Below are 114576 nucleotides of genomic sequence, written 5' to 3' on the forward strand. Positions count from 1 at the left end.
CCGCCGAGGCGAGCAGGGCCCATGAGGCTCCGGTGGGGCTCGGCACCCCACGGCCGTAGGCGAACGTCGTGAACGACGACGCGGCCGGCACCCCCAGTTCCCGCGCGGCGACCGGGCCCCACGGGCAGGCGTTGTCGTGGACGATCAGGTCGGGCCGGATGCCGCGGAGGTCGGCGAGCACGGTGGGCAGGAGGCGGACGGTGGTCCGGGCGAGCGCCTCCATCAGCGTGATCGGCATCGGCGGGTCGGGCATCGCACGGTCGTCCTCCGGACAGAGGTGGACGGTCGCGCCGGTGGCCGCGATCTCCCCTTGGAACGCGGGCCAGGCGTGGTACGTGACGCGGTGGCCGCGCCGGACGAGTTCGGCGACAATCGGCAGCGTCGGGTTGATGTGGCCGTGCATGCCGATGTTGAGGAAGGCGAGGGTGCTCACGGACCGCCTCCTCGGAAGTAGGGGGGTGGCGGCTCGCCGGGGCCGGCCCGGCGGGTGCCCGGATCCGGCGGAGCGGCAGGTCGGCCGGTGGGAGCCGTACCGGGGCGGGCCGGTGCACCGTCCCGAGCCGTACCGGGGCGGGCCGGTGCACCGTCCGACTGCCCCGCCCCCGCCCCCGCCCCCGCCCCCGTCTCTCCAGCCCGCCCGTCCCCTCTCGCCGTCCCCGTCATGGCGTCGACCCGGTACAGCCCCGGGCCGTCGATGCGCAGGCTGTCCAGGAAGTGCCCGGCGGTCCGTGCCGCGGTGCTGATCAGCCGCTCGGTATGGCCGAAGTCCCAGGGCGAGGGCCACACCTCGATACCGGTCGGCAGCAGCACGGTCGGGATGTGCTGGGCCACCTCGTGCAGGTCGCGCTGGATCTGATGGTGCAACAGCAGCAGTCCGGCCCGGGCCGCGATGGCGCTCGCACGCCGCCGCGGGATGTCCGGGGGCAGGGGCGAGCTCTCCGGACCGGTCGACAGCACGACGACGCTGGCCGCCCCGGCCCGCAGCGCCGCCAGCACCGGTACGTAGGCGACCACGCCGCCGTCGACGAGGGTGCGGCCCTCGCGCTCGACGGGGGGCAGCATTCCGGGGATCGCCGCACTGGCAAGGAGCGCGGAGGTGAGGTCACCGTGGTCGAGCAAGGCCGCGGCCCCGCTGGCGAGGTCCATGGCCACGGCGGTGAACGGGACCGCCAGATCCTCGATCCTGGAGGGGAGCCCGGACTCGGTGATCAGCCGACGCAGGCCACGGTCGTTGAACAGGCTCACCCGTGACGAGGCGTAGCCGAACGGATACACGTCGCGGCGACGCAGTCGCGACCACACGTTGTCGAGGTACGGGGCGGCCTCGTCGGGGTGCGCCGCCGCGATGGCCCCGTTGAGGGCGCCCACCGAGGTCCCCACGATCATGTCCGGCGCGAAGCCGCGTTGCTCCAGCGCGTACCCGACACCTACATGCGCCGCGCCGAGCACCCCTCCGGCACCCACCACCGCCGCCACCGGCCTGGGCAGGCCCCCCAGCCCGAAGGGTTCCGGGACGGCGTCGGAAGGTCGCTCACGCGGAAGCCTCATGTCACTTCACGCACCTAGGGGGATTCGTGCACGATCCAACGGCAGGAACGCGTCATTCCGTACCCTCACAAAAGGGTATTCCCCGTTTCCCCTGCGGCGCCTGCCCGAGCCGCGCACGGACCTTCCGGCCCCTGTGGGGACGTGCTCATGGGACTGTCCCCCCGGTGACGCGCCCCCTGCGTAGTGAGCGGTCGCCTGACGGCCGGATCCTGGCCCTGAGTGAGGCCCAGGTGCCCAGGTGGCGGCGCCGTCGTCCCTGGCGTCCGGCGTCCTCGCAGCACACCGCCGGTTCCGCACCTGGTTGTCGCCCGACCGGCCCCGGGATAGCCTGCTGGCGGCGTCTCCGCGCGCCCGACCCCCAGACCGAGTGCTCACGCCACGCGGCGCCGCGGGGGCGAAGGTGACCTTCGTGTCGTCGTGGGTGTGACGTCCTTTCGTCGTGTGTCCTCCTGTACGGGTGACGGTGACGGTCCGCGTGAGGGTTCGCGCCGGGCACCCTGAGAGGTCTGCACAGTGACGGAACAGCGGGGATTCAAGAAACTGGTGCGTGAGCGGATGGCCCGCACCGGGGAGTCGTACACCACGGCCCGCCGGCACGTGCTGGCCAAGGCGGCCAGGGCCGAGGTTCCCGTGACGGGCGACGGACTGGTGTACGCCGAGTTCGGCACCGACCAGCATCACGAGGCCTCCCTGATCCGGCACGCGCTGGGCAGCGTCCACGAGGAGGCGTTGGTCGCCGGTCTCGCCGGCGGCGTGGGCTTCATGTACTTCGTCTTCGAGTACCAGGGCCTGCCACCGTTCCTCACGATCGTGGCCCAGCATCACCCCGAGCCCTGGGTCCGATCGGCCCTGGACCGGCTGCGTGTGCCGTACGACGTCCGGCACAGCGGCAAACCCCAGTGGACCGAGCTGCGCAAGGCCCTGGACGAGGGCCGCCCGGTGTTCTGCGCCGTGGACAAGTCACGGCTGCCCTGGCACGCGATGGAGCCCGGCTTCGGCGCCGACGCCTACACGGTCGTCGTCGTCGGCCACGACGGCGACGTTCTCCACGTCGACGACGAGGCCGCTGCCCCGCACGCCATCGGCGTCGAGGAGTTCGGCGCGGCCTGGTCCGCCTACCGGAAGGGACGCCACCAGATGATCGTGCCGTCCGGGCCGGCCACCGGCGCACCCGACGTCGACGGTGCGATCGCCGCCACCGTCGGGCATCTCACCGGGCCGGTCCTCGGCAACAAGTTCGACGTCAACTTCGGATTCTCCGGCATGGAGAAGCTCGCCGCGCAGCTGCGGGACACCAGGACGAAGACGGGCTGGGAGCGGCGCTTCGGGGAGCCGGTGCCCTTCTTCCACGGGGTGCGCAGGCTGTACGAGTGCCTGGAACTGGAGTACACGGCACCGGGCGCGACCAGGCCTCTCTACGCCGACTTCCTGGACCTTGCCGGCCGGCCCGACGCGGCGGCCCTGTTCCGTGAGTCGGCCCGCTGCTGGGAGCGGGTGGCCTCCCTCGCGCTGGAGACCGTGTCCGGCCTGGGCGCGTACACGGAGATCTGTGAGCAGCGGATGCGACTGGTCATGGCCCACGGCGACGAGGCCAGGGACGAGGTCCGGGCCCTCGGCGAGCGTGCCGAGGCACTCGCGGGAGAGTACGGCGCACTCGGCGCCGAGGAGCGCAGGGAGCTGTTCGACGAACTCGCGGGCACCGTCATGGCCGGCACGGCACTGGAACGAGAAGCTGTCGCCCTTCTCTGACCGCCACCGTATGGCACCTTCATGGCACAGGATGGCGTCACATGGGCGCCGCGTGACGCCATCCGACATCCCGCGCATCGCGGACTTCCCGTCGCGCCGCACCCGGCAGGCGTCGATGGCCGACCGTGTGTTTCTGCACGCAGGGGCGATAGCTGTCGGCGAATCACGCATCCACGCCCCCTGTGGGCTTGTGCGTGGTGCCACGATGGTGCCATGATGGCGTCATGGACCTGACCCCGTATGTCGACACCCTTCGCCGTGAACTCGCGGTGGCCGCCGAAGCCGGTGGAGAGGATGCCCGTGAGCTGGCCGAGCGACTCGCCGCCCCCCTGGAGTCGGCGACACGTCTGGCCATGCTGCATGTGCTGTCCGCCGCGATGGATGAGATCACGCGTGAGCTGGCCCCCGGCTCGGTCGATGTGCGGCTGCGCGGACTGGACCCGGACTTCGTGGTGACGCCGCCGCCCACTGAGGGCGGCGCACCCGTGGCGCCGCCCGCTGTGCCGGTGGAGGCGTACAAGGCGGCGCCCCCGGCGGACGGTGACGAGGGCGGCACCGCACGGATCAACCTGAGGCTGCCGGTCCAGCTGAAGACGCGTGCCGAAGAGGCCGCGGCCCGCGAGGGCCTCTCGGTCAACGCATGGCTCGTGCGAGCCGTATCGGCCGCCGTCGACGGTGGGCCCCGGGCCTCCGTTCCGCAAAAGGCCCAGACCGTCGGACAGAGCTTCACCGGCTGGGTGCGCTGACGCGCGGCCCCGCCTCCCACCACATACCCGCACCACATCACCCGCACCACGTCCCACCAGCGGGGACGGCCCAAGGACTCACGAGGACGGGACAGTCATGCCTTCTTTCGTCACCCCCGAACCGGTCGCCGTCACGGCACACGTGGAAGCCGGTTCCATCCAGTTCCTCGCGGGCGACCGCCAGGACACCGTCGTCGACGTGCGGCCCCGCGATCCGAAGAAGGATCTGGACGTGCGGACGGCCGGCCAGACCGAGGTCACGTGCGCCGGTGGGGTCCTGAACGTCAGGACGCCCAAGTCCAACCTGTTCGGCCGCACGGGCACCGTCGACGTGACGGTCGAACTGCCCGCGGACTCGCGGGTCGACATGACCGGCGCCTGGGCGCAGGTGCTCGCCGAGGGCCCGCTCGGCGAGGTCCGGGTGAAGACCTCGTCCGGCGACGTCCGCCTCGATGTCACCGGCCCGTTGAAGCTGACCGCGTCGCACGGCTCGATCACCGTGGACCGCGTGGAGGGTGCGGCCGAGATCGCCACCAGCTCCGGCAGCCTGCGCGTCGGCTTCGTCGGCGGTCCGGCCGTGCTGAAGAACTCCCACGGCACCACGACCGTCGGCGCCGTGACCGGCGAACTGCGGGTGAGCGGTGCGAACGGTGACATCGACATCGCGCGCGCCGAGGACTCGGTCACCGCGAAAACCGCCCACGGCACCCTGCGGGTGGGCGAAGTGGCCCGCGGTACCGTCCAGTTGGAGACCTCCTACGGCTCCATCGAGGTCGGCGTCCGCGAAGGCACGGCCGCCTGGCTCGACGTCAACTCCGGGTCGGGTCAGGTGCGCAACACGCTCGCCGCGTCAGATGCGCCGCAGGGAAGCGAGGAGACCGTCGAGGTCCGCGCACGCACCCGCCACGGCAACATCGACATCCGTCGCGCGAAGGCCTGACCCGGCCGGCCCGAACCTCTCGCGGCCGGGTCGGCCCGAACTCCTCTCGGCCCAGGCCGTTTCGCAGGCGCACCCATCCACGCTCACGATCTCTTCGAAACAGGAGGGCTCCATGCCTTCATCTGTCATGTCCACATCCAATACGGGCGTCGCACGCCCGTCTCCTGTCGCCGTCTCCGCCTCCGGGCTGCGCAAGTCCTACGGCGACAAGACCGTCCTCGACGGCATCGACCTGCGCATCCCGGCCGGTTCCGTGTTCGCGCTGCTCGGACCGAACGGCGCCGGCAAGACCACCGCCGTGAAGATCCTCTCGACCCTCGTCGCCGCCGACGGCGGTCAGGCGCAGGTCGGCGGCCACGACCTGGCCGCCGATCCGCAGGCGGTGCGGGCGGCGATAGGTGTCACGGGCCAGTTCTCCGCCGTCGACGGTCTGATCACCGGCGAGGAGAACATGCTCCTCATGGCGGACCTGCACCACCTGCCCCGCCGCGAAGGGCGCCGGGTGGCCGCCGAGTTGCTGGAGCGCTTCGACCTCACCGAGGCCGCGGGCAAGCCCGCCGCCACCTACTCCGGTGGCATGAAGCGCCGCCTGGACATCGCCATGACCCTGGTCGGCAGTCCGCGGATCATCTTCCTCGACGAGCCGACCACCGGACTGGACCCCCGCTCCCGCCACACCATGTGGGGAATCATCCGCGAACTGGTCACCGGCGGCGTCACCGTCTTCCTCACCACCCAGTACCTCCAGGAGGCCGACGAACTCGCCGACCGCATCGCCGTGCTGCACGACGGGAGGATCGCGGCCGAGGGCACCGCCGAGGAGCTCAAGCGCATCGTCCCCGGCGGACACGTCCGGCTCCGCTTCACCGACCCCGCCGCCTACCGCAGCGCCGCCTCCTCGCTGCGCGAGACCACCCGGGACGAGGAGGCACTGACCCTGCAGATCCCCAGCGACGGCAGCCAGCGCGCACTGCGCTCCCTCCTCGACCGGCTCGACGCCGCCGGCGTCGAGGCCGACGAACTGACCGTGCACACCCCCGACCTCGACGACGTCTTCTTCGCCCTCACCGGCGGCGGCAAGGCGCCGAGCCGGACCGACCAGCCCAAGGAAGAAGCCCGATGAGCTCCCTCGCCCTCGCCCTGCGCGACTCCTCCACCATGCTGCGCCGCAACCTCCTGCACGCCCGGCGCTACCCCTCCCTCACCCTGAACCTGCTGCTCACCCCGGTGATGCTCCTCCTGCTCTTCGTCTACATCTTCGGCGACGTGATGAGCGCCGGCATCGCGGGCGGCCCCCTCGCGGGCGGCGGCGCAAACGCGGGTGGCGGCGGCGATCGTTCCGCGTACCTCGCGTATCTCGTGCCGGGCATCCTGCTGCTCACCATCGGCGGGACCACGATCGGCAGCGCGGTGTCCGTCTCCAACGACATGACCGAGGGCATCATCGCCCGCTTCCGCACCATGGCGATCCACCGCGGCTCGGTGCTCGTCGGGCATGTCGTCGGCAGCGTGCTCCAGTGCGTGATGAGCGTGGTCCTCGTCGGGGCCGTCGCCGTGGCCATCGGATTCCGGTCCAGTGGGGCCACGGCCCTGGAATGGCTCCTCGCCGTCGGACTGCTGACGCTCGTCTCGCTCGCCCTCACCTGGATCGCCGTCGGCATGGGCCTGTCCAGCCCCAACGCCGAGGCCGCCAGCAACAACGCCCTGCCCTTGATGGTCCTGCCGCTTCTGTCCAGCGCCTTCGTCCCGGTCGACGCCATGCCGGGCTGGTTCCAGCCGGTGGCCGAGTACCAGCCGTTCACGCCGGCCATCGAGACCCTGCGCGGCCTGCTGCTCGGCAGCGAGATCGGCGACAGCGGCTGGCTCGCCGTGGCCTGGTGCGTGGGGCTGGCCGTGCTCGGCTACGTCTGGTCCACGTCACTGTTCGCCCGCGACCCGAAGTAGCGCACGGCCCGCCCCGGGTGTCGGCCCAGGCCGTCCCCGGTCCAGGGCCGCGTACCCCGACAGGCACGGCGTCGGGGTACGCGGCCCTGACGGCGTGCGCGAGGCCCCTCGGTCCCGGGCTCCTCCGCGCGTATGTGACTGAGCGTGACGTCCCCCGGGGCGGGGTGCGCGACCGGCACGGCAGCCGCGCACCCCGGGAGTGCCGGGCCGAGGGCCCCCGCGTCCCACCGCAGCGCTCGCCACCTCCCTCGGCCGGTCTTACAGTGAGCTACATCGCGCCAGCGTGGCTGATTCCTTCACCCTGCCCGCACGGCATGGAGGGCGCATGACCCATATCAAGGTGCACGTGGACGGCACGACCTACGAGGACGACGTGGAGCCCCGTCTGCTCCTCGCCCACTACCTGCGCGACCGCCTCGGCCTCACCGGCACCCCGATCGGCTGCGACACCTCGAACTGCGGAACCTGCACCGTCGACCTGGACGGAGCAACCGTCAAGAGCTGCTCGGTGCTGGCCGTGCAGGCGGACGGCGGCGAGGTGACCACGATCCAGGGGCTGGCGGAGGACGGCGAGTGGACGGCGCTGCAGCGTGCCTTCCACGAGCACCACGGTCTGCAGTGCGGCTACTGCACCCCGGGGATGATCATGGCGGCGCGGGACCTGCTGCGGGAGAACCCGCTTCCCACCCCGAGCGACGTGCGGCAGGGCCTGGAAGGCAACCTGTGCCGCTGCACCGGATACCAGAACATCGTCCGCGCGGTGCTCGCCGCGGCCGGACAGGAGGCCACCTCGGGCCATGAGGTCACCAAGGAGGCCCCGGCATGACCGATCAGGCCGTGGAAGACGAAGAGCGCGAGATCGGCCGCTCCCGCCCGCGCAAGGAGGACGCCCGGCTGATCACCGGCCAGACCAACTGGACCGACAACATCCAGGTCGCGGGCCTGCTGCACATGGCCGTCCTGCGCAGCCCCATGGCGCACGCCCGCGTCACCCGGGTCGACGTCGCCCCCGCCCTCGAACGGCCCGGTGTCGTGGCCGTGTTCAGCGGGGCCGATCTCGCCGAGGGCCTCGGCTCGCTGCCCTGTGCCTGGCCCGTGACCGAGGACATCGTGCTGCCCGACCATCCGCCGATCGCCGTCGACGAGGTCCGCTACGCGGGGGACCCGGTCGCGGTCGTCGTCGCCCGCGACCGGTACGCGGCCGCGGACGCGCTGGAGGCGGTCGAGGTCGACTACGAACCGCTGCCCCCGGTCCTGGACCTGGAGGAGGCGCTCGCGGAGGGCGCCCCGCTGGTCCACGCCGACAAGGGCACCAACCGCTGCTACACCTGGCCGCTCGCCACCGGCGAGAGCTTCGACGCGGTACGCGAGCGCGCCGAGGTGACCCTCAAGCGCCGCTACCACCAGCAGCGGCTGATCCCCAACGCGATGGAACCCCGCGCGGTGGTCGTCACGCCGCTGGCCGCCTCCGGCGAGTACACGGTCCACTCGGCGACCCAGATCCCGCACATCCTGCGGATCATGCTCGCGACGGTCACCGGCATCCCCGAGCACAAGCTGCGGGTCGTCGCCCCGGACGTCGGCGGCGGTTTCGGTTCCAAGCTCCAGGTGTACGGCGAGGAGGCCCTCGCCCTCGCGGTGGCACGCAGGCTCGGCCGACCGGTGAAGTGGACCGAGTCCCGCTCCGAGGGCTACCTCGCCACCCACCACGGCCGCGGCATGATCCAGGACGTCGAGATCGCCGCCACCCGGGACGGCAGACTGCTCGGGCTCAAGGTGGACCTGCTCGCCGACATGGGTGCGTACCTGATGCTGGTCACCCCGGGCATCCCGATCCTCGGCGCCTTCATGTACCCGGGGATCTACAAGATGGACGCCTACGACTTCACCTGCACCGGCGTCTTCACCACCCGCACCCCGACCGACGCCTACCGCGGCGCCGGCCGTCCCGAGGCCACGTACGCGATCGAACGGATCATGGACGAGCTGGCCGTGGAACTCGGTCTGGACCCCATCGAGGTGCGGCGCCGGAACTGGATCCGGCACGACGAGTTCCCCTACACCACGATCGCCGGACTCACCTACGACAGCGGCGACTACGAGGCGGCCACCGAGAAGGCGCTCGCCCTCTTCCGCTACGACGACCTGCGCGCCGAACAGCGTGCGCGCAACGCGCGCGCCGACACGGTGCGCCTCGGCATCGGCGTCTCGACGTTCACCGAGATGTGCGGCCTCGCGCCGAGCCGGGTGCTGCGCGACCTCCGGTACGCCGCCGGCGGCTGGGAGGCGGCGAGCATCCGCATGCTGCCGACGGGCAAGGTCGAGGTCGTCACCGGCACCAGCCCGCACGGGCAGGGCCACGAGACCTGCTGGAGCCAGATCGCGGCCGACGTGCTGGGTGTGCCCTTCGAGGACATCGAGGTGCTGCACGGCGACACCAAGACGGCGCCCCAGGGCATGGACACCTACGGCTCCCGGTCGCTGGCCGTGGGCGGCGAGGCCGTGCACCGGGCCGCGGTCAAGGTGGTCGAGAAGGCGCGCAAGGTCGCCGCCCACCTGCTGGAGGCGAGCGAGCAGGACCTGGAGTTCAGTGGCGGCGTGTTCTCCGTCAGAGGCTCCCCGGAGGCGCGCAGGAGCATCCAGGAGATCGCCTTCGAGACGTTCACCTCGCACGATCTGCCGGACGGTGTCGAGCCGTCCATCAACGCCGAGACGGTGGTCGATCCCGAGAACTTCTCCTTCCCGCACGGCACCCACCTGTGCGCGGTCGAGGTCGACACGGAGACCGGCAGCACCAGCATCCGCAGTTACGTCTGCGTCGACGACGTCGGCACCGTCGTCAACCCGATGATCGTCGAAGGCCAGGTGCACGGCGGACTCGCCCAGGGCATCGCGCAGGCGCTGTTCGAGGAGGCCGTCTACGACGACGAGGGCAACCTCGTCTCCGGCACCATGGCGGACTACCTCGTTCCCTCCGCCGCGGACCTGCCGGACTTCATCACCGACCGGACCGAGACCCCGGCCGTGGACAACTCCATGGGCGTCAAGGGGGTCGGCGAGGCCGGGACGATCGCGTCGACGCCGGCCGTCGTGAACGCCGTGGTCGACGCGCTGCGGCCGCTCGGCGTGCGCGACGTCCGGATGCCCTGTTCGCCGCACCGGGTGTGGCAGGCCATCCGGGCGGCACGGGCCGGCGACGCCGGCCCGGTCGACGAGCCCGCGGGGACGGGCCCCGCCCAGTCCGGCCAGTCCGCGCAGGCGGCCCGGTCCGGCGACACCGGTCAGTACGGCACGCCGGGCGCCGGCCGCGACGGCCTCCCGGGAGAGGAGGGCCCGCAGTGATTCCCCCCGCGTTCGACTACGCCCGTCCCCACAGCCTGGACGAGGCCGTGCGCACGCTCGCCGAGGCGGGCGAGGACGGCAAGGTGCTGGCCGGCGGGCAGAGCCTGCTGCCGCTGCTGCGGATGCGGCTGGCCTTCCCCGAACTCGTCGTGGACGTCGGCCGGATCCCGGAGCTGCGGGGCGTGCGCGAGGACGGCGACACGCTCGCCATCGGCGCCATGACGACGCATCACGAGGTGCTGCACGACCCGCTGGTACGCCGCCACGCCGGGCTGCTGGCGGAGGCGACGGCCACGGTGGCCGACCCGGCCGTGCGGCACCGGGGCACCTTCGGGGGCTCCCTCGCGCACGCCGACCCGGCAGCGGACCTGCCCGCCGTGGCCCTGGCCCTGGACGCCGAGATGGTCGTGGCGGGCCCCGGCGGGCGGCGCACGGTGGCCGCCCGGGACTTCTTCGTCGACTACCTCCAGACGGCCCTGGAACCCGACGAACTCCTCGTGGAGGTGCGGATCCCGAAGACGGACGGCTGGGCCTTCCACTACGAGAAGTTCCATCCGGTCGCGCAGTCCTGGCCCATCGTCGGTGTCGCGGTGCTGGTGCGGCGCGACGACGGGCACGTCACGCAGGCGCGCGTCGGTCTGGCGAACATGGGCTCGACCCCGCTGCGGGCCACGGCCGCCGAGGAGTCGCTGGCCGGGGCGGACGGCCCGGAAGCCGTCGCCAGGGCGGCCGAGGCGGCGGCCGAGGGCACCCGGCCCTCGCAGGACCTGGCGGCCGGCCCCGAGTACCGGCGACACCTCACGCGCGTGCTGACCCGGCGGGCGGTGCTGGCCGCCACCGGTTGGGAGTGAGCGCCGATCACCGGCATGGACGACCCGGAGCAGGTACGGGCCCGCCTGGAGGAGACCGGGTACCTCGTCGACGAAGGGCTGGCCGTCACCTGCTTCCTGGCGCTGAGGATGCACCGGCCGCTGTTCTGCGAAGGGGACGCGGGCGTCGGCAAGACCGCCCTCGCGGGCGCCCTCGCCGAGGCGCTCGACGCGCCGCTCGTCCGCCTTCAGTGCCATGAGGGGATCGACGCGTCGCAGGCCCTGTACGACTGGGACTTCCCCCGCCAGCTGCTCCACCTGCGGGCCGCGGAGGCGTCGGGCGTCACCGACGCCGACCGCCTGGAGAGCGAGCTGTACGACCGGCGCTTCCTCATCGCCCGGCCGCTGCTGCGCGCCCTGCAGACGCACCCCTCGGTGCTGCTGGTCGACGAGATCGACCGGGCCGACGACGAGTTCGAGGCGTTCCTGCTGGAGCTGCTGTCCGAGTACGCGGTCACCATCCCGGAGCTGGGCACCCTGCGGGCCGAGGAGCCGCCGGTGGTCGTCCTGACCTCCAACCGGACCCGGGAGGTGCACGACGCGCTGAAACGGCGGTGCCTCTACCACTGGTTCGACCACCCCTCCTTCGCGCGCGAGCTGGCCATCGTGCGGCGCCGCCTTCCCGGAGTGTCGGCGCGGCTGGCCGAACAGGTCACCGCGCTGGTGCAGGCGCTGCGGGGCGCGGACCTCATCAAGCCTCCCGGCGTCGCCGAGACGATCGACTGGGCCCAGGCCCTGGACGCGCTCGGAGCGGACGAGGTGGACGCGGAACTGGCCGTGACCACGCTGGGGTCGGTCCTGAAGTACCGGGAGGACACGGACCGGGCCCGCACCCTCGATCTCTCGGCGGCCCTGGCGGCCCGGGGAGCGTGAGGCGATGGGCACGGAGGAACGCGGGGCGCCGACGTCGCCGACGACCGGAGCCGACGCCGTACTGCTGGGCTTCGTACGGGCGCTGCGGGCGGCGGGACTCGACGTCAGCACCGAACGGCTGTACGCGTTCCTGCGTGCCGTGGCCGTGCTGGGGCCCGGGGCCAGGACGGACGTGTACTGGGCCGGCCGGTCGACGCTGTGCGGCGGGCACGACGACCTGGAGCGCTACGACCGTGTGTTCGCCGCGTACTTCGACGCGCACGCCCCCTCCGGTCGCGGGCCCGCGCGTACGGTCCTCCCGCCCCGACCGCGCCAGGTCACCCGGTCGACGACCGGCGCGCCGCGCACCACGGGCGACGACAAGCCGTCCGGCCCGCCCACGGCGACCCTCGCCAGCTCCGCCGAGGTGCTGCGGCACCGTGACATCGCCGCACTCGACGCCGCCGAACGCGCTCAGCTGCGGCGCCTGCTCGCCGCGCTGGCGCTGCGTGGACAGACCCGGCGCTCGGCCCGGCGCAGACCCGACCGGCGCGGCGGCGTCGACGCGCGCCGCACGGTACGGCAGTGGCTGCGACGCGGCGGGGAACCGGCGCTGCTGCGGCGGAACGCGCGTGTGGAGCAGCCCCGCCGGGTCGTCCTGCTCGTCGACGTGAGCGGCTCGATGGCGCCGTACGCCGACGCGCTGCTGCGCTTCGCCCACGCGGCGGTACGCGGCGGCCGCACCGAGGTGTTCACCATCGGCACCCGGCTGACGCGGACCACGCGCGAGCTGTCGCACCGCGACCCGGACCTCGCCATGGCGGCCCTCGCCGAGGCCGTGCCGGACTGGCGCGGCGGCACGCGGCTCGGCGAGATGCTGCGCGAGTTCCTGCACCGCTGGGGGCAGCGCGGCATGGCGCGCGGAGCGGTCGTCGTCCTGCTGTCGGACGGCTGGGAGCGCGGGGATCCGGAGCTGCTCGGCGCGCAGATGCGCCGCCTGCACGCGCTGGCCCATCAGGTCGTCTGGGCGAACCCGCGCAAGGCCCGCCCCGGTTACGCGCCGCTGGCCGCCGGGATGGCCGCCGCCCTGCCCAGTGTCGACGCCTTCGTGGAGGGGCACAGCCTCGCCGCGCTGCAGCACCTCGCGGCGGTGGTGCGCGGGGCCTCGGACGGCCCGGCGACCGCGAAGGGAGCGCAGTGTGTGTGAACGCCGCCTCCTGAGAACCGAGTCCGCCGGGCCGGCACGACCCCGACGGCGCCCGTCCACCCCGCCGCCCTGCGAGCCGAGGAGCACGTCATGGAACTGCGACACGAGTTCACCGTCCCCGTCCCGGTCGACGAGGCCTGGCGGGCGCTCCTCGACATCGAGCGGGTGGCGCCCTGTCTGCCGGGCGCGACGGTCGAGGCGTACGACGGCACGACCGTGACCGGCGGGGTGAAGGTCAAGGTCGGCCCGATCACCGTGACGTACCGGGGCACCGCGGTCTTCGAGGAGCAGGACGAGTCGGCGCACCGGATGGTGCTCGTCGCCAGCGGCAGGGAGACCCGCGGGCAGGGCACGGCCCGGGCCACACTCACCGGGGTGCTGAGCGCCCACGAGGACGGTACGGCCGTGTCGGTGCGCACCGATCTCACCGTGACCGGGCGCCCGGCGCAGTTCGGGCGCGGGGTGCTGGCGGAGGTGGGCGACCGGCTGGTGGGACAGTTCGCGGCGTGTCTGGCGGACCGGCTGGCCGAGCCGGCCGCGGCCACGGAGGGGGAGGGGGCCCGGCCTGACGAGGCGACGCCGCTCGCCCCGTCCGAGCCCGAGCCGCTCGACCTGCTGCGCACCGCCGGGCTGCCGGTCGCCAAACGAGTCGCGGCCGGGGCGGCGGCACTCGCCGTGCTGGCACTGATCGTCACGCGGTTCCGGTGCCGCGGGCGGGGCGGACGCCGCTCACACCGGTGAGAACCCGGTCGTCCTGCCCCGCCGTCCACGTGGCACCGCGGCTCAGAGGGGGAACGCACTCTGAGCCGCGGGTCAGGGGGGTGTGCCCGTTGCCGTCGGAACGCTGTCAGGCGCCGACGGCGGCACGTCCGGCCGCGTAGATGCGGGCCTGTCCGGCGATGCGGCGGCCGAGGTGCTCGGCGGTGGCTATGTCGGCCTTGTGGACTTCCTCGGGGCCGTGATCGGTGTGGGTCTGGGCGCCCGCGCCGAGGTAGAAGCCGAGGCGGTTGAGGTCGTCCTCGGAGGCGGTGGTGCTGTTCCAGCCCGGGTGCAGGCCGAGGTTGACCCAGGTCATGCCGTGCTGGGCGGCCAGGACGCTGAAGTACTGGAGGGTGTGGAGCTTGTCGCCGCTCTTGGCACCGGAGTTGCTGAACCCGGCGGCGAGCTTGTCCTTCCACGAGTGCACGGCCCAGCGCTTGGAGGTGGTCTCCGCGAACTGGTGGAAGGCACCGGAGGCCGTGCCCATGTAGGTCGGCGATCCGAAGACGATGGCGTCCGAGGCGTCGAGCAGCTCCCACTGCTCGTCGGTGATCTCGTCGACCTTGATGACGTGAGCGACGGCTCCGGCTTCCACGGCGCCGTCGCGCACGGCCTCGGCGAGGACGGTGGTGTGGCCGTAGCCGGAGTGGTAGGCGATCGCGACGATAGGGGTGCTCATGAACGACTTCTCCTGGCAGTGGGTTGACCGGCTCCCGCTGGGAGCCCGCGGTCGACGAGCATCAGGCCAGGTGGCCTGGAGTCGACCGGTACCCATAACGACCGGACAGCCGCCGTCCGTGTGACACCCGCGGCCTCGCAGCGCCGCCCGGGCTCAGTCCGGGAAGCCGAAGAGGCCGTACTCGGACACCGTGGTGAAGCCGAAGCGCCCGTACAGCGTCTCGCCCGCGGGGCTTGCCACGAGCGCGGCGGTCCGCATCCCGCGTTCGCGTCCCACCCGCAGCGCGGTGTCCGTCAGCGCCCCGCCTATGCCGCGCCGGCGACTGTCCTCGGCCACGTGCACGAGGAAGATCCCGGCGACCTCGTGTGCCGCGATCACCACGGTGGTCCCGACGACCCGGTCGTCGAGCACGGCGGCCAGCCGGATGATGTCCGCGTTGTCCGGGCGCCGGGACTCGATGCGCACCATGTCGGCCTCCAGGCCGGGCGCGATCCCCATCGACGTGCGGTACGTCCGGACGAGTTCCGCCAGCCGCTCCCCGTCCCGGACCGCCCCGACCCGCAGTCCGGCGGGTGCCTCGCCCAGGCCGTCCCCGGCTCCGCCGGCCGGCCCGTCCAGGGGCCGCACCATCACCGGAAGGGCGGCGAGCCGGCGGCCTCCGCACCGGGTCAGGGCGTCGGCCGTGTCCTCCGGGCTGTCCGGACCCACCCACCACCACCAGGGCAGACCCGCCAGGTGCTGCCGTACGGCGGCCACCGCCGGTTCGACCGCGGACGAAGGCGGCACGCGCACCACGCCGTTGAACTGCGGCGTGGCCAGGCCGCTGCGGAAGAACTCGGCACCCGCGCCGTCCGCCCGCTCCTCGTGGCCCGCCGTGAGGTCCCACCCCATGAGGTACTGGCGGAAGTTGGCGAACACGGCCGCCAGTGTGCCCGTCCCCGTCGTCGTATCCGGCATGACACGGCCCTTTCGCACGTCGTGAGGCCGCCTGCCGACCCGCTCGCCGTTGCAGGCGTGGCGAGTGTACGACCGTGCCCGGTTCCGTCGTCCGGCAGGCCGGACCTCGTCCGGTGGGCGGGAGCGCGTCCCAGGGCGGGAACGGGTCACGCGGAGGTCTTCCGCCTCGTGGCGGCGATCAGGAGGGCGACGAGCGTGCTCGCGACGAAGGTGCCGATCACGACCATCCCCACGCCGATCACGAAGAGCCCGCTCGAGTCGTCCGACCAGTCGACGAAGGCGGCGACGCACAGCCCGGCCGTGGCGCCGAGCACCGCGGGCACGATGTGACCCCGGAAGGCGGCCCAGCACACCAGGCCCAGGAGTGTCAGCCCGAGCCCCGCCACCTGCCACGCCTCGTACGGGCCGGTCGTCGAGCCGTCGGGGCGCACGTCACGGTGCTGGTCCCAGCCCAGCCAGGCGGCCCAGCAGGCCGTCGTCACGCAGGCCAGGAGCAAGGTCGCGATCAGTTCGCGAACCGGTCTTTCTCGTCCACTACGCATGACCCAAGTGTTCGGGCTCGACGGAGCGTGCGGCAGCGCGCGGATACTCAGCGGATACTCACTTCGCCTGAGTAGGCACGCCTACCGGCACGGCCGGCTCCGCCGTCGCCCCTCCCCTCCACCGCAGGGTGAAGAAGGCCGCGATCCCGGCAGCGGTGCCGAAGGTGAGTGCGGCGGGGACGCCGCTGCCGAGACGTGAGAACAGGTGCACCGGGCCCCACACGGTGCCGGTGTCGTCGATCGCCATGTGCAGCACCTGGCTCGCCATCAGCCCCAGCACGGTGGCGCAGACCGCGCCCGCCGCCATCGCCGGCACCGTGATCCGGGTGAGGAGGGTGGGCAGCAGGCGCAGCCCCCACCACACGACGGCCAGCGTGAGGACCTCGGGGACCCGGTACAGCAGCCAGTCGCCGAGCGTGGCGGTCGACGGGCCCGACCAGCCGCCGAGCAGCAGCCACTGGCGCAGCAGGTCTCCCGGTTCGGACAGCAGCCCCGCGCCACCGAACGACGTCTGGATCCGGGCCGCCACCGACTCGTACGAGAGGACCACCAGTGACAGTGCGACCACGGCGGTCCCGACGCCCGCGGCGAGGCGTCCGGCGCGCGGCGGAACGGTGCGCAGAGGCACAGGATCGGCGCCCTTGGCGGTGACACGGGCCACGAGCACCGTGAGCACGGCGGTCGGGAGCCCTGCGAACACCGTGACCGGACCGCTCGACGCGATGACACTCGCGAGTTCGGGCAGGACGCGATAGCTGCCGTGCCCTCCGGACGCGATCAGCCACGGCGCGGAGACCGTCACGGCAAGGGTTCCGGCCACCGGGCCCCAGGCCCACAGCGCCGACAGCACGGCCGGTGTGCGGCGGCCCTCCGCGGGCAGTATCCGGCGGAGCAGGAGCAGCGCGCCGGCCAGGAAGAACACGAAGACGGCGACGTATCTGATCTGCATCGCGGTGCCGTACAGACGGTCGTACGGGTCGCTCGCCCCCATGGCCGGGTCGCCGCCCGCCCACTCCTGCGGCCGCGGCGCGACCAAGGGGTCGTACGACCAAGGGGTGAGCCAGCGCAGCAGCTCGTTCGTGGAGTCGATGTCGAACACGCCTGTGGCGCCGCGCAGTTGCAGCGCCTGGGCGCTGGCCCCGGCCCACCACAGCAACACCGTGAACAGCAGACTTCCCGCCACCGCCGGTACGACGGCGCGCCGGTATGCCATGTGTTTCCCCCGCCTGAGCCCCGCAGTTGTCCGTGTTCGATCAACCACAGGATAGGGGCAGGTGAACCGGCCTATGGTTGACGCGTCAAGCACTTTGGCGTAATTATTTGCTGCGTCAAGCAATATGCATGCCTGGCGGTGCAGGGCGTCCCGGGAGTCGGTAGGAGGAGTCCATGACGGCGACAGCGTTCGAAGTGGGGTTGAACTCGTTCGGGGAGGTCGCCACGGACGGCGGCCGGCCGCTGAGCGACGCCGAGACCGTTCGCCTGCTGATCGAGGAGGCCCGGCTCGCCGAGTCGGCCGGGATCGACGTCTTCAGCATCGGCGAGCACTACCGGGCGGGCCACAACGACAGCGCCACCCCCGTGCTGCTCGCCGCGATCGCCACCGCGACACGGCGCATCCGGCTCGGCACCTCGGTGACCGTGCTGAGCACCAACGACCCCGTGCGGCTCTACCACGAGTTCTCCACGCTGGACGCCGCCTCGAACGGCCGCGCCCAGCTCGTCCTGGGGCGGGCCTCGGCCACCGAGTCGTTCCCGCTGTTCGGCCATGACCTCGCCGACTACGAGGAGCTGTTCGAGGAGAAGCTCGACCTGTTCCTGCGCCTCCAGCGCGAGGAGACGGTCACCTGGTCGGGCCGGTTCCGCTCCCCGCTCGTCGAGCAGCGGCTGCATCCCCGTATGCCGCCCGGTGGCATCCCCACCTGGATCGGCGTGGGCGGCAGCCCGAACTCCGTGGTGCGCGCGGCCCGTCACGGCCTGCCGCTCATGCTGGCCGTCATCGGCGGCCGGCCCCAGCGCTTCGCCGGTCACGTCGAGCTCTACCACCGCACCCTCGAACAGTTCGGGCACGCCAGGCAGCCCGTGGCCCAGCACTCGCTGGGGCTCGTCGCCGACACCGACGAGGAGGCGGTCGAGACCTGGTGGCAGTACTGGCAGCCGGTCGTCGCCGCCCTCGCGCAGGAGCGCGGGTTCTACAGGCCGACCCGCGAGCGCTACCTGGCGGAGGTCGACCAGGGCGCGCTGTTCGTCGGATCACCCGAGACCGTGGCACGCAAGATCGCCACCGTGGCCCGCGAGCTGCGCCTGGGCCGTTTCGACCTCAAGTACGACGTCATGAACCTCCCGCGCGAAGCCCGCGCCCGCACGATCGAGCTGCTGGGCGGCGAAGTCGCCCCGCGGGTACGGCATCTGCTCACGAAGGAACCCAGCCATGTCTGATCTCGTCCTCGGCCTCGACACGTTCGGCGATGTGCCGCTGGACGACGCGGGGACGCCCGTGTCCGACGCCCGGGCCGTCCGGCAGGTCCTCGACGAGGCGCTCCTCGCGGAGGAGACCGGCGTCGACGTCCTCGCGCTCGGTGAGCACCACCGTCCGGAGTACGCGATCTCCTCGCCGGAGACCGTGCTCGCCGGCATCGCCACCCGGACCAGCCGCATCCGGCTGTCGTCGGGCGTGACGGTGCTGAGTTCCGACGATCCGGTCCGGGTGTTCCAGCGGTTCTCGACCCTGGACGCCCTCTCGAACGGCCGGGCCGAGATCATCCTCGGACGGGGCTCCTTCACCGAGTCGTTCCCCCTCTTCGGATACGACCTGAGCGACTACGACGTGCTGTTCGAGGAGAAGATCGACCTCTTCGCCAAACTGCTGGAGGAGAAGCCCGTCACCTGGAGCGGAACCAAGCGGGCGCCGCTGGAGAACGCGGACGTCTTCCCCAAGACCGAGTCCGGGCGCCTGACCACCTGGGTCGGCGTGGGCGGCTCACCGCAGTCGGTCGTCCGCACCGCGCGGTACGGCTTCCCGCTCATGCTCGCCATCATCGGCGGCAGCCCTGAGCGCTTCGCGCCCTACATCGACCTCTACCAGCGGGCCACCGAGAAGTTCGGCACCACCGCCCACCCTGTCGCCATGCACTCGCCGGGCTTCCTCGCCGACACGGACGAGGAGGCCCGGGAGCTGCACTGGCCGCACTACAAGGTGATCCGGGACCGGATCGGCGCGCTGCGCGGCTGGCCGCCGATCCGCAAGGAGGAGTACGAGGCCGAGATCGCGCACGGCTCGCTCTACATCGGTGCGCCCGAGACCGTCGCCCGCAAGATGGCTCGTGCGATCAAGACCCTGGGCGTGGGCCGCTTCGACCTGATCTACACCACCGGGGCACAGTCGGTCAGCTCCCGTCTGCGCGCGGTCGAGCTGTACGGCACCAAGGTGCTCCCGATGGTCCGCGACCTCCTCGCGGGCTGACCCCGAGCCCCCTGGAAACGGAGACGACATGGACACCACCACCGACGCCGTGCGCACCGTCGGCATCCTGGGCGCCGGAAAGGTCGGCACCGTGCTGGCCCGCCTGGCCCTGGCCGCCGGCTACCGCGTGCTCATCGCCGGATCGGGTGACCCCGCGAAGATCGAGCTCACCGTGGAGGTCCTCACCCCCGGCGCCGTCCCGGTCACCGCGGCTGCCGCGGCGGAGGCGGACGTCGTCGTCCTGGCCCTTCCGCTCGGCAAGTACCGCACGGTCCCGGCCGAGGCACTGCGGGGCAAGCTCGTCGTCGACGCCATGAACTACTGGTGGGAGGTCGACGGGATCCGCGAGGACCTCACCGACCCGCTCACCTCGTCCAGCGAGATCGTGCGGGCCCATCTGTCCGGGGCGCGGGTGGTCAAGGCCTTCAACCACATGGGCTACCACGATCTCGAGGACGGTGCCCGGCCCGAGGGAACGCCGGGACGCAAGGCGATCGCGATCGCCGGTGACGGCCCCGACGACCTCGCCACCGTCGCGCGCCTCGTGACCGCCCTCGGTTTCGACCCGGTGACGGCGGGCCCCCTCGCCGAAGGAGTACGGCTCGAACCGGGCACAGAGCCTTTCGGCGCGTACGTCGGCGCCGCGGAACTGCGCGCGATGCTCGACCGCTTCCCGGACTCGGAGCGCGGTCGCGCGGTGATCGCCGCGAGGGCCGCCGCTGCCGCCGCCACGACGACGCCGGGCGACCAGGCCGCCTGACCTGTCCCTGTTTGCCCCTGTTTCGGCATCGTCGTACCGTATGAGGATGCCTACCACCCAGCGCACCCGTCGTGCGGGTGGGGCCCGGCGGGAAGCAGTGCTGGACGCCGCCGTGGACACCCTCGCCGCGCGGGGCTACGAGAACACCCGGTTCGCCGATGTGTCCGCGGCCGGCGGCGTGGCGATCAGCACCCTCCAGAACTACTTCGGGTCCCGTGAGGACATGCTGATCGAGGCCATGCGCAGAGCCACCGACGCCGAGGTCGAGGCGTTGGCCGCCGCGGCAGCCAGGGAGCGGGACCCGTGGCGGCGCCTCGTCCTGCTCATCGACCGCAGCCTCGGCAGTACGGAACGCACGCAGCAGGCGCTCATCGAGTTCTGGCGGGCCGGCATCCGCGACGCGGAGCTGAGGGACTACAGCGCGCAGGTCTGGGCCCGCTACCGGGAACCCTTCCTGCGCGCGGTGACCGACGGCTGCGACCAGGGCGCCTTCACACCCCACGGCACACCCGACGACGCCGTCGACCTCCTCCTGGTGGCGCTGGCGGGAGTCATGATCCCCCGGGTGCTGCACCACGCCGCTCCGACCGCCGAGGACTTCCGCCGGACGTTGCTGAGCCAGACCCGGCTGGCCCTCGGGATGCCGCCCGCCGACATCTGAAGACGAAACACGGGACACGACCAGAGAAGGAAGGCGCCGCCATGGATCCGGCCGCCGCACCCCACGACCCCCGCCGCCCCGTCCAGCAGGACACCGCACAGCGCGCGCACCCGGAAACCCTCGCGCGGCCGCCGTCCTGGACCGGGGAGGTGCACCGTCTCGCCGGGAGCGTCGGCGGACCCGTCCTGACTCCGGGCTCGGCGGCGTACGACGAGGAGGTCAGCGGATTCAACCGGTCGGTGACCCACCGTCCGGCAGTCGTCGTGGGCGCCATGAGCGAGGCCGACGTGACGCTCGCGATGCGCTTCGCACAGGTCCACGGGTTCGCCGTCGCCGTCCTCAGCACCGGGCACGGACCGTCCGTCGGGGCGGCGGAGGAGACGCTGCTCATCACCACCCACCGCATGACGGGGGTCGCCGTCGACGCCGAGCGGGCGACCGCCCGGGTCGAGGCGGGCGTCCGCTTCGGACAGCTCGTGCAGGCGGCGGCCGCCCACGGACTGGCGCCGCTCTCCGGTTCGTCACCCGGGGTCGGCGTCGTCGGATACACCCTCGCCGGCGGCGCCAGCCCGACCATGGGCCGCAAGTACGGCTGGGCATGCGACCACGTGACCGCCATGGACGTCGTGACGGCCGACGGCACAACACATCACGTGTCCCCGGACGACGAGGCGGACCTGTTCGGGGCGCTCCTCGGCGGCAAGAGCAACTTCGGTGTCGTCACGGCCATGGAGTTCCGGCTCTTCCCCGTCACGCACCTCTACGCGGGAGCCCTGTTCTTCTCCGGCGACCACGCCCGCGAAGTCCTGGAGGCGTACGGGCGCTTCGCCGCCGCGGCACCCGACGAGACGACCTCCGGGATCGCGTTCCTCGACCTCCCGCCCCTGCCCGGGCTGCCGCCGTTCCTCCAGGGAGGACTCGTGGTGTCCGTACGGGTCTCCCACCTGGGCCCGCCCTCCGAGGGGGAGCGGCTCGTCGCGCCCCTTCGCCGCGCCGCGCCCGTGCTGATGGACACGGTCCACGAGATGCCCTTCACCGATTTCGCCGCCCTCACCATGGACCCGAGCGAACCGGCCGCCGCCGTCGAGCACTTCGGGCTGCTGCGGGAGCTGTCGCGCAAGACGATCGACGCCGTCCTCGACGCCGTCGGTCCCTCCGCGGACAGTTCCGTCAACCTGTTCGACCTGCGCGCACTCGGTGGCGCGTTCGAGAACAGTCCGGCCACCCCCAACGCGGTCGGCGGACGGGACGCCGCCTACGCCTTCTTCGCCCTCACCGTCGTGCCGCCCGGACACGACGTCGCCGCGTACGCCGACTCGGGACGGGAACTCGTGGAGCGGCTGCGCCCCTGGCTCAGCCCCGGCAAGCACCCCAACTTCCTCGCGCCCGCGGACTCCACCCTCCAGGCGACGCGCGAGGCCTACGACCACGAGGTCTACGCCCGCCTGCGGGCCCTCAAGACGGTGTACGACCCCGAGAACAGGCTGCGCGTGAACCACAACATCCCGCCACTGCGGGCCGCCTGAGTCCGGCAGACCCTCCCGTGAGTGGCCCGGTTCACATGGCGTGGGAGCGGTGTCGCCGACACCATGGGTGGGCCCCGTCCGGCAGGCTGAAGGGATCAAGGATGTTCCGCAAGGTGCTGGTTGCCAACCGTGGCGAGATCGCGATTCGTGCGTTCCGCGCGGGATACGAGTTGGGCGCGCGCACCGTCGCCGTCTTCCCGCACGAGGACCGCAACTCCCTGCACCGGCTCAAGGCCGACGAGGCGTACGAGATCGGCCAGCCCGGACATCCGGTGCGGGCCTATCTCTCCGTGGAGGAGATCGTGCGCGCGGCGCGCCGCGCCGGAGCGGACGCCGTGTACCCGGGCTACGGATTCCTGTCCGAGAACCCGGACCTTGCCCGCGCGTGCGAGGAAGCGGGCATCACCTTCGTCGGACCGGACGCGGACATCCTGGAGCTGACCGGGAACAAGGCCCGCGCCGTGGCCGCCGCGCGGGAGGCCGGCGTACCGGTGCTGGGGTCCTCGGAGCCCTCCACCGACGTGGACGCACTGGTACGCGCCGCCGAGGACGTCGGCTTCCCGGTGTTCGTCAAGGCGGTCGCGGGCGGCGGCGGGCGCGGTATGCGCCGGGTCGAGGAGCCCGCCCAGCTGCGCGAGGCCATCGAGGCGGCGTCCCGCGAGGCGGCGTCCGCGTTCGGCGACTCCACGGTCTTCCTGGAGAAGGCCGTCGTCGAGCCCCGCCACATCGAGGTCCAGATCCTCGCCGACGGCCAGGGCGACGTCATCCACCTCTTCGAGCGCGACTGCTCCGTCCAGCGCCGCCACCAGAAGGTGATCGAGCTGGCGCCCGCGCCCAACCTCGACCCGGAGCTGCGCGAGCGGATCTGTGCCGACGCCGTGCGCTTCGCCCGGCAGATCGGCTACCGCAACGCCGGCACCGTCGAATTCCTGCTCGACCGCGACGGCAACCACGTCTTCATCGAGATGAACCCGCGCATCCAGGTCGAGCACACGGTCACCGAGGAGGTCACCGACGTCGACCTCGTGCAGGCCCAGCTGCGCATCGCCGCCGGCGAGACCCTCGCCGACCTCGGCCTCGCCCAGGACACCGTCACCCTGCGCGGTGCCGCGCTCCAGTGCCGCATCACCACCGAGGACCCCGCCAACGGTTTCCGCCCGGACACCGGACAGATCAGCGCCTACCGCTCGCCGGGCGGCTCGGGCATCCGTCTCGACGGCGGCACCACCCACGCCGGTACGGAGATCAGCGCGCACTTCGACTCCATGCTGGTCAAACTCACCTGCCGGGGCCGGGACTTCGCCACCGCGGTGGGCCGGGCCCGGCGCGCCGTCGCCGAATTCCGCATCCGCGGCGTGTCCACCAACATCCCCTTCCTGCAGGCCGTGCTCGACGACCCCGACTTCCAGGCCGGCCGGGTCACCACGTCCTTCATCGAGCAGCGCCCGCACCTGCTCACCGCCCGGCACTCCGCCGACCGCGGCACGAAACTGCTGACCTACCTGGCCGACGTGACGGTCAACAAGCCGCACGGCGAACGGCCGGACCTGATCGACCCGTTGACGAAGCTGCCCGCGCTCCCGTCCGGGGAACCGGCGGCCGGGTCCCGGCAGCGGCTCGCCGAACTCGGCCCGGAGGGCTTCGCCGGCTGGCTGCGCGCGTCCCCGACCATCGGTGTCACCGACACCACGTTCCGCGACGCCCACCAGTCACTGCTCGCCACCCGGGTACGCACCAAGGACCTGCTCGCCGTCGCCCCCGTCGTGGCGCGGACGATGCCCCAGCTGCTGTCCCTGGAATGCTGGGGCGGCGCGACCTACGACGTCGCCCTGCGCTTCCTCGCCGAGGACCCCTGGGAGCGGCTGGCGGCCCTGCGGGGGGCGGTGCCGAACATCTGCCTGCAGATGCTGCTGCGCGGCCGCAACACCGTGGGCTACACCCCGTATCCCACCGAGGTGACCGACGCGTTCGTGCAGGAGGCGGCTGCCACCGGCATCGACATCTTCCGCATTTTCGACGCCCTCAACGACGTCGACCAGATGCGGCCCGCCATCGACGCCGTACGGGAGACCGGCACGGCCGTCGCGGAGGTGGCCCTGTGCTACACCTCCGACCTGTCCGACCCGGCCGAGCGGCTCTACACCCTGGACTACTACCTGCGCCTGGCCGAGCAGATCGTGGACGCGGGTGCGCACGTGCTGGCCGTCAAGGACATGGCCGGCCTGCTGCGCGCACCGGCCGCGGCGAAGCTGGTGTCGGCTCTGCGCCGCGAGTTCGGCCTGCCCGTCCACATCCACACCCACGACACGGCGGGCGGCCAGCTCGCCACCTACCTCGCCGCCGTCCAGGCCGGCGCCGACGCGGTGGACGGGGCGGTGGCCTCCATGGCCGGTACGACCTCGCAGCCGTCGCTGTCCGCCCTCGTGGCAGCGACCGACCACTCCGAACGGCCGACGGGCCTCGACCTCCAGGCCGTCGGCGACCTGGAGCCGTACTGGGAGAGCGTCCGCAAGGTCTACGCCCCCTTCGAGGCGGGCCTGGCCTCACCGACCGGCCGTGTCTACCACCACGAGATCCCCGGCGGGCAGCTCTCCAACCTGCGCACCCAGGCCGTCGCGCTGGGCCTCGGCGACCGCTTCGAGGAGATCGAGGCGATGTACGCCGCCGCCGACCGGATGCTCGGCCGCCTGGTCAAGGTCACCCCCTCGTCGAAGGTGGTGGGCGACCTGGCGCTGCACCTGGTGGGTGCCGGCGTGTCCCCGGACCACTTCGAGGCGGAGCCCGACAGGTTCGACATCCCCGACTCCGTCGTCGGCTTCCTGCGCGGTGAGCTCGGCACTCCGCCCGGCGGCTGGCCCGAGCCGTTCCGCACCAGGGCGCTGCGGGGGCGCGCCGAGGCCAAGCCGGTGGCGGAACTGGGCGCCGAGGACCGCGAGGGGCTGGCGAAGGACCGGCGGGCCACGCTCAACCGGCTGCTGTTCCCGGGGCCGACCCGCGAGTTCGAGGCGCACCGCGACTCGTACGGCGACACCAGCGTGCTGGACAGCAAAGCCTTCTTCTACGGGCTGCGCCCGGGCAAGGAGTACGGCGTCGACCTGGAGCGGGGTGTGCGGCTGCTGATCGAGTTGCAGGCGGTCGGTGACGCGGACGAACGCGGGATGCGCACCGTGATGTCGTCCCTGAACGGCCAGTTGCGGCCGATCCAGGTGCGCGACAGGGCCGCCGCCTCGGACGTCCCCGTCACCGAGAAGGCGGACCGGACGAACGCCGGACACGTCGCGGCACCGTTCGCCGGCGTGGTGACCCTCACCGTCGCCGAAGGGGACGAGGTGGAGTCCGGGGCCACGGTGGCGACGATCGAGGCGATGAAGATGGAAGCGGCGATCACGGCCCCGAAGGCCGGCCGGGTGACGCGACTGGCGATCAACCGCATCCAGCAGGTCGAGGGCGGCGACCTGCTGGTCGAACTCGCCTGAGCCGACAGCGGACGGCTGCCCCGCCCCGCGCACGAGTCCACCCGCGCGGGGCGGCGCCGGACCGCGTGCGGAGGCCTCACGCAGGTGTCCGGACCGCACCGCGCCCGACACCACCGGCGCACCGGCCCCTCCCGCCCGTGTCATGCGGCGGTACGTGGCGGCCCTGTGTCCGCTGCCTGCTCGGGTCGTGCGGCTGGTGCGTGGCGGCGCCGGTCTGCTGCCTGCCCGGGCCATGCGGCTGGTGCGTGGCGGTGCTGTGTGTGCTGCCTGGCTCGGGTCGTGCGGCGGTGCGTGGCGGTGCTGTGTCTGCGCCGGGCCGGGTTATGCGGCTGGTGCGTGGCAGGGCTGTGTCTGCTGCCTGGCCGGGTCGTGCGGCGGTGCGTGGCCGCGCTGTGCCTCCTGCCCGGCAGGGTTACGCACCCGTGCGGGAGGTGTCGCCGGGAAGCCCGCGTCCCTCCTCGGCCGCCCGGGGCACGCGTCGCTCGCGGCGGAGCGCCGCGCCCGTGGCCAGGGCGCCGATGCCCTCCCACACGCCCACGCCGAGGAAGCCGCCGGGAGCGCGGCCACCGATCACGGCGAGCGTGAAGACCGTGCACGTCAGCAGGCGGAACGGGACGGTCCAGCGGAAGAACGCCTTCCAGTCGGAGAGCGCCGCCAGGACGTAGTACACGCCCATGTTGAGCGCAGCCATGGAGGAGGCGGTCACGAAGACCAGCGTGTGATCACCCTCGGCACGGGAGCCCGCCACGGGCGAGAATCCCATGATCGTGAGCAGGGAGTCCGGGGCGACGAGCCCCACCACACCCATGACGGCGGCGAGGACACCGAACACGGCCATGGTCCAGCCGGACGCGGAGCGGGGCAGGAGTCGCACGAAGTCCTCCAGGGACAGGGGAGTTGAGTCTCCGACGCCACCTGCATACCCCGTTCGGACCACCCACCGGAATAGCCGCGTCCACGGTGGCGTTGCGCGCGAGAGTACGAGTGGTCACACCCGGAAGGTCCTGTCATGAAGATCGGCATCATCGGCGCCGGCAACATCGGTGGCAACCTCACCCGACGCCTCACCGCCCTGGGTCACGACGTCTCCGTCGCCAACTCACGCGGCCCCGAGACCCTGAAGGAACTGGCCGAGGAGACCGGTGCCACCCCTGTCCCGGCCGACGAGGCGGCCCGTGGCGCCGAGATCGTCGTCGTCACGGTCCCGATGAAGTCCGTCCCCGCCCTGCCACCCGGAATCCTCGGCGGGGCCGCGGAAGGCGTCGCGGTCATCGACACCGGCAACTACTACCCGCAGCAGCGTGACGGCCGGATCGCCGCGATCGAGGACGAGGGACTGACGGAGAGCCGCTGGACCGAACGCCGGATCGGGCACCCCGTGATCAAGGCCTTCAACGGCACCTTCGCCCAGGACATCGTGGAGCGCGCCCGGCCCGCGGGCGCTCCCGACCGCATGGCGCTGCCGGTGGCCGGCGACGACGAGGCGGCCAAGCGCAAGGTGAGGGCGCTGATCGACGAGATCGGCTTCGACACGGTCGACGCCGGCGGGCTCGACGACTCCTGGCGCCAGCAGCCAGGCACCCCGGTCTACGGCCTGCGCGCCGGCGTCGCGGAGGTGACCGACGCCCTCGCGGCGGCGGCGCCGGAACGCACGCCGGAGTTCCGCGCCGAGTAGACGCCGGGGGACGGGAGAGCGGATCCCGACCGTGTTCCGGTCAGGATCCGCTCGACCGCACGGTGGGTGTGCGGTGACCGCCGACGTGAGGTCAGCGGCGGGTGAGGGCCTCGCGCAGCACGTCGTACACGTAGGTGTTCGCGTGCTTGCCGCTGAAGCGCTCGGACAGCGGCCCGGCCGCGGTCACCGGCACGTCCACACCGGTGTGGCCGGACGTGGTCCAGTCGATGAAGAAGTTCTTCTGACTGCCGCGGATGGCGAACGGGCCGTCCTCGGCCGAGATGCCGTCGCCGGACTCGTCACCGGCGTCCGACTCCTCGACGGCCAGGCCGCCGGTCTCGTGGTCGCCGGTGACGACCAGCAGGGTGTCGGGGTGGGTGGCGACGTAGGCACGGGCCACGGCCACCGCCTTCTCCAGCTCCTGCATGGACTGCAGGACGCGGGTGCCGTTGTTGGAGTGCGCGAACTCGTCGGTGGCCTCCTCCTCGACCATGAGGAAGAAGCCCTTCTTGCTCTTGTCCAGCGTGCTCAGGGCCTTGCTCGTCATGGTGGAGAGACCGACCACGGGGCTGTACACGTCGCCCTGACCCTCGGCGCGCTGCTGGAACATCTCCTCGTTGGCGAAGAGACCGAGAAGCTTGCCGCCCTTGGCGCGGCCGAGCTCGTCGCCGTCGGAGACGTAGGAGTAACCGGCCTTCTGGGCCTCCTTGATCAGGTTGCCCTTGGTGCCCTTGCTCGCCTCGGAGGGGTCCTCGGCGGGCTGGTCCTTGAAGGCGCCGGGGCTGCCGGCGGGCAGCCACCAGTCCTCGCCACCACCCAGGATGACGTCGGGCTTGCTGACCTCGATGTACTGACGGGCGATCTCGTCCTGCGCGGAACGGTTGGCGGTGTTCGCGAAGAACGCAGCCGGCGACGCGTCGGTCACCTGCGCGGTGGTGACGAGGCCGGTGGCCTTGCCGGCCGCCTTGGCCTGCTGGCCGAGGGTGGCCAGCGGGTTGCCGTCCACGTCGACGCTGATCGCGCCGTTGTAGGTCTTCTCACCCGTGGCCCACGCGGACGCCGCGGCGGCCGAGTCGGTGACGACGGCCTTCGGGTCGTCGGGCTCGGTGGTCAGCTGACCCGAGGCGGGCAGCTTGTCCATCGCGAGCTGGCCTTCGAGGCCGGTCAGGTGCAGACGGGCGGCCTGGCGCATGGCGGCGCCCATGCCGTCGCCGTTGATGAAGATGACGTTCTTGGCGGTTGCCGGCTTCGCGGCGGTCGTGGCGTGCGGGGCCGAAGCCGACGCGCCGAGCGTCGGGTTGACCACCATCGTCACCACGACCGCGGCGACCGCGGTGGCCGCAGGCGCGGCGAAGCGCCGCGCTCTACGAGCGTCCAGGGACACTGGATCCTCCATTGCTGTCTTTCGGTGCTTGGCCGCGAACGTAAGGATCTTTGGTGGGAGATCGACCAAGACAGGATGGCCGGGGCACGAAGAATCCTTCAGGGACAGGTAAAGACCAGCGCCCTACTTGTTCGGACAGGCACCGCCTGCGCGGAGGGGGAGCGGAGGGAGCTCACGACTCGTTGTCGCAGGTCATTGCGCTGGGCGTCCCGAAGTCCGTGGTCCGACCGAGGAATTGGGCGACGACAGCTGTCGCCCGGTCTCAGCGGCCCGGGAGGCGCTGCTGGATCTCCTGGAGGACCCAGCCGTTGCCGTCGGGGTCGCTGAAGGTGGCGAAGGACGCGTAGGAGGCACGCTCCGGGTGAAGGCCGGGTCGACGGCCCTGGCCTTCGAGGCGGTGGGTGACGTCTCCGCCCGCGTGGCCGTGGAAGATGACGCCTCCGGCGTCGTGGAAGATCTCGCTCACCTCGATGCCGCGGCCGAGGAGTTCCGAACGGGCCTCCTCGATGTCACGGACGGCGAGGTAGAGGCCCTGCGCCGAGCCGGGCTCGGCGGAGGTCATCCCCTTGCCGAACAAGATCGAGCACTCGGAGCCGGGCGGCGTGAGGTGCACCGCGCGCCAGTCGTCACCGGCGGCCTTGTCGATGTCGAGGCGGAAGCCCAGCGCTTCGTAGAAGGACTTGGCGCGGTCGACGTCGGAGACCGGCAGCACGGTGACTTCGAGCTTCATGTACATGGGGGGACTCGTTCCTCTTCTGGTGCGATGGGGTTGGTTATGACCGTACGCGTTTAGCTCATAACCACCAAGCCGTCGCGAGGAGAGGAGCCTCACATCGGGGGGGGCGGTACGGAGAGGGGGCGGCGTGCTGCCACCCGTCAGGAAGAGCCCAGGGCCTTCTTGCGCTGCCGGTACGCCCGCATCGACTCCCGCGAACCGCAGCGCGGGCCGCAGAAGACGGCGTTCTTGTTGCGCGTCCGGTCGAAGAAGCCGAAGTGGCACGGCTGGTGTCGGCACGCACGCACCCGGTCCCAGACGCCCGCCTGTGCCAGTTCGGTGGCGTTCGCCAGAACCGTGCCGAACAGGCCCGGGACGTCGCTCTGCGCGGGCGCCAGGGACGCTCCCGAGGCGGTGACGACCGTGACCAAGGGGTAGCGGGTGGCGACGTGCCGCAGGTACTCCTCCGCCTCCGCCAGCGCCCCCGGGGTGGTCTCCTTGTCGCCGGAGTGCGCGAGCAGCACGGTGATCAGGGCCTGGCGCAGTTCCCGGGCGCCGGCCGCGTCGGCCTCCGTGACATGGGTCGTCTCCGCGCCCATGGCCTGCTCCAGCAGCCACGCGTGCAGGTCGTCCGCGCTTCCGAAGCGCTCCGGCAACCGGTGCGGACCCGCGGGGTGCGTGTTGACGAAGTCCAGGACCAGGTCAGCCGCCGGCGGCTGCTTCAGCGGGCTGGTCTCGGCGGTGCGCGGCACTGTCGCGGGCCTCCTCGGTAGTCATCGGCATCAGCCAGATTACTTCCTAAACCGTTACGGTGCTCGTTTCCTTCCGGCTGTCGGTCACAGGCCGCTCACCTGGGCGCCCGCCGTGACGTCGTAGACCAGGGTGACGGTGCGCGTGCCTCCCGGAGGCAGGGTGACGTTCCAGCGGACCATGCCGTCGGCGTCGATCTCGTCGGGGGCGGGGGAACACGCCTTGGCCCGCAGGTTCACCTCCACCGCGGACGTCTCGGAGACGGGGATGCGTTCGCGCACGACGACCATGTGGTCGCCGTGCTCGGCGGGCGCCGAGAAGCGGGAGAGGTGGAGCTGGACGGTGCGGGTGAGGACGGTCCGCTGGGTGAGTCCGGACGTGTCACGGGTCTCCTCGGTGCGCCGCAGGACCCGGTGGTCGTCACGGCTGCCGAAGGCGAGTTCGAGCGGGGCGCCGGGGGCGGTGAAGTCGAGTGTGCCGCGACCACCGAACCCGCTGCCGCTGACGAGGTCCACCGGCCCGGCGAGCAGTGCGTGTCCGGAGCGGTTGTCGCACCGCACGAGCCGACTGACCAGCGGGGACAGCTCGGGTGCGCAGACGTACTGGCTGCTCGCGGGTGTGGTGAACGACGAGAGCGGCACGCGGTGGGCCCGTCCGTCCGACGGCACGGAGACCGGCGCGCCGCACCGCAGGACGCGGACCTCGCCGCCGTCGTCGACCCCGGGCAGGCCCTGCTCGGGGGCGGGGCCGAGGTCCGTGACCTCCTCCTCGCGCAACTCGACGTGGACGGTACGCCGCTCGACGGGCGACCGGTCCTGCAACGTCAGCCTGTCCTCCCCGAGGCGCGGCGGCTGGGTGGGACCCGCGGAGCGGGCCGTCGACAGGGTCAGGCGTACGTTCGACCAGTCCTCGCCGGTGCGCTGCCAGACCACCGCGTCCGTGTCCAGCGTGAGCGCGTCACCGTCGAGCACGGCCCGGTAGGCGGGGCGCCACAGGGCGCAGGGGACGAGGTGGGTCAGGCGCAGAGTGGCCGGGCCGGGGTCCTCGGCCCGGACGGTCAGTTCGACGTGCCCGACCAGCTCCGCGGGCTGTGTCTCCGCGAGCCGTAGCGCGCGCCCCGTGTCGGACAGTTCGGCGGCGAGCTCGGTCAGCCGGGCGTCCACCGCGCGCAGTTGCTCGCCGTAGGTGTCGCGTTCGCCGTCGAGGCGGTCCAGTTCGCGGTTCCAGCGGTCCTGCTCGGCCTCTCCGCGCCCGGCGCCCTCGCCGATCTCCCGCAGCAGGTCGGTGGCGAGCCGGCCGAGGAGGTCGGTGCGGGCGTGCAGGCGCTCGCGTCGCTGTTCCAGCGCGTGCTGTTCCTCTTCGAGCGTGCGCACGCGCCGGCGCAGGACGGAGTCGTCGTCGGCCGGACCCGGACCGCGGGGCGTCCAGGTCCGTACCACCCTCACGTCGAGCACGGTCGCCCGGTGACCCCCGGTGAGTTCGGCGTGCAGGCTGCGGTCGACGGTCAGGGCGCTGACCGGCCCGAGGCGCAGCCGCCGGGTGCCGGCCTCCAGGTCCAGCTCGACGGCGCGCTCCACATGCGCCCGGTCCTCCAGGCAGGTGACGGCGGTGACGGGAAGGGGGATCGGCTCGGGGCTCGTGGGCATCACGGGTCAGCTCCTGCGGTTGCCGCCGGTCAGGGCCTTGCCGACCGGGATGCGGATGACGTAACCGCCGTCGAGGGCGACGGTGGCGCGGGCCGGCAGCGCGATCCGCCACAGGCGGGTGCCCGGCGCGTGCGGTTCGGCCTCCGCGCCCGGTGCCGGTGCGCTCCAGTCGGCCTTCTCCTCGATCCGTACGTCCGTCTCGGAGGTGACCGGCACCCGTTCGCGGACCTCCACGGTGACGTCGACCGCGAGCCGGTTGGCCAGCTCCACATGGACGTGGTGGTCGAGCACGGTCACGTTGTTGCGCAGTCCCGAGGTCGACTCGTGCAGGTTGGTGCGGCGAGTGACCCTGATGGCCTCCTCGCGGCCGAGACCCACCCGGCACACTCCGCCGGGAGCGAGGGTGGGCAGGGAGGTGCTCGCCAGGAAGTCCCCGTCGGCCGCCACCTCCAGCGGTCCGGCCAGCAGCGCCTGATCGGTGTCGTTGGTGAGCACCAGCGTCGTGTGGACGGCCTCCTCCACCGACGGCACACACAGGTACTCGGTCCGCAGGCCGACCGCCACCTCGCCGACGGTGACGGTGTGCCACGTGCCGTCCGAGGGGATGTCGGCCGGGGCGGCGGCGTCGTAGCGGTGGTCGAAGGAACCGGCCGACTCGCGGGGACGCACGGCGCGTGCGGGCAGGGGCAGCGCCGCGGCCTGCTCGGCGCGCCGGCGGTGCTCGGAGGTCACCGGGTCGACCGCCGCGTCCGGGAGCAGCCGGCCCCGGCGTCCCTTCTGCGCCTCGGGCCCGTACAGCACGAGGGCGGCGTAGTCGAGTGCGGCTCCGCTCGGCCGCGCGGGCCCTGCCGGGGGAGCCGCGGGGGCGACGGGCGCCGGCAGCGGAGCGGGCGGCGGTGGCGGCGCCGCCCGGCCGGGGGCCGCGGGGGCCATGGCGGGGGCCGCCGGCGTCACGGCGCCGGGCCGGGCGCCGGGCCGGGGGGCGGGCCGGGAGGCGGTTTCCCGCCCGAACGCGGGAGGGGAGCCGCCGACCGCCGGACGGTCGGCTCCGGCGAGTGCGGGAACCGCGGGTGGGCCGCCGGGGACCGGCAGGGCCGCGACCGGCGCGCCGTAGCCCGCCGTGAGCGGGGGCGGCGGAGGCGGTGGAGGCGGAAGCGGACCCGGCGGGGCTGCGGCGCCCCGCGTGCCGGTGCCCGGGGCCGGTCCTGCCACGTCGTACCCGGCGAAGAGGTCGCTCAGCCCGTGCGGGGGCTCGCGCCAGCCCGAAGGCGCGGGGGCGGGCTGACTGCGTCCGATGCGGAGCGAGCGGAGCCGGGGCGCGTCGGCGCGGCGCCGCAGGTCCGCCGTCGCCAGCGAGACCCGCACGCCGATCCAGTCCTCGCCGGTGCGCTGGGCGACCGCCGCGCGCAGCGACAGTCGTCCCTCGCCCTCGCCCTGGCGCCGGGTGAGGCGGTAGGCCGGCACCCAGACGGCACCGGGCACCCCGTACTCCACCTCCACCTCGACGTCCGTCCCGGCGTCGCCGGTGAGGGTCAGCACGGCACCCAGACGCGTCTCCACATGCGCGGGCGGCGCATCGGTGGAGGCGCGGGAGAGCCGGTCGGTGGCGACTTCCAGCTCGTGCTCGACGGCCTTCAGCTCCTCCTCCAGCTCGCGAAGGCGGCCGTGCAGCGCGGCCAGCCGGTCGTCGACGAAATCCGCGAGTTCCAGCCAGGCGTCTACGGGAGTGCGGCGGTGCGGGGCGTCCTTCGCGCGGGGTGGCGGCACCGGGCGCAGTGCCGCCACCTCCTCGATCAGTCCCCGCTGCCTATTGCACCGGGCGTGGGTGGCGTGCCGGATGTCGCGCAGCCGTTCGACTTCACGGAGCAGCTCGCCGGCCGGGCGGGTGCCCGGCCGTTCCGCCTCGACCTCCACCCTGGCCTCGGTGACCCGCACCCCCGTGCCGCCCACGACCCGCGCGCGCAGCGAGCCCGGGTCCATGGAACGGGGCAGGCCCGTCACCCGGACCCGGCCGTCCTCCGGGACAGTGCCCCGGGCGAGCCGGCGGCAGAGCGCGCCCTGCGCGTACACCACCACGGAATCCAGCGTGGAAGCCCACCCCGGAACGGTCCCGACCCCCATGTGTCCCCCCATGCGCCCTCCCCGGTGCCGAGGGAACTCTATGCCGGACGCGGGGCCGCCGGTGGCCCCTGTGCCGCGGTGTCACTCAGCGGGAGCCGGCGCACACGGTACGAGAACCTGCGCGGCTCCCTCATACCTCGCCCCGTCGGCAACGAATAGGGGGCAGAACAGGACGGTCGGCCGCCGCCAGCCGAAGGAGTGCGTATGACGGGACAGCAGCTCAGGGCCCTGGACACCGCCGCCGTCCCCGGTACCGAGGTGACGCTCGCCCGCCTGCTCGCGGACGTCGCGCACCTCGACGAGGTGCCCCTCGACAGCAACTTCTTCCACGACCTGGGTGCCGACTCCCTCGTCATGGCGCACTTCTGCGCGCGTGTCAGGAAGCGGCCCGACCTGCCGTCGGTGTCGATGCGCGACGTGTACCGGCATCCGACCATCGCCGCCCTCGCGGCGGCTCTGGCGGACGCCACGGCCCAGGAAGCGGAGCCGAGCACCCCGGCGGTCACCACCGCCGCGCCGGCCTTGGAGGTGACGGGCCGTCCTCACTACGTGCTCTGCGGTGTCCTGCAACTGCTGAGCTATCTCGGCTACGCCGGCTTCGTGGCCGTCGTCACCACCTGGGGCTACGACTGGATCTCAGGCGGGCAGAGCCTGTGGCAGGCCTATCTGCGGTCCGTCGTGTTCGGTGCCGGGGTGCTGGCGCTCCTGTGCGCCCTGCCGGTGGTCGCGAAGTGGCTGCTCATCGGCCGGTGGAAACCGCGACGGATACGCGTCTGGAGCCTGCCCTACTTCCGCTTCTGGCTCGTCAAGACGCTGGTGCGGTCCAGTCCCGTCGCGCTGTTCGCCGGATCGCCCCTGTACCCGCTCTACCTGAGGGCGCTGGGCGCCCGCGTCGGGCGAGGGGTCACCATCCTCTCGCGCGCCATGCCCGTCTGCACCGATCTGCTGACGATCGGCGACGGCGCACTGATCCGCAAGGACTCGCTGATCAACGGCTACCGCGCCCACGACGGCGTGATCGAGACCGGCCCCGTCACCCTGGGCCACGACGCGGTCGTCAGCGAGGCGACGGTGCTGGACATCGGCACCAAGCTCGGCGACGCCGCCCAACTGGGTCACGCGTCCGCGCTGCACACCGGGCAGGAGGTCCCGGACGGCGCGCACTGGCACGGTTCCCCCGGCCAGCCCACGGACGCGGAGTTCCAGCCGGTCGAGCCCCTGCCCTGCGGCACCCTGCGCAGAGCGGTCCACGGCGCCCTGCTGCTGGTGACCGCGATGCTGGTGTACGTGCCCATGGTGGTGGGCTGTCTGGACGTGCTGCTCTCCCGCCTCCTGGACGGCAACCGGGTTCTCGTCCGGACGGAGACGTCCCTGGCCCGCTGGGGCTTCTACGCGGACGTGCTGACGGTCACGGCCGTGGTCTTCGCCTGTGCCGTGCCCGCGGGCCTGGTCGTCCTCGGCACCGTGCCACGTCTGCTCGCCCGGTTCGTCAAGCCGGACCGGACGTATCCGCTCTACGGCTTCCACCACGCCGTGCACCGGGCGAGCCTGCTGATGACCAACAGCAGGTTCCTCACCCGCCTGTTCGGCGACAGCAGCTGGATCGTGCACTACCTGCGCTGGATCGGGTACGACCTCTCCACGGTGGAGCAGACCGGGTCCAACTTCGGTACCCGCGTCAAGCACGAGAGCCCCTTCATGAGCGCGGTCGGCACCGGCACCATGGTCGCCGACGGCCTCTCCGTCATGAACGCCGACTACTCCAGCACGTCGTTCCGGGTGTCGCGGACGGCGATCGGCGCGCACAACTTCCTCGGGAACCGCATCACCTACCCGGCACGTGGCAGGACCGGTGACAACTGCCTGCTGGCGACCAAGGTGATGGTCCCCGTCGACGGGCCGGTCCGGCACGACGTGGGACTGCTGGGTTCCCCCAGCTTCGAGATCCCGCGGTCGGTGCTGCGGGACAGCACGTTCGACGAGTTGACGGAGGGCGACGGCCTGCGTCGCGGGCTGGCGGCCAAGAACCGGCACAACGCCGTCACCATGGCGTGCTACCTGTTCGCGGGGTGGCTGTACTTCTTCTGCGTCAGCCTGCTCTTCGCGTCCGCCGCCAGCCTGTACCCGCAGTGGGGAGCCGCGTCCGTCGCCCTGGCCAACGCCCTCGTACTGCCCTTCACCGTCGTGTACTTCGTCCTGCTGGAGCGGATCGTGACCGCGCTGCACCCGCCGGGGCCGTTGTTCTGCTCGATCTACGACCTCCGCTTCTGGCGGCGTGAGCGCTACTGGAAGGTCCCCGCGGAGACGTACATCCAGGCCCTCAACGGCACGCCGTTCAAGAGCCTCCTGTGGCGCATGCTCGGACTCCGTGTCGGCACCGGGCTGTTCGACGACGGTCTCGGCGTCACCGAACGCGGCATGGTCACGATCGGCGACAACTGCACCTTCAACGCGGGGAGCGTCGTCCAGTGCCACTCCCAGGAGGACGCCGCGTTCAAGTCGGACCGCAGTGAGATCGGCTCCGGCTGCACCCTCGGCGTCGGAGCGTTCGTCCACTACGGCGTGCGGGTCGGTGACGGTGCCGTGCTCGCCGCCGACTGCTTCCTGATGAAGGGCGAGGTGGTGCCCGAACGGGCCCACTGGGCGGGCAACCCCGCACGCCCCGCACCCCTCGAAGGCGGAGGTGAACGCTGATGGCGAGAGTGACGGCACCGGCCGACGGCCGGACCCACGGCGGCGACGCGGCGTCCGGCGGGAGCCCCCGCACCACCGAGGCCGTGCGGAGCGTGAACCCCGACCCGGCCCTCGGCGACACGCCGGCCGAGGGCGGCTTCACGGCCCTTCCGCGCTGGACCCGCGAACCGGCGCCCGGCACCGCCGAGCAGGTCACACCCCTCCCCGCAGCGGTGACGACGGCTCTGGACCGGCGGGTCCGGGAACTCGGCGTGCCGCTCACGGCGATGCTCCTGGCCGCCCACGTCAAGGTGCTCGCCGCACTCTCCGGCGACCCCGTCGTCCGCACCGGCTACGCGGCCCCGGGGGCGATGACGCCGCTGCCCGTCCACGTGGCCGTCGGGCCCGGCACCTGGCAACAACTGCTGGCGGAGGCCCACCGCGCCGAAGCGGAGCTGCTGTCGGCAGGATCCGGCCCCTCGGCCCCTGTGCCGCCCACGGCAGTGCCCGTACCTCACCCCGAGGTGGTGTTCGACCCGTCAGGACGCGCACCCGCGCAGGACGACGACACCGTTCTGACCGTCACGGCAGCGGTGGAGGCGGACGGCCGGCGCGCACTGCGCCTGCGGTACCGGACCGACCGGCTGGACGCGGGCTGCGCGGCCCGGATCGCCGGATACCACCTCGCCGCCCTGGAACAGATCGCCGCCGACCCGGCGGCCCCGCACCACCGCGCCGGCCTGCTGTCCGACGAGGAGATCAGGTTCCAGACCGAGGGACTGGCCGGACCGGTCCGGGAGCTGCCCGACCGGCGCTGCCACGAACTGTTCGAGGAACGCGTACGCAGCCACCCGGACGCCGTCGCCGTCGTGCACGGCGACCGCAGATGGACGTACGCGGAACTCAACGCCCGCGCCAACCGGCTGGCCCGAGCGCTGCTGGCCGAGGGGCTGCGCCCCGAGGACACGGTCGCGGTGGTGACCGAGCGCGACCTGAACTGGCCGGCCGCCGTGCTCGCCGTCTTCAAGGCGGGCGGCGCCTACCTTCCCGTCGACCCGCACTACCCGCCCGGGCGCATCACCACCATGCTGACCCGCGCCGCCTGCCGCTTCGTGCTGACCGAGCCGGGCGCCACGACCCACCTGAACCGGGCCCTGGAGGGGCTTCCCGACACCCGGACGCTGCTCGTGCCGGATGTCACCGAACGGGCCACCGACGGATCCGACTTGGGGGTCGAGGTCGCCGCCGACCGGCTCGCCTACCTGTTCTTCACCTCGGGCTCGACCGGTGAGCCCAAGGGAGCGATGTGCGAGCACGCCGGCCTGCTCAACCATCTGTACGCCAAGATCGACGACCTGGACATCGGAGCGGGCACGGTCGTGGCGCAGACCGCCTCGCAGTGCTTCGACATCTCGCTGTGGCAGCTGCTGAGCGGCCTGCTGACCGGGGGCCGGACCCTGCTGGTCGAGCAGGAGGCGATCCTCGACGCGGAACGGTTCCTCGACACGATCGTCGAGGGCCGGGTCAACGTGCTCCAGGTCGTGCCCTCGTACCTCGACGTCGTCCTGTCCGCCCTCGAACGCAGCCCTCGCGACCTGCCGGACCTGCGCTGCGTGTCGGTCACCGGAGAGGCGCTCAAGAGCGAGCTCGCCCAGCGGTGGTTCACCACGGGACCCGGTATCCGTCTGGTCAACGCCTACGGGCTGACCGAGACGTCCGACGACACCAATCACGAGGTGATGGACGGCGCGCCCGGACCCGGCGGCGTCCCGCTCGGCCGGCCCGTCAACAACGTGCGCGTCTACGTCGTCGACGACCACCTGATGCTGGTCCCGCTCGGCGCCCCCGGAGCCATCGTCTTCTCCGGCGTCTGTGTCGGCCGCGGATACGTCCGCGACCCCGAGCGCACCCGGCTCGCCTATCTGGACGACCCGTATCGTCCGGGGCAACGGCTGTACCGGGGCGGCGACTTCGGCCGCTGGCTGCCCGACGGAAAGCTCGAGTACCGGGGGCGCGGCGACGGCCAGGTGAAGATCCGCGGGTTCCGTGTCGAGATCGGGGAGACCGAGAACACCCTGCTGAGGGTCCCCGGTGTCCGCGACGGTGCGGTGGTGGTGACCGGGGAGGGACACGGACGGCAACTCGCCGCCTTCTACACGGGCGAGCGGACCTTGACGGCCGACCACGTCCGCGAGCGGCTCGGCGACCTGCTCCCCGAGTACATGGTCCCGTCGTCCCTCCATCAGGTGGAGCGCCTGCCGCTGACGGCCAACGGCAAGACCGACACAAAGGCCCTGGCGGCCCTCGCGGAGGAGCTCGGTACCGCCGCCGACGCCCACGAGGCGCCCGGGACGCCCACCGAACGGCGGCTGGCCGAGAAGTTCGCGACCGTGCTCGGCATACCGCCCGAGCGCGTCGGCCGGGGCGACAACTTCTTCGACCTGGGCGGCACCTCGCTGTCGGCCGTCCGGCTCGCGGTGTCCCTCGATCACCTGGTCGCCCTGCGGGACCTGACCCGTCATCCGGTGCTGGCCGAACTGGCCCGTCTCCTCGACACCCGCACAGCGGGCCGGCCGACCACGGACGCGGAAGCGGCACCGGCCCTGACGACGTTGACGCCCTCGGACGTGCCCGCCCGGACCGCCCTGATCTGCTTCCCGGGCACGGACCGGCCTGGCGCGGACTTCGCGCCGCTCGCCGAAGCCCTGCACGCCCGCGGCGACGGCGGCGCGGTGAGGGTCCACGTCGTCGAGCGGCCGGACCCGGAGCGGGTCGCCGCGCGGATCGCCGCCCTCGGCGCGCCCGGCGTCCTGCTGTGGGGCGACGGCACGGGCGCGGTGCCGGCCCTGGAGACGGCCCGAGCCCTGCGGCGGCACGGGGTGGCCCCGCGTGGCGTGTTCCTCTCCGTACCGTCCTCCTTCCGCCCTCCGCCCGGCCCGGAACCGTTGACAGCCCCGGTGACGTTGCTGGTCGCGGCCGGCACGTCCGTCGAGGGCGGAGCGGACGGTGGGGCGGCCCATGAGCCGGGCGACGACTGGCGTCGTGTGGCCGAGGAGGTCGACGTGCGGTACGTCTCCGGCGGCCGGCGCTTCCTGCGCACCCGCCCGGCGGAGGCGGCCGAGGCCCTGATCCGAGCGGTGTCCCTGCCCGCGGAGTCCTAGATCGCCGTCCCGAGGAGTACACGATGCTGTCTTCGCTCTTCCGCAAGCACCCGGCCCCCGTCACGCCCCCTCCGACCGCCGCGAGTGCCGCGCTGCGGGCTCCCGGAGACCCGCCGGTGCTCCAGGCCGAGGCCGCCCCGGACGCGGCCGCCTGGGTGGGCCTCAACCGCCAGGAACTGCGCGAGGCGCTCGTCGAGCACGGCGCCGTCACGGTTCAGGGTCTCGGTCTGCGCACCCCAGCCGACGTCGCGTCGGTACTGCACCAGGTGGCGGACCGGCCCGTGACCGAGCGCGAGGCGTTCGCCGCCCGCGACCGGCACGCGGAGGGTGTCTACTCCTCGTCGGCGTGGCCCCCCAACCAGCTCATGTGCATGCACCACGAACTCAGCTACGCCCTGGAGTGCCCGGGTCTGATGCTCTTCGCCTGCCTGGTGGCGCCGACCACCGGCGGCGCCACCACCGTGGCCGACTCCGCCGCCGTGCTGCAGGCGCTGCCGGCCGAACTCGTCGAGCGGTTCGAGCGCGAGGGGTGGCTGCTCACGCGCACGTACAACGACGAGATCGGCGCCACGCTGAGCCAGTCCTTCGGCACCGAGGACCACGACACCGTCGAGGCGTACTGCCGTGCCCACGACATCGACTGGGCCTGGCAGCCGGACGGCTCGCTGCGGACCCGGCAGCACCGGCGCGCGGTGGTGCGGCACCCGGTCTCCGGCCTGCGCTGCTGGTTCAACCAGATCGCGTTCCTCAACGAGTGGACGATGGCACCCGAGGTGCGCGAGTTCCTCGTCGAGGAGTACGGCCCCGACGACCTGCCCTTCAACACCCGTTTCGGCAACGGTGACGTGGTGCCCCAGGAGGTCGTGGAGCAGATCAACAGCGCCTACCAGGCGCACACCGTGCGCCGGGCCTGGCAGCCCGGCGACCTGATGCTCGTGGACAACATCCGCACCGCGCACAGCCGGGAGGCGTACGAGGGGCCGCGGGACGTGGTGGTGGCCATGGCGGACCCGGTACGTGTGCACCACCTCGGGAGGGCAGAGTCATGACCACCGTGCGTCCCGCTCACGAGGGCGTCCCCCAGGCCGACGTACCGGCCGTGCCGCCCTTCGCCGTCATCCCCGGCAGCCAGGTCAAGCACGTCCTCGACGGGCGGGAGAAGGCCATGGTGGAGGTGATCGAGGCGACGTACCGCCTGCACGGGGCGGCGCGTACGGTCAACCCGCCGTCGTCCTTCCTGCGCTTCCCGGACCGGCCGACCTCGCGGATCATCGCCCTGCCCGCCTCGCTCGGCGGCGAGAACAGGGTGGACGGTCTGAAGTGGATCTCCAGCTTCCCCACCAACGTCGCCGCGGGCATCCCGAGGGCCTCGGGCGTGCTGATCCTCAACGACCCCACCACGGGCTACCCCTACGCGTGCCTGGAGACCTCGATCATCAGCGCCGTCAGGACCGCCGCGTCCGCCGCCTCGGCGGCCGACCGGCTCAGCAGGGGGCGCCCCCGCCCCACCCGTGTGGGCTTCGTCGGAGCCGGCCTGATCGCCCGGTACATCCACACCTACCTGGACGCCACCGGCTGGTCCTTCGACGCGGTCGGCGTGCACGACCTGTCCGCCGGCAGCGCCTGCGCCTTCCGGACGTACCTGGAACAGTCCGGAGCCGGACGCGTCACCGTGCACGACAGCGCGCGCGAGCTGATCCGCGACAGCGACCTGATCGTGTTCGCCACGGTCGCCGACCGCCCGCACATCGACGATCCGGACTGGTTCGGGCACAACCCGGTGGTCCTGCACGTCTCCCTGCGCGACCTCGCCCCGCAGGTGCTGCTGTCCGCCACCAACGTCGTCGACGACGTCGACCACTGCCTCAGGGCGGGCACCTCACCGCACCTGACCGAGACCCTCACCGGCAACCGTGACTTCCTCCTCGGCACGCTCGACGACGTGCTGGCCGGCCGCGTGACGGTGCCCGCCGACAGGCCTGTGGTGTTCTCTCCGTTCGGCCTCGGCGTCCTCGACCTCGCGGTCGGCAAGTTCGTCTACGAGGAGGTGGCCCGCTCCGGCGACCTGCGGATCATCGACAACTTCTTCCACGAAATGCGCCGGCACGGCTGAGGACGCCCACCACCGCCCCGTCGGTGTTCCGGCAACGGACGAGGAGGCCATCGTGCCAGTCATATCCGTTCCCCAGGCCTTCAACGAGGAGGACCTGTACGTCGACCTGGAGTCGACGCTCGGACACCGACTGTTCCTCAAGTGCGAGGGGTTCAACTTCGCCGGTTCGATCAAGCTGAAGGCCGCCAACGAGATGGTGGAGTCCGCCGAGCGGAGCGGTGTCCTGACGAAGGACTCGATCCTCGTCGAGTCCTCGTCCGGCAACCTCGGCGTGGCGCTGAGCATGATCGCCGCCTGCAAGGGCTACAGCTTCGTCTGCGTGACGGACTCCCGCTGCAACCTCGCCACCCGGCAGATGATGGAAGCGCTCGGCAGCCAGGTGCACGTCATCTCCCACGAACAGGGCAGCGGCGGCCTCCTGGGGGCGCGCCTGGCCTACCTGCGCGCCATGTGTGCCGCGGACGACCGGTACGTCTGGCTGAGCCAGTACACCAACCCCGGCAACTGGCGGGCGCACTACTTGACGACCGCCCCCGCCATCGCCCGCTTCTTCCCGGAGCTGGACGTGCTCTTCATCGGTGTCGGCACCACCGGCACCCTGATGGGGTGCGCACGCTGGTTCAGGTCCTGGCACCGGCGGGTACGCATCGTCGCCGTGGACAGCGTCGGCTCCGCCATCTTCGGCGACCCCCCGGGCCGTCGCATGATCCCGGGACTCGGCATGAGCGTCCGGCCGCCGCTGCTGGACGAGTCGTACGTCGACGAGATCGTGCGCGTCGAGGAGGCCGACACCATCCGGGCCTGCCGGGGCATGGCGAAGCGGGGCTTCCTCTTCGGCGGATCGACCGGCACGGTGGTCAGCGGAGCGATGTCCTGGCTGGAGCGACACGCGACCCCCGGCCTCACCCCGGTCGCGATCGCGCCGGACCTCGGCGAGCGGTACCTCGACACGGTCTACCGGCCCACCTGGGTACGGAGTGTCTTCGGCGAGGAGGTCGACGCGAGCGAACCGCCGCGCCCCGACCTCGCGGCCCGCGAGCCGAGCGCGGCCCAGGGCTGGATCCTCTGACCTCTCAGCTGAGCACCGGAATCCTGGCGAGCGGAGTGGTGGTCGGCTGCGCCGCGCCCCCGGCGGGTTCCACGGTCACGCAGACGGCGGTGGCGCCGTTCAGGGGCCCGGCGAGGACCTGGGCCTGACGCCCGCCCGCGGAGTGCAGCAGCCCGGCGGGGCGGTACTGCCACGCCCGCTCGTACCAGAGCTGGTAGACCTGTCCCTCGCGCAGGGGCGGCAGGCCCGAGGCGATGAACGCGGTCCGGTCCTGGGCGCGGGAGGCGATCACGCTCGCCGTGGCGCTGTCCGGCAGCCGCGCCGTGCTCATCTTGACGTCGGTGGCGGACAGGAGGCCGACGAGCGCCTGGGTGTCGGCATGGGCCTCGGCGACCTGTTCACGGGTGTCGTCGGCCTCCGAGTGCTGCCACCAGGCGATCCCCCCCACCCCCGCGGCCGCCGCCACGGACGCGGCCAGCGCCAGCAGCAGCCCCCGCTGACCGAGGCGCTCCTGACGCGGCGCGACGGACCGCTCCCGCCCCTCCGTCGAGATCCGTTCCAGGACCCGCCTGCGCAGGTCGGCGGAGGGCTCACGGGCCTCGACGGCACCCAGCCGGGCGAGGGTCAGCGACGCCTCGTCGGCCTCGCGCCGGCACGCGGCGCAGGTGGCCAGGTGGCTCTCGAAGGCCGCTTCCTCGTCGGGGGGCAGGGCGTGCAGCGCGTACGCGCCGACGTCCGCGCAGGGGTCCTCGGGGTGTCTCATGACCGGCCCTCCAGACACTCGCGCAGGCGCTGGAGCCCCTGACGCATCCGCGACTTGATCGTTCCGACCGGTGTGGAGAGGCAGTCGGCGACCTCCGTGTAGGTGAGCCCTTCGTAGTAGGCCAGTACCAGGGGCAGCCGCAGGTGCGCGGCCAGGCCGGTCAGACAGCGGAAGACGACACGGTGGTCCTCGCGCACCTCGACCTCCTCGGCCACGGCGTCGAAGGGCCGCTCCTGCTCCAGGACGGCCGTGCGCAGCTCCCGGGCCTTGCCGGCGGAGACGGACCGTACGCGGTCGACCGCTCTGCGGTGGGCGACGGTGAGCACCCAGGCGCGGGCGGGGCCCCGTTCCGCGCGGAAGTGGTCGGCGGTACGCCATACCTCCACCATCACGTCCTGGGTCACCTCCTCCGCCAGCGCCTCGTTCCTCAGCACTCGCCAGACCAGCCCCATCACCGGGGCCGCCAGGGCGTCGTACACCCCGGCGAAGGCCTGTTCGTCACCGTGGGCAGCGCGCGTCAGCAGCTCGTCCACCCGGGTGTCGTCCGACGACCGGGGTCGCCGCGACGGCGCGCCGCGTTCCGCGCCCGCGTCTTTTCCACGCTTCATGGCCGCCCCTCAGCTCTGCTCGACAGTGGCTCCTCCCGAGGGGAAGCGCACCTCGTGCAGGCCCGTCCGCCTGACAAACTTCACCTTTCTGCAGGAGGCAACGGGGAGCACGCCGGTAGATCGATCGAGGTGAGGGCCGACGAAGCCCTCACAGGTTGTTCGGAGCCGCGGCGCCCGCGGATCTCGCCGATGCCGTGCGTCGGGGGCCGGTGCACGGGAAGGCGGTGCGTCGCGCCCCGGCCCTGTCCGGGCCACATCCGGCACGGAGGGCGGGGCGCGAGGGGCGGTCAGCGGTCGTTGCCCGGGCGGGCGGCGCTTCGGCGGGCGTTGTTGTACAGGCGCAGCAGGTGCTTGGCGACGGCGCACGGCGCCGTGTCGGCACGGCACTGCCGGCAGGCCTGCATGTGGTGCTCGTAATCGGCGCGGGCCTGTTGCAGGGCATCACTCGGGAATGACATCGATGTCCTTGAGGTCGAGGGGGAGTTGACGGCGAAAAGGGCGACGAGTGAACGGGCGCCCGGGAGTTGAGGCGGTACGTCCGAGGCAGAAGTTGATCATGTTACTCAGGGTAGTGGGAAGCGCTCCGTGCGATTTGCTCGTCGGTGGCTTCTTCGCAGTTCCAGGCCGGAAAACGCTTGGACGTCAGGCGCGTCGTCGCGGGACACTGCCGTACTCGAAAGGTGACTGAACGTAACCGTCGTGGGCGCGACCCACGACGACCGAGGGAGGTGGGATGGGAACGCCCGAAACGCGCAGGGTGCTGCCGGGCAAGCGCTCGGTGCTTCTCGCACTTCGTTACTACGGACGGGAGTTGACCCGCTTACGGTGGCTGACCGCACCCGCGATGGTGCTGACGGCCCTCGGCAACATCGGCATCAATTACGTCGCACCGCTGATCGTCGCCAAGCTGGTCGGCGCCATCGCGGGGGACAAGGACCTCACCGTCGCCACCGCACTGCCGTACGTCCTGGGATTCGTCGGTGTGCTGCTGCTCGCGGAGGCGCTGTGGCGCGTCGCGCTGCACTGTCTGAACCGCCTCGACGCCCTCGGCATCGAGCACCTGTACGTGATCGGCATGGACGAGTTGTTCGCGAAGGACGCCGCGTTCTTCCACGACAACTTCGCCGGGTCGCTCACCAAGCGGGTGCTGAGCTTCGCCTCGCGGTTCGAGCAGTTCGTCGACACGCTGACGTTCCAGATCGTGGGCAGCTTCCTGCCGCTGGCGTTCGGGGCGGTGGTGCTGTGGCGCTACGAACCGCTGCTCGTCGTCGGGCTGTTGGCGATGATCGCGCTGACCGCGGTGTGCGTGGTGCCGCTCATCCGGCGCCGCCAGGCGCTCGTCGACCAGCGCGAGGAGGCGATCGCCCGGGTGTCGGGGCACGTCGCCGACAGCCTGATGAACATGGACACGGTACGGGCGTTCGCCGCCGAGGAACGCGAAGCGGCCGAGCACCGCACGCGGGTCGCCGCCTCCAGACGGCTCACCCTGCGGTCATGGGACTACGGCAACCTGCGCATCGACACCTTCGTCGCGCCGATGTCGGTGCTGACCAACGCGCTCGGACTGCTGCTCGCCGTCGTGCTCGCCGGAGGCACACACGGCGTGGAGGCGATCGTGGTCGCGTTCACCTACTACTCCAACGCGACCCGGATCATGTTCGAGTTCAACCAGATCTACCGCAGGCTGGAGAGCTCGATGACGGAGGCAGCCCAGTTCACCGAACTGCTGCTGACGCCACCGACGGTGCTCGATCCGCCCGTGCCGGAACCGCTGCCGCGGGGGGAGGCCGACGTCCGCTTCGAGAAGGTGACCTTCGCCCACGGCGGCGGTCGGCCCCTGTTCGACGGCCTCGACCTGGACGTGCCCAGCGGCGCGCGGGTGGGCCTCGTGGGGCGGTCCGGCGGCGGCAAGACCACGCTCACCCGGCTGCTGCTGCGGATGACGGACATCGACGGCGGACGGATCCTGATCGGCGGTCAGGACATCAGCAGAGTGCGCCAGGCCGACCTGCGCGGTCTGATCGCCTATGTGCCGCAGGACCCGGCGATGTTCCACCGCACGCTGCGGGACAACATCGCCTTCGCCCGGCCGGACGCGGGCGACGCCGAGATCCGTCGCGCGGCCGAGGCGGCGCATGTCACGGAGTTCGCCGACGCCCTGCCGAACGGCTTCGACACCATGGTGGGGGAGCGCGGGATCAAGCTGTCGGGCGGTCAGCGCCAGCGGGTGGCGCTCGCCCGGGCGATCCTGCGTGACGCGCCGATCCTGCTTCTGGACGAGGCGACCAGCGCCCTGGACTCGGAGAGCGAGATCCTCGTCCAGGAGGCGCTGTGGCGACTCATGGAAGGGCGTACGGCACTCGTGGTGGCGCACCGGCTGAGCACGGTCGCCGGCATGGACCGGCTCGTCGTCCTCGACCAGGGGCGCGTCGTCGAGCAGGGCACGCACGACGCCCTGCTCACCAGGGGCGGTGTCTACGCCAAGCTGTGGCAGCACCAGTCGGGAGGTTTCCTCGACGACAGCCCCGCGCCGGCCGGGCTGCCCTGACCCCCGGCCCACCGGACCCACCCGCACCGCGGCGTCGGCGACCACCGTCCCGGCGCCGCGTCGCGGGTGCGACACTGGCGGAGTGAGCGACCGGCAGACGGACCGACGCCTGGAACGGGCCATCCTGGACCTGCTGGACCGGCGCGCCCCGACCTCGACGATCTGCCCCTCCGACGCGGCGCGGGCGGTGTACGACGGGGACGACGACGGCTGGCGCGCACTCATGGAGCCGGCCCGCCGCGCGGCCGGCCGCCTGGTCGCGGCGGGCAAGGTCGAGATCACCCGGTCCGGCCGCCCGGTCGACCCGGCCACGGCCCACGGCCCGATCCGCATCCGCCGCGCCCACTGACCCCCCCGCCGCCCCCTCCCGGCCTTCCCCATGCCCCGGAGCGCCCGGGGGGCGTTTCGCTCGTAGATTGGGAGGTGCGGGAGACGGCCCCTCCAGGCTGGGAGGCAGGCAGCGCCATGCCGGCGGACATCGATTTCACGGCCTTCTTCGACGCCACACCGAGCCCGTATCTGATCCTGGACACGGACCTGGTGATCCGTTACGTGAACCGGGCGTACACACAGGCCACCGGGCGGGCCGGGGAAGAGCTGATCGGCAGGTACTTCTTCGACGCCCTGCCGGCCAACCCCGCCGCCCCGGACGACACGCAGTGCCTGATGGCGTCCCTGCTCCGGGTCAAGGAGACCGGTGTCGCGGACACGCTGGTGCTGCAGCGGTACGACCTTCTGGTGCCCGGCCGGACCGGCGGGTTCGAGGAGCGGTGGTGGTCCGACATCCACACGCCCGTGCCGGGCCCCGACGGCCGGGTGGCGTGGATCGTGCAGCGGTCCGAGGACGTCACCGCCTTCATCCGGTCACGCCTGGCGCGACAGCTCGCGGAGGAGTCCACCGAACGGGAGAGGGGCCTGGCGGCCGAGCTGTACGTGCGGGCCCAGCAACTGCACCGACTGAACCAGGAACTGCGCCAGGCCCACGCACGCGAACGGCAGGTGGCCGTCGCCCTGCAGGAGGCCATGCTCCAGGCCCCCGACCTGGACCGGCACACCAACATGGCCGTCCGGTACCTGCCGGCGACGACGTCCCTCAACGTGTGCGGCGACTGGTACGACGTCGTGGACCTGCCCCCCGACCGGTACGCCGCCGCGGTCGGCGACGTCGTCGGCCACGGGCTCCAGGCCGCGGCCGTGATGGGCATGCTCCGCAGCGCCCTGAGCGCCGCCATCCGGGCCATCCCGAGCCCCGCCCAGGCCCTGGAGGTCCTCGGCCTGTACGCCCGCTCCCTGGAAGGCGCGACCGCCGCGACCGCGGTCAAGGTCCTCGTGGACACCCGCAGCCGACTGATCATCTACAGCAACGCCGGTCACCTGCCCCCGGTCCTGCTCCACCCGGGCGGCACCTGGGAGTTGCTGGACCAGGCCACCGACCCGCCGCTGGGTGCCCGCCCCTACCATGTTCCGCGCCCCCAGGCCGGTCTGTCCTACACCCCGGGCGACACCCTCGTGCTCTACACCGACGGACTGATCGAACGCCACGACGAGGACATCGACGCCAGCCTGGCCCGCCTGACCTCGGCCCTCGCCAAGGACAGCACGCTGCCCCCCGGTGAGCTCGCGGACGCCTTGCTGGACCGCCTCCGCGTCACCAGCGGAGCCCGCGACGACATCGCCCTCGTCGTCATCCGGCTGTGAGCAGAGACGCCCGGCGCCGACGTCGTACCCCTGCCCCCGACGGGCACGCGCGCTCGCCTTGCGACCTGTGCGCGCAGGGGTCGATCCTGAATCAGAGGCATGCCCGCCGAACCGATGGACCGAGCGCGGACGGCGCGGACCGCGGCAATCACGGCCCGCGCAGGGAGCGGGTTCCAGATGAGGCTTGTCGTCGATCTCAACCGGTGTCAGGGATACGCCCAGTGCGTCTTTCTCGCCCCTGACGTTTTCGCACTCCACGGCGAAGAGGCGCTGTTGTTCTCCCCTCGCTTCGACGAGGGGCTGCGGGAGCGGGTGGAAGTGGCCGCGGCCGCCTGCCCGGTGCAGGCCATCCTCGTCGACTACTCCGACGAGCCGACGAAGGTGGTCGAGGCCCGGCTTCCGCCTCCTGGAGGATCCACCGCCCTACCGCGAGAACGCCGTCCTGCGGGGCCCCCGGCACCTCCGTGTCGCGATCGAGGGTCTCGACGCCTGAGCGTGCGCCTGGCCGGCGCGCCCGCTCGGGGCATCTCCTCACGGAGAACGGGGCCCGGCGTGCCGGGCCCCGCGTGGGTGCGGCGACAGTGGCTCAGCCGGTCAGCGTGAACGCCTGGGCGGCGGACCCGGAGCAGGGCTGCTGGGACAGCCGGGCGCCGTTCGCGGTGGAGGCGTTGTCGACCGTCAGGCACTTGCCGCTGTGGCGGGCGACGAAACGGTACTGGCCGGTCGCCCCGGTGGCTTCGGGCCGCCACTGCTGATTCGTGGCTCCGACGTACTCCCACAGGTGCACCTTGGCGCCGTCGGCGGTCGCGCCCGGACCGCCGTCGACGTCCCACACCCGGGTGTTGTGGCGGTTGACGACCTGGTAGTGGCCGTCACTGGTCGGACGGAACTGCCAGCCCTGGTTGGCGCCGGCCGAGCAGGTCCACTGCTGCAGCGCGGTGCCGTTGGCGGTGCCCCAGTCCGCGGCGTCCAGACAGGCGCGGCTGCCCGCGTTCACGACCTGGTACCAGGCGGCGGGGTCGATCGGGCCGGTCGGCTCACCGCTGGTGCCGTTCCACACGAAGGTGGCGACGGCTCCGGCCGGCAGGGTGTAGGCGAGCGACCTGCCGCCGTCGGTGAGGGAGAAACGCTGTGCGCTGCCCGCGGTGTTGACCACATAGGCGGCGCGGGAGCCGTCCGGGTTCTCGAAGGTGACGTTCTGTACGCCGCCCCCTCCCTGACTGCTGGACCCGATGCGGACCGCGCCGGGCTTGACGAACTTGCTGACGTGCCCGAGCACGTAGTACTCGGCGTTGCGGGTCACGGTGCCGCCCGCGATCTCCACCACCCCGTTGCACCGGTTGGTGCAGTGGCCCTGGTGCGGGCCGCCGTTCTGGTCCAGGGCGAGGTTCCAGGTGAGGACGGTCTCACCGCCGTTGCGGAAGTTCTGCACGACGAGGTTCTCGGCGTGCCAGCGCAGGGTGTCACCGAAGGTGGCGGCGGCGTTGGCGCTGTCGGTGCCGGAGCACTCGGTGAAGAAGACGCGCTTGCCCGCGTTGACGATCTGCTGCTGGGCGGAGACCTGTCCCCCGTAGCAGTGGAAGGCGGCGCCGATCACTCGGCTCATGCCGGCCGTGCGGGAGAAGACGTCGAGGGGATAGTTGGGGTGGTCCCAGTTGTGGTCGTAGGCAAGGATGTTCGTCGGCAGTCCGGCCGCCGTCAGCTTGGGGTCGAGGACCTTCAGGAAGTCGGCCTGCTGAGCCGGTGTCATCGACATCGACGGGTAACTGGTAGCGAACTCGGGTTCGTTCTGCACCGTGAGGTCGGTGAGGACGATCCCCTCCTGCCGGTAGGCGTTGACGGCCTTGACCAGGTAGTCGGCGTACGCCCCGTAGCTCTCCGGCCGGAGGCTGCCGCCGTTGAGCGAGTTGCCGGTCTTCATCCACGCGGGCGGGGACCAGGGCGACCCCATGAACCGGATCGACGGGTTGACGGCGGTGGCCTGCTTGAGGACGGGGATGATCTCGGCGCGGTCCCGGGCGATGGAGAACTGGCCGGGGGAGTCCTCGTAGGAGTAGTGGGCGGCGGTGGCGTCGAAGTCGGTGCTCCCGAGCGGCTGGCGCAGGTAGTTGAGCCCGATGCCGTCCCCCGTCGTGGAGAACAGCGACTGCATCAGCTGCGTGCGCTGGGCCTGCGGCAGGCCCTGGACGAGACGGGCCGACGCGCCCGTGACGGAGGCCCCCGCGCCGGTGAACCGCTGGCCGCGGTTGCCGGGGTCGACGCGGATGTCGATCGGCTGGGGGGCGCTGGTGAAGGGGACGCTGCCCTCGGCGGTGAGCTTCTTCGCTCCGTCGGGGGTGGTGACCCACACCTGCGCGACGGGGTCGGCGGCCCGAGCGGGGCTGGTGGCGGTCATGCCGAGGCCGGCCGTGACCAGTCCGAGGGTCAGGGCGAGGGCCGCGGTCCTGGCTCTCGGGGGGCGGATTCCTGGGCTGTGCAACACGGAGTGGTTCTCCTTCGGCTCGGTGAGACGCGGGAGCTCCGGCCGGCTCGAGAGGGCATGCGGGGAGGCAACTCGGGCCGGCCGGGGACGGAGGGCGCTGCGTGGGCATGAAAGCACACCTACTAAGTGGTTAGTAAGTGGTCTGGGTCACATCTTTACGGTCCGGGGGAAGATCAACGTCGGCGTGACGGGACCGGCCGTAGGCTGTCGGGTTGTGAGCGACCAACCGATGGACGGGCCACCACGCAGAGGCAGGACGGCCCCGCGTGTTCCGCGCAGCCCCGAGGCCCGGCAGCGGCAGCAGGACATCCTGCAGATCGCCATGGACACCTTCGCCGCCCGCGGCTACAACAACGCCTCCCTGGCGGAGATCGCCGAGCGGGCGGGACTGACCCAGGCCGGCGTCCTGCACTACTTCCGTTCCAAGGCGCTGCTGCTCACCAGCGTCCTCGAACTGCGCGACCAGCGCGACATCGCGCAGCTGGGGACCCGGCGTCCCCAAGGGCTGGAGTTCCTGCGCCACCTCGTCGACACCGCGCGGCGCAACGCCGAGCGCGAGGGGATCGTCCGGCTGTACGCCGTCCTGTCGGCCGAGTCCGTGACCGACGCCCATCCCGCACAGTCCTACTTCCGCGACCGCTACAGCGGCCTGCGGGCCTTCGTCGCCGAGGCGCTGACCGAGGCCTGCGGGCTGGAGGAGGCCGACGCCCGGCGCGTGGGGGCGGCGGCCAACGCGATCATCGCCGTCATGGACGGACTCCAGGTCCAGTGGCTGCTCGACCCCGACTCCGTCGACATGGCGGCGTCGACCGACCTGGTGGTCACCTCACTGCTGGCCGGGCTGACGTCGGATGCCGCGGACCGGCGGCTCGCGCCGTAGCGCGGGCGGCGGCCGAGGGGCTGCGACGGCACGCGCGGGGTGTCTCAGGCCGGCTCGTCGGCGGCCTCGGACGGCTGTTCCCGCCGGGTGGGCGCCTCGTCGAACTGCTTGCGCTGCAGGGCCGTGATCTTGCGGAAGACGGTCTTGAAGTTCTCGTACTCCTGCTCGCCGATCACCTCGGCGTGCCGCCGCTCGATGGCGGCGATGATGGCGTCCGACTTGCGCATCTGATCGCGTCCGAGCGCGGTGGGCATGATCAGCTTGGCGCGCCGGTCCTTGGGGTCGGGATGCCGTTCCACGTAGTCGAGGGCTTCCAGTTCGTCGATCAGGTTCCCGATCACCTGCTTGTGGGTTCCCGACAATCGTGAGAGTTCGGTGGCCCTGCTGCCCTCCTCGTCGATGAATCCCATGACGGCGCCGTGCTGGGGACGCAGCCGGGGGTGCCCCTGCTCGGCGAGTTCCTGGAAGAGTTCCTTCTGGACGGAGAAGAGCAGTCGCGCGCTCATGATCCCGATGTCCGGGTCCGTCACCTTGCGTTCACTGCGCCGCATGTCGCGTCTCCCCCTTCGGAGCGGGCCGCCGAGCCGTGAACTCCTTCACCTACATGAATAGTCACTCATGCTGACGATACCGGCCAGTGGGCCGACAGCCCAGGTTGCCGCTGCACCCTTCCGGGCCTATGCTCGATAGTAAAGATAAGTGACTATCAAGAAGATGACCAAGGTGCTGAGGAGCAGAAGATGTCCGTGATCGAAATGACGACCTTCGTCGTCGCTCCGGACAGAACGTCGGAGATGCTGGCGGCACGGCCCGCGATGCTCTCCGCGTTCCGCGCGGACCGGCGGGGGTTCATCGCGGCGCGCCTGGTCCGCGTCGCCGAGAACACCTGGCTGGACCTGGTCGAGTGGGCGGACGCCGAAGCCTTCGACGCCTCGCGCGCGAAGGGCGCCAACCTCCCCGAGATCGCGGCCTTCTTCGCCACGATCGACGAACTGGTCGACGTACGCAGCGGGGTGCGCTACGACGACGCGGCCGACGGTCCCCGGGCCGTGCGCACCATCGCCTACGGCACGGAGCCCTCCCAGGTCGGCGAGTTGTACCTCCCCGAGGGAGACGGGCCCTTCCCCGTCGTGGTGCTGATCCACGGCGGATGGTGGACGGCGATGTTCGATCACCGGCAGACCGTCCCGCTCGCGCAGGACCTCCTCTCGCTCGGATTCGCCGTCTGGAACATCGAGTACCGCAGGGTGGGCGAACCCGGTGGGGGGTGGCCGGGCACCTTCGACGACGTCGCGGCGGCCGTGGACGCCGTCGCCGATCTCGATCCCGCGATCGACACCCGCCGTGTGCTGGTCGTCGGGCACTCGGCGGGCGGGCATCTCGCCACCTGGGTCGCCCACCGCGCCGCTCTGCCGGAGGGCGTTCCCGGCGCGCTGCCCGGGATCGAGCCGATCGGCGTCGTGTCGCTGGCCGGGGTGCTCGACCTGGTCGACGCCGACAAGGTGGGGCTCGGCAGCGTACTGGCGGACCTCGACGCCGAGCCTCCGCACGGTTCGCCGCCGCCCTCCGCCCCCGAGCTGTGGCCGGCGGTCGCCGCCCGCGTGGGGGACGGCATCACCCGGCTGCTGCTCGGAGGGAGCTTCGCGCGGTACGAGGAGCGGTACGCGGTCGCCTCGCCCGTCCTGCTCGCCGACGGCGGCGTCCCGGTGCTCGTCGTGCACGGCACGGCCGACGAGGTCATTCCGCCCGCGTACGCCCGGACGTACGCGGACGCGGCCACGGCCAGGGGCGCGGACGTCGAGCTCGTCGACTCGCCCGGAGCCGATCATTTCGGTGTGGTCGAGCCGGACGGCCACGCATGGCGCGTCACCCGGGCCTGGCTGACCGATCGGCTTCAGCGGGCCGAGCCGGGTGAGTGAGCAAAGCGGCCCATGTGAGCCACCGGAAGGGCCCCGCGGCTCCAGGGCCCTTCCGGTGGCTCACCCCGCGGCCGCCCGCTGCTCCGACGCGGGCGGCGGCGGTGCTGCCGGCAGGAGTTGACGTCGGGCGGCGGCCATGAGGGTCCGCACGGCCACAGCACCCACGAGAGCGCTGATGAGGCCCAGCAGCACATAGGTGTACGCGCCCGCTCCAGGCGGCCGCAGGCGCTCGGTCCAGTGGATCCCCACGGCGGCTGCCGCGGCCCAGCTGAACGTGAACGCCCAGGTGCTGGGCATGAAGGGCAGCTTCACGTACGCTGGCAGCAGCTTGAACTGCGTCAGCACCATCAGCAGTCCGTAGCCGCCGAGGAACGCCGCGACGGTGTCGATGGAGTCGGTGAAGAGGGCGAAGTAGGCGAGGCTGGCGACGGCCGCGGGCGCGATCTCGATGGCCAGCGTCGGCTGCAGGGGCGGCGGCAGCATCGGGCGCAACAGCAACCGGGTCATGATCACCGACCCCAGAATGAGCCAGCAGATCGCGCCCAGGCCGAACATCATGACGCCCAGCCGGTGCTGCCCCACGGCGGCCGCCGACGCCGCGGCCAGCAGTCCGCCCGCGACCGTGGGCAGGAAGTAGCCGGGGTGGAAACGCTCGACGTCGAGCCGTCCGTAGATCCACTGACCCGTGAACCAGGCACCGAGCAGCACGGTGAGGGCGAGGAACACGTCGACCACCACCCGGCCGGCCACCGGTTCGACGGGGAACAGGCCGTACGCGGCGATCACCATCGGCACGATCACGCACAGGGCGGCGAAAGGCCCGCCCACCGGATCGGTGAGGTCCCGCGCCAGGGAGCGCAGCCGCGCCGCGCGTTCCAGGTAGGCCACGGTCACCAGGAGCCAGACCAGGGCCGCCAGCACGAGCAGCGCCTCTCCCACGGAGCGCGGCACGCGCTGGTACTGGGCGGCGGTCAGCCAGGCACTCGCCAGGCCGACCAGGCCGAAGGGCATTCCGAAGAAGTTGAGCGGGACGGGCCTGGGCGGGCCGCCGGCCTGCCTGCCGGTCGAGCGCTGGGGGCCCTGAGGGCTCTGGGTGTCTTCCATGGCGTCTCTCATGCCGACTCGTCCTGGTGCTCGGGGTGTTGCGGGGTGCCGCAGAGCTTGTAGGTGAGGGGCTGATGCGTATCGAACCGGCGCATCAGCAGGTGGTGCACCGAGGCACCGAGCACGGCCCCGAGGACCGGGGCGAACACATAGATCCAGAACTGGCTCGTGTCCCCGGCGAACAGGGCCGGGCCGAAATGACGCGCCGGGTTGACCGAGCCGCCGCTCTGCGTTCCCAGGCACACGATGATCAGGGCGATGGACAGACCGACGACGTAGGGCAGCCACCGCCCGAAGACCGGATGGGCGAGAAGGAAGCCGATGACCAGGGTCAGGGCGACGAAACAGCCGGCCTCGGCGAGGAACACGCTCGACGCGTCCCAGCCGGGGCTGGGTCTGATGGCGGCGTAGCCGATCGACGGGGTCGAGGTCACGGGCCCCCACACCAGGCGGGCGAGCGCCACGCCGATGACGGAGCCGGCCATCTGCGCGGCGACGTAGGGGAGGACACTGCGGCCGGGGAACACGTCCATGAGCCACAGTGCCACCGTGACCGCCGGATTCATGTGGCCCCCGCTGCGCCGGCCGGGCCGCGAGAGGATCAAAGCGACGACGAGCAGGCCCGAGGCCGCGGCCACCACGAGGAGTGCCGGGCGAAGGCCGCTCACGTACAGCGGGGAGTCCGGGTCGCGCAGCCATCGCACCATGGTCACCACCGCGAACAGCAGCGTCGTGGTGAGGATCAGTTCGTCGACGGCGCGCGGGAGCGGGAGCCCGGGCCGGTTGCGATGGCTTGCCATGCTGCCTACCGGTCTGCCCTGAGGCCATTTGGTTCAGAAGGCTGACAGTCACAATCACTTACTAATCACGATAAATGCACAGCACAACGTCCGCAACAGCACGCAGGCGTCGCGGTGTGCGCCAGGTCTCATCCGCGAGTTGTTACACCGGGCCCGCCGGCGGTGTCTCCATGCCGAGCCCACAACGCGAGGAGAGAAGATGAACCGAAACGTCGAGGTCGTCGTGGTCGGCGGCGGGTACGGGGGTGTGACGGCGGCCAACAGCCTGGCCCGGCGCGACGGTGTGTCGGTGACGCTGGTCAATCCGCGTCCCCGATTCGTCCAGCGGATCCGCCTGCACCAGCTCGTGACCGGCTCCGACGACGCCGTCGAGAGCTTCGGTGAGGTGCTGGGCGGCAACGTCCGCCTGGTGGTCGACACGGCGAGCCGGATCGACACGGCCGAGCGCCAGGTCTCGCTGGCGGGCGGGGACACACTCTCCTACGACTACCTCGTCTACGCCGTGGGCAGCGGCGCCTCCGATCCCGGTGTGCCCGGAGCGGCTGAGTACGCCCACTCGATCTCGGACCTCGAAGGAGCGCAACGACTGCGCTCGGCGCTGGCCGAGACGCCCGCGTCCGGCCCGGTGACCGTGGTGGGTGCCGGTCCGACCGGACTGGAGACCGCCGCCGAGCTGGCGGAGCTGGGCCGCAAGGTCACCCTGGTCTGCGGAGACGTGCTGGGTCCCTCCCTGCACGCCCGGGTCCGCCGTCCGGTCGCCCGCCGGCTCGCCCGACTGGGCGTGACCGTCCTCGAAGGTCCCGGAGCAAGGGTGGCGGAGGTGACGAGCGAGGGCGTACGACTCGACGACGGCCGCGAGGTGGCCGGCGCGGTGACGATCTGGACCGCGGGATTCCGTGTCCCGGACCTCGCCGCCCGCAGCGGGCTGCGCACCGACACCGAGGGCCGCCTGGTCACCGACGCGACGCTGACCAGCGTGGACGACCCGCGCATCGTGGCCGCAGGCGACGCCGCGGTGATCACGGACCGGCCGTTCAGGATGAGCTGCCAGGCCGCCGTCCAGCTGGGTCCGGGGGCCGCCACCACGATCCTGCGCCGGATCGCGGGGAAGACTCCCGCTCCCGTCCGGCTGTTGTTCGCCGGGCAGTGCCTGAGCCTCGGCCGGAACGAGGGCGTCACCCAGTTCTCCTACCCGAACGACAAGGTGAACGCGCTGTCCATCAGCGGGCGGCCCGGCTCCGGCGTCAAGGAGATCGCCTGCCGGTTCACCACCCGCCAACTGGTGTCGGGTGCACGCAAGGCCCGGCGATCCGCCTAGGACGTGTCCTGCGGGCAGGTCGGCGTCCGTACGAGGGGCGCCGACCCGGCACACGAGCGAGAGAGCGAAGCGCACGCATGAACGATCACCTGTCCGATCCGGCGACCGAGGCGTTCGTCGCCCACCGCGATCTGCTGTTCACCGTCGCCTACGAGATGCTCGGCTCGGCGGCGGACGCCGAGGACGTCCTCCAGGAGACCTGGCTGCGGTGGATCGAGGTCGACCTGGCGGGGGTGCGGGACCAGCGCGCCTACCTGGTGCGGATCGCCACCCGGCAGGCGCTCAACCGGCTCCGCACCCTCAAACGGCGCAAGGAGGCCTACGTCGGCCCCTGGCTCCCCGAGCCCCTGCTCACCGCGCCGGACGTGGCCGAGGACGTCGAGCTCGCCGAGAACCTCTCGCTGGCGCTCATGTTCATCCTGGAGACCCTGTCACCGACCGAGCGTGCGGTCTTCGTGCTGCGCGAGGTGTTCGCCTTCGACTACGACGACATCGCGGCGGCGATCGACAAGAGCCCCGCGGCCGTGCGCCAGACCGCCCACCGCGCCCGCCGCCACGTGGACGCCCGTCGGCCCCGCACGGCGGCTTCGCCGCAGGAGACCCGGGCGGCGCTGGACTCGTTCCAGCGGGCGCTCGTGACGGGGGACCTCCAAGGCCTGCTCGACGTGCTCGCACCGGACGTGGTGTTCGTCAGCGACGGTGGTGGCCTCAGGCTCGCCGCGCTGCGGCCGGTCGTCGGCGCCGACAACGTACTCCGTTACATGGCGGGCAGCCTCGTCAAGGCAGGCGGCCCCCTGAGCGGCGAGCACGTGACGGTCAACGGCAACCCCGGACTCCTCCTCCGGCTGGGCGGCGCGATCGACGGCGTCCTGGCCTTCCATGTGGAGAACGCCCGAGTCACCGGTCTCTACTACGTCCGCAACCCGGAAAAGCTCACCCGTGTCGAGTCCGAGACCCCTCTCACCTCCCGCTGAACCGCCGCCTCGCACCCCTACAGCGCGCGCGCCGCGGTGCCCGCCGTGACGTGCACCTGGAACCAGACGGTCTTGCCGGTGGGCATGCGGACGCTTCCCCAGGCGTCCGCGAGCACGTCGAGGAGTTCGGTGCCGCGGCCCCCCTCCGCGTCCGCGTCGACCACGGAACGCGTGGGGCCGGTCCACTCGGTGTCCTCGACCTCGCACAGCAGCTGCGACCCGCGCAGCCGGAGGTTGAGCCGGAGCGGGCCCCGGGTGTGCGTGAGGGCGTTGGTGACCAGCTCGCTGACCAGGAGTTCGACGGTGTCGGCGAGATCGTCCAGTGCCCAGGCGCCCAGCTGCGCGCTCACCAGATGACGAGCCCTGCGCACGGACGTGAGCTCCCGCCCCAGTGGCCAGGAGGTCTCCCACGCACTGGCACGGCGACGTGGCGCGTCGAACGGCCGCAGGGGCGCGAAGATGCGCGACCACAGGGCCCACTGCCTGGCGGCCCAGGAGGGGGCGTCGCCGCGAGTTTGCCCTTCTGTCGGAGTGAAGGTGCTGAGGAGGCCGATGGCCGGAGCGGCCATGGGAATCAGTCCCTACTGTGCTGGTGGTGGGAGCCGTGGGCCTGGTTGCCGACCATGTCCTGGCTCATTCATGTAGCGGTCGCTACACCTAAAAATATACATGTAACGGGTGCTACAGTAAAGACCTCACAAAGCACATAAAACGGGCAGGTGAAGTAGCTGCCCCGACCCCTCCAGGACTCATGTCACGCCCACCCGACCCGGCGAAGCGACGCCGCCTCCTCGACCGCGTCCGCGAGTACGTGCTGCGCAACGGACTCGCGGATCTCTCCGTGCGCCGACTGGCGCAGGACCTCGGCACCAGTGACCGGATGCTCCTCTACTACTTCGGCAGCAAGGAACGGATGGTCGCCGAGGCGCTCGCCGTCTACGAGCGCCGGCCCCTGCTGCGCACCCGGGAGATCCTGCGCCGGGTCGGTCCGCCCACCGACGCCGCGGGCCTGCGCCGGCTCCTGGAGGAGATGTGGGAGCAGTTCAACGATCCCGAGGTACGCGTCACCCTTCCGCTCTACCTGGAGATCATGAGCGCCGGCATCCTCCACCCGGACCGGTACGGGCCCCTGCTGGACGACGTCGTCACGGCGTGGACGGACCTGCTGGCCTCGGTCTTCCGTGACTTCGGCATGGACCCCGGCCGGGCTCTGACCCAGGCCACGCTCCTGACCGACGCGGTGTTCGGTCTGCTGGTCGCCCCGCTCGTGGACGACCACTGGGATCGGGCCGACGCGGCCTTCCACGCCCTCCTGGACAGCCTGGAACCCGGCTGGCACCCCGTCATGTCCTGACCGGGGGGAACATTCACCGTCCGGACGCGGTTTTCCGGGCAGCGCAAAAGGAAGGCGAAGCGGTGCACGGTGAGTACAAGGTTCCCGGGGGCAAGCTCGTCGTCGTGGACGTCGACCTCGACCACGGCGTGTTGCGGCAGGCGCGGGTGGCGGGGGACTTCTTCCTCGAACCGGACGAGGCGCTCGACGCCGTCAACCACGCCCTGAACGGTGCTCCCGCCGACACCGACGCGGCCGGACTGGCGGCGCGGATCGACGCCGCGCTTCCCGAGGGGACCGTCATGTACGGCCTGACCTCGGAGGGCATCGCCGTCGCGGTGCGGCGCGCGCTCGCCCACGCCACCGACTGGACCGACTACGACTGGCAGTTGATCCACGAGGGACCGCAGGCTCCGGCACTGCACATGGCGCTCGACGAGGTCCTCACGGCCGAGGTCGCCGCGGGACGCCGGCCGCCGACCCTCAGGGTGTGGGAGTGGGGCGCGCCGGCGGTGATCATCGGCAGCTTCCAGTCCCTGCGCAACGAGGTCGACCCCGAGGGCGCCGACCGGCACGGGATCGACGTCGTGCGTCGCATCTCCGGCGGCGGTGCGATGTTCGTCGAGCCCGGCAACACGATCACCTACTCGCTGTCCGTCCCCGAGGCGCTGGTCCAGGGCCTGTCCTTCCAGGACAGCTACGCCTATCTCGACGACTGGGTGCTCGGCGCGCTCGGCGACATGGGCATCCACGCCTGGTACCAGCCGCTGAACGACATCGCCACCGACCAGGGGAAGATCGCCGGCGCCGCCCAGAAGCGCGTCGTGGGACCCGATGGCGGACCCGGTGCCGTGCTGCACCACGTGACCATGGCCTACGACATCGACGCGGACAAGATGCTCGACGTGCTGCGCATCGGCCGGGAGAAGCTCTCGGACAAGGGCACGAGGAGCGCGAAGAAGCGGGTCGACCCGCTGCGTCGGCAGACCGGCCTGGCACGGGAGGCCGTGATCGCGCGGATGATCGAGTCGTTCCGCCACCGGTACGGACTCAGCGAGGGAAAGGTGAGCCACGAGGAACTGTCCCGCGCGCAGGAGCTGGCGCGGACGAAGTTCACTTCGCCGGAGTGGACCGCCCGGGTGCCCTGATGGGTCCAGTCCTCGCCGATCGTCGTCCGGCGCACTGCCGCGGCCCACGAGTCGTCGGTCACAGCGGACGGCGTCGGCGCTCTCCGCACGAGGCCGCGTGTCGGCTCGGTACGCGCGCCTGAGCGTGAGCCGCTCACGACTCCGCGCTCCGCGTCGCGCCCGTCCGCGACCCCACGCGCGCACCGCGGCCCGAGGGCCACGCGCGGTGCACGCCGACCGACTTGAGGTCCGCGCGGCTGTGCGCCGGGCGCGCGGGCGGAACCCTCGGTCCCGTTCGCGCGGCACACGCCACGACGTCGAACGCGGGCCCCCGCACCCCCGGTCCCGCTGTCCGGCGAGCCCGCACCGAGCGGACAGACCGTAGCGAACGTCACGTTCCCTTCCATACCGCCGCTCGTACAGACTGGTCACCCGTAGCGACCGGCAGCAACGGAAGAACGGGCGGAGCGAAGCGAATGCGGCTCACGCGAATACCCCGGAGCCTCGTGGCCACGGCGATCGTCTCCGGCGTGGCGGTTCCCGCCGTGGTGGGGTCCGGGGCGGCAGGCGCCGCGGCGGCGACGCCGCCGGTGAAGTGCGCCTCGGGCCAGGCCGGGCTGGCGGCGAAACTGCAGCGGGACATCACGGCCTCCCTGGAGCACCGCACCGCCGTCACGGCGGTGTCGCTGCGGGACCGGTCGACGGACACCGTGTGCACGCTCCGGGCGGAGCAGAAGTTCGACTCCGCCAGCATCGTCAAGGTCACCGTCCTCGCGACACTGCTGTGGGACGTGCAGCGGCACGACCGCCACCTCACCCCGCGCGAGGCCGAGCACGCGACCAAGATGATCACGGCGTCGGACAACGCCGCCACGAACGCACTGTGGAAGCAGCTCGGCGTGCCCAAGGTGAAGGCCTTCCTGGCGGCGGCCGGAATGACCAGCACCGTGCCCGGCGGCGACCGGGCCTGGGGCCTGACCCAGATCACCGCCGCCGACACGCAGAAGCTGATGAACCTCGTCACGGAACCCAACGAGGTGCTCCGTGACAAGGCGCGTGCCTATGTCCTGAAGCTGATGAGCAAGGTCGTCCCCGCGCAGCGGTGGGGCGCTCCGGCGGGCGCACCCCGCGCCGCCGTGACGCACGTCAAGAACGGCTGGCTGTCGCGCGCGGCGCACGGCTGGCGGGTGCACAGCATGGGCGCCTTCACCGGCGGCGGCCGTGACTACTCCCTCACGGTGCTCACCCAGGACAACGGCACGATGGACGCCGGTGTGGCGACCGTGGAGGCGGTGGCCCGAGCCGTCCACGAGGACCTCGGCTCCCGGCGCTGACCTGGGAGCGCGTCTCCGGTGGGCGTGCCAGTGCGGGGCGGGTGGCGGCAGAGCTCGCCGTCCGCCCCGCACCGCCGTGTCAGACCCGGTCGGCCGCGATCAGGAGGTACTGGAAACTGCCGTTGCGGTAGGCGTTCAGGAAGGTGTCCTCGATGCCGGTGACCAGGTGGTCGGCCTCGCGGCGCAGGTCCCAGTAGGGGATCGCGGCCTCGGTGAGGTCCTGGACGTGGACGGGCACGAGCCGGTTGCGGGCCATGGCGCGGAAATAGGCCGACCGGGGATGGATGTCGCAGATGTAGTGCGCGTTGATGAGGGAGACCTCGCGGGAGGCCTGGCCGTACGTGTCGTTGTAGCAGCCGGTGATCACCACGTAGCGGCCGCCCCGGCGCAGCAGCCGGGCATGCTCGGCGAAGAGCAGGTCCAGTTCGACGTACATGGTGGACTCGTTGTTCCAGGACGCCCCGTAGGCGCCGGTGGTGAGGCCGGTGTCCAGCATGTTGCGGTGGTGGTAGCGCACCTTGGCGTCGATGCCGCGTGTGCGTGCCTGCTCGTTGGCGAAGTCGGCCTGCTTGGCGGAGATGGTGACTCCGTCGGCATGGCAGCCGTAGCGCAGGTTGGCGACGACGCTGCCGCCGCCCCGACCGCAGCCGGCGTCGAAGACCCGGTCCGTGGGGGAGAGTTCGCCGAGATGGGAGGCGAGGAGCTCGGCCTGGGCGTGTTCCAGCCGGTGCAGTTCACGGGTGATCCGCTCGCGGCGCAGCTCGGCGTCGGGTTCCTCGAGCACCGACCGGTCGGCGTCGCCGACGCCGTAGTGGTGGTGGTACAGGTCGTCGAGTTTCCCGAGTTCGAGGTTGACCGGGTTCTCCTCGGCGTTCCAGTAGTCCGCGATGCGGTTCTGATACGTGGACTGGGTGGGGACCGCCGCGGACGCGGTACCGGTGTGCATGGTGGTCAACGCTGACTCCTTCGTGCTGCGGTGCAGGTGCGTGTGCTGATCGGCCTTCGGCTGGTCGTGCCGAGGGCGTGGTTCACCAGTAGTCGGGCAGTCGGTAGCGGTGGGTGTTGGTGGCGTGCCATTCGTGGTTGCCCGCCACCCAGTCGGCCAGGCCGCGGGCGTAGCGTTCGAGGAGCGGTGAGGTGGCGGACAGCGCGGCGGCCTCGGTCTCGAACGCGTCCATGACCTCGTTGTGGATGTCGACGCTGCGCAGGTAGGCGGCCTTGAGGCCGCACCGGTCGTTCGCGGCCACCACCTGGGGCAGGTTCAGGTGGTCGGGATCGCTCGCCAGTTCCTTGGTGAACGAGTACAGGTCGTTGACGATGGTGGTGGCGTTGCAGGCCAGGACGGTGATGCGCTGTACCTCCGGGCGGGCGTAGAGGGCTTCGGGCAGTTCGTAGCCGTCCACGGCGTCGACGATGGACAGGCAGGGCCGGAAGTTGTTGAACTGCCGCATCACCAGGTACTCCCAGACACGCGGCCTGTGCCGCGTCTCCGACCAGGAGGCCTCCGCGAGGTAGCCCAGGTGCAGCCGGGCGAGGTCGTGCACGAGCCGGTCGGTCTGGCTGGGCGTCGCGACGACCGCGTAGTCCTTGACCGCCCAGTGGTAGGACCGCAGGGGGCCGTCGGCCTGGACGCCCTCGCGCCAGTCCTGCTCCGTCTCCGGGGTGGCGTGGAACGGGTCGAGGGCGGACTGGGCCATGATCAGCCTGCCGCCCAGGCCTCGCCGCGCACCGCCCCTGCCCTCGTCCTCCTCGCAGTAGCAGCTGTCGACGATGTTCTCGGCCAGCAGCAGTTTGCCGGCGACGGTGAGGCGCTCCAGGTCGGCCGCCGCGGGGTGCTGCAGGACCACGGCGCGGCCGAACTGGAACTCGCCGAAGTCCCCGCTCCATGCGGCGGGGAACAGGTCGAGTCCCCGGGCCCAGGCCTCCAGCCGGCGGTCGATCTCCGCGACCTTCTCCGGGTCGGCGGGCGTGGCGGGCCGGTAGGTCAGTCCCGGAATGGCGCCGCTGCGCCGGGCCCGGATGCTCTGTGCGAGGTTCGGCGGACCGGGCAGCGGGATTCCGGCCGCGGTGCTCGATGGGCTGTTCATAGACGTATTGCTCCACCTGGTCAGTCGGCGGTCCGGCCGATCCGGACGTTCTCCAGGACTCCGGCCGCGTCGGGTACGAGGATGGCCAGCGAGTAGTAGGCGGTCACGAGGTAGTTGACGCGGGCGGCCCTGTCGACGCCCATGAACCGGACGTTCAGACCGGGCTGGTGCTCCTCGGGGATGCCGGTCTGGTACAGGCCGACGACGCCCTGGTCGGCCTCGCCGGTGCGCAGCGCGAGGATGCTGGTGGTGCGGGTGCCGGAGACCGGGATCTTGCCGCAGGGGTAGATCGGGACTCCCCGCCAGGCGGGCACCTGGTGCCCGTCGACCGTCGCCGAACCGGGCATCAGGCCCCGCTTGTTGCACTGCCGGAAGAACGCGGCGATCGCCTTGGGGTGGGCGAGGAACAGACGCGTACCGCGGCGCATGGACAGCAGTTCGTCCATGTCGTCGGGGGTGGGCGGGCCGGTGAAGGTGCTGAGGCGCTGACCGTGGTCGACGTTGTGCAGCAGGCCGAACTCCCGGTTGTTGACCAGTTCCCATTCCTGGCGCTCGCGGATCTCCTCGATGGTCAGCCGCAACTGCTGCCGCGTCTGGTCCATCGGGTCGTTGTAGAGATCGGCGACCCTCGTGTGCACGCGCAGCACGGTCTGGGTCAGGGACAGTTCGTACTCGCGCGGTGCGAGGTCGTAGTCGACGAAGCCGCCGGACAGGGTGGGCTCGCCGCTGTGGCCGGCCCGCACCGGCATGTCCGCCTCGCCCTCGCGGTTCACCGCCAGCCGCTGCCGCTCCTCGTGCGCCGCCAGATGCGCGGCGAGCGCCGGCACCCGGACGGCCAGCTCCCCGACCGCGTCGACGGGCAGTACCAGCAGCGTGCCGGCCGTCTCGGCGCGTACCGAGTGCGGCCACAGCGGGTCGGAGCGGCCGATCGCCTCGTCCCCCAGGTGGTCGCCGTCGCCGACCACCCCGGTCACCTCCTCCTCGCCGTACTTCCCGGTGACGAAGCGGGTGAAGCGGCCGTGCACGACCAGGTGGACCTCCGTGACGGGTTGCCCTGCCTCGATCAGGACCTGCCCGGCGCGGACCTCCCGGAGCGAGCAGCGGCCGGCGATCTCCCTCAGGACGTCGAGGTCGGGGTAGCCACGCAGGACCGGCAATGCGGCAAGGGTCTGCGGAACCACCCGCACGTCGTCCGCGCCGTTGTGCTCGAAGTGCACCCGCCCCCGGCCGGGCCGCAGGTGGAGACGGCGGTTGACCCGGTAGGTGCCGCCCCTGACGTCCACCCAGGGCAGCTTCCTCAGCAGCCACCGGGAGCTGATGCCCCGCATCTGCGGCGCGGACTTGGTGGTGGTGGCCAGCTGCCGCGCGGCCCCTGTACCGAGGCTCGTGAGCTCCCGCTCCTCCGGCGCGGGTTCCTCGGTGTCGGGGCCGGCGACGCTGTCCGCGACGGACACATTCCCTCCCAGATGTCGAGCGGCAGTGAGCAGAACGACCGGTGGGGGCCGTGCGCTGCAGCAAGACAATCAGCACGGGTGGGCGGGCGGTACGGCGCGAAAGGGGCGACCTTGCCCCCACGGTGCACAAACATCCCTTACGAGGCGGACGGCGCATTGTCGTACCGCACTCGCGCCCCGCACTCACCACACACGCCAGCCGCACCCGAGGTGACACGCGGCGATCCACTGGGCAGAGGTCCCACCCGCACCGACGCCGTCGCGAATGCGGGCCGGGGCCTCCGGCTTTCTGCTCAAGAGCGCGCCCCGGGCCCAACTGACAGCGGGCGTGCGCATGGTGGCGGCGGGCCGCCACCGGACGCCGCCGGGCAGCCCGCCCTCGACGATCTGACTCAGCGGGAGTCGGAGGTGCTGCGCCTGGTCGGCCGCGGCATGTCCCACACCGAGATCGGCACGGTGCTGTGCCTCGCGGAGAGCACGGTCAAGACACATGTGGGCAATCTGCTGGCCGAACGGGCGCTCCGCGACCGGGCGCAACTCGTCGTCCTCGCCTACGAGTCGGGGCTCCTGCGCCCAGGACGCTGACGGGAAGCGCCCGGCACGGCCCTCGCGGCCGGTCCGCTTCCCGGACGTCCTCACCGGCCCCGGCGGCGCACGCCCCTCAGTGCAGGACGCGCAGCGCGCCCGGCAGCACCCTGGCCTCCACGGGCAGCACCGCCTCGACCTCGCCGTCCGCCCCGTAGGGGATCTCCCGGTCGGCCTCGATGCGTATCTCCCTGCCCTGGACGACGCTCACCTGGGGCCGGTCGACGTGGGTGCCGCTGTCGAGTTCCTTCATCAGGGCGAAGAACAGCCGGCGCGGCGCGTCGTGGATCATCACGACGTCCAGCAGCCCGTCGTCCAGCCGGGCACCGGGTGCGACCAGGCGGGCGGAACCGTAGTAGCCGGAGTTGGCGGCCACCGCGGTGTAGCCGGCGTACGCGTGCTCCCGGCCGTCGACGGTGACCCGGTAGCGGGCGGGACGCCAGGTGGTGATGGCGCGCAGGGCGCCGGCGTAGTAGGAGGCGGTGCCGCGCAGCAGCCGGGCGCGATTGGCGTGGCGGTTGGCGAGCGCGTCGACCCCGGCGTAGACACTGCCGAGGACGACGGTGCGGTCGTGGGCGGCCGAGGTGACCTCGATGGTGTCGACGGCGCGCGGTGTGCCGTCGAGCAGGATCTTGACGAGGCTCTCGGGGTCGCCCGGCAGTCCCAGGGCACGGGCGAAGTCGTTGCCGCGGCCGGCCGGGACCACGCCGAAGACCGTCCCGGTGCCGCTCAGCGCACCGCCGATGCCGCCGGTGATGCCGTCGCCGCCGACGGCGAGCACCACCCGCCCGCGCTCCCCGGCCCGCCTGGCGAGTTCGCGGGCGTGGGCGAGGCTGCGGCTGTACTCGGTCTCCAGCTCGGCGCCGGCCTCCCGCAGCAGCCGGGCCACCTTCAGCAGCGCCGCAGCGCCGGTGGCTCCGCCCGCGGTGGGGTTGACGACGGCGGTGAACTGTCGCATCGATGTGCCTCCGGGCTGGCGATCGTGCAGGGCGGGTGCCGGGCCATGGCCCTACGAGGGACGGGCCGGCGGGGGAGGGGTTGGAGCGAGGGAGGGCTGGAGCGGGGAGCGCGGCCGGGGTCAGTCCGCGGGCAGCAGGACGCCCGGGTTCATCAGCCCGTGCGGGTCCAGCCGTTGCTTGACGGCGCGCAGCGCCGCGACACCCAGGTCGCCGGCCTCCCGCACGTACCAGTCGCGGTGGTCGGTGCCCACGCCGTGGTGGTGCGTGATGGTGCCGCCGGCGTCGAGGATCGCGTCGTTCGCGGCGTGCTTGGCCCGCGCCCAGTGGGCCACCGGGTCCTCGCCCTGCGCCGAGACGACGGTGAAGTAGAGCGAGGCGCCGTTCTCGTAGACGTGCGAGATGTGGCACATGACCAGGGGAGGCGTGCCGCCCTCGGTGAGCGTGCGGGTCAGCGCCTCCTTGACGGCGGCATACAGCCCCGGCAGCCGTGACCAGTACGCGGCCGTCTCCAGCGTCTCCGCGAACGCGCCCGCTTCGAGGAGCGCGTCGCGCAGGTACGGTGCCGAGTAGCGGCCGTGCGCCCAGCGTTCGCCCGGTTCGCCGCCCGCGAAGGTGCCGCCGCAGTCGGCGAGGACCGCCGCCGCGGCCGCCCGGCGCTGCGCGGTGTCGGCCTCGGTGCCCTCGAACCCGACCACGGCCAGGCACCCGGCGCCCTGTTGTTCGACGGCGGAGCCGATGGCGTCCGGCTGGGCGAGTCCGATCAGCGTCTCGGTCTCGTCGGACAGACGCAGGACCGTGGGGCGCGGCCCGTCCTGGGCGAGCCGGCGCAGCGCCGCTGCACCCGCGTCGAAGGAGGCGAACCGCCAGCCCTCGTAGCGCCGGGTGCGCGGGACGGGCCGGACGCGGACGGTGACGGAGGTGATGACACCGAAGGCACCCTCCGAGCCCAGCAGCAGCTGGCGCAGGTCGGGGCCCGCGGCCGACCGCGGTGCCCGGCCGGTGTCCAGGGTGCCCTCGGGCGTGGCGACGGTCAGGCCCAGCACCATCTCGTCGAAGCGGCCGTAGCCGGCGGAGGCCTGCCCGCTGGAGCGGGTCGCGGCGTAACCGCCGATGGTGGCCCACTCGTAGGACTGGGGGAAGTGGCCGAGGGTGAAGCCGTGTTCGCCGAGCAGCGCCTCGGCCTCGGGGGCGCGCAGGCCGGGTTCCAGGGTGGCGGTGCGCGAGACGGGGTCGAGGTCGAGCAGGCGGTTCATGCGCCGCAGGTCCAGGGCGACGAAGGGGACGCGCCGGCCGGGAGCGAGTCCTCCGACGACCGAGGTGCCGCCGCCGAACGGGACGAGCGGCAGGCCGTGTTCCGCACAGGCGCCAAGCAGGGCGAGCACCTCGTCGTGGCTCTCCGGCAGGACGACGGCGGCCGGCGCGTCGGCGGTGTCGCCGGCGCGGATGCGCAGCAGGTCCGGGGTGGACTTGCCGCGGGTGTGCCGCAGACGGGTCTCCGTGTCGGTGCGGACCCGGTCCGCGCGGTCGCCGAGCGCGGACAGCAGCGCCCGGTGGGCGGCGCCGTCCAGAGCGGGTGCGGCGATCTCGACCTTCTCCAGCGCCGCCGAGGCCGTGGGGTGCGGGGTGACACCGAGCCAGTCGCGCAGCAGCCCTGTCACGTCGTCGGGCAGCGGCGTCGCCCTGGCCGGGTCGCCCCAGCCGTTCCACAGCATGTCCATGCCTGTCGTCCTCACACGGTTTCGAGGGTGTGCCGCCGGAGCGGGTCGGGCGTTACACTGTTACACATGGCGCCTATTCGTCACAACAGATCGGTTCCGCAGAACTCCTCCGACAGCGACGTGGTGCTCGACGCCGTGCGGGACTGCGTCCTCGCGGTCGGTGTCCGGCGCACGACCATGACCGACGTGGCCCGCCGGGCCGGCGTCTCCCGGATGACGCTCTACCGGCGCTGGCCCGACGTCCGCACCCTCGTGGGCGATCTCATGACGCGGGAGTGGATCGCCGTGGCGATGGACGCCATGCCCGAGAGCCGCCCGGGCGCGGGCACGCGCGCGCCACTCGTGGACGGCCTCGTGGCCGGCGTCGAGGCGTTCCGGGCCCATCCGCTCTACCAGAAGATCGTCGACGTCGACCCCGAACTCCTGCTGCCCTACATGCTCGACCGGCGCGGCGCCAGCCAGGAGGCACTGCTGGAGCTGCTCGCCGACGCGCTGCGCAAGGGGCACGCCGACGGTTCGGTGCGGGAGGCCCCCGCCGAACGCCAGGCCAGGACCGTCCTGCTGATCCTGCAGTCCTTCGCCCTGTCGCTGCGCACCATGACCGACGAGGACGACCCCGATCTGACCACCGCGGCTTTCCTGGCCGAACTGCGCACCGTTCTGGAGAGGACCCTCACCCCATGAGCCCGACCAGCAGCCCCGCCGCCGGCAGCTCCTTGACCGCCGTGCGCCGCGCCCGTGACCTGACGGGGGCCACCGACGGCCGCGTCGTGGACGTGCTGGTCGTGGGCCTCGGCGCGACCGGCGCCGGCGTGGCCCTCGACGTCGCGGCCCGCGGCCTGGACGTCGTCGCGATCGACGCCCACGACCTGGCGTTCGGCACGTCGCGCTGGAGCTCCAAGCTCATCCACGGCGGGCTGCGCTACCTGGCCTCCGGGCAGCTCGACGTGGCCCACGAGAGCGCTGTCGAACGCGGCGTGCTGATGGAGCGCACGGCCCCTCATCTGGTGCGCGCCCAGCCCTTCGTGATGCCCCTGACCGGGCTCGTCTCCCGCGGACAGGCGGCTTTGACCTGGGCCGGACTCCGGGCGGGCGACGGTCTGCGGCTGACCGCCCGCACGGCCCGCGCCACGCTGCCCGCACCGCGCCGCCTGACGGCCGTCGAGACCCGGCACATGGCCCCCACGCTGCGCCCCGAGGGGCTGCGGGGCGGACTGCTGTCCTGGGACGGCAAGCTCACCGACGACACCCGCCTGGTGACCGCCCTGGCCCGGACCGCCGCCGCGCGCGGCGCCCGCGTGCTGACCCGGGTCCGGGCCCTGGAACTGACCGCGTCCGGCGCCCGCATCCGCGACGAACTCACCGGTGAGGAGGGCGAGATCCGTGCCCGCGCCGTGATCAACGCCTGCGGCGTGTGGGCGGGCGACCTGGTGGACGGCATCCGCATCCGGCCCTCGCGCGGCACCCACCTGGTCCTGCGCGCGGAACGCATCGGACCGCTCCCCGCCGGTCTGCACATCCCCGTCCCCGGTGAGACGAACCGCTTCGTCCTGGTCCTGCCGCAGGACGACGGCCGGGTCTACGTCGGCCTCACCGACGAACCCCTGGACGGCCCCGTTCCCGATGTCCCCGAGGTGCCCGAGACCGACATCGGCTTCCTGCTCGACGTGCTCGGCTCGGTGCTGGACGTCCCCGTGGGTCGGGAGGACGTCGTCGGCGCCTTCGCCGGCCTGCGCCCCCTGCTGGACACCTCGGCGGCAGCGGCGCCCGGGACGACCGCACGCACTGCGGACATCTCCCGCCGGCACGCGGTACTGACCTCGGCGGACGGGGTGGTCAGCATCGTCGGCGGCAAGCTCACCACCTACCGCCGGATGGCGCAGGACGCCGTGAACGCCGCGGTCACCGCCCGTGGCCTGACCGCGGGCCCGTCGCCGACCGCCTCACTCCCGCTCGTGGGCGCGGCGGCGCCCCGCGCGCTCGCCGCGCTGCGGGCGCCGCGCCGCCTGGTCCAGCGGTACGGCACCGAGGCACCGGCCGTGCACGCCCTTGCCGCCGACGATCCACGGCTCGGCGAGCCGGTCGTGCCGGGACACCCCGTCACCGGCGCCGAACTCGTGTGGGCACTGCGCCACGAGGGCGCCCTGGACGAGGCCGATCTGCTCGACCGGCGCACGCGCATCGGACTGGTCCCGGCGGACCGCGCCGCGGCGCTGGAGGCGGTACGTGGGTTCGTCGGGGAGGCCCTGGCGCTGGACGGGTGAACCGGCGACCGCGGGTGCAGTCGTGGGGTGACGCGCGACGCCCGGCCGGGATGCCCTCCGGTCCGTGAGGGCGCAGTCTGGTGTCCCGGACCGGGCCGAAAGGTGGACCACGTCATGAGAAGGCGCTGATGACGGGCTCCGGAGGGGACAGGGGCGCGCTCGCACGGCTGCTGGCGCGGCTGGCCGTGCTGGCGGCGATCGGTTGCCTGGCCGTGCTGGTGCTCACGGTGGGCAGGGGCGGCCTGGAGGTGATCGCGGCCGGGCTGCTCGGGCTGGTGCTCGGGGCGGCGGGGGTGTGGTGGTTCCTGGCGTACCGGGGCCTGGTGCGCCTGTTCGGAGCGTCCGTCGCGATCGCCGCGCCCGCCGCGGTGCTGGTGCTGTACGCGTTCGACGGATTGTGGCTGACCGCCCTGGTGCTGATCCTGTGCTGGGCGGCCGCGCTCGCCTGCGCCCGGGCGGCGTTGCGCCGGGACGGCCCCGGGCGGGCGAGGGGGACGGTCGCCGCGTCCCGTCCCGCCCGGCCCTTCCTCGTCATGAATCCGAAGTCGGGGGGAGGGAAGGTCGGCCGCTTCGGGCTGGTGGAGCGGGCGGAGCGACTGGGGGCGCGGGTCGTCCTGCTCGACCCCTCCGCCCCGTCGGACGTGACCGCGCTGGCCCGCGAGGCGGTCGCCGAGGGGGCCGACCTGCTGGGTGTCGCGGGAGGCGACGGCACCCAGGCCCAGGTCGCCGCGGTCGCCGCCGCACACGATCTGCCCTTCCTCGTGATCTGCGCCGGCACCCGCAACCACTTCGCCATGGACCTCGGCCTCGACCGGTCCGACCCGACGCGCTGCCTGGACGCGCTGAGCGACGGCGAGGAACTCCGGGTCGACCTCGGCGACGTCGACGGCCGGGCGTTCGTGAACACCGTGTCCTTCGGGGTCTACGCCGACGTCGTGCAGCGCCCCGAGTACCGCGACGACAAGGCGGGCACGGCCCTCACCGTGATGCCGGAACTGCTGGTGGGGGACCGGGTGCGACGGCTCGACGCGCGCGTCGACGGCACGCCGCTCGCCTCGCAGCAGGCCCTGCTGGTCAGCAACAACGCCTACGCGTCACCCGACGCGCTGCACGGGAGCGGACGCCGGCCGAGGCTCGACGGTGGCGAACTGGGCCTCGTGGCCGTCCGGGTGGAGAGCGCGGTGCAGGCCGCGGACCTGGCGGTGCGGGGCTCGCAGTCCGGCGCGCTGACGGTCGGGACGGCACGACGGGTCGAGGTGACCGCGGACACGGCCGATATCCCGGTGGCGGTGGACGGCGAGGCGCTGCGGATGGCCACACCGGTGGTGTGCACCCTGCGGCACAGGGCCCTGCGGGTCCGGGTGCCGCGCGACCGGCCGGGTGTCGCGCTCCCGGCGCCGCCGGTGGACTGGCGACGACTCGTCGACCTCGCGCTCGGCCGCGCCGGACGGACCGCCATCGGACGGCCGGGGACCTGGTGACGCGTCGTCCGGCCGTTTCGCCGGCGGTCGGTGCACGGCCCCCGGGATGTCGGCCCTGGTGCGGGCCGCGCCGGGCAGGGCCCCTACCGTGGGGGACGGCGGGAGCCGGTGGATCGGCACGCACGCTCCCGGCCCGGCGGCCGCTCCGCTCCGCCCGATCGCACCGTCCCGGAAGGAAGAGCCCCCGTGCTCACGTCGTACGCAGCGCACTTCGACACACCCGCCGGCTACCTGGACTTCGCCCGGTTCGGGCCGCCGTCGCGGGACGTCGTGGCAGCCACGGCCCGGGCCATGGAGGAGTCCGCGCGGGCCGACCACGGGACCGTGGACGACCTCATGCGCGCGGACCTGGCCGCACGCGAGAGCGCGGCCCGGCTCGCGGGCACCGACGCCCGGCACACCGTGCTCCTGCCCAACGCGTCCACCGGCCTCTTCCACGCCGCTCTCGGCATGCGCGAGGGCGTCGTCCTCGCGCCCCGCACCGACTTCCCCTCCAACCAGTACCCGTGGCGCCGCGCCGCGCGCCTCGGCCGGGTCACGCCCCGCTGGCTCGACCCCGCGCCCGGCGAGGGCGTCGGCCCCGACCTGGTCCGTGCCGCGCTGACCGACGACACCGTCGCCGTGTCCGTCAGCGCGGTGGACTTCCGCACCGGGTTCCGCGTGGACCTGGCGGCGCTGCGCGAGGTGATCGGGGCATCACGGCTCCTGATCGTCGACGCCATCCAGGCCTTCGGCGTGACGCAGATGCCCTGGGAGGCCGCCGACGTCCTGGTCGTGGGCGGCCAGAAGTGGCTGCGGGCGGGCTGGTCCACGGGGTTCGCCGCCCTGTCCGACCGGGCGCTCGACACCCTGGAACCGGTGCTCACCGGCTGGACGGGGGTCGAGGAGCCCGGCCTCTTCGACGACACGGAGCACCGGCCCGCCCCCGACGCGCGGCGATGGTCCATCACGCATCTCAGCCCGGTGGCGGCGGGCGCCTTCGCCGCCGCACTGGGTTTGGTGGAACGACACACCGTCGCGGCGATCGAGGAGGCCGTCGCACTGCGGGTCGCGGAACTCGGTGAGGTCGTCCGGCGCTCCGGCGGCCGCGTCCTGTCCCCGGCCGATCCGGCGCGCCGGGCGGGCATCCTCTCCTTCGCGCTGCCGGACCGCGATCCCGCGCTCGTCGGCAAGGCGTTGCAGGCCGAGGGGGTCACGGCCACGGTGCGGACCGACTCGCTGAGGCTCTACCCGCACGCCTCGACGCCGCCGGAGACGTCCGAGCGGGTCGCCGCCGCGCTGTCCGCACTGCGCAACTGACGCAACGCCCCGGAGGCACCGCAGCCCGGACCGCTCCCACAACCTTCCGACCCGGCCACGAGTCCCCTCTGTGACGTATCCATGGCGAACGGGTTGCCGCACGGTGTCCGGCCGGTTCCACCGTCCTCGGACACCGTCGCGCCTCCCGTGTGTCGTCGGCGCGAGCCCTGGCCGCGCCTTGGGGAAGGGGACGCACAGATGGGCAGATGGAGAACCGCCGCGGTGATGGCGGTCGGACTGATGGCGGGCACGCTGCTGCCCGCGGCTCCGGCCGCCGCCGTGCACGCCGCGGCACCCGGTGACTTCAACGGGGACGGATACCGGGACGCGGTGCTGCCCGCGCCGGGTGCGAACGTCTCCGGCAAGGTGGCCGCCGGCGCCGTCGTGGTGCTGTACGGCTCGTCCTCCGGCCTCTCGGCCGGCCGACGCAAGACGATCACTCAGAACACCTACGGAGTGCCGGGATCGGTCGAGCCGTACGACCGCTTCGGTGCCTCCACGGCGACCGCCGACCTGAACCGGGACGGGTACGCCGACCTGGTGGTCGGCTCGCCGTACGAGGACACCGCGTACGGCGTCAACTCCGGTGTCGTGATGGTGCTCTGGGGCGGCAGGGACGGCCTCGGCCGCGGCACGGTGCTGCCACCGCCGGCCGCCGCCGCCAACCAGGCCTACGGCCTCGACGTGGCCGCGGCCGGCCTGGGGGCGGGCGCCAGGACGCAGGTCCTTGTCGGCGGGGCGAAGGTGACCGTCGCCTTCACCGGCCCGTTCAGCCGTACCGGCGCCTTCGGCTCCGCGGCGCAGAACGCGGAGGAGGACGCCGTGGGGTCGGTGGCACTCGGCGACCTCGACCGCAACGGCGTTCCCGACCAGGTGGCCCTCGGCGGCCACCGGGCCGACCTGTCGGGCAGTCAGGTCAGGGTGCGCCCGACGGGAAGTCAGCCATGGCCGGAGGGGCTTCTGAACGGCAACGGGCTCATCGCCGCGACCGGTGACGTCGACGGCGACGGGTACGCCGACCTCGTCGTCGGCGACCCCCAGGAGGCGACCCATTGCTGCGACGGCGCGCTGGGTGGGCGTGTGCTGCTCTGGCGCGGGTCGGCGGACGGCATCGCCGGCGACGCGCAGCCCGAGGAGATCACGCAGCGGACCGAGGGCGTACCCGGCTCGAGCGAGCGCGGCGACACCTTCGGTGCCGGTGTCACCGTGGCCGATCTGAACCGGGACGGTCTCGCGGACATCGTGGTCGGCGCACCCAACGAAGCCGTCGGCAGCGTCAGAAGGGCGGGCACGGTCACCGTGATCCCGGGCCGGCGGACGGGCGAGCTGGGCGCGGGCGCGTACTCCTTCCACCAGGAGACACCCGGCGTGCCGAGCATCTCCGAACACCGTGACTGCTTCGGCACCACGGTCTCGGCCGGGGACGTCGACCGGGACGGGATGCCGGAACTGCTCGTCGGCGCCGCCTGCGAGAACGACTACACCGGCGCGGTGTTCGTCCTCCCCGGTGGCGCCTCACGCCCGACCGGCAAGGGCAGCTACGCCTTCACGCCGAACATGTTCGGCTTCATCCAGCGGGACAGCACGCTCCTCGGCGGCAACGGGCTGTGGTGGATCCTGGGCGGCTGAGCGACCGAACGGCTCGTCGGATACCCGGCACCGTCGTGACCTGGTGTTGTGATTAACTGCCTGTCACGGTGCGTACGCCCCCGTCGTCCGGTGCAGGAGGAAGCCGATGAGCCGCCGGGACGAGCCCCTCACGCCGGAGCGCGGCCCCGTGGGTGCGGGCGGAGCCGACGCCCTCACCCGCATCCGCGCCGGCCGGCCCACGCTGCCGCCCTCGGAGCGACGGGTGGCGGACACGGTGCTCGCGGACCCGGCCGGCAGCTCGGAACTCTCCATCGGTGCGCTCGCCGAACGAGCCGCCACCTCACCCGCCACCGTGCTGCGCTTCTGCCGGACGCTCGGCTTCGGCAGCTACCCCCAGCTGCGGCTCGCCCTGGCCGCCGCGGTCGCCCACGAGCGGGCGGTCGGCGGGGAGCAGTCGGCGCTCGGCACCGACATCGATCCCTCCGACTCCCTGGAGCAGATCGTCAAGAAGATCATCTACAACGAGGTGCGCGCGCTCGACGAGACCGCCCGCAGCGTGGACCCGACGGTCCTCGGCCGGGCCGTCGACGCGCTCGCCACGGCCCGGCGCATCGACATCTTCGGCGTCGGCGCGAGCGCCTTCGTCGGCCAGGACCTGCATCAGAAGCTGCACCGCGTCGGCCACATCGCGTTCGTGTGGACCGACGTCCACGCCGCCCTGACGGCGACCGCGCTGCTGGGGCCCGGCGACGTGGCGATCGGCATCTCCCACTCCGGGGAGACGGAGGACACCGTCGAGCCACTGGCCGCGGCCGCCGCCAGGGGAGCGACCACCGTCGCCCTCACCAATTTCCCCGGGTCCGCGCTGGCGGAGGCGGCCGACCTCGTCCTCACCACCTCCGCCCGCGAGACACCGTTCCGTTCGGGCGCCACGGTCAGCCGGATCGCGCAGCTGGCCCTGGTCGACTGCTTGTTCGTCGCCGTCGCGCAACGCTCCTACGACGCCGCGGCGGCGGCCCTCCAGGAGACCTACACCGCCGTGCAGCGACGCCGGCGGCGTCGCCCGTAGCACCTGCGCGTCGGCATCCTCGACGGCACCACGATGTCCCGCTCCGCCTCGCGCCCTGGCCTGCCCATGCCCCCGAATGTAATTTAATTACATGTCGCACATCCCGTCGTAAGTTATTGACATCGCCCGACGGTGATCCCGATACTCCCGTGACCCACCGTCGTCCCGCGCCGAACCGGCGGCGCCGAGGAGCCATGAGCCACCCCACCGCCTCCGTCCCCACCGCCCCCGCGTCGCCGCCCTCCGACGAGCGGCTGGCCGAACTGCTCGCCTCGTGCGTCGGCGACCCGGCCCGGGTGACGACCGCGCTGCCCCGCCGGATCGCGGCGGCGCACGACGCCTCGCCCTATCTGTTCACCCCGCGCGCGGTGGTCCGCGCCGCCTCGGCCGGCGAGGTCGGCGCGCTGATGGCCGGCGCCCGCGCGGCCGGCGTCCCGGTGACCCTGCGCTCGGGCGGCACCAGCCTCGCCGGCCAGGCCGGCGGCGACGGCGTCCAGATCGACGTACGCACGCACTGGCGCAACGCGGAGATCCTCGACGACGGGCACCGCGTCCGCCTCCAGCCCGGACTGACCGTCCGCCAGGCCAACGCCCGGCTCGCCCGGTACGGCCGCCGGCTGGGCCCGGACCCGGCCAGCGAGAGCGCCTGCACCATCGGCGGCCTGGTCGCCAACAACTCCAGCGGCATGAACTGCGGCACCCGGGACAACGCCTACCGCACCATCGAGTCGCTGCGGTTCGTGCTGCCCTCCGGCACCGTCGTCGACACCGCGGACACGGATGCCGACGCGGCGCTGCGGGCGCGCGAACCCGAACTGCACGCGGGACTGCTGCGCCTGCGGGACCGGGTGCGCGGATCGGCCGCGTCACGGGCCACGGTGGAGCGGCTCTTCGCCATGAAGAACACCATGGGGTACGGGCTGAACTCCTTCCTCGACCACTCCACCCCGGCCGACATCCTCGCGCGGCTGATGGTCGGCAGCGAGGGCACGCTCGGGTTCGTCGCGGAGGCCGTCTTCCGCACGGTCCCGCTCCTGCCGCACACCGCCACGGGACTGCTCGTCCTGCCGGGCCTCGCCGAGGCGACCGACTGCCTGCCGGCGCTCCTCGCCGCCGGGGCCCGCACCGTGGAACTGCTCGACGCCGCCTCCCTGCGGGTGGCGCAGCGGTCCGCCGACCCGGTGGAGGCCCTGCGCGGTCTCACCGTCAGCGGCCATGCGGCCCTGCTCGTCGAGTTCGCCGAGGACGACGCCGAGGCCCTGGAGCACACCGTCGCCGCCGCCCACCCCGCGCTACGGCTGCTGCCCACGGTCACCACGGCGGAGCTCACCCGTGACGCGGGGGAGCGGAACCGGCTCTGGCGGCTGCGCAAGGGGCTCTACACCGCGGTCGCCGGCGCGCGCCGTCCCGGTACGACGGCCCTGCTGGAGGACGTGGCGGTGCCGATGGAGCGGCTGACCGCCACCGGCGAGGGCCTGATCGACCTGTTCGCCCGGCACGGCTACGACGACGCGGTGATCTTCGGGCACGCACGGGACGGCAACCTGCACTTCATGCTGACCCAGGACTTCGACTCCGGCGGCGAACTGGACCGCTACGCCCGCTTCACCGACGACATGGTCGACCTCGTCCTCGCGGCGGGCGGCACGCTCAAGGCCGAGCACGGCACCGGGCGCGCCATGGCCCCGTTCGTCAGGCGCCAGTACGGCGACGAACTCTACGAGGTGATGCGGGAGCTCAAGCGGTTGTGCGACCCGCACCGGCTGCTCAGCCCCGGCGTCCTCCTCGACGACGACCCCGGGGCGCACCTCGGCCACCTGAAGAGCGTCCCGGAGGTCGACCCGGCCGTGGACGCCTGTGTCGAGTGCGGCTACTGCGAGCCCGTCTGCCCGACGGCCAACGCGACCACCACCCCGCGACAGCGCATCGCCCTGCTGCGCGAGATCGCCCTCGCGGGGGCCGCGGGCGACGACGACCGGCGCCGCGCCCTGGAGGACGACTACGGCTACGCGGCCGTCGGCAGTTGCGCGGCCGACAGCCTGTGCGTCACCGCCTGCCCGGTCCACATCGACACGGGCGAGGTCATGAAGCGGCTGCGCGCGGACGGGCACGGAAGGGCGGCCCAGGGCGCCGCCGACCGCGTGGCGCGGCACTGGGAAGGCGCGGTCGCGGGCGTCCGTACGGCGCTCAAGGCGGCCCATGCCGTCCCGCTGCCCGTCACCAGGGCGGCGACGAGGGCGGTGCGCGGGCTGGGCGCCGGGGAACTGGTCCCCCTATGGACCCCGGACATGCCGCGCAGCGGGCCGGACCGTCCCGCCCCACGGCATCCCGCCGAGGCGGAGGCCGTGTTCTTCGCCGCCTGCATCGGAAGCCTCTTCGCGCCCGAGGAGGGCGCCGGCGGGGCCGGGGGAGCGGCGCACGCCTTCCTGCGCCTGTGTGAGCGGGCGGGGGTCCCGGTCGCCGTGCCGGACGGACTGGGCGGCCTGTGCTGCGGCACCCCCTGGCAGTCCAAGGGATACACGCGGGGCCACCGCACCATGGCCGCCCGCACCCTGGACGCCCTGTGGACGGCCACCGACCACGGCAGGCTGCCCGTCGTCTGCGACGCCTCCTCGTGCACCCACGGCCTGGAAGGGCTGGCCGGCGCGCTGCCCGAGCAGGACCGTGCCCGCTACGCGGCCCTGCGGTTCGTGGACAGCGTGGCGTTCGCCGCCGAGCGGCTGCTCCCCGCCCTCCCCGCCGTGCGGCCCGTGGGATCCCTGGCGCTGCATCCCACCTGTTCGACCGCCCACCTGGGCGCCGACGGCGCCCTGCGGACCGTGGCGGCCGCCCTGAGCCCGGACGTCACGGTGCCCGACACCTGGGGCTGCTGCGCGTTCGCGGGCGACCGGGGACTGCTGCACCCGGAGGTCACGGCGGTGGCCACCGCCCGCCAGGCCGCCGAGATCAACACCCGGTCGTACGACGCCTACGCCTCGTGCAACCGCACCTGTGAGCTCGGGATGAGCCGCGCCACCGGGCGGCCCTACCGGCACATCCTCGAACTCCTCGACGAGGCCACCACCCCGACCGTGGCCGGGATGTGACCCACTGATCGCCTGCCGTGTCTTGACGCGTCCGCGCACTGAAAATATGTTTCATGTCGCCGGAGCGAAGCGAAAGAAAATTTCGTCGCTGTCTCTCGTGTCACACGGACCGGCCGATCCCGCTGTCCGTCGCGTATGACGGAAACGCGCCAGAGACACCCAAGCCACCTGAAATGCCCGAACCACAGGAGTCGTGAACGTTCATGTCCACCCAAGACGCCGTCGGGAACGGCCTGCTGCGTGACCAGCTGGCCACCATGGCCACGGAGGCGTACCGCCCCGACCTGGCGGACATCGACCGCCTGAGCACGCTGGACATCGCCCGCCACATGAACGCCGAGGACGCCACCGTCAGCGCGGCGGTCGCGGACCGGCTCCCCGAGATCGCCGCCGCCGTCGACGGCATGGCCGAGCGGATGGCGCGGGGCGGACGGCTCATCTACGCCGGGGCGGGCACTGCCGGACGGCTGGGCGTGCTCGACGCCTCCGAGTGCCCGCCCACCTTCAACACCGACCCGTCGCAGGTGGTGGGCCTCATCGCGGGAGGTCCGGCCGCGATGGTCACCGCCGTCGAAGGCGCCGAGGACTCCGAGGAGGGGGCCCGTCAGGACCTGGACGCACTGAAGGTGTCCGCGGACGACGTGGTGGTCGGCATCTCCGCCTCGGGCCGCACCCCGTACGCCGTCGAGGCCGTCCGGCACGCGCGCGCCCTCGGCGCGCTCACGGTGGGGCTGTCCTGCAACGCCGACAGCGCGCTGGCCGCCGCCGCCGACCACGGCATCGAGGTCGTGGTCGGACCGGAGACCGTGACGGGCTCGACCCGGCTGAAGGCGGGCACCGCGCAGAAGCTGGTGCTCAACATGTTCTCCACCATCACCATGATCAGGCTGGGCAAGACCTACGGGAACCTGATGGTCGACGTCCGTGCCTCCAACGAGAAGCTGCGGGCCCGCGCCCACCGGATCGTGGGCCTCGCGACCGACGCCTCCGACGAGGCCGTCGCCGCCGCGCTCGCCGCCACCGGCGGCGAGGTCAAGAACGCCATCCTCACCCTGCTCGGATCCGTGGACGCACGGACGGCCGAGCGCCTGCTCCAGGACGCGCACGGGCACCTGCGCAGCGCCCTGGAGACCGCAGCCGCCTGACGTACCAGCCGACGTACCAGCCGATACTCACAGCAAGGCCGATCTCATGGCGAACGAGAACAAGTACCGCGACACCGCGGCCGCCATCCTGCCCCTGGTGGGCGGAGCGCGGAACGTGGCGTCGGTGGCCCACTGCATGACCCGGCTGCGGCTGGGCCTGCACGACCGGACCCTGGTGCAGGAGGAACAGCTCAAGGCATTGCCCGCGGTGATGGGCGTCGTCGAGGACGACACCTACCAGATCGTGCTCGGACCGGGCACCGTCGCCCGCGTCACCCCGGAGTTCGAGACCCTGGTCGAGCAGGAGCGCGCCGAGACTCCCGGGGCCGCTCCCGCGGCAGGTGGCGTCCCGGGCGGCGACCCCGTGACCGCCGAGGACCTCGCGGCGCAGGGCGCGGCGCTGCGCGCGGAGCGCAAAGCGCAGAACGCCACCCCGTTCAAGCTCCTGCTGCGCCGCATCGCGAACATCTTCGTGCCGCTGATCCCGGCCCTGATCGGCTGCGGCATCATCGCGGGCCTGAACGGTCTGCTCGTCAACCTGGGCTGGCTGCCCGGCATCACCCCGGCGCTCGCCGCGATGGCCTCCGGGTTCATGGCGCTGATCGCCGTGTTCGTCGGCTACAACACGGCCCAGGAGTTCGGCGGCACACCGATCCTCGGCGGTGCCGTGGCCGCCATCATCGTCTACGCGGGCGTCGCCAACGTCGAGGCGTTCGGCCAGGAACTCTCCCCGGGTCAGGGCGGTGTCCTCGGCGCGCTGGGCGCGGCGTGGCTCGCCGTGCAGATCGAGAAGTGGTGCCGTCGCTGGGTGCCCGTGTCCATCGACGTCCTGGTCACTCCGACCATCACCGTGCTGGTCGCGGGTCTGGCCACCCTCTTCGGGCTGATGTTCCTCGCCGGTGAGGTCTCCACGAAGATCGGTGAGGCCGCCAACTGGCTGCTCTCCAACGGCGGCGCGGGTGCCGGACTGATCCTCGGCGGTCTGTTCCTGCCGCTGGTCATGCTGGGACTGCACCAGGCGCTGATCCCGATCCACACCACGCTCATCGAGCAGCAGGGCTACACCGTGCTGCTGCCGATCCTCGCGATGGCCGGCGCCGGCCAGGTCGGTGCGGCGATCGCCGTCTACTTCCGGCTGCACCGCAACACCTCGATCCGTACGACCATCAAGTCGGCGCTGTGGCCGGGCTTCCTCGGCGTGGGCGAGCCGCTGATCTACGGTGTGTCCCTGCCGCTGGGCCGCCCGTTCATCACGGCCTGCACCGGTGGCGCCCTCGGTGGCGCGTTCGTGGGGCTCTTCAACCAGCTGGGCACGGACGTCGGTTCCACCGCGATCGGCCCCTCGGGCTGGGCGCTCTTCCCGCTGCTCGACGGCGACCACGGACTCGGCCGGACGGTGGCCGTGTACGCCGCGGGCCTGGTCGTCGGTTACCTGGGCGGCTTCCTGGCCACGTACTACTTCGGCTTCACCCGGACGATGCTCGCCGAACTGAACGTGGCGCCCGCGCAGTCGGCACCGGACGCCGTCGCCCCGGCCACCGCCGGAGCCGAGCCCGCGGCGAGCGGGGGTGCAGAGTCGCCGACGGCGCCGGCCGCACCGGCCGGCGTTCCGGTCCGCTGACGGGCGACGGCCCGAGACCGCACGCGGGGCGGTGACCGTTCGGAGGAACGGTCACCGCCCCGCGCCGTGTCGTTGCTCTCGCCCCCCGGGCACTTAGGTAAGGCGAACCTAACATCGGCTAGTGTTCCCGTGCGATCACTCATCCGTAGGGCACGCACAGCTGGGAGCAGTCCTTGCCGCACACGACCGACACCACCGGGGACCGGCCGGACGACGTCACCGAGGCCGGCTGGGTCGGACTCGGCTCACGCGAGGAGCTGCGGAAACTCCTCGGCGAGCCCTGGCCCGTGGTCGTCGACAAGGTGCACGGCGCACTGACGGAGGACGACCTGGACATCGTCTCCCGCTCGCCCTTCTGCCTCCTCGCCACCTCGGACGCGGACGGCAACTGTGACGTCTCGCCGCGCGGTGACGCCCCGGGCTTCACCCACGTCCTGGGCCCGCGCACCCTCGCCCTGCCCGACCGGCCCGGCAACCGGCGGGGCGACAGCTTCCACAACATCCTCGACAACCCGCACGCCGCTCTGCTGTACCTCATCCCCGGCGGCAAGCAGGTCCTGCGCGTCAACGGCCGGGCCCGCATCCTCACCGACGCGCCCTTCTTCGACGCGATGACGCGTGACGGGCGCCGCCCGCAGTTCGCCCTCGTCCTGGACATCGACGAGATCTACCTGCACTGTCCGCAGTCCCTGAACCGGGCCGGGCTGTGGAATCCCGGGGCGTGGGCGACGAGTTGAACCCGCCGCGGCCGGGGCGCGCCTCGGCCGGTCAGCGCCTGCGGCCCCGCGCGGCCAGGCCGCTTCCGACCCCCGCCACGTGCAGGGCGAGCAGGGTGAGCCCGATCAGCATGATGTTGGTCGTGCTGAAGACGTCGTTGGTGGAGATGTCCGCCGCGTCGATGAGGAAGGCGATGAAGAACAGGACCGCCGCGATGATGCCGAGCACGCTGTGCCTCCTTGAGGTGGGAGCCGGCCGGTAGGTGCCGTGTCACGCGTATGCCCCCGGTGGGCCGCCGCACGCAGCACCGGTGCGCGAGGGCGGGCGCCGCCCGTGCTCCGCTCGTCCCGTCGAGGACCTTCCGCCATCCGATATGTCCGTGTTAGCGTCGAATGGTCAAAATCGTGACAATCACCGGAAGTGCCTAACCTCCCGGAGAGTGCGTCGAGAACGACAGGAGCGTGAAGGTCATGCCTGACGACACCTTCCCCACATCTCTGACCAGTGACAACGCCGCACTGGTCCTCGTCGATCACCAGGTGGGGCTCTACAGCGGGGTCCGCGACATCAGCCTGCTGGAGCTGAAGCACAACGTGGTCGGGCTCGCGAAGGCGGCGCAGGTGCTGCGCGTACCGACCGTGGTGACCACCACCGCCGCGGACAGCATGTGGGGCCCGCTCATCCCCGAACTCGCCGAGACCGTCCCGAGCGAGCTGGAGGTGGTCGACCGCAGCACGGTCAACGCCTGGCACGACAGCCGTGTCCGTGACCGCATCAAGGCCACCGGCCGCAGGAAGCTCATCTTCACCGGCATCTCGCTGGAGGTCTGCGCGACGCTCCCGGCGATCGCCGCGAAGGCCGAGGGCTACGAGACCTATGTGGCTCTCGACGCGTCCGGCACCTTCTCGGCATCCAAGCGCGAGGCGGGCCTCATCCGGCTCCAGCAGGCCGGCGTCCTGGTCAGCGACTACGCCACGCTGATGATCGAGATACTCGCCGACAACGGAGCCCCCGAGGCCGGGGACGTCTACGCCGCGCTCGACATGCCGTTCGCCACCCTCGTCGGCCAGATCTCGGCCGCCTACGCCAAGTAGGCGGTCCCCAGCCGCACTTCAGCGGCGCGCGACACGACACCGCCGAGGCGCCCGGCCCGCCCGGCACGGGCCCGGCGCCCGCGGACCTCGCAGCGAACGCGACGGACCGCGGACCTCGAAGGGAGCTGCGATGACCGCACAACCGGAACCGCTACGCGAACCGGACACCGCTTTGAGCGCACGCGGCCGCTGGTACCTCGACCCCTGGCACACGGCGGTGCACTTCGCCGTGCTCAATCGCGGGGCCGGCCTGGTGCGCGGACGCTTCACCCACCTCTCCGGAACCCTGACCCCCGGCAAGGACCAGCTCAGGGACACCGAGGTGGAGGTGACCATCGAGGCGATGAGCATCACCACCGGGGTCGTGACCCGCGACGACCACCTGAGATCCGGCTTCCTGGACGTGGAGCACCACCCCACGATCCGCTTCCTGGGCAAGCGGCTGACCCGTACGGGCCCGCTCCATGGCGAACTCGGCGGCAGGCTGGAGTTCCGTGGCAGACCGGTCGACACCGAGCTGGCCGTGCGATGGGCCGGGTCCGCCGTGGACCCGTTCCGCGACGACGCCCGGCACCTGGCCTTCTGCGCGACCGGGCGCCTCACGCTGACCGAACTCGGTCTCGCCCAGGACCTGTTGCCCGGCCTGCGCATCCCCGGCCTCGGTGACGCCGTCGAACTGACCCTGGACGTCGTGCTCGTGCCCTATGACCCGGCCCCGATGCTGCGGGACATTCCCGTCGGCTGAGGGTCTCACCGCTGACCTCGGCCGGGCGCCCCTTCGCAGACGATCTCGTCACGAGGGGCGTAGCCCGTGTGGAACGGCTCCCGGCCCACTTCCCGGCCGCCGTCGCGGAAGACCCGTTCGACGGTGACGTCGAAGCCCTCCAGGGGAGTCTGCGGCACGCACTTCTCGTCGGTGCTCACCTTGCTGGAGGGCTCCTGGACGTTGGTGCGGGGTCCCTTGACCGACGTGACCTCGTCGTACTTCTTCGTGCCGAGGAAGGAGACGGTCACCGAGGTGTCGGTGGACTCGGCCTGGATGTAGAGGGCCTTGCCGGAGTCGTTGGCGAACCTCAGGTCGAGGCTGCCCCAGGCGACCGTCGCCTCACGGCCCTCGGGGTAACGCTCGATGTAGAAGGAATGGGCGCCGTGCTCGACGGGTTCGACGCCCGCGAAGAACATCGCGTTGAAGACCGTGGTGGCCACGGCGGAGACACCGCCGCCGGGCGCCTTGGTGTACTTGTCGTCGAGGATCATGATGCCCTCGACGAAGCCGTTGGCCTCGGTGCGCTCGCCGACGGTGCGGTTGAAGCTCCAGGTCTCGTTCGGCATGACGACGGAACCGTTGATGAGGTCCACGGCGCGGCCGATGTTCGTGGAGCGGTAGGCGGCCGGTTCGAAGTTGACGGTGAACGAGGACATCTTCTCGGTGAGCCCGAGGCGTGCCGCGTTCTCACGGGTCACCTGCGGCTCGATCCGCCGTGTCTGCACCACGCCCGTGCGGGCGGCTCCCGACTTGGTGAGCAGGGGCAGGACGGCCTTGCCCAGGGCCTTGTCGGTGACCTCCACGCCGGGGACGGCGTCGGCCGCCACCGCGACCTTCTCGCCGTCGAGCCTCAGCCGGGCGTTCTCCGGCGTGCGGGGAAGGCCGGCCAGGGCGCCGGCCACCGCGGGCGCGGCACGCAGGCCCTTGCCGTCGAGCGCCGGCGTGAGCCGGCCGGAGTCGTCCGGCCGCATCGTCAGGTGCTCGCCCAGCACCGCCGGGGGGATCGTGAACCGCTGGTCGCCCGCGGTGAGCGTGACCGGTCCCGACATCGCCGGCTGCGCGAACTCACGCACCGCCCGCCGCACCTCCTGCGCGCTCACCTTCGGCTTCGCCTCGCGTGCGGGCAGCACCGTGACGGCGTCCGCGGCGTCGCGCTCGAAGGGGGCCCGCAGGGAGCGGATCGCCGCGTCCATGTCCAGCGTGTAGCCACTGCGGGGCGCGACCTGCTCGACGCGGCCGTCGTCGAAGGAGACGGCGCCGTCGCGGGGCCTCTGGTCGAGCGTCTCCGCCAGCTCGCCGAGGGCGGCACGTGCCTTGTCCTCGTCGACCTTCACGACCGGCTCGACCTCGCCGCCCGAGCGGAACAGCCCGCCGATCACGCTGATCGGATCGGCGCCGGTGAACGCCGCCCGGTCGAGGGTCCGCGCGATGTCGTAGCCGAGCCCCGCCTGTCGCGGATCGACCGTGCCCTGGCGGTCGCCGACCTTCACGGCCAGCTTCCCCGGGCCGGTCGCCGGCAGGTGCCGCTCCAGCTCGCGGCCGGCCGCCGCGCGGTCCAGGCCCCCGATGTCCACGCCACGGACCGTCGTACCCGCCTCGATCTGGCCACCGGTGAGCAGCAGCCCTGCGAGATACAGACCGCCGATGCCGACGGTCAGCGCACCGCCCGCCAGGGCGGCGGGCGGGAGTGAGGCTATCCGGGGGTGCATGGGTCTCCTGAGCGATCGACGGACGAGTCCCGAAGCGGTACCGCTGGGTGCGAGAGCAGTCAGCCAGGTTACGCACAACGGGGTGCAAAACGGTGTATCCAAGGTCACGTCGGTCGATGTGAGACATCGCTCCTCGGGCCGCGCGGCGGTCGCCGTCGCTCCCGAGGTGCCCCCGGCGCGGACCCGGGCGCACAATGATCTCAGGGCGGGTGAGCCGTTCCCGTGGCCCCGGCCCAGGCCCGTGCGAGGGGACCGACATGGCTGACCAGGACCTTCTCGGCAGGACGGCGCTCGTCACCGGTGGGAGCCAGGGCATCGGGGCGGCCGTCGCGGCCCGTCTGGCGAGGGCGGGAGCCGACGTCGCGATCAGCTACCTCCGGTCCGCCGAGGCCGCGGACTCCGTGGTGACCGCGCTCAGGAGCAGCGGAGTGCGGGCCGCGTCGTTCCGGGCGGATCAGGCCGACCCCGCACAGGTCAGGGCCATGGTTCAGGAGGCAGTCGACGTCCTCGGGCCGGTGGACATCCTGGTCAACAACGCCGGCATCCTGCGCACCGGCATGCTCGCCGACGCCGACCCCTCGGGCCGTGCCGAACAGTGGGCGGTCAACGTCGAAGGCGTGGTCGCCGCCACCCGTGAGGCCGTCGCGCGGATGCCCGACGGCGGGAGAGTCGTCCTCGTCAGTTCGATCGCGGCATCCCGGCTGTCCACGTCCGGATTCGGTGACTACGCCGCCGGTAAGGCGGCCGTGCGGGCCTACGGGCAGGCATGGGCCCACGAACTCGCGCCGCGCGGCATCACCGTCAACACCGTGGAAGCCGGATTCACCGACACCTCCATGGCGCCTCCGCTCGACTCCGACTTCGGACGCGCGGCGATGGAGGGCATTCCTCTGGGGCGCTACGGGCGCCCGGAGGAGATCGCCGACGTCATCGCCTTCCTCGCCGGCCCCCGGGCGTCGTACATGACGGGCTCCTCCGTCCGCGTCGACGGCGGATGGAGCGCCTGACCCGGGGCCGTACACCATCGACCTCCCGCGCGGCGGGCGGGTGCCGCAGAGTTCACCCCGCGCATCACTGACCGTCACATACTTCACGGTGCCGCAACATCCACGGAGCGTCCACTGAGCGCTGACCACGACTTTCAGCACGAAACGAAAGAAGTCAGCCTGTGCCGTTCCTTCTTGACCCCGCCGACCCGCGCCCGCGTGCCGCAGCACGGCGCGGTTCCGTCGTCCTCGCCCTGGCCACAGCGCTCAGCATCGGTGCCGGGATGGTGACGACCGCTCAGGCGCTGACTCCCGAGAACCTGGCTTCGGCTCCCCACGGCGCGCCGGCTTCGGGCGCCCCCTCCCACCTGATCCCCAGCACGCCCGGGCAGTCCATCGTCACCAGGGAGAACCGCACGCCGATCGCGCCCGGCCTGAGTCTGACCCGGTTCGACCGGTTCGGGAAGGACGGCTGGGTGCGCGGACAGGTGCTCGTCGCGAACCTGGCCGACGACCGGCTGAGCGTCGACCACATCTCCTCCGGCACGGTCACCGGCAAGTCCCGGGTCACCGAACAGGCCGCGCGTACCGGGGCCGTGGCCGCCATCAACGGCGACTACTTCGACATGAACGACACCGAGGCACCCATCGGCGCGGCCGTGTCGCGCAAGGACGGTCTCGTCAACTCGCCCACCGAGGGCCGCAACCAGACCGTCGCCATCGGGGCGGACGGCATCGGCCGACTGGCCCAGGTCTTCCTCGAAGGCCAGGTCACCGTCGACGGCACCCGGGACCTCAAGCTGTCCGGTGTCAACGCACCGACCCTGGCGGCCGGCGGCATCGGACTGTTCACCGACCAGTGGGGCCCCGCGCCGCGCACCAAGCCCGTGGCCGGCGCCGACCGGGTCGCCGAGGTCTGGCTGCGGGACGGCAAGGTCACCGACGTGCGCACCTCCGTCAGCGGCGCCCCGATACCGGCCGGCACCAGCGTGCTGCTCGGACGGGAGGCGGGCGCCGACGCGTTGGCCGGGCTCGTGCCCGGTGACACCGTCGAGGTCGCCTACCGCCCGCGGGCCGACTTCGGTGAGGTCGCGGTCGCCGTCGGCGGTGGACAGGTGCTGGTCGCCGACGGAGTGGTGCAGCGCTTCACGGACGGTGACACGGTCACCGCCACGTCCCGGACCGGCGTGGGATTCTCCGCGGACGGCCGCACCATGTACCTGGTCGCGATCGACGGCAAGCAGACCGACAGCCGCGGCATGGACCTCAACGAGCTCGGCGCGTTCATGAAGGGTCTGGGCGCCGTCAACGCCCTGAACATGGACGGAGGCGGCTCGACCACCATGGCCGCCCGCATGCCGGGTGAGAGCACCACCGGCCTCGTCAACAGCCCCTCCGACGGCTCGGAGCGGCAGGTCGCCAACGGACTCGGCCTGTTCGCGGCCCCCGGGTCCGGCTCCGTGCGCGGCTACCGTGTGCTGCCCGCCCTGACGGCGGACGGCTCGGACCGGGTCTTTCCCGGCCTGCGCAGGACCGTGCGGGCCCTCGCCCACGACGAGACCTACGCGCCGCTGCCCACCGGACGGGTGCAGTGGCGCAGCGAGGGTGGCCGGGTGTCCGTCGACTCCCGCCGGGACGGCACGGCCGTCGTCACCGGACGGCGCTCCGGCACCGCCGAGGTCGTCGCCTCCTCCGGTCACCGCGCCGACGGACGGCAGGAGCTGACCGTGCTCGCGCCCGCCGTGGGGATCGCTCCGAGCAGGAGCCTGGTCGCGCTCGACGGCGCCGGCAAGGAGGCGCGTCTGACGATCACGGGCTACGACGCCCTCGGCGACTCCGCTCCGATCGAGGCGTCCGACGTCAAGGTCACCGGAGGTGAGGGCGTCGTGTCGGTGCGGCCCGCCGACGACGCCACGTTCACCGTCCAGGGCCTGGCCGACGGCGCCTCCACCACGCTGCGTCTGACCGTCGGCGACATGACCACCGACGTCGCGGTCACCGTCGGCCTGGCCGAGACGACCTTCGCGGACCTGTCCGACGCCGCCTCCTGGACGTCGGCGAACGACCGCGCCCCCGGCGGTTCGGTGGCCCCGGCCCCCGGTCGCGACGGTGCGCCCGGCCTCAAGTTGACGTACGACTTCACCAAGTCCACGGCCACGCGTGGCCAGTACGCCCTCCCGCCGCAGCAGATCCAGCTGCCCGGCCAGCCCCAGGCCGTCACGATGTGGATCCATGGCGACGGCAACGGCGCCTGGCCCCGGCTGCAGTACCGCACCGGGTCGGGTGTGACGGCGAACCTCGACGGCCCCACCATCACCTGGACGGGCTGGCGCAAGGTGGAGTTCCCGGTCCCCGCGGGCACCAGCTATCCGCTGACCTTCCAGCGGGTGCGACTGCTGGAGACCAGCGCCGCCCGCTCCTACACCGGTGAGGTCACGGTCAGCGACCTGAAGGTCAAGGTCGCCCCCGACGTGGAACTGCCCGTGCGGCCGACGGTCGCCGACCCGGTGGTGGTGACCGACGGCACCGTCGACGACCGTCCGCTGCGCGTCGCCGTCATGTCGGACGCCCAGTTCGTGGCCCGTGACCCCGACAGCCCGCTCGTCGAGGCGGCCCGGCGCACCCTCGCCGAGATCGCCGAGGCCCGGCCGGACCTGCTGGTCATCAACGGCGACCTCGTCGACGAGGGTTCCCCGGAGGACTTCGCGCTCGCCCGCAAGCTGCTCGACGAGTTCGACGCCCGCACCGGCAAGCGGATTCCCTGGCGGTACGTGCCCGGCAACCACGAGATCATGGGCCCCGGTTCCACCCGCAACTTCGAGGCCGAGTTCGGCGACACCACCTCGGCGTTCGACGTCGAGGGCACCCGCATCATCACGCTCGACTCCTCCAGCGGCACCCTGCGCGGCGGCGGCTTCACCCAGTTGCAGATGCTGCACGACCAGCTCGCGGACGCGGCCGACGACAGATCCGTCAGCGGCGTCGTGGTCTTCGAGCACCACCCCACCGAGGACCCGCTGCCGAACAAGGCCAGCCAGCTGGGCGACCGCAAGGAGGCGGCCCTGGTGGAGCAGTGGCTCGCCGACTTCCGTGCCGACAGCCACAAGTCCGCCGCGTTCGTCGGCTCCCACGCGGGTGTCTTCTCCGCCGCCTCCGTCGACGGCATCCCCTACCTGGTCAACGGCAACTCGGGCAAGAACCCGGCCGGCACGCCCGACAACGGTGGTTTCACCGGCTGGACGATGCTCGGCATCGACCCGCGGGAAGGGCGCGTCGGCGACCTGTTCGACGTACCGTCCGACGACTCCGAAGCGTGGCTGCGGGCCGAGGTGCACGCCCGTGCCGACTCGGTGGTGCTCAGCGCGCCCGCCACCCTCGACGTGGGCGAGCGGGCCGAGGCGTCGGCCACGATCACCCAGGACGGCACCCGCACCGTGCCGGTGGCCTGGCCGGTCAGCGCCGACTGGACCGGAAGCCGCGTCGACGTGGTGGGCGACGAGCGCGACCACCGTGACCACGGGGGAGCGCCGGTCGTCTCCTACGACCCGGCCACCGGAAGGCTCTTCGCGCGCCGTTCGGGCACGGCGGTGCTGCGGGTGACCGTCAACGGCGTCACCGCCGAGCGGCAGATCACGGTGCGCCACCGCTGACCCTCCCCGCCGGACGGTCGGCCTCCGCGTCGACCGTCCGGCACATCGCGTCCTCCCCGCCCGCCGACGTCGGCCGCACGGCAGGGGATGGACCCTCAGCCGCCTTCCCGTATTCACCCGCGGGGCCCGGCTCGATCGTCGCGGCTTCCTAATGTCGCGCACATGCCTCGTACCTCACGTACGTCTCGTTCACGCGTCGCGCTGCTGGCCTGCGCGCTGGTCGCCGTGTCCCTGCCGACACCCGTCTTCGCGGAGGGCTCCCCTGCGCCGGCCGCGTCCGGAGCCGACGCGGGCCGGGTCGTCGTCTCCGCCGACTTCTCCGGGAACACCCTGCCCCAGGGGTTCAAGGCGGTGGAGGGCGGCTGGCAGGTGAAGGACGGCCGCCTGTACGGCAGTTCGGCGAACTCCGCGCAGCAGAGCCGCATCACCTTCGGCGAGCACCTCGACGACTTCCGGATCGAGGTCACCGCGCGCTTCGAGTCGGCCGTCGACGCCGGCCGCTGGACCGCGATGGGCCTCGACCTGCCGGCGAGCGGGGCCGTCCCCTGGTCCATCGCCACCATGCGGACCGGCACCACGGCCGCCAACGGCCTGGAGTTCGCCCAGCGCACGACCTCGAACGCCTGGAACGTCACCGACACCCACGCGGCGCCCTTCGCCGCGAGTACCGGCAAGGACGTGCGGATAGCCGCCGAGGTCCACGGCGCCCGGGCCGTCTGGTACTTCGACGGCAAGGAGGTCATGCGGACCTCCAAGGTCGCCCGCTCCGCCGACGGCGTCCAGGGCCTGCTGGTGAACGGCGCCTCCGTCTCCTACGACGACCTCGAGGTGACCGAACTCCCGCCGCGGAGCTACATCCGGCCGGCCGGAGTGCCGCTGACCGTCATCGCCCACCGCGGCGCGTCCTCGGCCGCCCCCGAGAACACCCTGGTCTCCCAGGAGATCGCCCGCCGGGGCGGCGCCGACTTCATCGAGAACGACGTCCAGCCCAGCAAGGACGGCGTGCCCTACATCCTCCACGACCCCACCGTGGACCGCACCACCGACGGCACGGGTCCGATCCGCTCGCTGACCTCCGCCCAACTCGACGCCCTCGACGCCGGATCCTGGTTCGCGCCCCCCTACAAGGGCGCACGCGTCCCGACGCTGGCCGCCCAGCTGGACGACCTGCGCACGCGGGGTGGCGACCTGCTGCTGGAGATCAAGGGTGCCCACACCAAGGCAGAGGTGGCCACCATCGTCGACACCATTCGCGCGCACGGCATGACCGGACGGGTCTTCGTGCAGAGCTTCGAGGTCGACGCCCTGCGCCACACCCACGAACTCGCCCCGGAGCTGCCGCTCGGCCTGCTGCGCAGCACCCTGGACGCGGACCCGGTGGCCCTCGCCGAGGAACTGCACCTGTCCGCCTACAACCCGTCGGACGACGCGCTCGGCAAGAGGCCGTCCGTCATCGCGGACCTGCACGGGGCCGGCGTGGCCGTGATGGTGTGGACCGTGGACAGCGCCGACCGCTGGAAGGCGCTGGAGAGCGCGGGGGTCGACGCGATCATCACCAACCGTCCGACCGAGCTGTACGGCTGGAACCAGGCCTACCGGCAAGCCCGGTCGGCGCCCCCGGCCGAGCCGAAGGTCGCCCTCACCTCCCCGGCCGCCGACGCGGTGCTGGACCGCGCGCAGTCGCCGCTGGCGACCGTGCGGAGCGACTTCGCGGACTCCGTGACCCTCACCCTCGACGGCAGGCCCGTACCGGCCGGAGCCCGGCTGGACCTGACCGCCCTCACGGCCGGGACGCACACGCTGCGCGCCGTGGCGTCGGGTGCCGGCGGAACCGCCGAGGACACCCGGACCTTCACCCTGAAGGCCACCCCGACGGGCCTGGCGCACCTGATCTTCACCTCGGGTGCCAAGGAGTCCGCCGTCGGCTCGATGACGGCGATGCTGGGGCTGAAGCAGTACTCGGCCCTCGCGACCTGGGCGAAGGTGCAGTCCGGCAGGTCCCTGGACCCGGATCGCGCGGCTCTGATCGGCGGCGACGCCCGTGCCCTCGCCCCGTAGCCCTGGATCAGGCGAAGCAGGTCTCCGCGGCACGCTCGGCGATCATCACGGTGGGGGCGTGGATGTTGCCGCGGGGGAGTGCGGGCATCACCGAGGCGTCCACCACGCGCAGACCCGAGATGCCGTGCACACGCAGCAAGGGGTCGACCACTGACTCCTCGTCGGCACCGGCACGACAGGTGCCTGCCGGGTGATTGGTGGAGATGGTCGCCGCGCGCGCCGCGTCCAGCAGCGCCGCCTTGTCGCAGGCGGTGGGGAAGGAGGGCGGGCCGAGCAGCGCCCGCATGACGGGGCTCTCGCACAGCTCCAGAGCGCGGCGCATCCCCTCCACGACCAACTCCCGGTCGACGGCGGCCTCGAAGAAGCGGGCGTCGATGACCGGTGCCGCCGCGGGGTCGCTGGACGCCAGCCGCACGGCGCCCCGGCTCCGCGGCGTCAGCAGTGTCACCAGACAGGAGAAGCCGGGCGCGCTGTTGCCCAGCAGGTCGACGAGCATCGGTGTCAGCTCGATGTCCGGGGCCGGGGCGCCTTCGCCGCAGCGCAGGAAGGCCCCGGCCTGGCCGACCGACGCGAGCGGCCCGCGGCGCTCCCGGGCGTACAGCGCCTGGTCGGCCGCACTGCCGTACGCCTCCGGCCAGGTGACACCTCTTAGGACGGGCCAGCCGATCAGCGCGGACAGGTGGTCCTGGAAGCCGGCGCCCACCCCGGGCAGATCCTGCAGCACGTCGATGCCGAGGTCGGCCAGGTGGTCGGCGGGGCCGATCCCCGACAGCATGAGCAGGTGCGGTGTCCGCAGCGCGCCTGCCGAGAGGACCACCGCGTTCGCGCGGACCGTCACGACCGTGCCGGCGGCGTCGGCGTACTCGACGCCGGTCGCCCGTGTCCCCCGGAACAGGACCCGGCGGACCAGGGCTCCGGTACGCACGGTGAGGTTGGCACGGTTCATGACCGGGTGCAGGTAGCCGCGGGCGGCGCTGTGCCGTTCACCGTCACGCACGTTGCTGTAGAGCAGCCCCACGCCGTCGAGTCGTTCGCCGTTGAAGTCCCGGTTCAACGGCAGCCCGTACTCCACCCCCGCGGCGATGAACGCGAGGGACAGGGGGTTGACGTCCTTGGGCGTGGTGACCGGGATCGGCCCGCCCGTGCCGTGGAGGTCGGAGGCGCCGAACTCGTGGTCCTCCGAGCGGCGGAAGCTGGGGAGGACCTCGTGCCAGCTCCAGCCTGTCATGCCGCTCTCGGCCCACCCGTCGTAGTCCAAGGGGTGCCCGCGGTACCACGCCTGGTAGTTGATGGAGCCGCCGCCTCCCAGAACGCGGCCGGCGGAGAGGGGGACGCGCCGTCCGCCGAGCTGCTCCTGGGGCACCGTCTCGTAGCTCCAGTCGAGATCCCCGCGCAGCAGTCCGTTCAGCACCCCGTGCGGCGGAGCGATCCGGGGGTCGGTGTCGGCGGGGCCGGCCTCCAGCAGCAGCACTTGGCGATCGGGGTCGGCGCTGAGCCGCGCGGCGAGCACGCTGCCCGCGGCGCCACCACCGACGATGACGAGGTCGAACAGCGGGTCGTCGCGCCGCGGTGTCATACCGGTTCCTGGCGAATCGGCCATGGCCATGTCTCCTCCAGGAGCCATCAGCACGGTGCTCTGCGCCGAACATTTGCCAGGCTAACAAAGAAGCGGAGAACTGTCCTGTTATGTCCGCGGCTCACGGCTGACGCTCGCCGCACGCCTGTGACCTGGGGCGATTCCGCGGACGGTGCCGACAGCGGCCGGTTGAGGGCAGTCGGCAGGACTACACCGGCGGTGCTTCTCCGTCCGCGGCGGCGGCCTGCAGGGCCGCGGCGAGACGGGACACCGGTTCGGTCGGCGGCTGGGGCAGCCGGGCCAGGACCAGGCGGCGTCGCTCCTGCGGGCCGCCCCGCACGGGCAGGACGCGTACGCCGGGCGGCGCCACCCGCGCCAGGGTGGAAGGGACGGTGGTCAACCCACAACCGGAGGCCACGAGGTGCAGTTTCGCCAGCCAGTCCCGGGCCGTATGGACGATCTCGGGCCGCTCGTCCAGGCCCGGCCACACCCCCAGCAGACGGTCGGCGCCGGAGGCCGAACCGGCGATCCAGCGCTGTCCGCGCAGGTCGTCCACGTCGACGAAGTCGCCGCGGGCGAGCGGGTGCGCCGTCGGCACGGCCAGGCACAGGGTGCGTTCGCTGAGCGTCCGAAGGACCAGCGCGGGCGACTCGGTGTCAGGTGCGCGAAACGGTGGAGCCGACGACAGCAGCGCGAGATCGATGCTCCCCGCCCGCAGGGCGCGGGTCAGCGCCGGTGTACCCCCTTCGCGGCTGACGACGTGCAGGTCCGGGGCGCTGCGCCGTAGTTCCGCGAGGGCGTGGGGCACCACCGTCGTGCCGGCGACGGGCACCCAGCCGAGGCGTACGGTGCCGCCCCGCACGGGCATGCCCGACAGCTCGCGGGCGGTCGCGTCGATCTGGTCCAGCACCACCGTGGCGCGACGCATGACGACCCGCCCTGCCGCGGTCAGCCGTGCGCCGTCGTGCCGCCTCTCCACCAGCGTCGCGCCCGCGGCCCGCTCGACCGAGGCGATCTGCCGGGAGACCGCCGACTGCGTGTAGCCCAGGGCGGCCGCGGCCGCGGTGAACGTGCCCTGCTCGGCCACCGCGCGGAAGACCCGCAGGGAGATCAGGGAGACATCGGTGAAGTCCATGATGTCTCCGCATACTACCTATGCGGCATTCTCGTGGACTTGACGGAACCCGAACCAAGGCCAAGCGGACAAAAGGTATATTCTCGACGCCGTGACGGCGCGCGTGAATTCATCCGACTCCGCACCCGGCGCCAGGACGATCTCAGCACGTCTGGACCGTCTGCCCGTCCTGCCTGTGCACCGACTCGCGGTGGCCCTGATCGGTTTCGGGCTCTTCTTCGACATCTACGAGATCTTCCTGGCCGGCACCCTCTCCGTCGTGCTGACGTCGGCGTTCGCAGTGTCCGGCCTCGCGCTCAAGGCGGTGCTCGCCGGCGCGTTCGTCGGGCAGTTCTTCGGCGCCGTCCTCTTCGGACGCCTCGGCGACCGGCTGGGGCGGCGGCGCACCTTCCTGATCAACCTGACGCTCTACTCGACGGCGTCCTTCCTCGGCGGGCTCTCGCCGAACTCCCTGACGCTCGTCGTCACCCGGTTCTTCGCCGGACTCGGCATCGGGGCCGAACTGGCGCTCGCCGACACCTACCTGTCCGACCTGCTGCCGGCCAAGATCCGCGGCAAATACGTCGCCTTCGCCTACACCGTCGGCTTCCTCGGGGTGCCCGTAGCCGGCTTCCTGGCGAGCCGGCTGGTCTCTCTCCAGCCGCTCGGTGTGGCCGGATGGCGCTGGATGTTCTTCTTCGGCGGCCTGGGCGCCCTGTTGGTGGGGGTGCTGCGGCGCTCGCTGCCCGAGTCGCCCCGCTGGCTGGAGTCGGTCGGCCGGTTCGACGAAGCGGAGCGCCTCGTCGTGCGATGGGAGCGGACGGCGACGCGTCACGGGGCGGACCTGCCGCCACCGCGGGACGCCCAACTGCCCCTCCCGCCACGGCGTCCGTCCGTGCGGACGTTGTTCACCGGCGTGCTCGCACGTCGCACCCTGATGCAGTGGACGATCAACGCGCTCCAGGTCTTCGGCTATTACGGATTCGGCACCCTGGCGCCCCTGGTGCTGCAGAGCAAGGGATACTCGGTCGTCGCGTCCCTGGGATTCCTCGCCCTCACCTACATCGGTTACCCGGTGGGCTCGTTGCTCTCGCTGCCCGTCATCGAGCGCGTGGAACGCAAGGTGCTCATTGCCGCGAGTGCCCTCGCCATGGCCGTCTCGGGGCTGCTCTTCGGCCTCGGCTCGTCGACGGTCTCGATCGTGGCATGGGGGTTCGTCTTCACCGCGGTGAGCAACCTCTTCGCCAACGCGTTCCACACCTACCTCGGCGAGGTCTACCCGACGGCGCTGCGGTCGACCGCGGTGGGCACCGCGTACTCGATCAGCCGGCTCGTCACCGCCCTCCTGCCCTTCGTACTGATCCCGGTACTCGACCGCTTCGGCGCCGTCACCGTCTACACGGTCGTCGCCCTGGCGCTCGGCCTGCTCGCGGTCGACGTGCTGCTCCTCGGCCCCCGCACCACCGGGCTGCCTCTGGAGGCCGTCACCGGTGAACCCTCGGAACAGACACCGCTGGGACACGGCGCCAGGCCGGCCCCGCAGAGCCCGGGCGGCGGATCGTGAACGCCCCCGCGCGGACCGTCAGCGTCGACGGCGTACGCCAGGTCTACCGGATCGCGGGAGAGGGCCCCGTGTGCCTCGTGCACTCCGGGGGCCCCGGAGTGCACCCGCAATACCTGCGGATGCCGGCTCTGGAACGCGATCTGACCCTGGTGTACGTGGATCCGGTCGGCTCGGGCGACAGCGCCCGGCTTCCGGACGGCGACTACTCCATGTCTCGCTACGCGCGCTTCGCCGAAGCCGTACTGGACGACATGGGCGTGGCGACCGGCTACTTCCTCGGCCACTCGCACGGCGGGTGCGTGGCCCTCCAGTTCGCCCTCGACCGTCCGGGCCGCCTCGACGGACTGATCCTCTACGACACCGCGCCCCTGTACGGACGGGAGTTGCGCGAGACCGCGACCCGGGAGATGGCGGCCTTCGTCGCGCGCTGGCCGGGTCGTCCGGAGGCGGCCCGGGCGGGCCGGATGTGGGACGCCGTCAATGTGGCACGCACGCTGGAGATCGGCGGCGACGCGTCCTACCGGCGGTACCTGGACGCCATCCTGCCCGCCTACTTCGCCGACCACCGCAGGACGACCGGCCGCACGGGTGCGTTCCGGCTCGCCGCCACCTACGACCCGAACCGCCTGCCGGTGACGTGGGACGTACGGGACCGGCTGGGCACGATCGCCGTGCCGGCACTGGTGGTCGTGGGCGCCTACGACTTCATCTGCCCGCCCCGCTTCGCCCACGAGATGCACGCGGCCATGCCGAACGCGCGGCTGTGCGAGCTCGACGCGAGCGGCCACCTCGGGCACATCGAGCAGCCGGACGAGTTCACCTCCGCCGTGGCGGACTTCGTCGAGGACCAGGAGAACCAAGGGAACCAGGGGAACCAGGGGAACCAGGAGAAGGGAACGCGGACATGACCACCAACGTACCGATCACCTTGGCCGAGCAGACCGAAATCGCGGCCTACGCCGACTTCGTGACCGGGGCTCCGGCACCGGTGCGGGACACGCTGGGCATCGCCTCGCACCGCGTGGGCTCGGCACTGGCGCTGGCGATCCGCGAGGATCCCAGCCGCTTCTTCAACCGGGCCGGCGGCTTCGGCGCCGGGGAACCGGTCACGGTGGACGCCGTGACGGAGGTGTGCGACTTCTTCCGCGAGCAGGGCCTGTCCCAGGGCGCGTTCATGATCGCGCCCTCGCTGCTCCCGTCCGACTGGGCCACGACCGTCGACAAGCTGCACCTCGGCCAGGGCGACCGCTTTGCCAAGCTGGGATGCAATGTCGAGGCCGCGCTGTCGGCGGTCGACGGCGTCGCGACGCTCCGACCCGGGCTGCGCGTCGGCCCGGTCGAGCCTCGGCAGGCCGAGGAGTGGGCCACCGTCATGATGACCACGTTCGGTTTCACCGCACCAGGCATGACCGACATGGCCGCGTCCTGCGTGGGCAGGCCGGACTGGGAGCAGTTCGCCGTGTGGGACGGCGAGCGGATCATCGCGGTGGGGAGCGTCTTCGTCAACGGTGAGTGCGCCGACATGTTCGGTGGGGCGACGCTCCCGGAAGGCCGCGGCCGCGGCGCCCAGTCGGCCCTGCTCACCGCCCGCGCCCGCGCGGCCCAGGCCGCGGGCTGCCGATGGCTCGTCGCCGAGACCGGCGCGGAGAGGCCAGGCGACCACAACACCTCTCTGCACAACATGCTGCGCTCCGGATTCGAGCCGCTGTACGAGCGCGCCACCTGGCTCTGGAAGGACTGAGAAGCCATGACGGTTACCGCATGGGCACCATGAACCGCTGTCGTTGGACTCATGGCCGGCGTCCGAGTTCGCCACCAATTACGGCCACTTCGCCCTGGCCACCGGACTGCACGACGCGCTCGCCGCCGTCGTCCGGGACGACGTGGACTTCGCCTTCCGGTGTCCTGTTCGACTTCGCCTTCCGGTGTCCTGTTCGCCGTGGAGGCGACGCGCCGCTGGGCCGACGACCGCATCACCGCCGACGCCGTGATGCCGGGGACGATCCTCACGAACCTCCAGCGGCACACCGATGGCCGGGGGAGCGGCAGGGTGCCCGCGCGGCTGATGGAGACGGTCGCACAGGGGGCGGCGAACTCGGTCCTCGTCGCCACCTCACCCCTCCTCAAGGGGGTCGGCGGCCGCTACTCCCGGGGGCGCAGCCCGTCGATCACCAGCTCCATGATGCGATCCGCCTGCTCGGCGCCGTCCTCGCCCGGGGCGACGCGCCACAGGAAGCCCATCACCAGCAGGACGTCGGCGGCGTCCAGACCGGCGCGCAGGTCGCCGTTCTCCACGCAGGCGCCCAGAAGGCTCGCCACCGCTCTGGTGACGGGTTCGTAGGTCGCGTTGATGGAGTCCTGCACTGCCGCGTTGTGCAGGGCCTCGCCCAGGCCGTGCTTGAGTCGCACGTACCGGGCCAGGGTGTGGAACCAGACGCGGAACGCCGCGAGCGGCGGGTGCTCGGAAAGGACCTGAGGAACGGAGTCGACGAGTCGCTGGACGTCGTGCCGGTAGACCGCCAGGATCAGGGCCTCCCGGGTGGGGAAGTGCCGGTACAGGGTGCCGGGACCGATGCCCGCCCGCTTGGCGATGGTGTTGAGCGAGGTCGCCCCGTCCTCCGTGAACGCGTCATGTGCCACGCGCAGAATGTGCTCTCGGTTCTTGAGGGCATCGGCCCGCATGCCTCTGTCGGTCTCGGCCAAGCGTTCCTCCCGCGGTGCTGTCGACCGAAGTAGGTACCCATATTTGCGACCGCTAACCCGCTGAGGGTGCCAGCAGTGGTATTACCTTTCGCGCTTGACCGTGCCTCGATGGTGGCCGGAATGTTGAGCGTGTCATCGACCGAGTGAACGGCTCAGCCAGAAGGTGCGACGTCATGGCTGATGAGAGCAGGAAACTGCGAGTGGGTTTCGTGGGCCTCGGCGACATCGGCGAGCCCATGGCGCGGCGCATTCTGCTGGCCGGCTTCCCGACGACGCTCTGGGCCCGCCGTACGGCCGGTCTGGCCCCGTTCGACGGGTCGCCCTATCGCCGAGCCGTGGACCTCGCCGAGCTCGGGCGGCTCAGCGAGGTCGTGGGCGTCTGCGTCTTCGGTGAGCAGGACGTCAGCGAGGTGGTGCTCGGAGAGTCCGGCATCCTGGCGGGGATGAGCCCGGGCGGCGTCCTCGTGGTGCATTCGACCGTGACGGTCGACTACGTGGTGGAGCTGGCGCGTCGCTGTGCGCCGCACGGCGTCACCGTGCTGGACGCGCCGGTCGCAGGCTTTCGCCAGCGTGCCGTCTCGGGCCAGCTGACCGTCATGGTGGGAGGTCCTGCCGAGGCGTTCAGGCGGGTGCGTCCCGTACTGGAGTCCTTCGGCTCGCACGTGGAGCACCTGGGGCCGGTCGGACACGGTCTGGCGATGAAGGGGCTGAACCAGGCGCTCCTCCTCGCCAACGTCCACTCGGCGGTCCTCGCTCTGGAGGCCGGACGACGGCTCGGGATGGACCCGGAGGCGACCGAAAGGATGCTGCGCACGGCGACCGGAGGCAGTTTCGGGATGGAACTCCTGGTCGGGAGGCTCCTCAAGGACCCCCGGTTCGCCCAGCTCGCCGCCGGTATCGCCGGCAAGGACCTCGCGGTCTTCGACGAGCTGTGCCGCTCCGCGGGTGTCTCGGGCGTCGAGCTGCACGATCTGGCGACCCGCGGCGTGGAGTTCATGTCCGGGTTCTCGAAGGAGTCCGAGTCGTTGTGACGCCCCCTTTCACCGGGGGAGGCCGTCACCCGAGGGGGAAGGAGACGCCCGTCAGTCGTTCGGACAGGTTCCACAACTCGGCTGCCAGAGTGGCGTCCTGGGCGGTGGCGCTCCGGGGGACCAGGGTCGGTCGGCCGCGCTGTCCGCCCCGACCGTCGGGACCGACGTAGCCGGCGCCCGGCAGGTCCCGGGTGACCGCGAACAGGGTGGGCCGCGCCCCGTCGGTCTCGCTCTGCATGACGAGACGGCCCACGGTCGCCGCGACGACCTTCATGGCGGGGCCCAGATGCCGGTTCAGTCCGGTGGTCGCCGCTCCGGGGTGAGCCGCGAGCGCGAGGAGGCCGGTGCCCGCCGTCACCAGCCGCCGTTGCAGTTCCAGCGTGAAGAGCAGGTTGGCGAGCTTCGACTGCCCGTATGCGGCCGAGGGACGGTAGCGCCGGTGCTCCCCATGGGGGTCGGACAGGTCGAGCGTGGCGTTCCTGTGGGCGTTGGAGGCGATGGTGACGACGCGGTCGGTGATGCGTGGCAGCAACAGGTTGGTCAGGGCGAAGTGCCCCAGGTGGTTGATGCCGAAGTGCGTCTCGAACCCGTCCGCCGTCCTGCCGAGGGGGACGTGGGCCACGCCGGCGTTGTTGATCAGGACGTCGACCCGGTCGCCGAAGGAGTCCGCGAACTCCCGGACGGACGCGAGATCGGCGAGGTCGAGCCGGCGCAGTTCCGTCGAGCCGGGCAACCGCTCGGCGATCGGGCGAGCCCGGGGTAGGTCGCGGACGGCCATCACGACGTGGGCCCCGGCCGCGGCGAGCGCGCGGGCGGTTTCGAGACCTATGCCGCTGTTCGCCCCGGTGATGATCACCGTGCGTCCGGTCTGCGGCGGAAGGTCGTCAGCCGCCTCAGGGGCGGTACCGAGTGAACTGGTCATGCCCCCCAATGTATTCATCGACTACATTGTAGTCAATGAATACACTGCGCTAGATTGGGGGCCATGACCGAAGCGCGCCCCTATCACCACGGGAACCTCCGCAGCGCCCTGTTGCAGCAGGCCGAGATCGTCCTGGACCAACGCGGGGTCGAAGGCCTCTCCCTGCGCGAACTGGCGCGAGAGGCGGGTGTCAGCAACGGCGCCCCTCGCCGCCACTTCGCGGACAAGGGCGCACTGCTGGACGCGCTCGCCGAGGAGGGCTACGAGCGGCTGGGCCGCAGACTCGACGCGGCGCTCGACGCGGCCGAGGGCGACATCACGCAACGCCTCGTCGTCTTCGCCCGGACCTACGTCGAGTTCGGCGTCGAACACGGCGCTCTGCTCGGCCTGATGCACCGGCCCAAGGGCGAGGGCGACGACCGTCTGCGGTCCGCGAACGACCGGGCCTTCGCGGCGCCGGTACGGCTGCTGGCGGACGCGCGGGAACGCGGCCTCATCGAAGCGGACGACACCGGCCGGATGGACATGACGCTGCTGGCGCTCCTCCAGGGCCTCACCGTGCTCGCCGGCATGGGGATGCACGGCGACCGCCCCCTCGACACACTCGTGAGCGGCAGCATCGAGACGTTGATGGCCGGCCTGCGGCCACGCTGAGCGGCGAGGCCGGATCCCGGCAGCGCGAGTGTCTCGTTCCTGGGCCGACCCTCGAGTGGGAGAGTGGAAGGCTGAGGGGTGAGGCTGGTCGGAAGACGGAGGATGCTGTGGACTGGGAGACGTTCGCACGAGACATGGCGGACATGGCGCGGGACTTGCTGGCGCAGGACTCGGTGGACGCAACGCTCGAAAGGATCACGGCTTCCGCCACCGAACTGGTCGAGGGCTGTGACGCCGCCGGCATTCTGATCCTCCAGGGCAAGCGGGTGCGGAGCCTCGCCCCCACCGAGCAGCTCGTGACCGACAGCGACCAACTCCAGGAGCGCCTGCAGGAGGGCCCGTGCTTCGACGCGGCCCGCCCGCACTTCCAGGAGAGGGTCTTCCGCATCGCGGACTTCACCACGGAACAGCAGCGGTGGCGCGCATTCGCACCGCAGGCACGGGAGCTGGGGCTGGGCAGCATGATGGGCTTCCTGCTCTACACCGACGCCGAAGAACTCGGGGCGTTGAACATCTACTCCCGCCGTCCCGGAGCCTTCACCGACGTCAGCGAGACGGCGGGCTGGCTGCTCGCCTCGCACGCGGCGGTCGCCTTCGCCGGCGCCCGCTCGCACGCGCAGATGCAGCAGGCCGTCGACACCCGGCACACCATCGGTGAGGCGATGGGCATCCTCATGGGCAGCCACCGCCTCACCGAGGAACAGGCCTTCGACGTGCTGCGCCGGTACTCCCAGGAGCACAACGTCAAGCTGCGCGAGGTCGCTCGCCGGGTGTGCGAGACGGGCACCCTCTCCTGATCCCGCGAGGCCGGGACCCGACGCCGGTTCTGGGCCGACCGTCGCTCACAGTGCGGCGACGATCTCGGCGACCTCCCTGGCCCGCACCAGATGGGGGAAGTGCCCGCTGTCCGGCAGCACCGTCACCTCGGCGCCCGGCAGCACGGTCAGAAGCCAGTCGCGGTACGAGGCCGCCGGCTCCATCCCGCTGACATGGTGGTAGGCCACGCCGCGAGCCCTGAGCGACTCCATGTCCCGCACCCGCTGCCGGGTGAGTTCGTCCGCCGGTGTGGTCAGCAACTCGTCCCAGTAGCCGAGCAGAAGATCCTGCCGGGGCGTCGTCGCCGTGTCGACCAGCGTCCGCGCGTCCGGCGGCAGCAGATCCGTCCCCAGGCCTCGGAGCAGCCGGTCCCAGACCTCGCCGAACGCGGGACCGCGCAACGTCGGCTCCGCCTGGAGCAGGAGGTCCCGGAACGGCCCCGCCAGCAGCGGCTGGTCGATGTTGACGACGGCGGCGGCCGGGTACGCGGCCGCGTACACGGTGGCCAGCACGCCGCCCAGGGAGTGACCCACCACGACCGGTGTGCCGAGCCCCGCCTGGGTCACCGCCTCGTGCAGTTGCTCGGCGACCTCGGCCGCATGGTACCTGGAGCGAGGGGCCGAGCCGCCGTGCCCCGGCAGGTCGAGGGCGAGGACACGGCGGCCGGGGTCCACGCTCTCCAGCTCCGCGAGCAGCGGTCCCCACTGCCGACGGTCGTAGGAGAGGCCGTGCAGAAGGACCACCGCAGGGCGCGCGTCGGAGGTCCCGTGGAGGTCGGCGGCAAGACCGGCGAGGGTGGTGCGGTGCGTGTCGGGCATGGGGAATCCTGTCTCAGAGGTGTCACCAGGCGAGGCGTAACCCCCTGCCGAACATGCTGTACGTGATCCACCCCACCCCGCCCCACCGCCGCGTGCGCGTCGCGCGCGAGGGGCCGCAAAGGCCCGACCGGCCCGCCCTCCGGGGCCGCTATAGCCTGCATGTGTGAGCTTGATCGGACGCCGGGCGGAGCTGGCCGCCGTGGACCGGCTCCTCGACCGGGCCACCGCGGGGCACGGCGGACACCTCGTGGTGAGTGGCCCGCGGGGATCCGGCCGGACGACACTCGCCGACGCCGCCACCGACCGTGCGCGTGCCCGCGGGTTCAAGGTGCTGCGCGCCGCCGCGACTCCCGGCGCCGACCCGTGGGCGGCCCTCGCCGGCCCCGCCTCCCGCCCGTGGGACGCTGACGAACTCGCGAGCGCTCCGGCGACCGGCGACGCTCCCCGCCTGCTGGTCGTCGACGACCTCGACCTGGCCGGCGAGAGGGCCGTGGAGGTCTACCGCCTGTCCGCCGCGCGCGCGGACTCCGGCACGGCCACCCTCGTCACCACGCTGAGCCCGCTCGGCGTCGCCCCGGAGGTGCGGCTCGGCGGACTGACCGAACCGGAACTCGCCGACCTGGCACCCGGATCGTCCGCCGCCGCCGTCCACGCCCTGTGGCTCGCCTCGGGCGGCCTGCCCGGCCCCGCCCTCGCCTTCGCGGCCGAACTGGCCGGCCTTCCGCAGGACACCGACCCCGTCCTGCACCTCGCTCTGACCACCCCGTCGCGCACCGGGTTCCTCGACGTCGACACCCGCATGGTCCGTCTGCTGGAGGCCGCGGCCGAGCGGCCCCTTCCGCCCGTCGCCCGCGCCCGCGTCCTCGCGCGACTCGCCCGCGAACTGCTCGGTGACGCGTCCACCGCCGCACGAAGACGCCGACTCGCCGACGAGGCGGCCGCGTCGGCCACGGCGAGCGGCGACCCCGGTACGCTCGCCGCCGTCCTCGACTCCCGCCTGCACGCCCTGTGGGACCCGGCCGCCGCCGGCGAACGCCTCACCACCGCCTCGACGATCGTGGAACAGGCGCGTCGCGCCGGCGACACCGACGCCGAGCTCCGGGGCCTGTTCTGGCGGTTCGTCGCACTGATGGAACTGGGCGACACCGAACGCGCCGAGAGCGCGCTGACCGCGTACGCGCGCGCCGCCGAACTCGCCGGCGATGTCGAGGCATCGGTCGTCGTACCGGCACGCCAGGCGATGCTCGCCACGGTCCGTGGCCGGTTCGACGAGGCGGCGGCACTCACCGAGGAGGTCGAGGAACGAGGGCGCCGGGCCGGCCTCGCGGACACCGAACGGCTTGCGGGCAGCCTGCGCAGCGCGGTCGCCGTACTGCGCGGCGGCGACGAGCGACTGGTCGCGTCGTGGCGGGCCATGGCCCGGCGACTGCCCGGACACTTCTTCGAGGCGACGGCGGCCCGGCTGCTGTGGGAATCCGGATCGACCGTGGAGGCCGGCCTCGAACTCGATCGTCTGCTGCCTGCCGTGCTCGCCGGATCGGGGCCGCGCTGGCTGGGGGCGGCCGCGGATCTGGCGGTGGTGGCCTCCCGGACCGGCGACCTGCGGGCGGCCCACGCCCTGCACGAGGCGCTGACCCCGTACGCGGGCCGGCTCGTCGTCTGGGGCGGCGCGAACACCGTCACCGGCCCGGTCGACGACCACCTCGGCCGCCTGGCCCTGCGGCTCGGCCGCGCCGACGAGGCAGTGGCCCTGCTGGGGCGCGCGGCCGGCCTGGAACGCAGGATCGGCGCACTGCCCTGGCTCGCCCACACCTCGGCCGCGCGCGCGGACGCGCTGACCGCCCGCGGCGGACGGGGAGACGCACAGGCGGCCGGCGAGGACCGCGCCACGGCGCGCTCGATCGCCGAACGCCTCGGACTCGACGGCCTCCTCAGCGCCCTGACACCCTCCGCCGACACGTGGGTCTTCGTCCGGGAGGGGGACGACTGGCGACTGGAGGCCGGCTCCGAACAGGCCCGGCTGCGCCACATCCGCGGCATGACCTACCTCCACACCCTCCTCGCCTCACCCGGCCGCGACATCGCCGCGCTCGACCTCGTCGCGGGCGGCACAGGACTCCCCACACCCAACGGCGACCCCGTGCTCGACCCGGAGGGCCGCGCCGCCTACCTGCGCCACCTCCGCGTCCTCGACGAGCAGCTCGACGCCGCCGACCGGGCCGGCGACGCCGACCGCGCGCGGGCGTTGGCCGTGGAGCGCACCGCGCTGCTCGCCGAACTGCGACGGCACACCGGCCTCGGCGGGAGGGGCCGCCCCCGGAGCAACGAAGCGGAACGAGCCCGTGTCAACGCGACCCGAGCCCTGCGGGCCGCCCTCGGAAGGATCGAGGCAACGGCCCCCCTGACCGGCGCCCATCTGCGCGCCTCCCTCCACACCGGAGGCCGCTTCGCCTACCGGCCCGCTCCCGACGGCCCCGCCCACTGGCACACCTGACCACGGGTGCGACCGTCCGGCCAACCCAGGTGAATCACTGGTCCCCGTCGAGCCAGATCACGATCCCCGTCACTCCCGTGAGCACCGAGGCGACCCCGGCGCGTACCGCCGCCGCACAGCGGGCCGAGGTGAAGGAGGCCGGGTCGTACGTCGAGGACATGCCGAGGCCCTCGCCGCGGAACGAGGCGCCGGACCAGTCGACGGAGGTGACGTTCTCGGTGGGCTCGGCCAGCTCCGCGCCCACCACGAGGAACTGCTGGGAGAGGTGATGAGGGGTCACGGTGGCGAGGGCGTCGACGAGGTCGTTGCCCGCGCTGACGACGAGGTCGGGCCGCATGTCGAGGGCTTCGGCGATCCGAGGGACGGCGTCGGACTCGTGGGCGGCGGTCACCGTGCGCAGGTCGACGTCCTCGTCCTTCGCCCACCGTTGGACCGCGGCCACCAGGGTCCGGGTCGGACGGTCGTCCCCCGAGGTGACCAGGACGACCCGGTAGCCCTCGGAGGGGTGGAGGCCGGACCACGAGCCGGGCCGTGGAGTCGCGGTCGCCTCCGGGGCGGGCGGATCGGCCGGGTCGACGAAACCCGGCCCCGCGACGCCCACGGCGGAGGGGCGGGGGTGCGGCCGTGACCAGTCGTCACCGGAGGCGCAGGCGGCGAGCGGTACGGCGAGGGCGGCAGCCGCGGCCAGCGCGGCGACGGACCGAAGCGAGGGGAGCAAGGTGATCGTTCTCCGGGAGATGAGGTGGTGCGCCCTCATCCTCATCGCACGTTTCACGCGGAATCCACCCGAGCGAACGCGCCCGCACACTTGTTTGCCAAGGGTTCGTCGATGCTCCGGTTCCGGTTCAGCGAACGCGCGCACGCTGCGGTGGCAACGTGAAGGAGCACCATGCCACACCAGATACGCCGCCCCCTTTTCGCACTTGTCGCGGCCCTGTTCGCCCTCATCGCCGTCTGGCAGCAACCCGCTGCCGCGCACGGCTTCTCCTCAACCGTGTACGCCCACGTCTCCCGGTCCGACACCGGCCTTCTGCGCACCACCCTGGAACTCGAGTACGACCTCTACGTCGTGTCCGCCGCCGACCTCGAACACGACGACGCCCTCTTCCGCGAAGGCACAGCGGCCTTCGAGTCCGGCGACACCCGTGCGCAGGCCTTGGCGCTGAACGCGCACGCCCGATCCGCCGTCGCCTACGCCGCCGACCACTTCCCGGTCACCGCGGGTGGCGCGTCCTGCACACCGTCGCAGAGCCGCCGTTTCACGATGGGACAGCGCGAGGGCGTGCCGTACGCCGGCCTGGACCTCGACTGGTCCTGCCCCGGCGACGCCGGTGAAGAGGTGCTGCGCAGCACCCTGTTCCCCGACTCCGAGGGCTATGTCAAGGGCGTCAAGACCATCGTCACGTACGACGTCGACGGCCGCTCGGGCAGCGCGGCGCTGGACGCCGCACACCCGTCGTTCTCCCTGGCCCAGGCCTGGTACGAGCGCTTCTGGGAGTTCTTCCGCCTGGGTGCCGAGCACCTGCTGACAGGGGTCGACCACCTGCTGTTCCTGCTGGCCCTCATCGCCGGTTCGCGCCGCCCGCGCGAGATCGTGCTGGCGGCGACGAGCTTCACCGTGGCGCACTCGGTGACGTTCATGCTGGCGGCGCTCGGCATCGTCGAGGTGCCCTCGGCCGTCGTCGAGCCCGTCATCGCGCTGTCGATCGCCGTGGTCGCCGGCTGGCACCTGTGGCGACTGGGACGGCACCGCGGCCGAGCGGCGGAGTTGACGGCAGGACAGGAAAGCGGCCGCCTCGGCCTCGACCGCGCCGGCTGGTCCCGCCTGACGGTCGTCTTCTGCTTCGGCCTCGTGCACGGGCTGGGCTTCGCGGGCGCCCTGGGCATCGAGGCGGCGTGGTCCTGGACGCTGCTGTGGTCGCTGCTGGTGTTCAACGTCGGGATCGAGGTCGTGCAGTTGGCCGTCATCGCCGTGGTGTTCCCGCTGCTGCTGGTCCTGCGCCGGCGTGCGCCGAGAGCCGGCCTTGTGGCCACCGGCGTGGTGTCGGCGGGTGTTTGCGTAATGGGACTCCTCTGGTTCGTCCAACGTGTGGCCGGAGTTTGACACTTTCCACGATCTTTGCCGACTTTGAGCAGCCCTCGACCATTCAGCGGTTTCTCATTCACCGGATCATCACTTGGCGGCGTGAGCGTGCAGATCTCCACTCATGCACGTTTCAGGCGTGCACAACGGAACAGAGAACGAAACTCATGAGATCAAGCAACTCCCCGCAGGCCCGTGGGCCTGTGCGGCGCCACATGGCCACCGGGGCCACTGCGGCGTTTCTGGGGCTGACCGTCGCACTGGGCACCGGCATGGCCGTCCCGGCCGGCGCCGCCGAGTCCGCGACGCTCAGCGGCGTGATACTCGGTGTGGGTGCCAACGAGTCGCAGCGCACTGTGACGTGGTACTCCTCGGCAGACACGGCGCAGGTCATCCAGGTCGCGCCGACCGCGCAGCTGGTGAACGACGAGTTCCCCACGGGCGCGGCCACCTTCGACGCCATGGGCGCGGCGAACATCGCGACCAGCGGCGGCTACAACCGCCACGCGACGATCACCGGCCTGACGGAGCAGACCCGGTACTCCTACCGCGTGGGCAGCGAGGGCAACTGGTCCGCCACCTACTCCTTCACGACGCAGGACTTCGAAGGCGACTACGACTTCCTGTTCTACGGCGACCCGCAGATCGGTTCGTCCGGGAACGTCGCGAACGACCAGGCCGGCTGGCAGGACACGGTCGACGTCTCGCTGAAGGCCAACCCGAACGCCGAACTCCTGGTGTCGGGCGGTGACCAGGTCGAGACGGCCAACACCGAGTCCCAGTGGAACGCCTTCCTCGCCCCGGAGCAGCTGCGCCAGTACCCGTGGGCCGCCACCATCGGCAACCACGACGTCGGTGGCAAGGCCTACGAGCAGCACTTCACCACCCCGAACACCGACCGTTCGGCCCCGTACTACGACAACGGGAACCCGGCGGGCACCAAGTCGGGCGGTGACTACTGGTACATCTACAAGGACGTGCTGTTCATCGACCTGAACAGCAACAGCTACAACTCCGCCAACGGCGGCGGCGACGCGGCGCACGTCAACTTCGTCACCGACGTCATCAACAAGCACGGCAACGAGGCCAAGTGGAAGGTCCTCGTCTACCACCACGCCATCTACTCGCCGGCCGCGCACGCCAAGGACGGCGACAACAAGCTGCGTCGTACCGACTTCCCGACAACGTTTTCCAAGCTCGGTGTGGACCTGGTCCTGCAGGGCCACGACCACAGCTACTCCCGCAGCTACCTCATCAAGAACGGTGAGAAGGAGAACCCGGCCGAGCAGCCGGGTGCCGCCGACGTGTACCCGGGCCCCGGTGGCGTCCTGTACGTGACGGCCAACTCCGCCTCCGGCTCGAAGTACTACGACATCAGCAAGCCGGACAGCAGCGGGACCAGCGGCGCGGGCAACGGCGCCGACCCGCTCAACCCGGACAGCTACTGGTACAACTCGGTCCAGAGCCAGGAGCACGTCCGCACCTACGTCAAGGTCCAGGTGCGCAAGGACAAGCTCGTGGTCGAGAACATCCGCAGCGGCGCGGCCGGCCCGGACCAGCCGGTCGGCTCGCACGTCGACGACGTCACCGTGCACCCCTTCCACGGGGACAAGCAGGACCTGCAGGTCGACGTCCCGAACCCGGCCCCGGGTGAGTTCGGCTGGACGATCGACGGCTACAACGGGCTGGTGGACCTCGGTACCGCCAAGGAGGAGAACGGCGACCACTTCGTCGCGGGTGGCAAGATCAACCCGATCCTCGTCTCGGACAGCCGCCGCTCGCTCGCCCCGTGGTCGATCGCGGCCAACGTGAGCGACTTCCGCGACGCCGACAAGACGTTCTCCGGCTCCTTCCTGGGCTGGAAGCCGTACGTCCTGGACGGCGGCGCCGGTGCCACGGCCGGTGAGCCGGTGGCGTCCGGCTACGACGACCACGGGCAGGGCCTGTCCGTCTCGCGTGGCCTCAGCTCCGCGGAGCAGGGCCACCCGCGGGGCGGCGCCAGGCTCGGCGCCGACCTGGATCTGAAGATCCCGGACAGCGTCGACAAGGGCGGGTACCGCGCCACCCTCACGATCACTGCGCTCAGCAGCTGACCGTCACCGATCGACGGCGGGGCGGACACCGGCCGGTGTCCGCCCCGCCCCCTGCCAGGAGAACCCCCGCCATGCGCTCGTCCACGACCCGCCGCACCGCCGGCCTCGCCACCGCTCTCACCCGCACCGCCACCCTGCTCCTGCTCTCGGCCCTCACCCTCGTCGGCCTCCAGGCCGGCCTCGCCCGGGCCGCCGACGGCGACGTCACCTGGACGGTGCGCACCGCCGCGAACGGATACGGCGACGACCGGTCCAGCTACACCTACACCGTGAACCCCGGCGGCAAGGTCGAGGACGCCATGGTCGTCGCCAACCGCAGCAGAACCCCGCTGCGGCTCGCCCTCTACGCCGCCGACGGCTACACCACCGGCACGGGGCAACTCGACCTGGTCACCAAGGACAAGAAGTCCGTCGCGGTCGGTGCCTGGGTGCACTCCGCACGCGACAGCGTCGTCATCAGGCCCGGCAGGTCCGCCGAGATCCCGTTCACCCTCTCGGTCCCGGACGACGCCACCCCCGGCGACTACGTGGGCGGCATCCTCACCTCGCTCACCCGGTCCGACGACACACGCGGCATCAACGTGGACCGCCGACTGGGCATCCGCGTCAAGCTGAGGGTCAGCGGCGAACTCGACCCGAGGCTCGCGATCGAGGACCTCCACGTCGACTACGCGGGCACCTCCAACCCCTTCGGCACGGGCGACGCCACCGTCACGTACGCGATCCACAACACCGGCAACGCTCTGCTCTCCGCGCGGCAGTCGCTGTCGGTGGAGGGCCCGTTCGGCCTGCTGCGGACGAAGGCGGGCGACATCCCGGCATCGCCGGAGCTGCTCCCCGGGGAGAAGTGGCAGGTCAAGGTACCGGTGCGCGGTGTCGCGCCCACGGTCGCCCTGACGGCCACCGCCCGGCTCACCCCCCTGCTCACCGACGCGGCCGGCTCGATCACGCCCCTGGACCCGGTCGAGAGCACGGCCCACGGCTGGGCGGTCCCGTGGGTGCTGCTGGGGCTCGCCCTCGCCCTGATCGCCGCCGTCGCCGCGACCGTCGTCCTCGTCCGGCGCCGCCGCGAGCGCGGCAAGCGGCGTGAGGACGCACGCGTCCGCGAGGCCGTCGCCGAGGCCCTCGCGCGACAGGGCGACCCGAAGGACGCCGACACCGCCGAGCGGGCGACCCGTTGACCTGAAGCAGCGCGAGGGCATTGTCAGTGCCCTGCGCCAAGATGACCGGCATGACGATTTCTCCCGCCGAAAAGGCGCAGTTCAGCCTGTCCAGCCGCGCCGACTACGAGGCCGCGCTCACGACCTTGCGCGAGGCTTCGCGGGCCTACTACGGCGACGGCGACAGTCCGCTGGACGACGCCTCCTACGACCTGCTCCGGCTGGAGACGCTGGCCTGGGAGGCGGCTCATCCCGGCGAACGGGCACCGGACTCCCCCACAGGGCAGGTGGGTGACGGGGCCGCCCCGGCCGGCGACGTCGCCCACACCTCCCGGCTGCTCAGCCTCGACAACGTCTTCGACGCCGACGGCCTGGTGGCCTGGGAAGCCTCACTTCAGCGACGCCTCGGGCGCGTTCCGGCCGGGGGCTTCACCGTGGAGCCCAAGATGGACGGCGCGGCCGTGGCCGCCAGATACCGCGGCGGACGGCTCGTGCAGATCATCACCCGCGGCGACGGCGTCCACGGCGAGGACGTCAGCCACGTCATCGGCCAGATAGCGGGGCTGCCCGAGGAGTTGCCGGTCCCCGCCACCTTCGAGGTGCGCGGTGAGGTCCTGTTCACGCAGGAGCAGTTCGAGACGGCCAACGCCGTCCGCACCGCCCACGGCGCGCAGGTCTTCGCCAACCCCCGCAACGGCACGGCCGGCACCCTGCGGGCCAAGGACCGCCCGTACCGGCTGGAGATGACGTTCTGGGCGTACGGCGCCACCGAACTGGACGGCGAGGCGTTCCTGCCGGCCGCCGCCACCCACGCCGAGATCCTGGCCGCGGTCGCCGAAGCCGGCGTCCGCACGACCGCGGACACGCCGGCCGGACTGCACGTGGTGGACACGCTCGCCGAGGCACAGCTGAGCGTCGACCGGATCGCCGCGCTGCGCCCCGGTCTGCCCTTCGGTATCGACGGGGTCGTGATCAAGGTGAACGACGCGGCCGAGCAGGCCGCCGCCGGGTCCGGCAGCCGCTTCCCGTACTGGGCGATCGCCTTCAAACTCCCGGCGGTCGAGCGCCGGACGGTCCTCCAGGACGTGGTGTGGGAGGTCGGCAGGACCGGCGTCCTCGCCCCGACCGCCGTTCTCGCGCCCGTCGAGATCGACGGGACCACCGTCACCCGGGCCACCCTGCACAACCCGGCCGACATCCGGCGGCGCGACCTCCACCTGGGCGACACCGTCACCGTCTACAAGGCGGGCGACATCATTCCGCGCGTCCAGGCCGCCGTCGTGCGGCTGCGCCCCGCCGGCGCGCGGGAGGTGCCCCTGCCCACGGCCTGCCCCCGGTGCGGCGGCGAGATCGACAGGCGACAGGAGCGGTGGAGGTGCGCGCAGGGCACGTCCTGTGCGCTGCCCGCGCTGATCGAGTACGCGGCCGGACGCGACATGCTCGACATCGACGGCCTGGGCAGGACGTACGTCAAGGCGCTCGTCGACTCCGGTGACGTGCAGGACGTCGCCGATCTGTTCACCCTGTCGCCGGAACAGCTCACGGCCGCCGCGGGCAGCGCCAAACGGGCCGCGAAGCTGGCCGAGCAGATCGAGGCCGCGAGCGCCCGCCCGCTGAGCCGCGTCTTCTGCGCCCTCGGGGTCCTCGGTACCGGACGCAGCATGTCGCGCCGGATCGCCCGACACTTCGGCACGATGGACGCCATCCGCCGGGCCGACGCCATCGCCATGCAGGCCGTGGAGGGCATCGGTCCGGAGAAGGCACCGGTTGTCGTCGAGCAGGTCGCCGCCCTCGCGCCGGTCATCGACAAGCTGGTGGCGGCGGGCGTGAACATGATCGAACCCGAGGAGCAGACGTCGACGACGGGCAACGGGCCGCTCGCCGACAAGGTCGTGGTGGTGACCGGCAGGATGACGGGGCCGCTGGAGGGCCTGGCGCGCGAGACGATGAAGGCGCTGATAGAGAAGGCGGGCGGCCGGGCCGGAAGCGGCGTGAGCGCCAAGATGTCGATCCTGGTGG

The 114576-nt window shown here is 72.3% G+C and carries 92 protein-coding genes and 2 pseudogenes (2 of these 94 cut by a window edge); 61 read left to right on the forward strand and 33 right to left on the reverse strand.

Annotation, left to right across the window (positions count from 1 at the left end):
* A protein-coding gene (locus ACZ7LV_RS02815) for a macrolide family glycosyltransferase (protein WP_471935016.1) crosses the window boundary here: on the reverse strand, window positions 1–433 show its start. 797 nt of this gene lie to the left of the window's left edge; the window shows 433 of its 1230 coding nt (coding positions 1–433); the start codon lies at window positions 431–433; its stop codon lies beyond the left edge, outside the window.
* The gene (locus ACZ7LV_RS02820; protein WP_471935018.1) at window positions 430–1548 is read right to left on the reverse strand and encodes a patatin-like phospholipase family protein; all 1119 of its coding nucleotides are present in this window, start codon (window positions 1546–1548) and stop codon (window positions 430–432) included. The genes ACZ7LV_RS02815 and ACZ7LV_RS02820 overlap by 4 nt, the downstream gene beginning before the upstream one ends.
* Window positions 1549–2061: 513 nt before the next feature.
* Between ACZ7LV_RS02820 and ACZ7LV_RS02825 the strand changes: the two genes are divergently transcribed.
* From ACZ7LV_RS02825 to ACZ7LV_RS02875, 11 genes are all read left to right on the forward strand, one after another.
* A complete protein-coding gene (locus ACZ7LV_RS02825) occupies window positions 2062–3297 on the forward strand; it encodes a BtrH N-terminal domain-containing protein (protein WP_471935020.1) in 1236 nt (411 codons plus the stop codon).
* 224 nt (window positions 3298–3521) lie between these two features.
* Window positions 3522–4043, forward strand: coding sequence for a toxin-antitoxin system HicB family antitoxin (locus ACZ7LV_RS02830; RefSeq protein WP_471935021.1), 522 nt, complete (start codon window positions 3522–3524; stop codon window positions 4041–4043).
* A 97-nt stretch (window positions 4044–4140) separates the two neighbouring features.
* A complete protein-coding gene (locus ACZ7LV_RS02835; RefSeq protein ID WP_471935023.1) occupies window positions 4141–4983 on the forward strand; it encodes a DUF4097 family beta strand repeat-containing protein in 843 nt (280 codons plus the stop codon).
* 112 nt (window positions 4984–5095) lie between these two features.
* Complete coding sequence (locus ACZ7LV_RS02840; protein WP_471935025.1) at window positions 5096–6106, forward strand: ATP-binding cassette domain-containing protein; 1011 nt, start codon at window positions 5096–5098, stop codon at window positions 6104–6106.
* The gene (locus tag ACZ7LV_RS02845; protein ID WP_471935027.1) at window positions 6103–6927 is read left to right on the forward strand and encodes an ABC transporter permease; all 825 of its coding nucleotides are present in this window, start codon (window positions 6103–6105) and stop codon (window positions 6925–6927) included. Before ACZ7LV_RS02840 ends, ACZ7LV_RS02845 begins: the two co-directional genes overlap by 4 nt.
* 325 nt (window positions 6928–7252) lie before the next feature.
* A complete protein-coding gene (locus ACZ7LV_RS02850) occupies window positions 7253–7753 on the forward strand; it encodes a (2Fe-2S)-binding protein (RefSeq protein ID WP_471935029.1) in 501 nt (166 codons plus the stop codon).
* On the forward strand, window positions 7750–10269 hold the full coding sequence (locus ACZ7LV_RS02855) for a xanthine dehydrogenase family protein molybdopterin-binding subunit (RefSeq protein ID WP_471935032.1): 2520 nt from the start codon (window positions 7750–7752) through the stop codon (window positions 10267–10269). Before ACZ7LV_RS02850 ends, ACZ7LV_RS02855 begins: the two co-directional genes overlap by 4 nt.
* Window positions 10266–11120, forward strand: coding sequence for an FAD binding domain-containing protein (locus ACZ7LV_RS02860; RefSeq protein WP_471935034.1), 855 nt, complete (start codon window positions 10266–10268; stop codon window positions 11118–11120). The genes ACZ7LV_RS02855 and ACZ7LV_RS02860 overlap by 4 nt, the downstream gene beginning before the upstream one ends.
* 15 nt (window positions 11121–11135) lie before the next feature.
* Window positions 11136–12011 carry an AAA family ATPase gene (locus ACZ7LV_RS02865; protein ID WP_471935036.1) on the forward strand — a complete coding sequence of 292 codons (876 nt, stop codon included), beginning with the start codon at window positions 11136–11138 and terminating at the stop codon, window positions 12009–12011.
* Between the two features lie 4 nt (window positions 12012–12015).
* Window positions 12016–13197: a vWA domain-containing protein gene (locus tag ACZ7LV_RS02870; protein ID WP_471935039.1), complete on the forward strand. Its 1182-nt coding sequence runs from the start codon at window positions 12016–12018 to the stop codon at window positions 13195–13197.
* Window positions 13198–13287: 90 nt separating this feature from the next.
* On the forward strand, window positions 13288–13938 hold the full coding sequence (locus ACZ7LV_RS02875) for an SRPBCC family protein (RefSeq protein WP_471935041.1): 651 nt from the start codon (window positions 13288–13290) through the stop codon (window positions 13936–13938).
* 106 nt (window positions 13939–14044) lie between these two features.
* Here the strand turns inward: ACZ7LV_RS02875 and ACZ7LV_RS02880 are convergent, their stop codons facing one another.
* From ACZ7LV_RS02880 to ACZ7LV_RS02895, 4 genes are all read right to left on the reverse strand, one after another.
* Window positions 14045–14635 (reverse strand): flavodoxin family protein, encoded by a 591-nt coding sequence (locus tag ACZ7LV_RS02880; RefSeq protein WP_471935043.1) that lies wholly within the window; start codon window positions 14633–14635, stop codon window positions 14045–14047.
* 153 nt (window positions 14636–14788) lie between these two features.
* A complete protein-coding gene (locus ACZ7LV_RS02885; RefSeq protein ID WP_471935045.1) occupies window positions 14789–15592 on the reverse strand; it encodes a GNAT family N-acetyltransferase in 804 nt (267 codons plus the stop codon).
* Between the two features lie 146 nt (window positions 15593–15738).
* Complete coding sequence (locus ACZ7LV_RS02890; protein ID WP_471935047.1) at window positions 15739–16134, reverse strand: hypothetical protein; 396 nt, start codon at window positions 16132–16134, stop codon at window positions 15739–15741.
* Between the two features lie 58 nt (window positions 16135–16192).
* A complete protein-coding gene (locus ACZ7LV_RS02895; RefSeq protein WP_471935048.1) occupies window positions 16193–17347 on the reverse strand; it encodes a hypothetical protein in 1155 nt (384 codons plus the stop codon).
* Window positions 17348–17520: 173 nt separating this feature from the next.
* Here ACZ7LV_RS02895 and ACZ7LV_RS02900 point away from each other — a divergent pair, with 173 nt between their 5' ends.
* The 6 genes from ACZ7LV_RS02900 to ACZ7LV_RS02925 all read left to right on the forward strand — a co-directional run bounded on the left by ACZ7LV_RS02900 (window position 17521) and on the right by ACZ7LV_RS02925 (window position 26017).
* The gene (locus tag ACZ7LV_RS02900) at window positions 17521–18570 is read left to right on the forward strand and encodes an LLM class flavin-dependent oxidoreductase (RefSeq protein WP_471935049.1); all 1050 of its coding nucleotides are present in this window, start codon (window positions 17521–17523) and stop codon (window positions 18568–18570) included.
* A complete protein-coding gene (locus tag ACZ7LV_RS02905) occupies window positions 18563–19594 on the forward strand; it encodes an LLM class flavin-dependent oxidoreductase (RefSeq protein ID WP_471935051.1) in 1032 nt (343 codons plus the stop codon). Before ACZ7LV_RS02900 ends, ACZ7LV_RS02905 begins: the two co-directional genes overlap by 8 nt.
* A gap of 28 nt (window positions 19595–19622) precedes the next feature.
* Complete coding sequence (locus ACZ7LV_RS02910) at window positions 19623–20354, forward strand: NADPH-dependent F420 reductase (protein WP_471935053.1); 732 nt, start codon at window positions 19623–19625, stop codon at window positions 20352–20354.
* A 46-nt stretch (window positions 20355–20400) separates the two neighbouring features.
* Entirely contained in the window at window positions 20401–21015 is a 615-nt protein-coding gene (locus ACZ7LV_RS02915) for a TetR/AcrR family transcriptional regulator (RefSeq protein WP_471935055.1), read from the forward strand.
* A 41-nt stretch (window positions 21016–21056) separates the two neighbouring features.
* The gene (locus tag ACZ7LV_RS02920) at window positions 21057–22541 is read left to right on the forward strand and encodes an FAD-binding protein (protein WP_471935057.1); all 1485 of its coding nucleotides are present in this window, start codon (window positions 21057–21059) and stop codon (window positions 22539–22541) included.
* A 101-nt stretch (window positions 22542–22642) separates the two neighbouring features.
* Window positions 22643–26017, forward strand: a complete 3375-nt coding sequence (locus ACZ7LV_RS02925) for a pyruvate carboxylase (RefSeq protein WP_471935058.1) — start codon at window positions 22643–22645, stop codon at window positions 26015–26017.
* A gap of 412 nt (window positions 26018–26429) precedes the next feature.
* Here the strand turns inward: ACZ7LV_RS02925 and ACZ7LV_RS02930 are convergent, their stop codons facing one another.
* Window positions 26430–26891: a hypothetical protein gene (locus ACZ7LV_RS02930; RefSeq protein ID WP_471935060.1), complete on the reverse strand. Its 462-nt coding sequence runs from the start codon at window positions 26889–26891 to the stop codon at window positions 26430–26432.
* 135 nt (window positions 26892–27026) lie between these two features.
* Here ACZ7LV_RS02930 and ACZ7LV_RS02935 point away from each other — a divergent pair, with 135 nt between their 5' ends.
* Window positions 27027–27692, forward strand: coding sequence for an NADPH-dependent F420 reductase (locus ACZ7LV_RS02935; protein ID WP_471935062.1), 666 nt, complete (start codon window positions 27027–27029; stop codon window positions 27690–27692).
* A 91-nt stretch (window positions 27693–27783) separates the two neighbouring features.
* On the opposite strand, the gene ACZ7LV_RS02940 is transcribed toward ACZ7LV_RS02935, so the two are convergent.
* The 5 genes from ACZ7LV_RS02940 to ACZ7LV_RS02960 all read right to left on the reverse strand — a co-directional run bounded on the left by ACZ7LV_RS02940 (window position 27784) and on the right by ACZ7LV_RS02960 (window position 34308).
* A complete protein-coding gene (locus tag ACZ7LV_RS02940) occupies window positions 27784–29076 on the reverse strand; it encodes an alkaline phosphatase (RefSeq protein ID WP_471935064.1) in 1293 nt (430 codons plus the stop codon).
* A 262-nt stretch (window positions 29077–29338) separates the two neighbouring features.
* The gene (locus ACZ7LV_RS02945; RefSeq protein ID WP_471935065.1) at window positions 29339–29812 is read right to left on the reverse strand and encodes a VOC family protein; all 474 of its coding nucleotides are present in this window, start codon (window positions 29810–29812) and stop codon (window positions 29339–29341) included.
* Between the two features lie 140 nt (window positions 29813–29952).
* Window positions 29953–30543, reverse strand: coding sequence for a CGNR zinc finger domain-containing protein (locus ACZ7LV_RS02950; protein ID WP_471935067.1), 591 nt, complete (start codon window positions 30541–30543; stop codon window positions 29953–29955).
* A gap of 84 nt (window positions 30544–30627) precedes the next feature.
* Window positions 30628–32187 (reverse strand): mucoidy inhibitor MuiA family protein, encoded by a 1560-nt coding sequence (locus ACZ7LV_RS02955; protein ID WP_471935069.1) that lies wholly within the window; start codon window positions 32185–32187, stop codon window positions 30628–30630.
* A gap of 6 nt (window positions 32188–32193) precedes the next feature.
* Entirely contained in the window at window positions 32194–34308 is a 2115-nt protein-coding gene (locus tag ACZ7LV_RS02960; RefSeq protein WP_471936077.1) for a DUF4139 domain-containing protein, read from the reverse strand.
* A gap of 204 nt (window positions 34309–34512) precedes the next feature.
* On the opposite strand from ACZ7LV_RS02960, the gene ACZ7LV_RS02965 reads away from it, so the two are divergent.
* Genes ACZ7LV_RS02965 through sbnA form a run of 5 tightly spaced genes read left to right on the forward strand, consistent with a single transcriptional unit; the run spans window position 34513 to window position 43324 of the window.
* Window positions 34513–37002: a Pls/PosA family non-ribosomal peptide synthetase gene (locus ACZ7LV_RS02965; RefSeq protein ID WP_471935071.1), complete on the forward strand. Its 2490-nt coding sequence runs from the start codon at window positions 34513–34515 to the stop codon at window positions 37000–37002.
* On the forward strand, window positions 37002–40142 hold the full coding sequence (locus tag ACZ7LV_RS02970; protein ID WP_471935073.1) for a non-ribosomal peptide synthetase: 3141 nt from the start codon (window positions 37002–37004) through the stop codon (window positions 40140–40142). The genes ACZ7LV_RS02965 and ACZ7LV_RS02970 overlap by 1 nt, the downstream gene beginning before the upstream one ends.
* A gap of 23 nt (window positions 40143–40165) precedes the next feature.
* Window positions 40166–41191 carry a TauD/TfdA family dioxygenase gene (locus ACZ7LV_RS02975; protein ID WP_471935075.1) on the forward strand — a complete coding sequence of 342 codons (1026 nt, stop codon included), beginning with the start codon at window positions 40166–40168 and terminating at the stop codon, window positions 41189–41191.
* Window positions 41188–42255, forward strand: a complete 1068-nt coding sequence (gene sbnB / locus ACZ7LV_RS02980; RefSeq protein ID WP_471935077.1) for a 2,3-diaminopropionate biosynthesis protein SbnB — start codon at window positions 41188–41190, stop codon at window positions 42253–42255. The genes ACZ7LV_RS02975 and sbnB overlap by 4 nt, the downstream gene beginning before the upstream one ends.
* A 52-nt stretch (window positions 42256–42307) precedes the next feature.
* Window positions 42308–43324, forward strand: a complete 1017-nt coding sequence (gene sbnA / locus ACZ7LV_RS02985; RefSeq protein ID WP_471935079.1) for a 2,3-diaminopropionate biosynthesis protein SbnA — start codon at window positions 42308–42310, stop codon at window positions 43322–43324.
* Window positions 43325–43328: 4 nt separating this feature from the next.
* On the opposite strand, the gene ACZ7LV_RS02990 is transcribed toward sbnA, so the two are convergent.
* The 3 genes from ACZ7LV_RS02990 to ACZ7LV_RS03000 all read right to left on the reverse strand — a co-directional run bounded on the left by ACZ7LV_RS02990 (window position 43329) and on the right by ACZ7LV_RS03000 (window position 45132).
* Window positions 43329–44066: an anti-sigma factor gene (locus ACZ7LV_RS02990; RefSeq protein WP_471935080.1), complete on the reverse strand. Its 738-nt coding sequence runs from the start codon at window positions 44064–44066 to the stop codon at window positions 43329–43331.
* Window positions 44063–44674 (reverse strand): ECF RNA polymerase sigma factor SigK, encoded by a 612-nt coding sequence (sigK, locus tag ACZ7LV_RS02995; RefSeq protein ID WP_471935082.1) that lies wholly within the window; start codon window positions 44672–44674, stop codon window positions 44063–44065. Before sigK ends, ACZ7LV_RS02990 begins: the two co-directional genes overlap by 4 nt.
* Window positions 44675–44961: 287 nt before the next feature.
* Window positions 44962–45132 (reverse strand): hypothetical protein, encoded by a 171-nt coding sequence (locus ACZ7LV_RS03000; RefSeq protein WP_401667955.1) that lies wholly within the window; start codon window positions 45130–45132, stop codon window positions 44962–44964.
* Window positions 45133–45407: 275 nt separating this feature from the next.
* Here ACZ7LV_RS03000 and ACZ7LV_RS03005 point away from each other — a divergent pair, with 275 nt between their 5' ends.
* The 4 genes and pseudogenes from ACZ7LV_RS03005 to ACZ7LV_RS03020 all read left to right on the forward strand — a co-directional run.
* Entirely contained in the window at window positions 45408–47222 is a 1815-nt protein-coding gene (locus ACZ7LV_RS03005; RefSeq protein WP_471935084.1) for an ABC transporter ATP-binding protein, read from the forward strand.
* An 82-nt stretch (window positions 47223–47304) separates the two neighbouring features.
* Window positions 47305–47571 carry a DUF3253 domain-containing protein gene (locus tag ACZ7LV_RS03010; RefSeq protein ID WP_471935086.1) on the forward strand — a complete coding sequence of 89 codons (267 nt, stop codon included), beginning with the start codon at window positions 47305–47307 and terminating at the stop codon, window positions 47569–47571.
* Window positions 47572–47687: 116 nt separating this feature from the next.
* A complete protein-coding gene (locus tag ACZ7LV_RS03015; protein WP_471935087.1) occupies window positions 47688–48920 on the forward strand; it encodes a PP2C family protein-serine/threonine phosphatase in 1233 nt (410 codons plus the stop codon).
* 177 nt (window positions 48921–49097) lie between these two features.
* Window positions 49098–49295: pseudogene (locus tag ACZ7LV_RS03020) on the forward strand (ferredoxin); the annotation flags it as partial.
* Between the two features lie 211 nt (window positions 49296–49506).
* Here ACZ7LV_RS03020 and ACZ7LV_RS03025 read toward each other — a convergent pair.
* Window positions 49507–51315: an RICIN domain-containing protein gene (locus ACZ7LV_RS03025; RefSeq protein WP_471936079.1), complete on the reverse strand. Its 1809-nt coding sequence runs from the start codon at window positions 51313–51315 to the stop codon at window positions 49507–49509.
* Between the two features lie 409 nt (window positions 51316–51724).
* Here ACZ7LV_RS03025 and ACZ7LV_RS03030 point away from each other — a divergent pair, with 409 nt between their 5' ends.
* Entirely contained in the window at window positions 51725–52282 is a 558-nt protein-coding gene (locus ACZ7LV_RS03030; protein ID WP_471936081.1) for a TetR/AcrR family transcriptional regulator, read from the forward strand.
* 44 nt (window positions 52283–52326) lie between these two features.
* Here ACZ7LV_RS03030 and ACZ7LV_RS03035 read toward each other — a convergent pair whose 3' ends face one another.
* Entirely contained in the window at window positions 52327–52833 is a 507-nt protein-coding gene (locus ACZ7LV_RS03035; RefSeq protein ID WP_471935089.1) for a MarR family winged helix-turn-helix transcriptional regulator, read from the reverse strand.
* Window positions 52834–53022: 189 nt separating this feature from the next.
* Here ACZ7LV_RS03035 and ACZ7LV_RS03040 point away from each other — a divergent pair, with 189 nt between their 5' ends.
* Complete coding sequence (locus ACZ7LV_RS03040; RefSeq protein WP_471935091.1) at window positions 53023–54201, forward strand: alpha/beta fold hydrolase; 1179 nt, start codon at window positions 53023–53025, stop codon at window positions 54199–54201.
* Window positions 54202–54261: 60 nt separating this feature from the next.
* Here ACZ7LV_RS03040 and ACZ7LV_RS03045 read toward each other — a convergent pair whose 3' ends face one another.
* Window positions 54262–55305, reverse strand: coding sequence for an SLAC1 family transporter (locus ACZ7LV_RS03045; protein WP_471935093.1), 1044 nt, complete (start codon window positions 55303–55305; stop codon window positions 54262–54264).
* An 8-nt stretch (window positions 55306–55313) separates the two neighbouring features.
* Window positions 55314–56105 carry an MIP/aquaporin family protein gene (locus ACZ7LV_RS03050; protein ID WP_471935095.1) on the reverse strand — a complete coding sequence of 264 codons (792 nt, stop codon included), beginning with the start codon at window positions 56103–56105 and terminating at the stop codon, window positions 55314–55316.
* Window positions 56106–56304: 199 nt separating this feature from the next.
* On the opposite strand from ACZ7LV_RS03050, the gene ACZ7LV_RS03055 reads away from it, so the two are divergent.
* Together ACZ7LV_RS03055 and ACZ7LV_RS03060 are read left to right on the forward strand one after the other, a co-directional pair.
* Window positions 56305–57423 (forward strand): NAD(P)/FAD-dependent oxidoreductase, encoded by a 1119-nt coding sequence (locus ACZ7LV_RS03055; RefSeq protein WP_471935097.1) that lies wholly within the window; start codon window positions 56305–56307, stop codon window positions 57421–57423.
* 77 nt (window positions 57424–57500) lie between these two features.
* Window positions 57501–58397: an RNA polymerase sigma-70 factor gene (locus ACZ7LV_RS03060; RefSeq protein ID WP_471935098.1), complete on the forward strand. Its 897-nt coding sequence runs from the start codon at window positions 57501–57503 to the stop codon at window positions 58395–58397.
* 17 nt (window positions 58398–58414) lie between these two features.
* Here ACZ7LV_RS03060 and ACZ7LV_RS03065 read toward each other — a convergent pair whose 3' ends face one another.
* Window positions 58415–58966, reverse strand: a complete 552-nt coding sequence (locus ACZ7LV_RS03065) for an ATP-binding protein (RefSeq protein WP_471935100.1) — start codon at window positions 58964–58966, stop codon at window positions 58415–58417.
* A 182-nt stretch (window positions 58967–59148) separates the two neighbouring features.
* Here ACZ7LV_RS03065 and ACZ7LV_RS03070 point away from each other — a divergent pair, with 182 nt between their 5' ends.
* From ACZ7LV_RS03070 to ACZ7LV_RS03080, 3 genes are all read left to right on the forward strand, one after another.
* Window positions 59149–59751, forward strand: coding sequence for a TetR/AcrR family transcriptional regulator (locus ACZ7LV_RS03070; protein ID WP_471935102.1), 603 nt, complete (start codon window positions 59149–59151; stop codon window positions 59749–59751).
* A 62-nt stretch (window positions 59752–59813) separates the two neighbouring features.
* A complete protein-coding gene (locus ACZ7LV_RS03075; RefSeq protein ID WP_471935104.1) occupies window positions 59814–60878 on the forward strand; it encodes a lipoate--protein ligase family protein in 1065 nt (354 codons plus the stop codon).
* A 455-nt stretch (window positions 60879–61333) separates the two neighbouring features.
* Window positions 61334–62191 carry a serine hydrolase gene (locus ACZ7LV_RS03080; protein ID WP_471935106.1) on the forward strand — a complete coding sequence of 286 codons (858 nt, stop codon included), beginning with the start codon at window positions 61334–61336 and terminating at the stop codon, window positions 62189–62191.
* 79 nt (window positions 62192–62270) lie between these two features.
* Here ACZ7LV_RS03080 and ACZ7LV_RS03085 read toward each other — a convergent pair whose 3' ends face one another.
* From ACZ7LV_RS03085 to ACZ7LV_RS03095, 3 genes are all read right to left on the reverse strand, one after another.
* On the reverse strand, window positions 62271–63137 hold the full coding sequence (locus ACZ7LV_RS03085; RefSeq protein WP_471936083.1) for a geranyl diphosphate 2-C-methyltransferase: 867 nt from the start codon (window positions 63135–63137) through the stop codon (window positions 62271–62273).
* Between the two features lie 82 nt (window positions 63138–63219).
* Window positions 63220–64278 carry a family 2 encapsulin nanocompartment cargo protein terpene cyclase gene (locus tag ACZ7LV_RS03090; protein ID WP_471935108.1) on the reverse strand — a complete coding sequence of 353 codons (1059 nt, stop codon included), beginning with the start codon at window positions 64276–64278 and terminating at the stop codon, window positions 63220–63222.
* Window positions 64279–64298: 20 nt separating this feature from the next.
* Window positions 64299–65732 carry a family 2B encapsulin nanocompartment shell protein gene (locus ACZ7LV_RS03095; protein ID WP_471935110.1) on the reverse strand — a complete coding sequence of 478 codons (1434 nt, stop codon included), beginning with the start codon at window positions 65730–65732 and terminating at the stop codon, window positions 64299–64301.
* A gap of 265 nt (window positions 65733–65997) precedes the next feature.
* Between ACZ7LV_RS03095 and ACZ7LV_RS03100 the strand changes: the two are divergent.
* Window positions 65998–66317 (forward strand): annotated as a pseudogene (locus tag ACZ7LV_RS03100) (response regulator transcription factor); the annotation flags it as partial.
* Window positions 66318–66393: 76 nt separating this feature from the next.
* On the opposite strand, the gene ACZ7LV_RS03105 reads toward ACZ7LV_RS03100, so the two are convergent.
* Both ACZ7LV_RS03105 and ACZ7LV_RS03110 read right to left on the reverse strand, forming a co-directional pair.
* Window positions 66394–67275 carry a YegS/Rv2252/BmrU family lipid kinase gene (locus ACZ7LV_RS03105; protein WP_471935112.1) on the reverse strand — a complete coding sequence of 294 codons (882 nt, stop codon included), beginning with the start codon at window positions 67273–67275 and terminating at the stop codon, window positions 66394–66396.
* Between the two features lie 120 nt (window positions 67276–67395).
* A complete protein-coding gene (locus ACZ7LV_RS03110) occupies window positions 67396–68994 on the reverse strand; it encodes an FAD-binding oxidoreductase (protein WP_471935114.1) in 1599 nt (532 codons plus the stop codon).
* 66 nt (window positions 68995–69060) lie between these two features.
* Here ACZ7LV_RS03110 and ACZ7LV_RS03115 point away from each other — a divergent pair, with 66 nt between their 5' ends.
* The 10 genes from ACZ7LV_RS03115 (at window position 69061) to ACZ7LV_RS03160 (ending at window position 83286) form a co-directional block, all read left to right on the forward strand.
* A complete protein-coding gene (locus tag ACZ7LV_RS03115) occupies window positions 69061–69678 on the forward strand; it encodes a TetR/AcrR family transcriptional regulator (RefSeq protein WP_471935116.1) in 618 nt (205 codons plus the stop codon).
* Window positions 69675–71258, forward strand: a complete 1584-nt coding sequence (locus tag ACZ7LV_RS03120) for a glycerol-3-phosphate dehydrogenase/oxidase (protein ID WP_471935117.1) — start codon at window positions 69675–69677, stop codon at window positions 71256–71258. Before ACZ7LV_RS03115 ends, ACZ7LV_RS03120 begins: the two co-directional genes overlap by 4 nt.
* 128 nt (window positions 71259–71386) lie before the next feature.
* Window positions 71387–72739: a diacylglycerol/lipid kinase family protein gene (locus ACZ7LV_RS03125; RefSeq protein WP_471935119.1), complete on the forward strand. Its 1353-nt coding sequence runs from the start codon at window positions 71387–71389 to the stop codon at window positions 72737–72739.
* Between the two features lie 186 nt (window positions 72740–72925).
* Entirely contained in the window at window positions 72926–74038 is a 1113-nt protein-coding gene (locus tag ACZ7LV_RS03130; RefSeq protein ID WP_471935123.1) for an aminotransferase class V-fold PLP-dependent enzyme, read from the forward strand.
* A gap of 198 nt (window positions 74039–74236) precedes the next feature.
* Entirely contained in the window at window positions 74237–75667 is a 1431-nt protein-coding gene (locus ACZ7LV_RS03135; protein ID WP_471935125.1) for an FG-GAP-like repeat-containing protein, read from the forward strand.
* A gap of 106 nt (window positions 75668–75773) precedes the next feature.
* Window positions 75774–76697, forward strand: a complete 924-nt coding sequence (locus ACZ7LV_RS03140; protein ID WP_471935127.1) for a MurR/RpiR family transcriptional regulator — start codon at window positions 75774–75776, stop codon at window positions 76695–76697.
* 194 nt (window positions 76698–76891) lie between these two features.
* Entirely contained in the window at window positions 76892–79783 is a 2892-nt protein-coding gene (locus tag ACZ7LV_RS03145; RefSeq protein WP_471935128.1) for an FAD-binding and (Fe-S)-binding domain-containing protein, read from the forward strand.
* 203 nt (window positions 79784–79986) lie between these two features.
* A complete protein-coding gene (gene murQ / locus ACZ7LV_RS03150) occupies window positions 79987–80928 on the forward strand; it encodes an N-acetylmuramic acid 6-phosphate etherase (protein ID WP_471935130.1) in 942 nt (313 codons plus the stop codon).
* 46 nt (window positions 80929–80974) lie between these two features.
* Window positions 80975–82549, forward strand: a complete 1575-nt coding sequence (locus tag ACZ7LV_RS03155) for a PTS transporter subunit EIIC (protein WP_471935131.1) — start codon at window positions 80975–80977, stop codon at window positions 82547–82549.
* A gap of 173 nt (window positions 82550–82722) precedes the next feature.
* Window positions 82723–83286, forward strand: coding sequence for an MSMEG_1061 family FMN-dependent PPOX-type flavoprotein (locus ACZ7LV_RS03160; RefSeq protein WP_471935133.1), 564 nt, complete (start codon window positions 82723–82725; stop codon window positions 83284–83286).
* A gap of 31 nt (window positions 83287–83317) precedes the next feature.
* On the opposite strand, the gene ACZ7LV_RS03165 is transcribed toward ACZ7LV_RS03160, so the two are convergent.
* A complete protein-coding gene (locus ACZ7LV_RS03165; RefSeq protein WP_471935134.1) occupies window positions 83318–83494 on the reverse strand; it encodes a hypothetical protein in 177 nt (58 codons plus the stop codon).
* Between the two features lie 242 nt (window positions 83495–83736).
* On the opposite strand from ACZ7LV_RS03165, the gene ACZ7LV_RS03170 reads away from it, so the two are divergent.
* Together ACZ7LV_RS03170 and ACZ7LV_RS03175 are read left to right on the forward strand one after the other, a co-directional pair.
* On the forward strand, window positions 83737–84360 hold the full coding sequence (locus tag ACZ7LV_RS03170) for an isochorismatase family protein (RefSeq protein WP_471935135.1): 624 nt from the start codon (window positions 83737–83739) through the stop codon (window positions 84358–84360).
* A gap of 130 nt (window positions 84361–84490) precedes the next feature.
* A complete protein-coding gene (locus ACZ7LV_RS03175; RefSeq protein WP_471935136.1) occupies window positions 84491–85105 on the forward strand; it encodes a YceI family protein in 615 nt (204 codons plus the stop codon).
* Window positions 85106–85110: 5 nt separating this feature from the next.
* Here the strand turns inward: ACZ7LV_RS03175 and ACZ7LV_RS03180 are convergent, their stop codons facing one another.
* Window positions 85111–86835: a VanW family protein gene (locus ACZ7LV_RS03180; RefSeq protein WP_471935137.1), complete on the reverse strand. Its 1725-nt coding sequence runs from the start codon at window positions 86833–86835 to the stop codon at window positions 85111–85113.
* A 257-nt stretch (window positions 86836–87092) separates the two neighbouring features.
* Here ACZ7LV_RS03180 and ACZ7LV_RS03185 point away from each other — a divergent pair, with 257 nt between their 5' ends.
* The 3 genes from ACZ7LV_RS03185 (at window position 87093) to ACZ7LV_RS03195 (ending at window position 93529) form a co-directional block, all read left to right on the forward strand.
* A complete protein-coding gene (locus tag ACZ7LV_RS03185) occupies window positions 87093–87842 on the forward strand; it encodes an SDR family NAD(P)-dependent oxidoreductase (protein WP_471935139.1) in 750 nt (249 codons plus the stop codon).
* A gap of 161 nt (window positions 87843–88003) precedes the next feature.
* The gene (locus tag ACZ7LV_RS03190) at window positions 88004–91471 is read left to right on the forward strand and encodes a phosphodiester glycosidase family protein (protein ID WP_471935141.1); all 3468 of its coding nucleotides are present in this window, start codon (window positions 88004–88006) and stop codon (window positions 91469–91471) included.
* Window positions 91472–91633: 162 nt separating this feature from the next.
* Window positions 91634–93529 carry a glycerophosphodiester phosphodiesterase family protein gene (locus tag ACZ7LV_RS03195; protein WP_471935143.1) on the forward strand — a complete coding sequence of 632 codons (1896 nt, stop codon included), beginning with the start codon at window positions 91634–91636 and terminating at the stop codon, window positions 93527–93529.
* Window positions 93530–93536: 7 nt separating this feature from the next.
* Here ACZ7LV_RS03195 and ACZ7LV_RS03200 read toward each other — a convergent pair whose 3' ends face one another.
* Both ACZ7LV_RS03200 and ACZ7LV_RS03205 read right to left on the reverse strand, forming a co-directional pair.
* Window positions 93537–95129, reverse strand: coding sequence for a GMC family oxidoreductase (locus ACZ7LV_RS03200; RefSeq protein WP_471935144.1), 1593 nt, complete (start codon window positions 95127–95129; stop codon window positions 93537–93539).
* Window positions 95130–95313: 184 nt separating this feature from the next.
* The gene (locus ACZ7LV_RS03205) at window positions 95314–96240 is read right to left on the reverse strand and encodes a LysR family transcriptional regulator (RefSeq protein ID WP_471935146.1); all 927 of its coding nucleotides are present in this window, start codon (window positions 96238–96240) and stop codon (window positions 95314–95316) included.
* 91 nt (window positions 96241–96331) lie between these two features.
* On the opposite strand from ACZ7LV_RS03205, the gene ACZ7LV_RS03210 reads away from it, so the two are divergent.
* The 3 genes from ACZ7LV_RS03210 to ACZ7LV_RS03220 are packed head-to-tail and all read left to right on the forward strand — an operon-like array spanning window position 96332 to window position 99524.
* A complete protein-coding gene (locus ACZ7LV_RS03210) occupies window positions 96332–97783 on the forward strand; it encodes an MFS transporter (protein ID WP_471935148.1) in 1452 nt (483 codons plus the stop codon).
* Window positions 97780–98691, forward strand: coding sequence for an alpha/beta fold hydrolase (locus ACZ7LV_RS03215; protein ID WP_471935149.1), 912 nt, complete (start codon window positions 97780–97782; stop codon window positions 98689–98691). The genes ACZ7LV_RS03210 and ACZ7LV_RS03215 overlap by 4 nt, the downstream gene beginning before the upstream one ends.
* Entirely contained in the window at window positions 98688–99524 is an 837-nt protein-coding gene (locus ACZ7LV_RS03220) for a GNAT family N-acetyltransferase (protein ID WP_471935151.1), read from the forward strand. Before ACZ7LV_RS03215 ends, ACZ7LV_RS03220 begins: the two co-directional genes overlap by 4 nt.
* A gap of 401 nt (window positions 99525–99925) precedes the next feature.
* Here the strand turns inward: ACZ7LV_RS03220 and ACZ7LV_RS03225 are convergent, their stop codons facing one another.
* Window positions 99926–100423, reverse strand: coding sequence for a TetR/AcrR family transcriptional regulator (locus ACZ7LV_RS03225; RefSeq protein WP_471935152.1), 498 nt, complete (start codon window positions 100421–100423; stop codon window positions 99926–99928).
* A gap of 236 nt (window positions 100424–100659) precedes the next feature.
* Here ACZ7LV_RS03225 and ACZ7LV_RS03230 point away from each other — a divergent pair, with 236 nt between their 5' ends.
* A complete protein-coding gene (locus tag ACZ7LV_RS03230) occupies window positions 100660–101517 on the forward strand; it encodes an NAD(P)-dependent oxidoreductase (RefSeq protein ID WP_471935154.1) in 858 nt (285 codons plus the stop codon).
* Between the two features lie 25 nt (window positions 101518–101542).
* Here the strand turns inward: ACZ7LV_RS03230 and ACZ7LV_RS03235 are convergent, their stop codons facing one another.
* Window positions 101543–102439 carry an oxidoreductase gene (locus ACZ7LV_RS03235; protein WP_471935155.1) on the reverse strand — a complete coding sequence of 299 codons (897 nt, stop codon included), beginning with the start codon at window positions 102437–102439 and terminating at the stop codon, window positions 101543–101545.
* A gap of 63 nt (window positions 102440–102502) precedes the next feature.
* On the opposite strand from ACZ7LV_RS03235, the gene ACZ7LV_RS03240 reads away from it, so the two are divergent.
* Window positions 102503–103093: a TetR/AcrR family transcriptional regulator gene (locus ACZ7LV_RS03240; RefSeq protein ID WP_471935157.1), complete on the forward strand. Its 591-nt coding sequence runs from the start codon at window positions 102503–102505 to the stop codon at window positions 103091–103093.
* A gap of 107 nt (window positions 103094–103200) precedes the next feature.
* Window positions 103201–103890 carry a GAF and ANTAR domain-containing protein gene (locus ACZ7LV_RS03245; RefSeq protein ID WP_471935159.1) on the forward strand — a complete coding sequence of 230 codons (690 nt, stop codon included), beginning with the start codon at window positions 103201–103203 and terminating at the stop codon, window positions 103888–103890.
* Between the two features lie 45 nt (window positions 103891–103935).
* Here the strand turns inward: ACZ7LV_RS03245 and ACZ7LV_RS03250 are convergent, their stop codons facing one another.
* Window positions 103936–104727, reverse strand: a complete 792-nt coding sequence (locus tag ACZ7LV_RS03250; protein WP_471935160.1) for an alpha/beta fold hydrolase — start codon at window positions 104725–104727, stop codon at window positions 103936–103938.
* A gap of 163 nt (window positions 104728–104890) precedes the next feature.
* Here ACZ7LV_RS03250 and ACZ7LV_RS03255 point away from each other — a divergent pair, with 163 nt between their 5' ends.
* Window positions 104891–107221, forward strand: a complete 2331-nt coding sequence (locus ACZ7LV_RS03255) for an ATP-binding protein (protein ID WP_471935161.1) — start codon at window positions 104891–104893, stop codon at window positions 107219–107221.
* 34 nt (window positions 107222–107255) lie between these two features.
* Here the strand turns inward: ACZ7LV_RS03255 and ACZ7LV_RS03260 are convergent, their stop codons facing one another.
* Window positions 107256–107939, reverse strand: coding sequence for a type 1 periplasmic-binding domain-containing protein (locus ACZ7LV_RS03260; RefSeq protein ID WP_471935163.1), 684 nt, complete (start codon window positions 107937–107939; stop codon window positions 107256–107258).
* A 171-nt stretch (window positions 107940–108110) separates the two neighbouring features.
* Here ACZ7LV_RS03260 and ACZ7LV_RS03265 point away from each other — a divergent pair, with 171 nt between their 5' ends.
* The 4 genes from ACZ7LV_RS03265 to ligA all read left to right on the forward strand — a co-directional run.
* Window positions 108111–109325, forward strand: coding sequence for a HupE/UreJ family protein (locus ACZ7LV_RS03265; protein WP_471935164.1), 1215 nt, complete (start codon window positions 108111–108113; stop codon window positions 109323–109325).
* 146 nt (window positions 109326–109471) lie between these two features.
* Complete coding sequence (locus tag ACZ7LV_RS03270; protein WP_471935166.1) at window positions 109472–111397, forward strand: purple acid phosphatase family protein; 1926 nt, start codon at window positions 109472–109474, stop codon at window positions 111395–111397.
* A 71-nt stretch (window positions 111398–111468) separates the two neighbouring features.
* The gene (locus ACZ7LV_RS03275; RefSeq protein ID WP_471935167.1) at window positions 111469–112578 is read left to right on the forward strand and encodes a WxL protein peptidoglycan domain-containing protein; all 1110 of its coding nucleotides are present in this window, start codon (window positions 111469–111471) and stop codon (window positions 112576–112578) included.
* A 50-nt stretch (window positions 112579–112628) separates the two neighbouring features.
* Window positions 112629–114576: the 5' portion of an NAD-dependent DNA ligase LigA gene (ligA, locus tag ACZ7LV_RS03280; RefSeq protein ID WP_471935169.1), read on the forward strand. Its footprint extends 116 nt past the window's final position; 1948 of the gene's 2064 nt are visible here — the first part of the coding sequence; its start codon is at window positions 112629–112631; its stop codon lies beyond the right edge, outside the window.

The sequence above is a fragment of the Streptomyces sp. NPDC107562 genome (genome assembly GCF_055657325.1).

What these genes read in the sequence shown, in the direction of transcription:
- ACZ7LV_RS02820 (WP_471935018.1), bottom strand. Translation starts at nt 1,548, where the DNA reads ATGAGGCTTCCGCGTGAGCGACCTTCCGACGCCGTCCCGGAACCCTTC.
- ACZ7LV_RS02830 (WP_471935021.1), top strand. Translation starts at nt 3,522, where the DNA reads ATGGACCTGACCCCGTATGTCGACACCCTTCGCCGTGAACTCGCGGTG.
- ACZ7LV_RS02835 (WP_471935023.1), top strand. Translation starts at nt 4,141, where the DNA reads ATGCCTTCTTTCGTCACCCCCGAACCGGTCGCCGTCACGGCACACGTG.
- ACZ7LV_RS02840 (WP_471935025.1), top strand. Translation starts at nt 5,096, where the DNA reads ATGCCTTCATCTGTCATGTCCACATCCAATACGGGCGTCGCACGCCCG.
- ACZ7LV_RS02845 (WP_471935027.1), top strand. Translation starts at nt 6,103, where the DNA reads ATGAGCTCCCTCGCCCTCGCCCTGCGCGACTCCTCCACCATGCTGCGC.
- ACZ7LV_RS02850 (WP_471935029.1), top strand. Translation starts at nt 7,253, where the DNA reads ATGACCCATATCAAGGTGCACGTGGACGGCACGACCTACGAGGACGAC.
- ACZ7LV_RS02855 (WP_471935032.1), top strand. Translation starts at nt 7,750, where the DNA reads ATGACCGATCAGGCCGTGGAAGACGAAGAGCGCGAGATCGGCCGCTCC.
- ACZ7LV_RS02865 (WP_471935036.1), top strand. Translation starts at nt 11,136, where the DNA reads ATGGACGACCCGGAGCAGGTACGGGCCCGCCTGGAGGAGACCGGGTAC.
- ACZ7LV_RS02870 (WP_471935039.1), top strand. Translation starts at nt 12,016, where the DNA reads ATGGGCACGGAGGAACGCGGGGCGCCGACGTCGCCGACGACCGGAGCC.
- ACZ7LV_RS02875 (WP_471935041.1), top strand. Translation starts at nt 13,288, where the DNA reads ATGGAACTGCGACACGAGTTCACCGTCCCCGTCCCGGTCGACGAGGCC.
- ACZ7LV_RS02880 (WP_471935043.1), bottom strand. Translation starts at nt 14,635, where the DNA reads ATGAGCACCCCTATCGTCGCGATCGCCTACCACTCCGGCTACGGCCAC.
- ACZ7LV_RS02885 (WP_471935045.1), bottom strand. Translation starts at nt 15,592, where the DNA reads ATGCCGGATACGACGACGGGGACGGGCACACTGGCGGCCGTGTTCGCC.
- ACZ7LV_RS02890 (WP_471935047.1), bottom strand. Translation starts at nt 16,134, where the DNA reads ATGCGTAGTGGACGAGAAAGACCGGTTCGCGAACTGATCGCGACCTTG.
- ACZ7LV_RS02895 (WP_471935048.1), bottom strand. Translation starts at nt 17,347, where the DNA reads ATGGCATACCGGCGCGCCGTCGTACCGGCGGTGGCGGGAAGTCTGCTG.
- ACZ7LV_RS02900 (WP_471935049.1), top strand. Translation starts at nt 17,521, where the DNA reads ATGACGGCGACAGCGTTCGAAGTGGGGTTGAACTCGTTCGGGGAGGTC.
- ACZ7LV_RS02905 (WP_471935051.1), top strand. Translation starts at nt 18,563, where the DNA reads ATGTCTGATCTCGTCCTCGGCCTCGACACGTTCGGCGATGTGCCGCTG.
- ACZ7LV_RS02910 (WP_471935053.1), top strand. Translation starts at nt 19,623, where the DNA reads ATGGACACCACCACCGACGCCGTGCGCACCGTCGGCATCCTGGGCGCC.
- ACZ7LV_RS02915 (WP_471935055.1), top strand. Translation starts at nt 20,401, where the DNA reads ATGCCTACCACCCAGCGCACCCGTCGTGCGGGTGGGGCCCGGCGGGAA.
- ACZ7LV_RS02920 (WP_471935057.1), top strand. Translation starts at nt 21,057, where the DNA reads ATGGATCCGGCCGCCGCACCCCACGACCCCCGCCGCCCCGTCCAGCAG.
- ACZ7LV_RS02925 (WP_471935058.1), top strand. Translation starts at nt 22,643, where the DNA reads ATGTTCCGCAAGGTGCTGGTTGCCAACCGTGGCGAGATCGCGATTCGT.
- ACZ7LV_RS02935 (WP_471935062.1), top strand. Translation starts at nt 27,027, where the DNA reads ATGAAGATCGGCATCATCGGCGCCGGCAACATCGGTGGCAACCTCACC.
- ACZ7LV_RS02945 (WP_471935065.1), bottom strand. Translation starts at nt 29,812, where the DNA reads ATGTACATGAAGCTCGAAGTCACCGTGCTGCCGGTCTCCGACGTCGAC.
- ACZ7LV_RS02955 (WP_471935069.1), bottom strand. Translation starts at nt 32,187, where the DNA reads ATGCCCACGAGCCCCGAGCCGATCCCCCTTCCCGTCACCGCCGTCACC.
- ACZ7LV_RS02960 (WP_471936077.1), bottom strand. Translation starts at nt 34,308, where the DNA reads ATGGGGGTCGGGACCGTTCCGGGGTGGGCTTCCACGCTGGATTCCGTG.
- ACZ7LV_RS02965 (WP_471935071.1), top strand. Translation starts at nt 34,513, where the DNA reads ATGACGGGACAGCAGCTCAGGGCCCTGGACACCGCCGCCGTCCCCGGT.
- ACZ7LV_RS02970 (WP_471935073.1), top strand. Translation starts at nt 37,002, where the DNA reads ATGGCGAGAGTGACGGCACCGGCCGACGGCCGGACCCACGGCGGCGAC.
- ACZ7LV_RS02975 (WP_471935075.1), top strand. Translation starts at nt 40,166, where the DNA reads ATGCTGTCTTCGCTCTTCCGCAAGCACCCGGCCCCCGTCACGCCCCCT.
- sbnB (WP_471935077.1), top strand. Translation starts at nt 41,188, where the DNA reads ATGACCACCGTGCGTCCCGCTCACGAGGGCGTCCCCCAGGCCGACGTA.
- ACZ7LV_RS02990 (WP_471935080.1), bottom strand. Translation starts at nt 44,066, where the DNA reads ATGAGACACCCCGAGGACCCCTGCGCGGACGTCGGCGCGTACGCGCTG.
- sigK (WP_471935082.1), bottom strand. Translation starts at nt 44,674, where the DNA reads ATGAAGCGTGGAAAAGACGCGGGCGCGGAACGCGGCGCGCCGTCGCGG.
- ACZ7LV_RS03000 (WP_401667955.1), bottom strand. Translation starts at nt 45,132, where the DNA reads ATGTCATTCCCGAGTGATGCCCTGCAACAGGCCCGCGCCGATTACGAG.
- ACZ7LV_RS03005 (WP_471935084.1), top strand. Translation starts at nt 45,408, where the DNA reads ATGGGAACGCCCGAAACGCGCAGGGTGCTGCCGGGCAAGCGCTCGGTG.
- ACZ7LV_RS03015 (WP_471935087.1), top strand. Translation starts at nt 47,688, where the DNA reads ATGCCGGCGGACATCGATTTCACGGCCTTCTTCGACGCCACACCGAGC.
- ACZ7LV_RS03025 (WP_471936079.1), bottom strand. Translation starts at nt 51,315, where the DNA reads ATGACCGCCACCAGCCCCGCTCGGGCCGCCGACCCCGTCGCGCAGGTG.
- ACZ7LV_RS03030 (WP_471936081.1), top strand. Translation starts at nt 51,725, where the DNA reads ATGGACACCTTCGCCGCCCGCGGCTACAACAACGCCTCCCTGGCGGAG.
- ACZ7LV_RS03035 (WP_471935089.1), bottom strand. Translation starts at nt 52,833, where the DNA reads ATGCGGCGCAGTGAACGCAAGGTGACGGACCCGGACATCGGGATCATG.
- ACZ7LV_RS03040 (WP_471935091.1), top strand. Translation starts at nt 53,023, where the DNA reads ATGTCCGTGATCGAAATGACGACCTTCGTCGTCGCTCCGGACAGAACG.
- ACZ7LV_RS03045 (WP_471935093.1), bottom strand. Translation starts at nt 55,305, where the DNA reads ATGGAAGACACCCAGAGCCCTCAGGGCCCCCAGCGCTCGACCGGCAGG.
- ACZ7LV_RS03050 (WP_471935095.1), bottom strand. Translation starts at nt 56,105, where the DNA reads ATGGCAAGCCATCGCAACCGGCCCGGGCTCCCGCTCCCGCGCGCCGTC.
- ACZ7LV_RS03055 (WP_471935097.1), top strand. Translation starts at nt 56,305, where the DNA reads ATGAACCGAAACGTCGAGGTCGTCGTGGTCGGCGGCGGGTACGGGGGT.
- ACZ7LV_RS03060 (WP_471935098.1), top strand. Translation starts at nt 57,501, where the DNA reads ATGAACGATCACCTGTCCGATCCGGCGACCGAGGCGTTCGTCGCCCAC.
- ACZ7LV_RS03065 (WP_471935100.1), bottom strand. Translation starts at nt 58,966, where the DNA reads ATGGCCGCTCCGGCCATCGGCCTCCTCAGCACCTTCACTCCGACAGAA.
- ACZ7LV_RS03070 (WP_471935102.1), top strand. Translation starts at nt 59,149, where the DNA reads ATGTCACGCCCACCCGACCCGGCGAAGCGACGCCGCCTCCTCGACCGC.
- ACZ7LV_RS03080 (WP_471935106.1), top strand. Translation starts at nt 61,334, where the DNA reads ATGCGGCTCACGCGAATACCCCGGAGCCTCGTGGCCACGGCGATCGTC.
- ACZ7LV_RS03085 (WP_471936083.1), bottom strand. Translation starts at nt 63,137, where the DNA reads ATGCACACCGGTACCGCGTCCGCGGCGGTCCCCACCCAGTCCACGTAT.
- ACZ7LV_RS03090 (WP_471935108.1), bottom strand. Translation starts at nt 64,278, where the DNA reads ATGAACAGCCCATCGAGCACCGCGGCCGGAATCCCGCTGCCCGGTCCG.
- ACZ7LV_RS03105 (WP_471935112.1), bottom strand. Translation starts at nt 67,275, where the DNA reads ATGCGACAGTTCACCGCCGTCGTCAACCCCACCGCGGGCGGAGCCACC.
- ACZ7LV_RS03110 (WP_471935114.1), bottom strand. Translation starts at nt 68,994, where the DNA reads ATGGACATGCTGTGGAACGGCTGGGGCGACCCGGCCAGGGCGACGCCG.
- ACZ7LV_RS03115 (WP_471935116.1), top strand. Translation starts at nt 69,061, where the DNA reads ATGGCGCCTATTCGTCACAACAGATCGGTTCCGCAGAACTCCTCCGAC.
- ACZ7LV_RS03120 (WP_471935117.1), top strand. Translation starts at nt 69,675, where the DNA reads ATGAGCCCGACCAGCAGCCCCGCCGCCGGCAGCTCCTTGACCGCCGTG.
- ACZ7LV_RS03125 (WP_471935119.1), top strand. Translation starts at nt 71,387, where the DNA reads ATGACGGGCTCCGGAGGGGACAGGGGCGCGCTCGCACGGCTGCTGGCG.
- ACZ7LV_RS03135 (WP_471935125.1), top strand. Translation starts at nt 74,237, where the DNA reads ATGGGCAGATGGAGAACCGCCGCGGTGATGGCGGTCGGACTGATGGCG.
- ACZ7LV_RS03140 (WP_471935127.1), top strand. Translation starts at nt 75,774, where the DNA reads ATGAGCCGCCGGGACGAGCCCCTCACGCCGGAGCGCGGCCCCGTGGGT.
- ACZ7LV_RS03145 (WP_471935128.1), top strand. Translation starts at nt 76,892, where the DNA reads ATGAGCCACCCCACCGCCTCCGTCCCCACCGCCCCCGCGTCGCCGCCC.
- murQ (WP_471935130.1), top strand. Translation starts at nt 79,987, where the DNA reads ATGTCCACCCAAGACGCCGTCGGGAACGGCCTGCTGCGTGACCAGCTG.
- ACZ7LV_RS03155 (WP_471935131.1), top strand. Translation starts at nt 80,975, where the DNA reads ATGGCGAACGAGAACAAGTACCGCGACACCGCGGCCGCCATCCTGCCC.
- ACZ7LV_RS03170 (WP_471935135.1), top strand. Translation starts at nt 83,737, where the DNA reads ATGCCTGACGACACCTTCCCCACATCTCTGACCAGTGACAACGCCGCA.
- ACZ7LV_RS03175 (WP_471935136.1), top strand. Translation starts at nt 84,491, where the DNA reads ATGACCGCACAACCGGAACCGCTACGCGAACCGGACACCGCTTTGAGC.
- ACZ7LV_RS03180 (WP_471935137.1), bottom strand. Translation starts at nt 86,835, where the DNA reads ATGCACCCCCGGATAGCCTCACTCCCGCCCGCCGCCCTGGCGGGCGGT.
- ACZ7LV_RS03185 (WP_471935139.1), top strand. Translation starts at nt 87,093, where the DNA reads ATGGCTGACCAGGACCTTCTCGGCAGGACGGCGCTCGTCACCGGTGGG.
- ACZ7LV_RS03195 (WP_471935143.1), top strand. Translation starts at nt 91,634, where the DNA reads ATGCCTCGTACCTCACGTACGTCTCGTTCACGCGTCGCGCTGCTGGCC.
- ACZ7LV_RS03200 (WP_471935144.1), bottom strand. Translation starts at nt 95,129, where the DNA reads ATGGCCGATTCGCCAGGAACCGGTATGACACCGCGGCGCGACGACCCG.
- ACZ7LV_RS03205 (WP_471935146.1), bottom strand. Translation starts at nt 96,240, where the DNA reads ATGGACTTCACCGATGTCTCCCTGATCTCCCTGCGGGTCTTCCGCGCG.
- ACZ7LV_RS03220 (WP_471935151.1), top strand. Translation starts at nt 98,688, where the DNA reads ATGACCACCAACGTACCGATCACCTTGGCCGAGCAGACCGAAATCGCG.
- ACZ7LV_RS03230 (WP_471935154.1), top strand. Translation starts at nt 100,660, where the DNA reads ATGGCTGATGAGAGCAGGAAACTGCGAGTGGGTTTCGTGGGCCTCGGC.
- ACZ7LV_RS03235 (WP_471935155.1), bottom strand. Translation starts at nt 102,439, where the DNA reads ATGACCAGTTCACTCGGTACCGCCCCTGAGGCGGCTGACGACCTTCCG.
- ACZ7LV_RS03240 (WP_471935157.1), top strand. Translation starts at nt 102,503, where the DNA reads ATGACCGAAGCGCGCCCCTATCACCACGGGAACCTCCGCAGCGCCCTG.
- ACZ7LV_RS03250 (WP_471935160.1), bottom strand. Translation starts at nt 104,727, where the DNA reads ATGCCCGACACGCACCGCACCACCCTCGCCGGTCTTGCCGCCGACCTC.
- ACZ7LV_RS03265 (WP_471935164.1), top strand. Translation starts at nt 108,111, where the DNA reads ATGCCACACCAGATACGCCGCCCCCTTTTCGCACTTGTCGCGGCCCTG.
- ACZ7LV_RS03270 (WP_471935166.1), top strand. Translation starts at nt 109,472, where the DNA reads ATGAGATCAAGCAACTCCCCGCAGGCCCGTGGGCCTGTGCGGCGCCAC.
- ACZ7LV_RS03275 (WP_471935167.1), top strand. Translation starts at nt 111,469, where the DNA reads ATGCGCTCGTCCACGACCCGCCGCACCGCCGGCCTCGCCACCGCTCTC.